The 115,343-nt window shown below is 43.1% G+C and carries 98 protein-coding genes, 1 other RNA gene and 3 pseudogenes (2 of these 102 running past the window's edge); 43 read left to right on the top strand and 59 right to left on the bottom strand.

The window, feature by feature from the left end:
* The 3 genes from proB to proC form a co-directional block, all read left to right on the top strand.
* Window positions 1-1,026 carry the 3' portion of a glutamate 5-kinase gene (gene proB / locus EGC80_RS00450; RefSeq protein ID WP_124013843.1) on the top strand. It extends 81 nt beyond the left edge of the window, so only the last 1,026 of its 1,107 coding nucleotides appear in the window; its start codon lies off the left edge, out of view; it ends in the stop codon at window positions 1,024-1,026.
* On the top strand, window positions 1,023-2,270 hold the full coding sequence (locus EGC80_RS00455) for a glutamate-5-semialdehyde dehydrogenase (protein ID WP_124013828.1): 1,248 nt from the start codon (window positions 1,023-1,025) through the stop codon (window positions 2,268-2,270). The genes proB and EGC80_RS00455 overlap by 4 nt, the downstream gene beginning before the upstream one ends.
* A gap of 75 nt (window positions 2,271-2,345) precedes the next feature.
* The gene (gene proC, locus EGC80_RS00460; protein ID WP_267898637.1) at window positions 2,346-3,185 is read left to right on the top strand and encodes a pyrroline-5-carboxylate reductase; all 840 of its coding nucleotides are present in this window, start codon (window positions 2,346-2,348) and stop codon (window positions 3,183-3,185) included.
* Window positions 3,186-3,272: 87 nt separating this feature from the next.
* On the opposite strand, the gene EGC80_RS00465 is transcribed toward proC, so the two are convergent.
* Window positions 3,273-3,812: an NUDIX hydrolase gene (locus EGC80_RS00465; RefSeq protein WP_124013826.1), complete on the bottom strand. Its 540-nt coding sequence runs from the start codon at window positions 3,810-3,812 to the stop codon at window positions 3,273-3,275.
* Window positions 3,813-4,361: 549 nt separating this feature from the next.
* Between EGC80_RS00465 and EGC80_RS00470 the strand changes: the two genes are divergently transcribed.
* Window positions 4,362-5,549, top strand: a complete 1,188-nt coding sequence (locus EGC80_RS00470; RefSeq protein ID WP_124013825.1) for a GGDEF domain-containing protein — start codon at window positions 4,362-4,364, stop codon at window positions 5,547-5,549.
* Window positions 5,550-5,614: 65 nt separating this feature from the next.
* Here the strand turns inward: EGC80_RS00470 and EGC80_RS00475 are convergent, their stop codons facing one another.
* The 8 genes from EGC80_RS00475 to EGC80_RS00510 form a co-directional block, all read right to left on the bottom strand.
* Window positions 5,615-6,844: a dicarboxylate/amino acid:cation symporter gene (locus EGC80_RS00475; RefSeq protein WP_124013824.1), complete on the bottom strand. Its 1,230-nt coding sequence runs from the start codon at window positions 6,842-6,844 to the stop codon at window positions 5,615-5,617.
* Window positions 6,845-7,593: 749 nt separating this feature from the next.
* Complete coding sequence (gene atcC, locus EGC80_RS00480; protein ID WP_124013823.1) at window positions 7,594-8,487, bottom strand: cold adaptation protein AtcC; 894 nt, start codon at window positions 8,485-8,487, stop codon at window positions 7,594-7,596.
* A gap of 11 nt (window positions 8,488-8,498) precedes the next feature.
* Entirely contained in the window at window positions 8,499-9,254 is a 756-nt protein-coding gene (atcB, locus tag EGC80_RS00485) for a cold adaptation protein AtcB (RefSeq protein ID WP_101032729.1), read from the bottom strand.
* A complete protein-coding gene (gene atcA / locus EGC80_RS00490; RefSeq protein WP_101032730.1) occupies window positions 9,251-9,793 on the bottom strand; it encodes a cold adaptation protein AtcA in 543 nt (180 codons plus the stop codon). Before atcA ends, atcB begins: the two co-directional genes overlap by 4 nt.
* 7 nt (window positions 9,794-9,800) lie before the next feature.
* The gene (gene atcJ, locus EGC80_RS00495) at window positions 9,801-10,085 is read right to left on the bottom strand and encodes a cold adaptation protein ActJcold adaptation protein ActJ (RefSeq protein ID WP_101032731.1); all 285 of its coding nucleotides are present in this window, start codon (window positions 10,083-10,085) and stop codon (window positions 9,801-9,803) included.
* A gap of 301 nt (window positions 10,086-10,386) precedes the next feature.
* Window positions 10,387-10,575: a hypothetical protein gene (locus tag EGC80_RS22510; protein ID WP_206191872.1), complete on the bottom strand. Its 189-nt coding sequence runs from the start codon at window positions 10,573-10,575 to the stop codon at window positions 10,387-10,389.
* 105 nt (window positions 10,576-10,680) lie between these two features.
* Window positions 10,681-11,328, bottom strand: a complete 648-nt coding sequence (locus EGC80_RS00505; protein WP_124013822.1) for a DsbA family oxidoreductase — start codon at window positions 11,326-11,328, stop codon at window positions 10,681-10,683.
* A gap of 146 nt (window positions 11,329-11,474) precedes the next feature.
* Window positions 11,475-12,017: a carboxymuconolactone decarboxylase family protein gene (locus EGC80_RS00510; protein ID WP_124013821.1), complete on the bottom strand. Its 543-nt coding sequence runs from the start codon at window positions 12,015-12,017 to the stop codon at window positions 11,475-11,477.
* Between the two features lie 941 nt (window positions 12,018-12,958).
* Here EGC80_RS00510 and EGC80_RS00515 point away from each other — a divergent pair.
* Window positions 12,959-14,161 carry an ammonium transporter gene (locus tag EGC80_RS00515; protein WP_124013820.1) on the top strand — a complete coding sequence of 401 codons (1,203 nt, stop codon included), beginning with the start codon at window positions 12,959-12,961 and terminating at the stop codon, window positions 14,159-14,161.
* An 80-nt stretch (window positions 14,162-14,241) separates the two neighbouring features.
* On the opposite strand, the gene EGC80_RS00520 is transcribed toward EGC80_RS00515, so the two are convergent.
* Entirely contained in the window at window positions 14,242-14,490 is a 249-nt protein-coding gene (locus EGC80_RS00520) for a hypothetical protein (RefSeq protein WP_124013819.1), read from the bottom strand.
* A 270-nt stretch (window positions 14,491-14,760) separates the two neighbouring features.
* On the opposite strand from EGC80_RS00520, the gene EGC80_RS00525 reads away from it, so the two are divergent.
* Window positions 14,761-16,236, top strand: coding sequence for a CotH kinase family protein (locus EGC80_RS00525; RefSeq protein ID WP_124013818.1), 1,476 nt, complete (start codon window positions 14,761-14,763; stop codon window positions 16,234-16,236).
* Between the two features lie 204 nt (window positions 16,237-16,440).
* Here the strand turns inward: EGC80_RS00525 and EGC80_RS22945 are convergent, their stop codons facing one another.
* Entirely contained in the window at window positions 16,441-16,593 is a 153-nt protein-coding gene (locus tag EGC80_RS22945; RefSeq protein ID WP_124013842.1) for a helix-turn-helix domain-containing protein, read from the bottom strand.
* Window positions 16,594-16,923: 330 nt separating this feature from the next.
* Window positions 16,924-17,829: a LysR family transcriptional regulator gene (locus tag EGC80_RS00535; RefSeq protein ID WP_124013817.1), complete on the bottom strand. Its 906-nt coding sequence runs from the start codon at window positions 17,827-17,829 to the stop codon at window positions 16,924-16,926.
* A 205-nt stretch (window positions 17,830-18,034) separates the two neighbouring features.
* Between EGC80_RS00535 and EGC80_RS00540 the strand changes: the two genes are divergently transcribed.
* On the top strand, window positions 18,035-18,862 hold the full coding sequence (locus EGC80_RS00540; protein WP_124013816.1) for a DODA-type extradiol aromatic ring-opening family dioxygenase: 828 nt from the start codon (window positions 18,035-18,037) through the stop codon (window positions 18,860-18,862).
* Window positions 18,863-19,315: 453 nt separating this feature from the next.
* Here the strand turns inward: EGC80_RS00540 and EGC80_RS22300 are convergent.
* Window positions 19,316-19,648: pseudogene (locus EGC80_RS22300) on the bottom strand (OsmC domain/YcaO domain-containing protein); the annotation flags it as partial.
* A gap of 294 nt (window positions 19,649-19,942) precedes the next feature.
* Between EGC80_RS22300 and EGC80_RS00545 the strand changes: the two are divergent.
* Window positions 19,943-21,064, top strand: coding sequence for a DcaP family trimeric outer membrane transporter (locus EGC80_RS00545; protein WP_124013815.1), 1,122 nt, complete (start codon window positions 19,943-19,945; stop codon window positions 21,062-21,064).
* Between the two features lie 69 nt (window positions 21,065-21,133).
* Here EGC80_RS00545 and EGC80_RS00550 read toward each other — a convergent pair whose 3' ends face one another.
* The 8 genes from EGC80_RS00550 to EGC80_RS00585 all read right to left on the bottom strand — a co-directional run bounded on the left by EGC80_RS00550 (window position 21,134) and on the right by EGC80_RS00585 (window position 30,691).
* A complete protein-coding gene (locus tag EGC80_RS00550) occupies window positions 21,134-22,042 on the bottom strand; it encodes a LysR family transcriptional regulator (RefSeq protein WP_101032741.1) in 909 nt (302 codons plus the stop codon).
* A 288-nt stretch (window positions 22,043-22,330) separates the two neighbouring features.
* Window positions 22,331-24,517 carry an OsmC domain/YcaO domain-containing protein gene (locus EGC80_RS00555; protein ID WP_124013814.1) on the bottom strand — a complete coding sequence of 729 codons (2,187 nt, stop codon included), beginning with the start codon at window positions 24,515-24,517 and terminating at the stop codon, window positions 22,331-22,333.
* 331 nt (window positions 24,518-24,848) lie between these two features.
* A complete protein-coding gene (locus tag EGC80_RS00560; protein ID WP_101032743.1) occupies window positions 24,849-25,079 on the bottom strand; it encodes a hypothetical protein in 231 nt (76 codons plus the stop codon).
* 511 nt (window positions 25,080-25,590) lie between these two features.
* Entirely contained in the window at window positions 25,591-25,803 is a 213-nt protein-coding gene (gene cspE / locus EGC80_RS00565; RefSeq protein ID WP_101032744.1) for a transcription antiterminator/RNA stability regulator CspE, read from the bottom strand.
* A 590-nt stretch (window positions 25,804-26,393) separates the two neighbouring features.
* Window positions 26,394-27,320, bottom strand: a complete 927-nt coding sequence (locus EGC80_RS00570; RefSeq protein ID WP_233768573.1) for an alpha-E domain-containing protein — start codon at window positions 27,318-27,320, stop codon at window positions 26,394-26,396.
* Complete coding sequence (locus tag EGC80_RS00575; protein WP_124013813.1) at window positions 27,317-28,771, bottom strand: circularly permuted type 2 ATP-grasp protein; 1,455 nt, start codon at window positions 28,769-28,771, stop codon at window positions 27,317-27,319. Before EGC80_RS00575 ends, EGC80_RS00570 begins: the two co-directional genes overlap by 4 nt.
* Before the next feature lie 151 nt (window positions 28,772-28,922).
* Window positions 28,923-30,017: a zinc-binding metallopeptidase family protein gene (locus EGC80_RS00580; RefSeq protein WP_124013812.1), complete on the bottom strand. Its 1,095-nt coding sequence runs from the start codon at window positions 30,015-30,017 to the stop codon at window positions 28,923-28,925.
* Window positions 30,018-30,304: 287 nt separating this feature from the next.
* Window positions 30,305-30,691 carry a ribosome recycling factor family protein gene (locus EGC80_RS00585; RefSeq protein ID WP_124013811.1) on the bottom strand — a complete coding sequence of 129 codons (387 nt, stop codon included), beginning with the start codon at window positions 30,689-30,691 and terminating at the stop codon, window positions 30,305-30,307.
* Between the two features lie 300 nt (window positions 30,692-30,991).
* Between EGC80_RS00585 and trmH the strand changes: the two genes are divergently transcribed.
* The 3 genes from trmH (at window position 30,992) to EGC80_RS00600 (ending at window position 34,235) form a co-directional block, all read left to right on the top strand.
* The gene (gene trmH / locus EGC80_RS00590) at window positions 30,992-31,738 is read left to right on the top strand and encodes a tRNA (guanosine(18)-2'-O)-methyltransferase TrmH (RefSeq protein WP_124013810.1); all 747 of its coding nucleotides are present in this window, start codon (window positions 30,992-30,994) and stop codon (window positions 31,736-31,738) included.
* 62 nt (window positions 31,739-31,800) lie between these two features.
* Window positions 31,801-32,409 carry a DsbA family protein gene (locus EGC80_RS00595; protein ID WP_124013809.1) on the top strand — a complete coding sequence of 203 codons (609 nt, stop codon included), beginning with the start codon at window positions 31,801-31,803 and terminating at the stop codon, window positions 32,407-32,409.
* 776 nt (window positions 32,410-33,185) lie between these two features.
* On the top strand, window positions 33,186-34,235 hold the full coding sequence (locus EGC80_RS00600) for a potassium channel family protein (protein WP_157822211.1): 1,050 nt from the start codon (window positions 33,186-33,188) through the stop codon (window positions 34,233-34,235).
* 466 nt (window positions 34,236-34,701) lie between these two features.
* On the opposite strand, the gene EGC80_RS00605 is transcribed toward EGC80_RS00600, so the two are convergent.
* Window positions 34,702-35,346, bottom strand: coding sequence for a LysE family translocator (locus EGC80_RS00605; RefSeq protein WP_101032750.1), 645 nt, complete (start codon window positions 35,344-35,346; stop codon window positions 34,702-34,704).
* Window positions 35,347-35,638: 292 nt separating this feature from the next.
* A complete protein-coding gene (locus EGC80_RS00610; protein ID WP_101032751.1) occupies window positions 35,639-35,887 on the bottom strand; it encodes a DUF3297 family protein in 249 nt (82 codons plus the stop codon).
* Window positions 35,888-36,282: 395 nt separating this feature from the next.
* On the opposite strand from EGC80_RS00610, the pseudogene EGC80_RS00615 reads away from it, so the two are divergent.
* The 7 genes and pseudogenes from EGC80_RS00615 to EGC80_RS00640 all read left to right on the top strand — a co-directional run.
* A pseudogene (locus EGC80_RS00615) lies at window positions 36,283-37,158 on the top strand (isocitrate lyase); the annotation flags it as partial.
* Window positions 37,159-37,635: 477 nt separating this feature from the next.
* Window positions 37,636-38,118 (top strand): hypothetical protein, encoded by a 483-nt coding sequence (locus tag EGC80_RS00620; protein WP_124013807.1) that lies wholly within the window; start codon window positions 37,636-37,638, stop codon window positions 38,116-38,118.
* Between the two features lie 79 nt (window positions 38,119-38,197).
* The gene (locus EGC80_RS00625) at window positions 38,198-38,902 is read left to right on the top strand and encodes a hypothetical protein (RefSeq protein ID WP_233768574.1); all 705 of its coding nucleotides are present in this window, start codon (window positions 38,198-38,200) and stop codon (window positions 38,900-38,902) included.
* On the top strand, window positions 38,895-41,213 hold the full coding sequence (locus EGC80_RS00630; RefSeq protein ID WP_124013806.1) for a DEAD/DEAH box helicase: 2,319 nt from the start codon (window positions 38,895-38,897) through the stop codon (window positions 41,211-41,213). The genes EGC80_RS00625 and EGC80_RS00630 overlap by 8 nt, the downstream gene beginning before the upstream one ends.
* A gap of 139 nt (window positions 41,214-41,352) precedes the next feature.
* Window positions 41,353-41,562: a hypothetical protein gene (locus tag EGC80_RS22305; RefSeq protein ID WP_164839393.1), complete on the top strand. Its 210-nt coding sequence runs from the start codon at window positions 41,353-41,355 to the stop codon at window positions 41,560-41,562.
* Window positions 41,563-42,072: a serine hydrolase domain-containing protein gene (locus EGC80_RS00635; RefSeq protein WP_267898638.1), complete on the top strand. Its 510-nt coding sequence runs from the start codon at window positions 41,563-41,565 to the stop codon at window positions 42,070-42,072.
* Between the two features lie 51 nt (window positions 42,073-42,123).
* Window positions 42,124-42,309 carry a hypothetical protein gene (locus EGC80_RS00640; RefSeq protein ID WP_124013805.1) on the top strand — a complete coding sequence of 62 codons (186 nt, stop codon included), beginning with the start codon at window positions 42,124-42,126 and terminating at the stop codon, window positions 42,307-42,309.
* Window positions 42,310-42,311: 2 nt separating this feature from the next.
* Here the strand turns inward: EGC80_RS00640 and EGC80_RS00645 are convergent, their stop codons facing one another.
* From EGC80_RS00645 to EGC80_RS00670, 6 genes are all read right to left on the bottom strand, one after another.
* Entirely contained in the window at window positions 42,312-42,764 is a 453-nt protein-coding gene (locus EGC80_RS00645; protein WP_124013804.1) for a hypothetical protein, read from the bottom strand.
* 46 nt (window positions 42,765-42,810) lie between these two features.
* The gene (locus EGC80_RS00650) at window positions 42,811-43,470 is read right to left on the bottom strand and encodes a TorD/DmsD family molecular chaperone (protein ID WP_124013803.1); all 660 of its coding nucleotides are present in this window, start codon (window positions 43,468-43,470) and stop codon (window positions 42,811-42,813) included.
* 128 nt (window positions 43,471-43,598) lie between these two features.
* Window positions 43,599-44,234 carry a DMSO/selenate family reductase complex B subunit gene (locus EGC80_RS00655; protein ID WP_124013802.1) on the bottom strand — a complete coding sequence of 212 codons (636 nt, stop codon included), beginning with the start codon at window positions 44,232-44,234 and terminating at the stop codon, window positions 43,599-43,601.
* Between the two features lie 12 nt (window positions 44,235-44,246).
* The gene (locus tag EGC80_RS00660) at window positions 44,247-46,676 is read right to left on the bottom strand and encodes a DMSO/selenate family reductase complex A subunit (RefSeq protein WP_124013801.1); all 2,430 of its coding nucleotides are present in this window, start codon (window positions 46,674-46,676) and stop codon (window positions 44,247-44,249) included.
* Window positions 46,677-46,716: 40 nt separating this feature from the next.
* On the bottom strand, window positions 46,717-48,723 hold the full coding sequence (locus EGC80_RS00665) for an MtrB/PioB family decaheme-associated outer membrane protein (RefSeq protein ID WP_124013800.1): 2,007 nt from the start codon (window positions 48,721-48,723) through the stop codon (window positions 46,717-46,719).
* Window positions 48,724-48,738: 15 nt separating this feature from the next.
* Window positions 48,739-49,692, bottom strand: a complete 954-nt coding sequence (locus tag EGC80_RS00670; protein ID WP_124013799.1) for a DmsE family decaheme c-type cytochrome — start codon at window positions 49,690-49,692, stop codon at window positions 48,739-48,741.
* Window positions 49,693-50,214: 522 nt separating this feature from the next.
* Here EGC80_RS00670 and EGC80_RS22595 point away from each other — a divergent pair.
* The 4 genes and pseudogenes from EGC80_RS22595 to EGC80_RS00685 form a co-directional block, all read left to right on the top strand.
* Window positions 50,215-50,691 (top strand): annotated as a pseudogene (locus tag EGC80_RS22595) (transposase); the annotation flags it as partial.
* Window positions 50,692-51,023: 332 nt separating this feature from the next.
* Window positions 51,024-51,926, top strand: coding sequence for a nuclease-related domain-containing protein (locus EGC80_RS00675; RefSeq protein WP_124013798.1), 903 nt, complete (start codon window positions 51,024-51,026; stop codon window positions 51,924-51,926).
* A 719-nt stretch (window positions 51,927-52,645) separates the two neighbouring features.
* The gene (locus EGC80_RS00680) at window positions 52,646-53,536 is read left to right on the top strand and encodes a tyrosine-type recombinase/integrase (protein ID WP_124014280.1); all 891 of its coding nucleotides are present in this window, start codon (window positions 52,646-52,648) and stop codon (window positions 53,534-53,536) included.
* Window positions 53,533-54,606: an IS91 family transposase gene (locus EGC80_RS00685; protein WP_124014279.1), complete on the top strand. Its 1,074-nt coding sequence runs from the start codon at window positions 53,533-53,535 to the stop codon at window positions 54,604-54,606. Before EGC80_RS00680 ends, EGC80_RS00685 begins: the two co-directional genes overlap by 4 nt.
* Window positions 54,607-54,862: 256 nt before the next feature.
* On the opposite strand, the gene EGC80_RS00690 is transcribed toward EGC80_RS00685, so the two are convergent.
* The 4 genes from EGC80_RS00690 to EGC80_RS00705 all read right to left on the bottom strand — a co-directional run bounded on the left by EGC80_RS00690 (window position 54,863) and on the right by EGC80_RS00705 (window position 58,205).
* The gene (locus tag EGC80_RS00690; RefSeq protein WP_124013535.1) at window positions 54,863-55,642 is read right to left on the bottom strand and encodes a DUF2971 domain-containing protein; all 780 of its coding nucleotides are present in this window, start codon (window positions 55,640-55,642) and stop codon (window positions 54,863-54,865) included.
* A gap of 122 nt (window positions 55,643-55,764) precedes the next feature.
* Entirely contained in the window at window positions 55,765-56,484 is a 720-nt protein-coding gene (locus EGC80_RS00695) for a DUF2971 domain-containing protein (protein WP_164839401.1), read from the bottom strand.
* A gap of 276 nt (window positions 56,485-56,760) precedes the next feature.
* Complete coding sequence (locus tag EGC80_RS00700) at window positions 56,761-57,222, bottom strand: pentapeptide repeat-containing protein (RefSeq protein WP_124013533.1); 462 nt, start codon at window positions 57,220-57,222, stop codon at window positions 56,761-56,763.
* Between the two features lie 278 nt (window positions 57,223-57,500).
* Window positions 57,501-58,205 carry a hypothetical protein gene (locus EGC80_RS00705; protein WP_124013532.1) on the bottom strand — a complete coding sequence of 235 codons (705 nt, stop codon included), beginning with the start codon at window positions 58,203-58,205 and terminating at the stop codon, window positions 57,501-57,503.
* Window positions 58,206-58,541: 336 nt separating this feature from the next.
* On the opposite strand from EGC80_RS00705, the gene EGC80_RS00710 reads away from it, so the two are divergent.
* Window positions 58,542-59,234: a transposase gene (locus tag EGC80_RS00710; protein WP_124013531.1), complete on the top strand. Its 693-nt coding sequence runs from the start codon at window positions 58,542-58,544 to the stop codon at window positions 59,232-59,234.
* A gap of 46 nt (window positions 59,235-59,280) precedes the next feature.
* On the opposite strand, the gene EGC80_RS00715 is transcribed toward EGC80_RS00710, so the two are convergent.
* The 7 genes from EGC80_RS00715 to EGC80_RS00745 form a co-directional block, all read right to left on the bottom strand.
* Entirely contained in the window at window positions 59,281-61,311 is a 2,031-nt protein-coding gene (locus tag EGC80_RS00715; RefSeq protein WP_124013530.1) for a S9 family peptidase, read from the bottom strand.
* Between the two features lie 1,023 nt (window positions 61,312-62,334).
* The gene (gcvP, locus tag EGC80_RS00720; protein ID WP_124013529.1) at window positions 62,335-65,223 is read right to left on the bottom strand and encodes an aminomethyl-transferring glycine dehydrogenase; all 2,889 of its coding nucleotides are present in this window, start codon (window positions 65,221-65,223) and stop codon (window positions 62,335-62,337) included.
* 215 nt (window positions 65,224-65,438) lie between these two features.
* Complete coding sequence (gene gcvH / locus EGC80_RS00725; protein ID WP_124013528.1) at window positions 65,439-65,828, bottom strand: glycine cleavage system protein GcvH; 390 nt, start codon at window positions 65,826-65,828, stop codon at window positions 65,439-65,441.
* Window positions 65,829-65,899: 71 nt separating this feature from the next.
* Window positions 65,900-66,994 (bottom strand): glycine cleavage system aminomethyltransferase GcvT, encoded by a 1,095-nt coding sequence (gcvT, locus tag EGC80_RS00730; protein ID WP_124013527.1) that lies wholly within the window; start codon window positions 66,992-66,994, stop codon window positions 65,900-65,902.
* 225 nt (window positions 66,995-67,219) lie between these two features.
* Window positions 67,220-68,437, bottom strand: a complete 1,218-nt coding sequence (locus EGC80_RS00735; RefSeq protein WP_124013526.1) for an FAD-dependent oxidoreductase — start codon at window positions 68,435-68,437, stop codon at window positions 67,220-67,222.
* A gap of 23 nt (window positions 68,438-68,460) precedes the next feature.
* Window positions 68,461-69,771 carry a 2-octaprenyl-6-methoxyphenyl hydroxylase gene (gene ubiH / locus EGC80_RS00740; RefSeq protein ID WP_124013525.1) on the bottom strand — a complete coding sequence of 437 codons (1,311 nt, stop codon included), beginning with the start codon at window positions 69,769-69,771 and terminating at the stop codon, window positions 68,461-68,463.
* A gap of 29 nt (window positions 69,772-69,800) precedes the next feature.
* Window positions 69,801-70,376: a UPF0149 family protein gene (locus EGC80_RS00745; protein WP_101032772.1), complete on the bottom strand. Its 576-nt coding sequence runs from the start codon at window positions 70,374-70,376 to the stop codon at window positions 69,801-69,803.
* Between the two features lie 433 nt (window positions 70,377-70,809).
* Between EGC80_RS00745 and EGC80_RS00750 the strand changes: the two genes are divergently transcribed.
* The 6 genes from EGC80_RS00750 to EGC80_RS00775 all read left to right on the top strand — a co-directional run bounded on the left by EGC80_RS00750 (window position 70,810) and on the right by EGC80_RS00775 (window position 78,650).
* A complete protein-coding gene (locus EGC80_RS00750; RefSeq protein WP_101032773.1) occupies window positions 70,810-71,109 on the top strand; it encodes a cell division protein ZapA in 300 nt (99 codons plus the stop codon).
* 52 nt (window positions 71,110-71,161) lie between these two features.
* A non-coding RNA gene (ssrS, locus tag EGC80_RS00755) (6S RNA) lies at window positions 71,162-71,343 on the top strand.
* Between the two features lie 504 nt (window positions 71,344-71,847).
* Window positions 71,848-73,254, top strand: coding sequence for a glycerophosphodiester phosphodiesterase (locus tag EGC80_RS00760; RefSeq protein ID WP_233768576.1), 1,407 nt, complete (start codon window positions 71,848-71,850; stop codon window positions 73,252-73,254).
* A gap of 67 nt (window positions 73,255-73,321) precedes the next feature.
* A complete protein-coding gene (locus EGC80_RS00765; RefSeq protein ID WP_233768577.1) occupies window positions 73,322-75,742 on the top strand; it encodes a peptidase associated/transthyretin-like domain-containing protein in 2,421 nt (806 codons plus the stop codon).
* 51 nt (window positions 75,743-75,793) lie between these two features.
* A complete protein-coding gene (locus EGC80_RS00770) occupies window positions 75,794-77,686 on the top strand; it encodes a DnaJ-like cysteine-rich domain-containing protein (RefSeq protein ID WP_124013522.1) in 1,893 nt (630 codons plus the stop codon).
* Between the two features lie 391 nt (window positions 77,687-78,077).
* The gene (locus EGC80_RS00775) at window positions 78,078-78,650 is read left to right on the top strand and encodes a 5-formyltetrahydrofolate cyclo-ligase (protein ID WP_232772208.1); all 573 of its coding nucleotides are present in this window, start codon (window positions 78,078-78,080) and stop codon (window positions 78,648-78,650) included.
* 180 nt (window positions 78,651-78,830) lie between these two features.
* On the opposite strand, the gene EGC80_RS00780 is transcribed toward EGC80_RS00775, so the two are convergent.
* From EGC80_RS00780 to folX, 4 genes are all read right to left on the bottom strand, one after another.
* On the bottom strand, window positions 78,831-80,123 hold the full coding sequence (locus EGC80_RS00780; protein ID WP_124013541.1) for an O-acetylhomoserine aminocarboxypropyltransferase/cysteine synthase family protein: 1,293 nt from the start codon (window positions 80,121-80,123) through the stop codon (window positions 78,831-78,833).
* A gap of 160 nt (window positions 80,124-80,283) precedes the next feature.
* Window positions 80,284-81,012: a dihydromonapterin reductase gene (folM, locus tag EGC80_RS00785; RefSeq protein WP_124013520.1), complete on the bottom strand. Its 729-nt coding sequence runs from the start codon at window positions 81,010-81,012 to the stop codon at window positions 80,284-80,286.
* Between the two features lie 220 nt (window positions 81,013-81,232).
* Window positions 81,233-81,898: a GTP cyclohydrolase I FolE gene (gene folE / locus EGC80_RS00790; RefSeq protein WP_372491463.1), complete on the bottom strand. Its 666-nt coding sequence runs from the start codon at window positions 81,896-81,898 to the stop codon at window positions 81,233-81,235.
* A 30-nt stretch (window positions 81,899-81,928) separates the two neighbouring features.
* The gene (folX, locus tag EGC80_RS00795; RefSeq protein WP_101032779.1) at window positions 81,929-82,291 is read right to left on the bottom strand and encodes a dihydroneopterin triphosphate 2'-epimerase; all 363 of its coding nucleotides are present in this window, start codon (window positions 82,289-82,291) and stop codon (window positions 81,929-81,931) included.
* Window positions 82,292-82,470: 179 nt separating this feature from the next.
* On the opposite strand from folX, the gene EGC80_RS00800 reads away from it, so the two are divergent.
* Together EGC80_RS00800 and EGC80_RS00805 are read left to right on the top strand one after the other, a co-directional pair.
* Window positions 82,471-82,860 carry a thiol-disulfide oxidoreductase DCC family protein gene (locus EGC80_RS00800; protein ID WP_101032780.1) on the top strand — a complete coding sequence of 130 codons (390 nt, stop codon included), beginning with the start codon at window positions 82,471-82,473 and terminating at the stop codon, window positions 82,858-82,860.
* An 11-nt stretch (window positions 82,861-82,871) separates the two neighbouring features.
* The gene (locus tag EGC80_RS00805) at window positions 82,872-83,687 is read left to right on the top strand and encodes an SDR family NAD(P)-dependent oxidoreductase (RefSeq protein WP_124013519.1); all 816 of its coding nucleotides are present in this window, start codon (window positions 82,872-82,874) and stop codon (window positions 83,685-83,687) included.
* Window positions 83,688-83,795: 108 nt separating this feature from the next.
* Here EGC80_RS00805 and mdh read toward each other — a convergent pair whose 3' ends face one another.
* A complete protein-coding gene (gene mdh, locus EGC80_RS00810) occupies window positions 83,796-84,731 on the bottom strand; it encodes a malate dehydrogenase (RefSeq protein ID WP_124013518.1) in 936 nt (311 codons plus the stop codon).
* 543 nt (window positions 84,732-85,274) lie between these two features.
* Here mdh and EGC80_RS00815 point away from each other — a divergent pair.
* Window positions 85,275-85,730 carry a GNAT family N-acetyltransferase gene (locus EGC80_RS00815; RefSeq protein ID WP_124013517.1) on the top strand — a complete coding sequence of 152 codons (456 nt, stop codon included), beginning with the start codon at window positions 85,275-85,277 and terminating at the stop codon, window positions 85,728-85,730.
* Between the two features lie 98 nt (window positions 85,731-85,828).
* On the opposite strand, the gene EGC80_RS00820 is transcribed toward EGC80_RS00815, so the two are convergent.
* Window positions 85,829-86,620: a ribonuclease H family protein gene (locus EGC80_RS00820; RefSeq protein WP_101032785.1), complete on the bottom strand. Its 792-nt coding sequence runs from the start codon at window positions 86,618-86,620 to the stop codon at window positions 85,829-85,831.
* A 154-nt stretch (window positions 86,621-86,774) separates the two neighbouring features.
* Entirely contained in the window at window positions 86,775-87,584 is an 810-nt protein-coding gene (locus tag EGC80_RS00825; RefSeq protein WP_101032786.1) for a DUF4097 family beta strand repeat-containing protein, read from the bottom strand.
* A gap of 279 nt (window positions 87,585-87,863) precedes the next feature.
* On the opposite strand from EGC80_RS00825, the gene yjjX reads away from it, so the two are divergent.
* The 6 genes from yjjX to EGC80_RS00855 all read left to right on the top strand — a co-directional run bounded on the left by yjjX (window position 87,864) and on the right by EGC80_RS00855 (window position 93,209).
* On the top strand, window positions 87,864-88,436 hold the full coding sequence (gene yjjX / locus EGC80_RS00830; protein ID WP_124013516.1) for an inosine/xanthosine triphosphatase: 573 nt from the start codon (window positions 87,864-87,866) through the stop codon (window positions 88,434-88,436).
* Window positions 88,429-88,944: a GNAT family N-acetyltransferase gene (locus EGC80_RS00835; protein WP_124013515.1), complete on the top strand. Its 516-nt coding sequence runs from the start codon at window positions 88,429-88,431 to the stop codon at window positions 88,942-88,944. Before yjjX ends, EGC80_RS00835 begins: the two co-directional genes overlap by 8 nt.
* 135 nt (window positions 88,945-89,079) lie before the next feature.
* A complete protein-coding gene (locus EGC80_RS00840; RefSeq protein ID WP_101032789.1) occupies window positions 89,080-90,120 on the top strand; it encodes an NADP(H)-dependent aldo-keto reductase in 1,041 nt (346 codons plus the stop codon).
* Between the two features lie 114 nt (window positions 90,121-90,234).
* Window positions 90,235-91,494 (top strand): aminotransferase class V-fold PLP-dependent enzyme, encoded by a 1,260-nt coding sequence (locus EGC80_RS00845; protein ID WP_124013539.1) that lies wholly within the window; start codon window positions 90,235-90,237, stop codon window positions 91,492-91,494.
* Between the two features lie 65 nt (window positions 91,495-91,559).
* Window positions 91,560-92,015, top strand: coding sequence for a SufE family protein (locus tag EGC80_RS00850; RefSeq protein ID WP_124013514.1), 456 nt, complete (start codon window positions 91,560-91,562; stop codon window positions 92,013-92,015).
* A 27-nt stretch (window positions 92,016-92,042) separates the two neighbouring features.
* Window positions 92,043-93,209, top strand: a complete 1,167-nt coding sequence (locus EGC80_RS00855; RefSeq protein ID WP_124013513.1) for a membrane dipeptidase — start codon at window positions 92,043-92,045, stop codon at window positions 93,207-93,209.
* 244 nt (window positions 93,210-93,453) lie between these two features.
* On the opposite strand, the gene cysC is transcribed toward EGC80_RS00855, so the two are convergent.
* From cysC to cobA, 5 genes are read right to left on the bottom strand one after another with little or no spacing between them, the layout of a single operon-like run.
* Window positions 93,454-94,077 (bottom strand): adenylyl-sulfate kinase, encoded by a 624-nt coding sequence (gene cysC / locus EGC80_RS00860; protein WP_124013512.1) that lies wholly within the window; start codon window positions 94,075-94,077, stop codon window positions 93,454-93,456.
* 45 nt (window positions 94,078-94,122) lie between these two features.
* The gene (locus EGC80_RS00865) at window positions 94,123-95,847 is read right to left on the bottom strand and encodes an SLC13 family permease (protein WP_101032793.1); all 1,725 of its coding nucleotides are present in this window, start codon (window positions 95,845-95,847) and stop codon (window positions 94,123-94,125) included.
* A gap of 3 nt (window positions 95,848-95,850) precedes the next feature.
* On the bottom strand, window positions 95,851-97,293 hold the full coding sequence (cysN, locus tag EGC80_RS00870) for a sulfate adenylyltransferase subunit CysN (RefSeq protein WP_124013511.1): 1,443 nt from the start codon (window positions 97,291-97,293) through the stop codon (window positions 95,851-95,853).
* Between the two features lie 60 nt (window positions 97,294-97,353).
* Entirely contained in the window at window positions 97,354-98,262 is a 909-nt protein-coding gene (cysD, locus tag EGC80_RS00875; RefSeq protein ID WP_101032795.1) for a sulfate adenylyltransferase subunit CysD, read from the bottom strand.
* Window positions 98,263-98,315: 53 nt separating this feature from the next.
* Entirely contained in the window at window positions 98,316-99,134 is an 819-nt protein-coding gene (gene cobA / locus EGC80_RS00880; protein WP_124013510.1) for a uroporphyrinogen-III C-methyltransferase, read from the bottom strand.
* Window positions 99,135-99,416: 282 nt separating this feature from the next.
* Between cobA and EGC80_RS00885 the strand changes: the two genes are divergently transcribed.
* Window positions 99,417-100,307 carry a phospholipase A gene (locus EGC80_RS00885; RefSeq protein WP_124013509.1) on the top strand — a complete coding sequence of 297 codons (891 nt, stop codon included), beginning with the start codon at window positions 99,417-99,419 and terminating at the stop codon, window positions 100,305-100,307.
* Between the two features lie 164 nt (window positions 100,308-100,471).
* On the opposite strand, the gene EGC80_RS00890 is transcribed toward EGC80_RS00885, so the two are convergent.
* From EGC80_RS00890 to EGC80_RS00905, 4 genes are all read right to left on the bottom strand, one after another.
* The gene (locus EGC80_RS00890) at window positions 100,472-102,196 is read right to left on the bottom strand and encodes a hypothetical protein (protein WP_124013508.1); all 1,725 of its coding nucleotides are present in this window, start codon (window positions 102,194-102,196) and stop codon (window positions 100,472-100,474) included.
* A gap of 616 nt (window positions 102,197-102,812) precedes the next feature.
* On the bottom strand, window positions 102,813-103,604 hold the full coding sequence (locus EGC80_RS00895) for a phosphoadenylyl-sulfate reductase (protein ID WP_124013507.1): 792 nt from the start codon (window positions 103,602-103,604) through the stop codon (window positions 102,813-102,815).
* Window positions 103,597-105,288, bottom strand: a complete 1,692-nt coding sequence (gene cysI, locus EGC80_RS00900) for an assimilatory sulfite reductase (NADPH) hemoprotein subunit (protein WP_124013506.1) — start codon at window positions 105,286-105,288, stop codon at window positions 103,597-103,599. The genes EGC80_RS00895 and cysI overlap by 8 nt, the downstream gene beginning before the upstream one ends.
* An 83-nt stretch (window positions 105,289-105,371) precedes the next feature.
* Complete coding sequence (locus EGC80_RS00905; protein WP_101032801.1) at window positions 105,372-107,162, bottom strand: assimilatory sulfite reductase (NADPH) flavoprotein subunit; 1,791 nt, start codon at window positions 107,160-107,162, stop codon at window positions 105,372-105,374.
* Window positions 107,163-107,613: 451 nt separating this feature from the next.
* On the opposite strand from EGC80_RS00905, the gene EGC80_RS00910 reads away from it, so the two are divergent.
* The 4 genes from EGC80_RS00910 (at window position 107,614) to EGC80_RS00925 (ending at window position 113,077) form a co-directional block, all read left to right on the top strand.
* Window positions 107,614-109,143, top strand: coding sequence for a Re/Si-specific NAD(P)(+) transhydrogenase subunit alpha (locus EGC80_RS00910; protein ID WP_124013505.1), 1,530 nt, complete (start codon window positions 107,614-107,616; stop codon window positions 109,141-109,143).
* A gap of 11 nt (window positions 109,144-109,154) precedes the next feature.
* On the top strand, window positions 109,155-110,639 hold the full coding sequence (gene pntB, locus EGC80_RS00915) for a Re/Si-specific NAD(P)(+) transhydrogenase subunit beta (protein ID WP_124013504.1): 1,485 nt from the start codon (window positions 109,155-109,157) through the stop codon (window positions 110,637-110,639).
* Window positions 110,640-110,744: 105 nt separating this feature from the next.
* The gene (locus EGC80_RS00920; RefSeq protein WP_124013503.1) at window positions 110,745-111,779 is read left to right on the top strand and encodes a sensor domain-containing diguanylate cyclase; all 1,035 of its coding nucleotides are present in this window, start codon (window positions 110,745-110,747) and stop codon (window positions 111,777-111,779) included.
* Between the two features lie 599 nt (window positions 111,780-112,378).
* Window positions 112,379-113,077 (top strand): DUF3581 domain-containing protein, encoded by a 699-nt coding sequence (locus tag EGC80_RS00925; protein WP_101032805.1) that lies wholly within the window; start codon window positions 112,379-112,381, stop codon window positions 113,075-113,077.
* A 185-nt stretch (window positions 113,078-113,262) separates the two neighbouring features.
* Here the strand turns inward: EGC80_RS00925 and EGC80_RS00930 are convergent, their stop codons facing one another.
* From EGC80_RS00930 to hldE, 3 genes are all read right to left on the bottom strand, one after another.
* Entirely contained in the window at window positions 113,263-113,751 is a 489-nt protein-coding gene (locus EGC80_RS00930; protein WP_124013502.1) for a TetR/AcrR family transcriptional regulator, read from the bottom strand.
* A gap of 235 nt (window positions 113,752-113,986) precedes the next feature.
* Entirely contained in the window at window positions 113,987-114,964 is a 978-nt protein-coding gene (locus tag EGC80_RS00935; protein ID WP_233768578.1) for a hypothetical protein, read from the bottom strand.
* Window positions 114,965-114,967: 3 nt separating this feature from the next.
* Window positions 114,968-115,343, bottom strand: the 3' portion of a protein-coding gene (gene hldE / locus EGC80_RS00940; RefSeq protein ID WP_124013501.1) for a bifunctional D-glycero-beta-D-manno-heptose-7-phosphate kinase/D-glycero-beta-D-manno-heptose 1-phosphate adenylyltransferase HldE. The gene runs 1,055 nt beyond the window's last position; only the last 376 of its 1,431 coding nucleotides appear in the window; its start codon lies off the right edge, out of view; the stop codon is at window positions 114,968-114,970.

Raw genomic sequence — 115,343 nt, forward strand, 5'->3', positions numbered from 1 at the left:
CGATATTTATTAGGTATAGCTCAGTTTATCGCCACCTGTCGTGCTCAAGGATGCCAAGTTGTGTTGGTGTCTTCAGGCTCCGTTGCTGCGGGGAGACATCTATTCTCTGATCTTGCAGAACCAACTGTGTCGCTCAAAAAAGCGATGGCAGCAGCAGGCCAGGCCGATATGATGGCAACTTGGGATAAGTTGTTCGATTTCCCTTCGGCGCAGCTATTACTCACCCACGGTGATTTACGCGATCGTGATCGTTATATCAGTATTAAAAATACCATTGCCACCCTGTTAGAGCATGGACTACTACCCATTATCAACGAAAATGATGCTGCTACCACAGCTAAGTTACGCGTTGGAGACAATGACAATTTATCCGCTATGGTCGCAGCCGCAGCGGATGCCGACGCGTTAATTATCTGCTCAGACGTAAAAGGGCTTTATACCAAAAACCCTAATTTACATGATGATGCCACGCTAATTAAGCAAGTCAGTGAAATCAATGCCGACATCTACGCGATGGCAGGTGGTGCCACCAGCAGTGTGGGTACTGGCGGTATGTTTACCAAAATTGAGGCTGCAGAGAAAGCCATTTCACACGGCATTGAAACTATGATTGTGGATGGCTTTGATGCAGACACATTTAATCAGCTTCTTAAAGGTCAAAACCCGGGCACTTTATTTGAGCCATATGATGTACCAATGAAAGATCTGTTACATTGGATGACGCATACATCTCAAATTTTAGGTGAATTAATTGTCGAAAATGACTTTAGCGCCGACCTTCAAAAACATGATACCCAACTGACCAGTGACGATGTAGTGGCCGTAAGAGGCAACTTTTCCGTCGGCGATACCGTTTTAGTGCGCAAAGGCGATGGCACTAAATTGGCAAAAGCCAAATCAAACTATAGTAGTTGTTTATTACATTTTATTGCAGATAAAGAAGATCGTGAGTTTGCCAACAATGCCCAGCAAAAGACAGGCCCACTGATCTCTGACAAAAACATCGCCATATTGGAGCAAATATGAGTTTAATTAAAGACTTATCACAAGCCGCAGCTAATGCTGCACAAACTCTAGCCCTATTAGATGAGCAAGTTAAAAATACCATTTTACTTGATATGGCCCGAGCACTTAGAGCTCACAGCGACGATATCATCAAAGCTAATTTATTGGATCTTGACCATGCCGCAAAAGCTGAATTAGGCGCGGCAATGATAGACAGACTAACTCTGACATCAGAGCGCATTGAATCAATGGCTGCGGGCATCGAAACGGTAGCGTCGTTACCCGATCCGGTTGGCAGAGTACGTGAAATATGTCAGCGACCAAATGGGCTTAATATTCAAAAAATGCGCGTACCTTTAGGGGTCGTTTGCATGATTTATGAAGCACGCCCAAATGTCACCGCTGATGCAGGCGCGTTATGTTTTAAATCGGGTAATGCCGTGATACTGCGTGGCGGTAAAGAAGCATTACATTCAAGTAAAATCATTGCTTCGATTTTACAGAATGTGTTGCAAGCAAATCAGTTACCACCGGCGCTTATTACCGTGATACCCGATCCGGATCGTGCCTTAATGCTGGAACTAATGCAGCAGCGTGACTTTATTGATGTCATTATTCCACGTGGTGGAGAAGGCTTAATCAACTTTGTTACTGATAACAGTAAAATCCCTGTTATTCAGCACTTTAAAGGCGTTTGTCATCTGTATGTTGATAAAGATGCCGATCTCGATATTGCGATGTCTTTATTGCTCAACGGCAAAACTCAACGCACGGGTGTATGTAATGCCCTAGAGGGATTATTGGTACATCAAGACGTAGCCGCAACCTTTTTACCGAAAGTGGCAGCCGAGCTTGCCGCACATAAGGTGCGAATTAATGTCAGTAAAAATGCCCAACAATACTTTGAGCATGCCAACGTCATTAGTGATGATGATTTTGGCCAAGAATATTTAGATTTAGAAATTGCGATTCGACAAGTGACTGATTTTGATCATGCTATCAATCATATCCGCCGCTTTGGTAGCCATCATACTGAAGTGATTTGTACCCAAAATGACTCAACGGCTACGCGTTTTCAACGCACTGTGGATGCTTCGGTCGTCATGGTCAATGCGTCATCACGTTTTTCTGATGGTAGCGAACTCGGTCTAGGTGCTGAAATTGGTATTGCGACGAGCAAATTGCATGCCTACGGCCCAATGGGTCTTGAGTCACTCACCACTGAGAAATACTTAGTCAGCGGTGAAGGTCAAGTCCGCGCATAATCAAATAGGTATTACAGACAAAAGGCCAAGCGAAAGCATGGCCTTTTCTTTTTAGAGACACTTTCGGAGTTTATTATCTCTCAACATCAATCATTAGATCCTAATACTTGTATCGCCTTTATCGGTGGCGGCAACATGGCAAAAGCCATTATCAGCGGCCTACTGAAACAAGGTCATAATAGTGCCAATATTTTAGTGTGCGCCCCCAGCCAAACAACCCGACACAACTTAATCGATAAATTCAATGTTAGGGTGCATCAAGATAATACTGCCGCAGTAGCATTTGCCGATGTCATCATTGTTGCCGTTAAGCCTTTTGTAGTACCTGTGGTGTGTGAGCAATTGAGTGAGGTTATGCAACACGATAACCGTAAATTAGTCATCTCGATTGCGGTGGGAATAAAACATGCCACGGTCTGCCAAAAACTAAATCATTCACCCAAAGTCATTTGTGCCATGCCAAACTTGCCGGCCGCCATTGGTGAAGGATTAACAGGTTTATTCGCAGGTCCTAACACCCACGATAATGACATTGCACTCGCAGAAAGTCTGATGCGTGCCGTTGGTGAAACCGTATGGCTACAAGATGAAAGTCAAATGTCTACCATAGTGGCCGCAGCAGGCAGCTCTCCAGCGTATTTATTCTTATTTTTAGAAGCGATGGAAAAAGCCGCCATTAAACAAGGGCTCCCAAAAGAAACCGCCATTAAAGCCGTGCTTCACAGTGCAATGGGAGCGATATCTATGGCGATTAATAGTCAGCATAATTTGACTAACCTTCGCCACCAAGTGACCTCTCCTAAAGGGACAACAGAACAAGCCATATTGGCATTTCAAGATGGTGAGCTTGATGAACTCGTTGCCAGCGCAATGGCATGCGCGGCAACAAGAGCTAAAGAACTGTCTATCGGCTAGTCTCAAAACGCGAAACTGACGTTAACAACCCCCTGCTAACAGAGCAATGGTCTGCATATAGCGCTTGACTCATTCATCCTCACAGGCTTAATACTGGCTCAGTAACTCTTGTTTAATCAGTTTCAGCAGAAAGGTTTCTCGTTCAATCGATAAGCCTTTTTTGCTACTGTTGGCGATAGTCTCAAGGTTGTGCTCAATCGCTTCATCAATATCAATCCATACTGGCATCATGCCGTTATTAATTTCGTGAGCTTCAAATTGGGTCTCAGCCAGTTGATTGTCGATATCACAAGTGAAGCAATAAGACAGCATATTAACCGACGTATGGCCATCTCGCAGCCAGGGACGATATTCTTCATACAAACCAAACGCATTAATATTGCGAATGTCTTGGGCGCCCGTTTCTTCTTGTAACTCGCGAATAAGCCCTTGCTCTATATCCTCACCCGCATCAACCCCACCACCAGGCAATGAATAGTCATGATAACGTTGTGTATATAACATCAGTATCTGGTTTTCACGCACCACAATGGCACGAGTAGCAAGCCGCGTTAGCATCGTTTGTTGATTCGCCGTAATAAAGTCTTCAGGGGTGTCGATATGATAACGAGTGGTTAAATGGCGCATTATATGGGGCTCATCACAATAAAAAACGCATGATACGTTGCCAAACCACATGCTTCAAGTTTACCGTATCGGTTAAATCAATATGAATTTGTGAGCATAAATAAGTCTCTACAATGGCGAGATGGGTTGAAGCAGAAACCATGAGTTTTGCCGCTGAGTGATATCGCGCTATCGGTGACGCTAAATATCAGCAATAGGATGACAACATTTGGCAATACTCATGGATGCCCATTGTTGGCCATATTGTCGACCATCAATATGGTTTTGGATTAGGCTTTTAACCAAAAAAACAACAGATAGATGACCCAAAAAGTCCTATCAGTATAACTAACATACTATGGGTGCCGGTTTTGACATTCAGATGCTCATTCAAGCAAAACCATGAAACGATCATAACCCTGTCATGCCATAATCATGTAATAATCGTATATTTAGGCGGTTATTTTCAATATTTTATCTATTATTAAAAATCAACGAGTAATGGCTTGAATGATATTGTTATCGAGTTTACAAAATTAGTGTTCGCTTAATTCTCCATGGAAGTTGCTTATGATTAGATTTTGGTACAAACAATTCCCTCAATATCCGCCTGATCATTCCGATTACTGGCGCATTCGCTTAATCGAGCATTCATTACTCATTACCACGAGTTACTTTCTCATTCTTACCCTGATCAACCTGTTCTATTTTGAAGGTTATCAATATGCCTTACTCGATGGTTTCGGTTTATTAACCTCATTGGGTATTTACTCCCGCTTTCGCAAAACGGGACATGTTAAAATAACATCATGGGCTGTCACCATCATGGTAGCCAGTTTAATCATGCTGTTTGTGATCTCGACTAAGGGTCACTCCCACTCATTATTTTGGGCAACGCTCATTCCACCTTTTTCGTTTTTTCTTATTGGTCGAAAATGGGGAACGTTTATTTCATGCCTCACATTTAGCGTATGTGCCTTATTAGTTTACCTGCAAACTCAAAACCCTCAGCCAGTGACCTTTGGAACAGGATCTTTATTTAACGTTATTGAGGTGTGTATTGCGCAAATTTTATTATTGCGATATTACGAAAAAACCCGTTTTTCAGCCTATAAAAAGCTCGCGCTACGCAATATAGAAATCCAAAAAATGGCTGAAACAGATAAACTCACCGGACTTTATAACCGTGAAAAGCTCGATGTAGTACTCGATAAACTGCTTACCATCCCTGCCGCAAATACCGACACAGTACATCCACCGCGGAGCGCAGAGGGTAAAACACCGTTGTCACCTGTAGCACACTCATCCGTTATCGATAACGTCACATATAGCAATACCATTCCCCCATTACTCAAGCCGTCATCGTCTCTTCAATACCCTATCTCGGTTGCCATTATCGATATAGATCATTTTAAGCGAATTAATGACAATCACGGTCATCTTGTGGGTGACCACGTATTGTATGAACTCGCACAATTACTACAAAGCCAAATGCGTAATGACGACCTATTAGTCCGTTGGGGTGGTGAAGAGTTTGTGGTGGTATTACCTAACACAACATCGACCGATGCCATCGAATTAACCGAAAGGTTACGCCGCTATATTGCTACACAGAACATTCAAGGTATGGCGCTTACTATCAGTGTAGGTGTAGCCCAATATACTATTAAAGACAGTGCCTACAGCCTGTTGGGTCGTGCAGACAAAGCCTTATATCTGGCAAAAGCACAAGGACGAAACCGCGTTGCAGTCGCCTAAAAAAAGCCACAGTAGAATCTAATATCTTACTGTGGCATACCATCTGCTTGGCTTTATCGCCAAGCCTACTCAAGGCGTTCGTTGTCAGGTGTCAAGCGAGCATAATGTTTACCATTGATGCGCTCAATAATTTGGGTTGCAGTTAAGTCATGCACCACATTAATCACCGTTGAAGCCGCATCTGTAATGGCCCCAATCACCACTAAAATAGGAATAACCTCCATGGGTAATCCTAAGGTCGTGACAATAAATATTTCACCTAGAAATGCCCCGCCTGGCACCCCACCAATGACAAACGCTGATAATACTGAAATCAAAATCGTCAACATAAACACATCGGTAGTGAAATCGAGTCCTAATAAAGAATAAATAAACACGATTTTTAATGCCGTAATCGCAGCTGCGCCGCCCTTATTAAGATTGACTAATAATGGCAAGCTAATCTCTGCAATTTGTTCGTTCAACCCCATCTTAGCGGCACTGCGAATGGTAACGGGTAAGGTTGCTAACGATGAACTGGTACCTAATGCGGTCACGGCTGGTTCAAGCATATGTTGCCAGAATCGTCTCACGCCTTGCACACCACCACCAATCCACGCATATAACGTCGATCCTAGTGTAAGGTAAAGCGCCATTGCCACAAAAAATAGTCCGACAGCTCGAGCAAATGTGCCCATCAGTTCAGTGTCTTGACTGGCCATCGTCGCGGCAAAATATGCCCCAAGACCAATAGGCGCGGCATGCATTAATATCGAAATGACTTTCATAATCACGGTATTGACACTGTCTAGCATGCGCCCGACTCTCACGCCATCTTCACCAGATTGGCCAATCGCAACACCGCCAATAACCGACATAATAATCAGCGCTAAAATGTTTGATTTAGATAACAGCCCGACAAAATCATTGGTGGTTAATAAGCTGACAAAATCCATACTACCTGATGCCGCATCGACAGTATTAGCTAGATCGAGTGTTACTCCTTGTGCAGGATCGTAAGCTAATGCCAGCAACACCACACCGACAGAGGGGATGATCGCCATCACAATCGACACCGCCATAATCGATACCAGTATGGCGCCTAATTTCTTTAAATCGGTCATGTGGGCAATGGACGACATTACACTCACCGCGACCAGAGGCACAATAATCATAAACAAAAGATTCAGAAATATTTGCCCTATCGGTTTGAGCTTTATGGCCAGTTCTGGCACTAACCCACCCAATAGCCCACCAAGCAACAAAGCACTGAGCAATATAATTGACGAACGATAAGCACGTAGGCTTTTGAACATAATGGATCCTAAGGACAATTAAACAAAACAACAAATGGTCAGCAGACTTGACCCAATGAACGCTTGAGGCATTAACAATCCACAGGGTAATGTCGAAAGTAAAGTAAACTTATCATGCAGTTAACCTGTATTATTGCCGACAAATGTAACATCTCTATATTAACGTTAATGCTAAAATATGGCACAAAACCAATACGATACCAACTACAACGGTATTTTAGCAATGGTTAATATTACGTGTGCCACTCAGCACCTTATAAGCTTGTTAATTCAAGGCTTATCCATACACTTTTTTGTTGTACCTACTCAGGATAATGTTGTTAGTGTGAATGGGGATTAACTATTTAACAGCGTTTGAATTGCAATCATTAACGCTTCAGGGCACAGACAAAAATCTGCTTGGCCAACGGACTGCGATGATCATTAACACCACATCCAAACACAGATATAGCTCGTAATAGTGCAAGATGCCAGTCAAGCACCACACAGTGGTGTATCAATAGGTGCGATGTTGAGTCAGCGCGATATAAATAAGCTAGCTATTAAATCAGTGCCTTATGAAAAAAATGTCCCATAGAATCAACATATTATGCAATAATGTCTTTGTTAAGTCAGAGTAGATCATCGATGTGATGTGCAATACCACTGTTGTCAGCGGTTTTTAGGCAGTATATCAGAGGAATAAAATAGCGGTCGTCATATACAACGACTCAGGGAGCTTGCTCACTGGCAAGCTTCCCAAAGCGGTACTACATGACGATATAGATTGGCCAACCAAGAAGACCAATTAAGCCTTCCTTGTATTCAAATCGCTCTAATCGTTCAGGAGAGGCATTTTGAGCCGCCAATTCTTGATAACTACGAGAGAAATTAAGAGTGCGTAACAGCGCAGAATTAAAGTTCTTACCTAGATCCAGACGGATAGCAGCAGCAAGTTCATTAGGTAATTCAGCAAACGCCGCTTTGGTTTGATGCTCGATAAATTCGAGGCTAAACCATTGCGGCTGAAGTTCTACACGAGTCATACGTCGTTTAAGATCTGGGCGCACTTTTTTACCATCGAAAAATATCCGATACAACACAGCTTCAGCCAAGGTACTTTCTAGGTTGATATAATCCATTGGATCAAAAGTGCCAGCAATGTAAAACTGCGCCAACAAGGCATTAATCGATTGTTGGCGATTATGCTCAGTTAAGGCTTGTTGGTAATAAACCCAACCTTGCCATTCATCACAATCGGGAGGGCTCGATACTTGATCAAGCAAAATTTTATCCACGTTGCCATAAATCGATTTACCATGAAGCCGGTATTGGCTGACTTTAGTCAGCATGCCCCAGCCCTTCTGGAATGACTTAACCACGCCGTCATCATTGAGCAGCAAGGCTATAGCATTAGCATGATTTTGGTCCGATAACGCCATCAAGCCAATGCTGACAATACCAATCACATCCTGCGCTGCTTCTTCAAGCAAATGCATTTTATACTTGTTATAGAACTTATCAGCGAACTTAAGGCTCATCAAAATGGCTTTGGCTTTGATCTGTCCCAGCTGCTCATTACTGAGCAAGCCCTCGGTTAGGCCATAAGCCAACACCCGACTCAGATAGGGACCCTGATTTTCGTCACGTATTACCAATTGCATTTGCAGAACCCTTAATCAAGAAAGCTAAACATGTCATCAACTTCAGCATACTCGTCGGTGACTTGGTTCTTTTCTTTCGCCTGGATCACTAATTCGCTAGCAAACTGACTGATAATTAACTGCCAGTCAGAGCCGGTGTTGCGCAGCATATTCTTAATCGACTTCTCAACATTAGGCGCCCTTTCGCGGATCAACGCCAATAGACTACGAGGATCATCAATGCTGAGACTGTGAGCCTCTTCATCGGCTTGCCAATCAGAGTAACCCACCGTTTCTTCATCCGCTTCATCATCATAAGTGTCGTTGCTCTCATCGTCATCGCCACTGGTTCCGCCTAAGATAAGCTCGATAAAAGGAATAGAGAGATAAAACAGTGCAGCGGGATCTTCAGCTAAACACTCTAATATGGCAGTTTGTTTCTCTTCGCTGTCCTGAATTCGGATAAGATAAGTCATAAAATCAAAAGTATGATGCATTAACTCTTCGGCATTACTTTTGATTTTCTCTTCCCAGTAAAGCGGCTGCTGGCAGACGATGTCACGGATCTGTTCTGGGGTCATTAACTCAGACATAATCGATGGACACGAAATATCATGCTGACTGTTTATTTGTGTCAAGGTGACAATATCCATTTGCTCAATCACTTCGACCAACTGATCATCAGACATTGACGTCGCGATCAACTCAAATCTCTTGCTTGCCTGTTTCGGCTCAACATTCGCCAGTTCTTGTATTTCCGCGGCTGTTATTTCAATGAGACTGTTCATTCGATTTCCTCATCATATTGGTCATAATAACCTTCTTCATCGCTATCATAATCAGTGTCGTAATCGTCGTTATCATCACGCTCGTGCTCATGGACACCATCATGCTCATTGGAATCATCATCCGCAGCCGTTTGCTTCGGCTCAGATTGTCCCTGAGTCTCTAACAAATACACCACGGCACAACTTTCAATTAACAGATCTTCGCTGTATTTACGTACCGCGAGCGCCAAAGGCAGATCGGCGTTGTTAAACGCGATCGTGGTTTTAAATTCATCCCAACTAGGATGAATATTCAAGCTAATCCAGTGTGCCCATTGGCGCTTTGATTCAGCAGAGAACTTGACCCTGTCATAAAGCGCAACGGGTAAATACTCAGGGACTGAATCTAGCATCCCAGGATCGGCCAACAATATCTCTCTGATTTGGCTAGTAAATCGTGCCAGCGCATTTGGCGTATCAGGGTCGTTGTAAGATTCTATATTGTCATTGGCATTATTTTTTAGCTCATTAATGCGTGAGATATTAAGATGTTTAGCCATGGGATACTCAGGAATAATATTCGTCCCACAACTCCCGCATTGCGGCAGTGGGATCAGTGACAATCACGTTGTTAAAATCATTGATAAAAGCATTTCTCAGCTTTTTATCTGATAGCACTTCGTAAGCTTTTTTGACTCGTTGGAGCTGAATTGATGCTTGCTGTTTTTCATCGTCAGACGCCCCAAGTAATTTGTCAGGATGATACTTGTTCGATAAACGTTTATAGGCTTTTTTTATGTCATCTTCTTTGGCATTGGGTCTGACTCCCAGTACACTAAAGTGGTTAATCATAGTTATTCCTGCAGGCGATGGGGCAGTGATTGCGAGATAAAAAAGTCTGTAAATAAATAATTTTTTAGCCCGCTATTATATCAACATTCACAGGCTTGCAGCAAACATAAACCAAGGTTAAGTTTCAACTATTTGAGCGACCCACAATCACAAAAAGACTTACCATTACCTTGTGCTAACTCCAACCATGCTGATATCCCCCCTAAGCTTGATGATGTTTGAGCTAAAAAACGTCATCCGCTCTACGTTTGCTAACGGGGCACAGCAATAAACTGAAGTCGAGGGCCGCTATTGACACAAGTTAACGAATATCAATCAAACTTACAAACTCGCGCATCGCAGGCGACACACTGTATTTACGGGTAATAAACACGGTATGCCCAGATTGAATACCTTGCAGTGGCCGATAACCTGATAAGGACAATATGTGCGGAATACATCGAGGCCAGAAGTCTTGAACTTCATATAAAGACCGTATATATGACAGCAATCCTGTCCCTGTTATCGATGAGTGATACCTTGCAATACGGGAGGAGACCATATGTGAATTCGGGTTAAGTATTAACAATACTCATACGATGTAGCCCTCGCGCAGTTAGCGCTGGGCAACTAAATCGGCCAAAACTTGTTTATACGCTTCAACTGGATGCGCGCCAGTTAATGCACTCGATTGATTAAAAATAACCGTAGGTACGCCCGAAATGCCGAGTTGTTGCCAATGGGCCTCTTTAGCTCGAACCTGTTCTGCCACTGCAGCGTTATCAAGTAAACTCATGGCTTCTGCGGCATTAATCCCCACAGCAATGAGCTCTGCTGTGAGTATTTCACGGTTTGAAATATCTTTATGTTCGCTAAAAAAGGCGCTGAATAAACGCAGTTTAAGCTCAGTTTGCTTACCGACCTCTTTCGCGTATTCCAACAACACATGCGCGTCTAAAGTGTTAACCATTTTCATCTGTTCAAAATAGTCAAAAAGAAAGCCATGTTCAGCCCCTTGTTGAGTAATATTTACCCGTGCACGAACGCTACCTTCTGGTGTGGTAGCGTATTTTCTGGCTGAATGCTCACGCAGATTTTCACCTTCAGCAGGCATGTTTGGGTTAAGTTCAAATGGTTGCCACTCAATCTCAACTTGATCTTGCAGCCCAAGTTCATTTATCGCCGCTTCTAAGTGTTTATAACCGACGATGCACCAAGGGCACACTACATCTGAAATAATATCGAGCTTAATCTTTGCTGTCATTTGGTTGTCCTCATCTCTTCAAGTACGCTTTTTTGCTCTAACGTGATAAAAAAATACCAATGCCATTTGCGATAACGCAGGCATTGGTATTAGGGATTCATTCATCTACATGAATAATAATTTTCGCTAAAAATGTCGCTCAACAATTACCAAGCAAACTTTTTGAATACCTCGTCAACCGGTGTTTTTGCCACGTGGTTGGTGTAGTTACTGATCACTTTTTGTGACAAGCCTAAGATGATTTCTAGCACTTGTTGCTGGCCATAACCTGCGGCATAGAATGCTGCTAGTTCTGCTTCAGAAATGTTACCTCGGTTACGTACGATACTTAATGTCGCATCTTGTAACGCTTGTAATTTAGCGTTTGGCATCGCCGCTTTATTACGTAATGCTTCAGTTAACGCTGGGTCTACTTTCATTGAATGTGCAATACCTGTGTGTGCAGGCACACAGTAAGTACATTTGTTTTCAACGTTAATGGTTTGCCATACTACCGTTAGCTCTTCAGGGTTAAATGATGTGTCTAAAAAAGCCTGATGTAACTGTTGGTAAGCCTTAAGCGTGCTTGGTGATTCGGCTAACACGCCAAATAAATTAGGTATCATACCCGTTTGCTTTTTAGTGTCATCTAACATTGCTTTGCTGTCTTCTGGTGCAGTGTCTACAGTGTGAATTGTAAATGCAGTCATAATATTCTCTCTTGTAACTAAATAAATTTAGGCGCGTTGCGTTTCGAATTGAGACCACTATAAATCAATTTGAGCAATCGCTCAAGTTAACTCTGAACGATCGTTCATAATTCGTATTAATATTTATTCATAGCGTTAAAATATTCATTTTTATCAAGAAGATATATTTTAAAAATGCCCGTTAATTAGGATGCAAGCCAATAACATTTATGCGGTTAATGTACGTGACATTAACCGCATAGATAACCAGTACAAGATCAGCTAACCAAGCGCATTGACTGGCTTTTTCTAGGGTGAAATCCAGACTAATATATTGATAAGTGCTAGAAAAATTCGTTTCTTATACAATTTTTGATCATTAATTGCCCCCAGAGTTGGAGACATCACAGTGAAAAAAACTATCTCTTATACCGCGATAGCGGTTATCGCTTTAGCCGCCATGACTCGATAAGGTTGATGATTACCAGGTTTGCAAAAAGGGAGCATCCCGACCTCTACGACTCTTGCTGTTGTCATATGACTCCCATTATTCTGTTCTAGTGATTCGTGATTCGTTATTAGTTATTAGTTATTAGTTACTGGGAATTGGGAATTGGGATTGTCAGATCATCCATTTATCAACCGACTTGATGGACGAACTATCTTAATAATAATGGTTAACATAAGGTTAATTTAGCCATTGAACAATGCACCAAATACAAGCAGAAACGCACCAAATTGAAACATTCGCGCCATGAACATCCGTCATTACGCGCATTATTTGCCATGACAAACGCCAAATAATGCACTGATATTGAACATTACACAGATAACTTAAGCAATATTTTCATATATTTGCACCATACAAGGTCAATAATATAATGGCTTAGCTGTGATTTAGGAATGGCTTTTGCTTTATAAAAGCATGAATTTCAAAAGAGAATCATTTTGTGGGAACTGAAATGAATAATATTAGTGATGCTATTGGCCTCATTGCACAAAGTGCAGACACCTTGTTTATCTTACTTGGTGCAATTATGGTTTTAGCCATGCACGCTGGCTTTGCATTTTTAGAAATGGGCACCGTGAGGCACAAAAACCAGGTCAACGCCTTGGTAAAGATTTTGACTGACTTTGCTTTTTCAGCCATGGCTTACTTTGTCATTGGTTATCAAATTGCTTACGGTAGCCACTTCTTTGTCAGCGCTGAAAGTTTAACTACCGATAATGGCTATCAGCTGGTTAAATTTTTCTTTTTACTGACCTTTGCAGCAGCCATTCCAGCGATTGTATCTGGTGGCATTGCTGAACGCGGCCGTTTTAGGCCTTTCTTACTCGCTTCGGCATTGATTGTTGCCTTTGTTTATCCGCTGTTTGAAGGGATAATGTGGAACGGTAACTTTGGTTTTCAGGCATGGTTAGAAAGCCAATTTGGGGCACAGTTTCATGACTTTGCTGGCTCTGTGGTCGTTCATGCTATGGGCGGTTGGCTCGCATTAGTGGCCATTTATATATTAGGTGCTCGACGCGGCCGCAAACCAGGAATAGCCTTTGCACCATCAAATATCCCTTTTCTTGCCTTAGGTTCATGGGTGCTTATTGTCGGCTGGTTTGGCTTTAACGTCATGTCTGCGCAAACACTTGACGGGATCAGCGGCTTAGTGGCGGTTAACAGTTTAATGGCCATGGTCGGTGGCACTGTGGTGGCGCTGATTGTCGGTAAAAATGACCCTGGTTTTATTCATAACGGCCCCCTTGCAGGCTTAGTGGCGGTGTGCGCGGGGTCTGACTTAATGCATCCTGTCGGCGCATTTGTGGTTGGCGGTGTGGCTGGTGGGTTATTTGTCTTGGTGTACACAAGATTACAACGCAGTAACAAAATCGATGACGTACTCGGCGTGTGGCCATTACACGGTTTATGCGGTGTATGGGGCGGTATCGCGGCAGGTATTTTTGGTCAACAAGCCTTCGGTGGTCTGGGTGGGGTCAGCTTTATGTCGCAACTTATTGGTAGTACTGCAGGTGTAGTAGTGGCACTGGTTGGCGGTATCATTGTTTATGGCTTAGTGAACAAAATATCGAGCTTACGCTTAAGCCAAGAAGATGAGTTTATTGGCGCGGATCTCGCCATACACAAAATTGGTTCAACTAATTCAGATAAGTAAGCTAAATTGACTCACTAGCCTAATATCAAGGACAGAAACCTGGTTTCTGTCCTTGATGATTTATCAGTAAGTATGCTTTATCAGTGCTTTGGTTTTACTCCGTGTTGCACCATATCTTTGCCGGTTTCAAATATTTCAGCCGTTATCCAGCGAGTTAATAACAGTTTATGATTGTCACCAAATACGGCAACAAAATGACGACCATCAGCATTATTGGTTGCCATACCAACACCTACAACCCCTTCTAAACCTAAACCGCCCTTTTCTACCGAAAGTAAAAAACGCTCTAATTCTGCTAAATTATCTATCACATCGTTTTCAATATTCATTCATTTTCCCTACAAATTTCAGTGCCAAGTTAGCGATATGACGTAACTCATTATTGGCCTAGATTTTATCGCATTGTGGATTAATATGGTACCTGTGTGCGCCAATGCCGCCACCACGATGCGCATACCTACGCAACCTTGAGTAATATCTCACTCTTATCAAGCTGCTATTTTGTTCCACGCTTACTGCACTGGTTTTGCACTTTTACGCGCTAACATACTGCTAACCATATTAAGCTTTCAACGCGACACCATTGCTAGGAGTGCCCAATGTTTGCCCTCAATAACTTACCCAGCACAAAACGATTAATTAATCAGCCAATATTACTATTGCTTATCATGACGTTAAGTAGTGCTTTGATACTCACAGCTTGTGGTAGTGATAGCAGCAGTGTTAACAGTACCGACGTAACTGAAACGGTCACCACGACCACTACAGAAACTGAAATTACCGACGTTGACTTTGACGCAACGGATTGGACCGACGAATCCCATAGCAAAAATGTCGAACCAAACTTTGACGAGGTGTTTGATGACACCCAAGTCAAGCGCTTTGATATCGTCGTGACTGAAGCGCGCTGGCAGAGCATGTTAGATGACATGACCGCAACCTATGGCGAGTTTGGCCGAACCTCATCCAATGGCTTAACCGATACAGATGAAAATCCGATTTTTGTGCCTGCTGAAGTATTTTATAACGGCACCGAATGGTATCGCGTTGGTATTCGCTTTAAAGGCAACTCATCACTGCAAACTAGCTGGCAGCAAGGCATTCTAAAACTAGCGTTTAAACTTGATTTCGATGAGTATGAGGACGATTATCCACAAATCAAAAACCAACGTTTTTATGGTTTTAAAAAGCTCAGTTTAAAAAATAACTTTGATGACGAATCAATGTTGCGAGAAAAAGTCGCCGCTGACGTGTTTAAAGATGCTGGTCTAGCTGTGTCTCACACTGGCTTTTATACCTTATATGTCGACCATGGTGACGGCCCTGAATACTTTGGTTTATACACCCTAGTTGAAGAAGTTGACGACAGCTTAATTGATACGCAATTTTCTAGTGACGACGGTAACTTATACAAACCCGAAGACGATGGTGCAATGTTTGTTGAAGGGTCATTTAACCAGGAAGACTTTGAGAAAAAAACCAACGAAGACGACGAAGATTGGTCTGATATCCAAGCCCTCTTTACTGCCTTACACGACGATACCGCCACTAGCGATCCGGCAACATGGCGCGCTAACCTTGAAGCGGTATTTGACGTTGATGTATTTTTAAAATATCTAGCCGTTAATGGCATAATTCAAAACTGGGATACTTACGGCTTAATGCCGCATAATTACTATTTATACAACAATCCAGACACCTCAAAACTGACTTGGATCCCTTGGGACAACAACGAAGCATTGCAAAACGGTAAGCAAAGTGGCGCATTGGCGTTAGACTTTTCAAACTTGAACTCCGCTAGCTGGCCACTCATTTCAATATTGTATACCGATGATGTGTATCGTGACCGCTATAATCAATTTTTACTCGCGGTGATAAGTGACGCATTCGAAACCAATAAAATACAAGCAAGCTATAATACTTACTCTGCATTAATTTCGCCCTATGCAACCACCGAGATATCGGGTTACAGCTTCTTAGAAAGTAGCAGTGATTTTTATCGCGCTATCGATGAGCTTATAGAACACGCCGAAGATAGAGCGACTGCAGTAGACAGCTATTTAGATAAGCAATAATAATAAACCCAAAAGCAGTCAGTCAATACTGGCTGCGTAAACTAATGTTAACCACTCAATCCCTAACGACTCAATCTCTAACGACTTAACTTAGGGCATAAGCCCCAGCTAAATCGCACTGTAAATATAAAAATAACAAATAGAATCATTTAGATAAAATACAACTCACATCATAAATTTAGCATATTAAAGCTTCATACTGTCCTATTCGCAATGGGTTACTTTATATTCACTGAGTTTTCGATACAGGGTTGCAAAGCCCATTTGCAAAGCATGAGCGGCTTTGTGCTTATCTCCATCACATAACGCAAGGACTGTGAGAATATAGTCTTGCTCAACCTCTTTTATCGGTTTAATTGTGTCCCAAGTTTACCGCTAATAACCGCGGCGACTTCATGCGGTAAATCTTCTGCTTCAATCCACTGCCCTTGGCAAACGCTTCAAACATGAAAAGGTTAATCCCCCATCTAGCGGTGCCAAAGAGCGTCAACCTGATGGTTTCACCTTGAAAATAGGCTGATTTTATCTATTTATTTCGACTCTTTATTTCGACAATTTATTGCTTCTTATATCCCGCGCTGCGGTTATAACGTGAGTACGCCATTAAGGCATAGCGGCGCGCTTTTTCATGACTAGATGCCACACTCTGGGATGGCAAACATGGCAGCAATGCTGTTCTACCCCTGATTATTTAATTGGGGAGGATTTATCCGGCTCAAAGTATTGGAGTAGTTTCTCGATAAAATAGCTCACCTTAACGGATAAGTGCTTGCGGCTCGGATAAAGTACATGAACCGGCAACGTACCCAGCTCAAACCCCGTCAACACCTCAATTAACTCACCATTTTGGAGCTGCTTTTTGACAATAAATTCAGGCACGGCGACAATCCCCGTATTGGCTAACGCAAGAGCCGTGGCCGAACGAGCATTGTTGACTGTCACAACATTGTTAACATTAACCACGACAGTGTCATCCGCTTGAGTAAAGTGCCACTGCTGTAAATGAGGATAATTACTGTCCACCACACAAGGCAGATCGCACAGTTGATCGGGGTGATCCGCTAGGCCGTATTTTTCAATAAACGAGGCTGAGGCACAGGTCACTAATCGCGTTTGTCCTAACGGGCGTGCGATCAAATTTGAATCTTTTAAACGACCGACACGGATCGCTAAGTCGTACCCTTCATTGACCAAATCGACATGACGATCGGTTAACATCATATCGATATGCAACCTTGGTTGCTCACTAATCAAATAACTGATAAAAGGCGTTAGCACTTCTTCACCATAAGTCACTGGCGTTGAAATTCGAATACTGCCCGCTAGACTACGATGCTGGTTGAGTAACTGTGATCCTAAGTTTTCAACATCATCAAGAATACGTTTCGCTTCGCCCCAATATGCATTTCCCGCCTCAGTAACGGTTAAACTGCGCGTTGAGCGATGCAACAATCTTACTGCTAATTTGGTTTCTAACTGTGTCACTTGGGTGCTAAGCAAGGCTTTGGTTTTACCCAAGCGTTTGGCCGCAGCAGTAAAACTGCCCTCTTCCACCACAGCGACAAAATTGCGCATTAAATTCAGCATATCCATCAGACGGCCCCTAGTATGACGACAAAGCTTTTGTATAATTTTATTAAACTATAAATCAAATATTACTGCAATTGTTTAACTTAGTATGATTACGCATACTCTCGCAGTGCTTATCCCATGGTCTTTATTCAATAATGAAAATCCAAGCATGACAGTGCCACAGGCCCAGTATTAAATGGGCTCACCGACTTAACAGGAGCAACTAATGAACACAGCAACAAGCTTACCGACAACCAGTTTACCGACAACAACGTTAGCCCCGCTGATGTTTATTGGCCACGGTGCGCCAACATTAGCGCTTGATGAATCCACGGTCACACGGCAGTTAAACGCCGTGGGCCAACAATTTAGCGAGGTGAAAGCCGTACTGGTATTATCAGCGCATTGGGTGTCAACGTCTTTGCAAGTCACAGGTATAAGCCAGCCAGAACTCATTTATGACTTTAATGGCTTTCAGCCCGAATTATACCAAGTAAAGTACCCTGCGATTGGCGATAACCAACTCGCCAATGATATTGCCTCTATGTTGACCCAAAGCGGATTGTCCACACAAGTGAATATGACACGAGGGCTGGATCATGGTGTTTGGACACCGCTGATGCATTTATTACCCAATCCAAAAGTACCTGTTATTCAACTGTCTATCCCGCAACACGCAGATTTGAGTTTTTATCTTGAATTGGGCAAAGCCATGACATCGTTACGCGAGCAAGGCATTGCGGTTATCGGTTCAGGCAATGTCACCCATAATCTACGAGCATTACGTTTTGGTGGTCAACCGGATCCACGCGTGGCTGAATTTGAAAAATGGGTGAGAAACAATGTTATCAATCACAATGTTCAAGCCTTGGTCAGCGCAGCAGAACAGTATCCTAATTTCAGTTTTTTTCATCCCACTGTCGAACACTACATTCCTTTACTGTTTGTATTAGGCGCAGTGACAGCACAAGATAATTTAACCGTGATACAGAACGACATCGATTTCAGTGTGCTATCGATGGAGTCTTACTTATTTAACTCACAAGCTAAATAATGGCCACTATCTGTAAAATATGTAAAATATGAAAAATGTGCATAATGTGCATAATCTGCAAAAATGAGTCACAACCGTGGGTAAGCGTAAACGTATGCGATCCCCAACAAGACAACAAGTGCAAGTAAGCGACCCCGCTCAGTGATTAATAACGAATATTGAAAGTAAGATCAGAAAGCTTAAAATAATGGTGCGATAGCAGGACTTTTATAGTGAATAGCAGATAGCTAATAGTAGATAGCTAATAGCAGATAGCTAATAGCAGATAGCAGATAGTAGATAGTAGATAGCAGATAGCAGATAGTAGATAGTAGATAGTAGATAGTAGATAGTAGATAGTAGATAGTAGATAGTCATTAGCAAATGATGCTATTCAACGTACGAAAAAAACATTATAACAGTCGAAACTGCCGAGATAAGATGAACAACCCTAAAATCTCGGCAATAACGCGATTACATATCAGCGTTGATTTTGCGAGCTTGATGCAGTTTTTGTAGCTCTCAATCAAGCGAGGGTATGGCGCAATACCTTCAAGTTGCATGCTGGTTTTAGTTAGGCCGTAAAAATGCACCTTGCCAGTAACTGAACCGACAACATAGCCGATTTCCCCTTGCCGAACATGCTATTGGCATTACCAATAAGTGCTCAAGGTCTCAATTTTGATCTAAGGTCACTTCTAACACTGCGCTGACGCCTTGATAAAATAAGCCTCCTTGTACCCTATTGTAGCGCTCGCCCACCAGCCCAATGGCGCCTTTATGTACACAAAAAAACAACACCAAAAGTGGAGGCTTACGTCATCTTACATAAACACCTGTAGTGTATAGTCAATATTAATCAATAGCTTAAACCTAAAAAAAGAAATATAGTTGAATTCACCTCTGGCAGCCATCTTGCTGTAACCACGTATTGTTGAGCCTATTTTACTCATTCCTATTTAATCGATTATCGTAAATTAATAAGCAGATTTTCTATTTATAGCGTTTTTGGAACAAGTCATTGTCCATTAACATAGTTTACCCTTTTAACAAATCCCTTTACATTAGCACTTCGCTTTCGGGGAAACAGAGGGATAACAAATGACACATAAAAAATACAAAAACCTATTTTTACTCACAGCACTAGCTGCAAGCATGCAAGCTAATGCTGGCATAGAGTTAATGACTGATACTGTTGCAGGACAAGATACTAAAGTGACCTTGGGTGGCTATGCAAAAGTGGATGTCCGTCATGTGAATGGCGATATTGCTTATCAAGATTATTGGATTGCTAACTTCCCATCAGGTGTACCTGTCGATACATCTCATACGGGTTTTAATGTCAAAGAATCACGCGTAAATTTAAAAGTTCAACACGGTGATATATCTGGATTTGTTGAAGTAGATATGTACGGTGGTGGCGGTAACGAAGTAGTGAGTAACTCTTCAAACCCACGTTTAAGACATTTTTTTATTAGTTATAAAAACTGGTTGGCCGGTCAAACTTGGACCACATTTATGCCATTACATGCATTACCAGAAGCGCTAGATTTTGGTGGACCACATGTTGGCGAAGTGTTTATTAGACAAACACAATTACGCTACACCTATGGCGCTTGGCAATTTTCTATTGAAAATCCAGAAACCAATGGCAACGGAAGTATTGGTGCATCATCAAGTGGTGTCGGTGTAACTGGCGATCAAGCCGACAAAGATGAGTCTATCCCAGATTTTGTCGGCCGTTACGATCATAAAGCGGACTGGGGTCAATTATCTGTAGGGGCGCTTGTTAGAAAAGTGGACCAAGGCGGAATTGATGAGGTTGCCGTGGCAGCCAATGTAGGCGGCGTGATTAAAACGGTTGGTAAAGACGATTTACGTTTCCAAGTTACCGTAGGTGACTCTGGCCGATATGTTGCTGCTGGTATGACACCAGATATTGTTACTGATGACCAAGGAGAAACAGTAGTAGAGTCAACAACTGCATTTACTGTCGCTTATCGTCATTTCTGGACTGATACTTTGCGTTCTACCGCATTTTATGGCACAGCAGAAACTGATGAGACAAACAAAAGTCGCGCACATTGGGGCGTTAACTTAATCACTAACGTTACCCCTGAGTTAAGTGTGGGTGTCGAGCTAGGTAATTATGCCATTGAAGATGAAGGCATGACTGACATAGATTCAGACTATCTACAATTATCTGCTAAATACGCTTTCTAAGTTCCCAGACTACGATAGGTATTGCTCATTTACGGGCAGTATCTATCGAGTTTTTATTTATACTGCTAATTAGTAAAAATAATCCTTTTTTGAGTGAAAAGCTTTGCGAAAGTATTCAATCAATAATTTAATTTTTTTGTCAGGCAGTCTTGTGCTCGGGTATACCGCATAAATGCCTAAATCTTTGCCACTATGCTCAGTCAGTAAAGCGACTAAGTTATTTGCCTGTAAATCTTCATAAATATGCGCTTGGGGAAGATAAGCAATACCAAAATGCGCTAACGCTGCTTGCCTTAACGACTCAAGGTTATTTGATCGGAATCGACCCTGCACATTTACCGTGTAATTACCCTCAGCATTTTTAAATACCCATTGATCCACGCCACTACTTTCATAGTGATAAAGTAAGCAGCTATGTTTAGCCAGATCTTGCGGGGCCAGTGGAGTACCGTTTTGTTTTAAATATTCAGGTGTGGCACACACCAACCAATCGGAATCAATTAAGCGCCTTGCAATTAAAGACGAATCAACAAGATGAGCCGTTCTTATCGCTAAATCATAACCTTGATCAAGAATATCAACGAATTGGTCAGCTATGGTCAAATCAACATCGACGTTAGGATAATCACGACAAAAATCAGCTAATGCATTATTTAATACTAACCTTGCTGGCACTACTGGAATGGTCAGTTTGATCGTGCCTCGCACATCATCACTGTAGCCAGATATCGCATCGGCCGCCTCTTGAAATGCTATTTTGGCTAATCGCGCTTTACCATAAAATGTTGCTCCTGCATCCGTTAAGGCTAATTTCCTTGTGGTGCGATAGAGCAGTTGTGTATTCACATCTTGCTCAAGCCTTGCAATATGTTTGCTCACCACTGAGTTAGTCAAACTGAGCTTTTCAGCCACTTTTGTAAACGATCCTGCTTCTACAACCATGACAAATAAAATTATGTCATCCGCTTTTGCCACCATGCTATTAGCCTTCGATTATGTCACAAAAAGAAAAAATAAATTTCATTTGCGACATAATACCAGAAGTAAAAAATAATGTAGATTGTATGGTTACAACTTTGTGAACAATATTTATTTTCATTGCCTATGGGGAGGCTCACCATAAAGTAATATTAGTGCTTGGAGATGAACATGAATGGATGGTTTTTAGGATTATTAGCTTCAACAAAAAATAAAGCGAACCGTTTGGTTCGCTATTACTCTTTTTATCACAATGAACTTACGCTTGGCGCTCAACTCAATGAGTATTTATATCCCAGCTTTCGCTTTACGGGCTTGATGCAGTTTTTTGTAACTTTCAATCAAGCGTAAATGGGGCTCAATGCCTTCTAGCTGCATGCTGGTTTTTGTGAGGCCATAAAAGCGTACCGTGCCATTAACTGACCCCACCACATTGTCCATGACTTCTTGACCAAACATGCGGTTAAAGTTACCGATAAAGTGCTCAAGCTCTAAGTCTTCATCCAAGGTCACTTCAAGCACAGCGTTTACTGCTTGATAGAACAACCCACGCTGAACAGTGTTGTCGTTAAACTGTAAGAACTCGCCGACTAACTCAATGGCGTCGTCGTGGGAACCTAACGCGAGATAAATCAGGATCTTCAATTCAATAATGGTTAACTGGCCCCAAGCCGTATTTTCGTCGAACACAATGCCAATTAAGGTTCGAATATCGGTATGGTTATCTAACTGGCTCTCTTCTAAACGATTAACTAACTTAGCTAACGCTTTAGTGCTTAATGAATGCAGGTTTAAGATATCTTTGCGGTAATCTAGTGCTTTATTCGTATTATCCCAAATCAAGTCGTCTACAGGATAAACTTCCGAATAATCAGGCACTAAAATACGACAAGCAGAAGCGTCTAAATCAGTGAACTCGGCAATATACACTTCTTTACCCATGGCTTCTAAAATACCAAATAAGCCTTTGGCTTCTTCTTCGCTAGTGCCGGTAAAGTCCCATTCACAGAACTCATAGTCAAACTTACTGCTAAAGAAGCGCCAAGAAATCACCCCTGTTGAATCGATAAAGTGCTCAACAAAGTTTTCTGGCTCAGTGACCGCCATGCTATTAAAGGTCGGTTTTGGCACATCGTTTAAGCCTTCAAAACTGCGGCCTTGCAACAGCTCGGTAAGGCTCCGCTCTAACGCCACTTCAAAACTCGGGTGGCCACCAAATGAAGCAAATACACCACCGGTTCTTGGGTTCATCAATGTCACGCACATCACTGGGAACTGGCCGCCTAAAGAAGCATCTTTCACCACTATAGGAAAGCCCTGAGCTTCAAGCCCTTTAATGCCCGCTAAAATACTTGGATACTTTTCTAACACAGCCATTGGCACGTCTGGCAGAATAATTTCTTGCTCAATAATTTGACGTTTTACCGCACGCTCGAAAATTTCAGATAAGCACTGAACATGCGCTTCTTGCAGGTTGTTACCCGCACTCATGCCGTTACTTAAAAATAGATTTTCAATTAAGTTAGACGGGAAAAACACGGTTTCGCCATCTGATTGGCGAGTATACGGAATCGCACAAATACCGCGATCAATATTGCCTGAGTTAGTATCAATCAAGTGTGAGCCACATAGCTCATCGTCTGGATTATAGATGTCTAAACAGTATTCATCTAACATGCCAGCAGGAAGCACGTCATCTTCTTCCAGTTGGAACCATTTTTCATTGGGATAATGGACAAACTCGCTATTAGCGATCTCTTCACCAAAGAATTGATCGTTATAGAAAAAGTTATTATTAAGACGCTCAATAAACTCACCTAAAGCCGAGCATAGCGCGCTTTCTTTGGTCGCACCTTTGCCGTTGGTGAAACACATTGGTGACGCTGCATCACGGATATGTAAAGACCAAACATTAGGCACAATGTTGCGCCATGACGATATTTCGATTTTCATACCCAGGTCGGCTAACAAGCCGGTCATGTTTTTAATGGTTTGTTCAAGCGGTAAATCTTTGCCTAAAATAAACGTGCTCGCATCGCCGTCGGGTTGGCCCATCAGCATGGCATTGGCGTCTGCGTCTAGTTTTTTAACCGTTTCGATTTTGAATTCAGGACCCGTTTGTACCACTTTTTTAACCGTACAGCGGTCGATAGAACGTAAAATACCTTCGCGATCTTTATCGGAAATATCATCCGGTAATTCAACCTGAATTTGAAAAATTTGGTTGTAGCGATTCTCAGGGTCAACAATGTTGTTTTGCGATAGTTTGATATTCTCAGTCGAAATATCACGAGCTTTACAATACACCTTGAGAAAGTAGGCTGCACAAAGGGCTGACGAAGCCAAGAAATAATCAAAAGGACTGGGAGCTGAACCATCACCTTTGTAGCGAATAGGTTGATCGGTCGTAACGGTAAAGTCGTCAAATTTAGCTTCGAGTCTCAGGTTGTCGAGAAAATTTACTTTGATTTCCATTGAATATATCCACAGTCGTGCGCAGCCAATCGGCCTGCTTGTATAATTAGGGGCAATTATCGGTGTTTTTGACCCAAGAGTCTTGAGTTAATTAATAAATGATCACAACAAAGCGATTTCGCGGAATAAACGATGTTAGTGAGTTGCAAAGCGAGTCGTGGAGATCCTTATTAAGACAGAATACCTTGAGGATTTCACTGTTTTCTATTCAAACGCCAAGGTATCACTATTCCTAGGTTCTAGGTCGCTTCGCTGCTAGATGCTATAAGTTTTAGCGCGAAGCTGTCCCTAGCAGGACGCAGTCCGCCCCCTCCTAGACAACCACAATTGATTATTGGCTTTTTTCGGTTTCACGCTTAACCAATATAAAGGTCAGGTACATTTTAGTCGGCAATGACAACGCCATACCAATGGCGACACACATAGCACTAATCATAATCCCTTTGACGCCCATCATCTCAATCGTTTCACTGAAGTTATGGCAATAAATCCCTAACAAAATTAAGCTAATGCCCATAGTGATGCATAATTTTAAGACTAAAATGAGTTTATTATCTGACATTATGACTTCACCCACCAGCATTCAACTTAGCTAATATAATGAATTGATTTACGATCCTAAGCGTTGATCCAGATCAACAGAAACTGGGGAATTATAGAGTGGATCGATAGCGTGAGCATAATGCCAATCAGATCTATTATCTGAACCCTTCAGAGCGGCGCAAGCTATTCAATTTAAAGCGCATTAACCCAGCAATGGCGATCCCCGTTAATTTAAGGATAGTCGAAATTGGAGTTGGGCTTATGTGTTTTTATTCAGGCGTTTTATTAACAATCGATGCAGAAAAGGATAAACGGATAAAACGGATAAAAAGGAGATATTGGAAGTAGTTAACTATTATAAATGCTTAACTATTATAAATGCTTAACTATGTTGAATATATTTAAAAGCATTGCAGGCACTTAAGCTGTTTAAGATACTTAGCATATTGAAAAAGGATAAATCATTAAATTATAGACATAAAAAAACGCAAACAGTCGTTAAACCGTTTGCGTTATCTTACAAAGTCGAGTTACACAGCTACTACGTTAGCAGCTTGTGGGCCTTTCTGGCCTTGCTCAACATCGAAAGAAACTTTTTGGCCTTCAGCTAAAGTTTTGAAACCTTCTGAAGTGATTGAACGGAAATGAACAAACACATCAGCGCCGCCATTATCAGGAGTAATAAAGCCAAAACCTTTATCTTCGTTAAACCATTTTACTAAACCAGTTGTTTTATCAGACATTTTGTGTCCCTTATATATTTAAATTTAATCAATCTGTCGCGAAAATGCGATGCGCTCGAGCTTGAATTATTGAATGTCACGATGAAGCTAAGGGAAACACAGAGGATAACAACGATAACGAAGAGATTCTAAGGCTTTTCTTTTACTTGATGTTCATTAATAACTCTGAATGTCAGAGCACGAGATATATTACAGTAGTTTTGGATATTGTAAAGGCTTAATGTGTAAAATCGTTAAAATGATGGTGAACATGACTTAAACATGAATGCTCTGAGCATCTGATTTTAGTAAACAGCCCCAACTTACCACGATAAAACGCAACAAAAAGGCCAAGTACCTCAGCAGCAGTTAAGCAAAATAACCACCAATAACTTATTTATTACAGTAACTTAGAGGCGGATAGTTAGGTTTATTTATAAACGCATTTGATTAACGGTCACAAAAAATCACTTTGCTAATGTTTTTGTTCTGAATAAAAATATCAGCCTTACCCCACATTTTAATTATAAAGCCAAAAAAGGTGGGATAAGACGACTAGGATAAATTTACCCGTTTCCTATGAAACGATACTGCAGACTATCTCTATGTGACTAAAAATAGGTTTGATTGATGCTGTCATGCAAATTATCTAACTCAATCTGCATTAGATCGATAAAATCATGAAGCTTGTCCTGTTTAAGCTTTTCCGGCTTGGCAGACATCAACTGTTGATTCGCGCCTTGCAACGCCTTAGTAATATCATGATTACGAGGTAAGCGTTCTAATCTGGCTTCAATCTGTTGTAATGCATGCCTTAATGAACGAGGGAAGTGTTCTTCTTGCAGCAAAAACTTCAACACATCGGCTCGATTAATACGTAAACGCACTTCTCGGCGATACATTTGATAGCCCGTTAACGATTTTAAGACACTCATCCACTGAATATTGTCAAAAGCCGATTGCTCATGCTCGATATCAGGCAACAAAGAAGCGGAGCGCACATCGATGATCCGAGTAGTCATGTCTGCACGTTCAATGTTGCTACCGATGCAAAGAAACTCATAACAATCATCATGTGTCATGGTTCCAGACAACATACCGGTGATAGTTTGGTTACCTAAAATAATTTTGCTTAAATAGTTATAACGTTTGTGTCGAGAGAACACTTCATGCTGACTTTCCATAGCATATAGGTATAACGCATTAATTTGTTCCCAAGCTTCCCGTGGAATAATCTCTCTAATAGTACGAGCATTTTCACGCGCGGCGCTAATAGAGCTAATAATAGAGCTTGGGTTTGCTTTGTCAGTAACCATAAAGCTAATAACCGCATGCTCGGTTGCGTCATCATGTAAGGAATAAAACAACTCACGATCAGACAAAATATCGACAATCGGCTCCCAACCTAACACCACACTTTTGGGCAAATCCAATAGCATATGAGAGTTAACATTGATTAAGCGCGCGGTGTTTTCGGCTCGCTCTAAATAACGTGCCTGCCAGTATAGGGTACTGGCAACCCTTGAAAGCATGCTCATAATGACTCCATATCGACAATCCAAGTATCTTTACTGCCACCACCTTGTGACGAGTTCACCACGGTAGACCCCTTGCGCATTGCGACTCGAGTCAAACCACCTGCGGTGACCGTGACATTCTTACCACTAAGAATGAAGGGGCGCAAATCCAGATGACGAGGCTCTACTTTAGTATCAAACAACGTTGGAGCAGTAGATAAAATCAGCATAGGTTGAGCGACATAATTCCTGGGGTCTTCAGTAATTAACGCTCTAAATTCTTCATGTTCTGCTACTGAAGCATGAGGTCCAATTAACATGCCATAGCCACCGGATTCATTGGCAGGTTTAACCACCATTTTGTCAATGTTGTTGAGCACGTATTCACGCTCTTCATCATTAAAACACTTGTATGTGGGCACGTTGGCTATCAGTGCATCTTCATCCAAGTAGTATTTAATAATTTCAGGCACATAGGCGTACACGACTTTATCATCGGCTACGCCAGACCCCGGCGCATTGGCTAATGCAACATTGCCAGCTTTCCAAGCACGCATAAGACCCGGCACGCCTAAGGTAGACTCAGGGTTAAAGACTTCAGGATCAAGAAACTCATCATCAATTCGACGATAAATAACATCCACTCGAGATAAGCCTTCAATAGTACGCATATAGACAACATTATCGTCCTCAACCACCAAATCACTGCCTTCAACGAGTTCGGCTCCCATTTGCTGGGCAAGGTAGGCGTGTTCAAAATAGGCTGAGTTATAAATACCTGGGGTAAGAACCACTATTTCAGGTTCTTCAATTTCTCTGGGGGACATTTCGGCTAACATGTCGTAAAGCTGAGATGGATAATCATCAATGGGTAAAATGCTGTATTTTTCGAACATTTCTGGAAAAACTCGCTTCATCACTAAACGATTTTCCAACATGTAAGACACACCAGAAGGCACTCTTAAGTTATCTTCCAGCACATACACGGTACCTTCATTATCCCTGACCAAATCAGAGCCGCAAATGTGTGCCCAAATGCCAAGTGGCGGGGTGAATCCTTTACATTGCGGTAAGAAGTTCTTGGATTTATTCAGCAAATCAGCGGGGAAAACCCCATCTTTAATAATATTTTGCTCATTGTATAAGTCATTGATAAACATATTCAGCGCTTTCACTCGCTGCTTCAGTCCTATCTCAATTTGTTGCCATTCTTTTTTATCGATTAATCTCGGGATAATATCAAACGGCCATGCGCGATCGATTGAGCCTTCTTCATCATTGTATACCCGAAAAGTAATACCCATGACGTGAATAGCTGAATCTGCAGCCGCTTTATATTCAATGATTTCGGAGTCAGAAAGAGAGCTTAAGTAATGACACAAATCAATAGCGTAGGGTCTTGGAACCCCATGATTCTTAACGAGTTCGTCGTGATAGTTGACGACATTGTAATCATTCCATTCAATAGTCATATATACCCTCTTTGGTTGCTTTTCAAACAACCATTATAGGCATAATTTAGAATTTTTATCGGATTAATTCATTTTTTTTTACAAAGTATAAAATATATTTTACACTTTATTGGCAAAAACATAGCCTTCTCTCGTTAACAATTTGCTTGATTTAAGCTGAGATATCACCGTTATCGCCGGTAATAATTTCATGAACAAAACGCAGTTTATCTAGCGCGGTAATTGAAATAACAAATGGATAGGCATCGTCCATCCCCATACTGCGATTCAAAGCATTTAGCACTGCGGTTAACCGGCACCAATCATTAAACAAATGGGTGAAGCTAGTCGATGTATAGGTTTGGCTGTAATCAGCCGAATTCACTAACGGGTTAGCAACTAGGTTGCCCGATACACTAAATTGGAAGTCATTGGCGGTTTCAAGCGTATCGACCATGTGTAAATAATGCGCCCACGTTTCAGCCCAATCTTCCCATGGGTGCATACTGGCATAAGCACTTATCCACACATTTTGCCAATTGTTAGAAGGTCCGTTTTGATAATACTGGCGCATGGCATCGGCGTAATCTAAGCGTTCGTCGCCGAACAACGCTCTGAACTCATCCAAGCGAGGAGAGTTTTTTATCAAGCGATCCCAAAAATAATGACCCGACTCGTGTCTAAAATGACCGACCAAAGTGCGATAGCGCTCTTGCATCATTTCCCGCATCTGAATGCGGGAAGCCGAATCAGCCTCATCTAAATTAATGGTGATCAACCCAGCATTATGCCCGGTAGAGACATAGTTCTTAACCGTTAATTCATTGCCAAATTCATCCTCGACCTGATCTTTTAAAAACGCAAAACCTAAACCAGAAATAGGGTCAGTAAATCGGTTAATCACCGGCAAATTAAGCTTAAGCAAAGTATACAGCAAACGTCTTTTAGCTTGCTCCATACGAAACCACAACTTGATGTTATTTTCATCAGCAAGATTGGGTATGGTTTCTGTCAGACGACAAGACACACATAGCTCATGGCTATCTTGAATCGGGACCATCCAATTACATACATCATATTGGGAATAGTTTTTACACTGCCTATATAACAAACCATTACTGGATGCTTGCAGTTGCCCGTTACGGTTTTTAGTAAATGCACTGAGTTGCTGTTCTTCGGGGATAAACCCCAATAGCAAACTGCATGATACGCACTTGCTATTAGCAAAGTGTAAAGTGCTTCCACATTGACAAGAAAACGTCTTCAAACGTGAATTCCTTAATGAACAAACTCAAACTGAACATAACTCAGCATCATGGGCTAATTTAGAGTTAAGCGCAATGGCCATTCAGCACCATTAATAACCCCAAAAAAGCTGTTTTTTTGAGTAAAAAGCCTATCGAAAAAGCGCTTCAACATCACGCTTCAACTTGTTTACCATTAAATCAATAATCTCAAGATTATTGATTTAATGGGTAACTGATGAGTATCCATAATCCAATAGATATTAGGGGCAATCATTAGTGTATTATAATAAAAATAGTCAACTTAAGCTCATAATTCGATATTAAAACGTGCGATCCGGGCTTCTGCCATGGTGCATTGAGTAAGGTGAGTCAGTTCGCCCAAGGTGATATTTGGCTGGTCATTAATCAAACGCATAAGCTTTGCCTCTAAAGGTTCTAACTTGTCGGCATGACCAAGCAATGCGGTTTCAATCTTGTGGATAAGGTAACCAAAACTAACATCACTTTCTAATTTTAATCGCTCTGTAAACGACTGAATCTTAATAGCCTCACCTGATACCCCCCAATGTCGAGATCGACGCACACGCTTAACCTCGCAGTCATATTGCAGCGCTATCGTTTTAGCTTGCTTGGTTTTCTCGCCGCCTATTCGGTGGATCAGAGAAGGTAATCGGATAGTAATATCTTCGGTCATGGCCTACGGTGAAAATCTATTGGGTTGGAATTTGCTAGCTTGATTAGCTAAAAAAATAGTTATTCTCTATCACTTATCAGCATCAATTTAAAAAGAGATATTGTGATTTCTGGCAACACAGATCATCTAAAAATGCGCTTGCTGAGATCAATGGCGTTTTAGGGTTAGCATTTTAACGTTATAATGGCGCACGAATGATCACCTTGCTATCAATATTAATCGATTTTCAGACGTATTGGGCGCTTTTTTGTTGAAAGCAAAGGTTAAAATGTGTTGAATAACATTAAGTAGAATTGCCCCATGAGCCCAGAACGTTTTGCCCGAATAAATCAGATGCTTGATAATCGACAAGTCGACTTAACGGTTTGCCTTGATAAAGTGCATATGACTAATAATATTGCGGCGGTTCTTCGCTCTGCTGACTGTGTGGGAATTTATGAAATTCATGCCGTGTGGCCCGATATTGATATGCGGGTATCTGGTAATACCGCCTCTGGAAGCCAACAGTGGGTTAACACAGTCAAACACGACACATTTGCTCAAGCTAATCACGCATTTAAAGCACAAAAAATGCAGGTGTTAACCACCACTTTTTCAGATGCTGCAGTGGATTTTCGCGAGATAGATTATACCCAGCCAACCGTCATCGTAATGGGTAATGAGCGTGATGGCGTCAGCGCAGAAGCGATTGAAGCGGCCGACCAACACATCATCATCCCCATGAGAGGCATGGTGCAATCACTCAATGTGTCAGTGGCTGCCGCATTAGTAATGTATGAAGCCCAGCGCCAACGCGAACAAGCCAATATGTACGGCACTCGTAAACTTGACCACGTTTACTGCCAAACTATGCTGTTTGAACAAGGTCATCCCATCTACGCCAATGCCTGTCGCCGTAAACAAATCCCCTACCCCGCTATCGATCTGCAAGGGCAAATTGTCGCCGACAGTGCATGGTGGCAGCGAATGCGCGCCCCTGACCCACAAGCGCTGCTAGCCAAGAGCGAGATTGATTCAACCCCTGACGAAACCCTGCTGATTCAATGATTGTATAATGCCAACAAACTATTTAGGATCAGCTTATCTGATCGCAAACAAGAATTAACTTAATGACTACTGAGCTTTATTTTATCTACGACTCACATTGCCCTTGGAGCTACGCAGCCACACCTTTGGTCAACGCATTGCAACAAGCCTATCCAGACATGAATGTACACTTGCTACATAGCGCGCATTACATCGGCAAAGACAGTGCTGGCGAAGAGCAGATGCAAGCCGCGGCAAAAATTAGTGGGCTTAAATTTGGTAGAGATCATCTTCGCTATGTAAACAGTCCTAAAAACTCAATAAAGACCGCAAACTTGATGGGATGGGTGCAGAGTAAGCAAGCTGACAAGCAATTGCCCGTGCTCAATGCGATACAAAGAGCACACTTCATTGAAGGCAATCCGCTGGATAATAAACACGACTTCACTGACATCGTAGAGAAGTTTAAACTGTCACCATCAAATAAAGTGTTTAAAGATGAGCTCAGTACGGATGCAGAATACGTACTAGAAGATATAGAAGAAATCCAACAAATCATCGGCACCACGGGCTTCCCCGTAATGGTAATGACAGTTAATGATAACGCCATCTTTATCGATCACTCACAATATCTTAGCGACCCTCAAGCCGTAGTCGCTGCGGTTGAAAAAGAGATCGCCGCTATTAAGTAAATAAAGAGTTAACTAAATAAAGAGTTAACTAGCTTTATCTATCACCGCCATTAACTAGGATATGGACATGACTCAGTGTCCGTTTGTGCCAATGTCGGATCCAGCTCGGTGTTTTATCCTCTTTAGAGGTTATAAAAGATAGCGCCACTACTATGTTGAATAAATTCGACCTCTAAAGTCTACAGAGTGTTCAATCGGCTTTGTCGTTGGCTTGTCTCTTGATGATGCTCACAACGGGATAATGTTGATTACTTTATCCCAACCCTCTTTGCTCGCTAAGTTTGCTGCTTTAGCCACGCTCATTTTTTGGGTTTGGGTTTGAGTTTGGGTTTGAGTTTGGATTTTTCACGATACTGTGCGTTCAGGACACTATAAACCTAACTGCAGCAAAGATAATGGGTCACGACCTTATCATTTGTCAGTTATTCCCCACCAAGCAGATTCTTTGCGACTACATGTTGATGTTTTTCGCGGCTATGCCCATTATTAGCATTCACAGCCTTGCGAACACACATAACGTGTTTAATCTGGGTGCTAAAAAATGCACTAGAAACATATCAATGTACACCTTCGGGCTTTACTTGTTTCATATGCCTGTCTTGTATTTCGTGTCAGCGGTTACCCCATAAGCCCAAATGCCGTATATTCATGTTCTTGGTGTCTGGATAATGACTCCGACTATTGCGATATCTCTGAGCGTCTGGGCCGAAAAAAACGGTATCGATACAGCTTTTTTTACTCGCGTCATCGACAAACTGCACATAAGGGAGTGGTTCATGCTCATCTTTAATTTTATCCGGCGATTTGGACTTGAGATCACCCGAACACGTAACAGCTCGTTATTTATCTTGCTGCTGGCTTGCGGAGTGCTTGGTTATTTCGGCTTCTCACTTGCGGGTGAAAGCAACATCGTCTCATCTCCACTTAACTTCATTTACTGGAGCGTAGTTACCGCAAGTTCGCTTGGTTATGGCGACATTTACCCCGAAACACTTGCTGGCAAAATGCTTTTAACATTTTACTACTTACCCGTTAATTTTGTGTTGTTCAGTATACTGATCGGCAAAATGGGCAAATTTATCTTTAACGGTTGGAATTTACACATGACGGGAAAATCAAATATCACCGCACTGCAAGGTCACATTATTCTGATTTGTAGCACTGCTGAAAAGTCGCGAAAGCTTATCCAACTTATCCTTGATGATCATAACCGACCCGACAGAACCATTGTATTGCTTACCAATGGCGACTTTGCTCACCCGTTCCCTGATAACGAAAAAATCAAATACTTGTCAGTCGACAATTTGCATGATCAAGATGTACTTAACAAAGTCTGCATTAGTAGCGCCGACAAAATTGCTATCGACTTAGAGAATGATGACCGCAACTTCAGCTTGGCGGTTCACTATTCAACCAAGGTGAGTGAAAACAGTTTTATCGCTACTTTTATCGATAACGAAGACCAAGCACAAGCCCTGCGACAGCTAAATAAACCTATCGAGGTGCTCAGCTCCAATAAAAATGAAAAGCTGGTGCGGTCACTTCAAGATAGCGGCTCAGACCTGGCGTTCCAAAGCTTGCTAACCAATTCTGGCCAAACAATGCATGCACAAGAAGTGGTATTGTCAAAGCCGCGCACTGTGGCCGATGTAGCGGCCTTCATCAAAGGTAATCACAACGCGATTTTCATTGGGGTAGCCAATGATAAGCTTGGCAAAACGCTGGCGATTAATCCAGACGACGATGAAGTACTCCCAGTGGGGAAAAGCACTTTCCTTTACTATATTGCGTTAGACCGAATAACCTTCGACCAAAACGGATTTTAAGCAAAAAAGCGCCTTCAATTGGCTAGTGAAATATATTTTGCTAGGACACGTTGGGGCGCTAAATTAACTTTTTGATCAATATCTCATCGCCATAGTCGATATTGTCTTTTTACATCAACAAATGGCCACCTCGGCGAGTAAAGCTTGGTAAGAGAAAGTCTGAAAATGATGTTCGATTAAGAACGGGATCAATCGATGCAATCAGCGAAATATACGCGTTGAAAGGAGCTGTTTGTAATGTTGGTGGCTGATGTCAGTTATTTTTAAAGACTTTACACATTAACCTGAGATCGGCATAAGCAGGTTGGTTTATTAAGCTGTCATCATCCCTAATTTGTATGTCGACAGCTTAATGCACCCACAGCGTAATCCAGCTTTTAAATAAGAGCTCAAAAAAGTGCTCTAGCCTCACTTATTGACTGGTCGCACTTATTTTCAAATGGTACGTAACCATCTGAAAACACAGTTAACCGATACTCTGCACTTGCGACGCCAGTAACCAGATCGCCAAAGCAAAAAATATCATCCCCATAAACTTATTTTGATATGTGCGGAATTTTTCGTTTTTCAGCAATGGTTGACCCAAACTTCCCACTAGAGCCACCAGCAACAAATTGAACGACAACCCAATAACATTAAGCAGCAGGCCTAATGCCAGCATTTGTTCACCTGAACTGGCACTGATCTGAGTAGAAACAAACTGCGGCAAAAATAACACAAAAAATATCAACGCTTTAGGGTTTAGTAGATTGCTCATCACCGCGCGGCGATAGAGTAATTTAGCGATGTTATTCTGCGACTTAATTTCCGGCGCATCGCTCGCGCTACTGCGCATGCAATCCCAGCCCATTTTAAGTAAATAAGCGCCGCCCAATACCCGTAATAGCTCTAACGCCATTGGATTCATTGCCACTAATGCAGACACGCCCATTGCAGCAAGTAAGGTTAAAATAAGTCCTGAGGTGGCATTACCAAAGCTGGCATAAACCCCCACTTTGCGGCCATAGCTCAAACTAGAACTAGCAATCAACAGCATGTCAGGTCCAGGAATTAACAATAACGCGACCACAGTGGTTAAATATAAAGGAAGCAAAGCCAGATCAATCATCATAAAAACACAAACAACCACTATTAAGACGGGAAAATAAGGCGCGGATCTTACAGCTATTCAACATGAATGAAAGTCATATTGTATTTAAATGAGCACGACAGTTGGCAGGGTTTGTTTACGGGAAGAATATTAAGTAGGGATAAACCAAAGCAGTATAAAAACAAGCTAAAACAATAGCAAACAATAGAATGACCTTGACTCTGAGCCCAGTGATTTTTGGCGCCCAAAGAGTAAAGGCCAGCCCTGACGGCTAGCCTTTCATTTTTAACGGTAAGAGAATGTGACTCTCCTCCTACTTATAAAATGCTTCAACCTTGCCTTTAACCGTTGTCATAAGTGGTTGCCCACGACGATCCAACGCTTTATGCGCCGCGACTTTTAGCCAGCCTTCACTGATACAATATTCCTCGACATCAGCACGCTCTTTGCCGTTGAACAAAATACCAATCTCGTGCTCAAAAATGGCTGCCACATGATGTGGGCTACGTGGATTTGAAGAAAGGCGATCCGGTAAAGCTGGTTTTGATGTAGTGTCGTTCATGGTCTGGTCTGCAGTGAATAAAGCGTGCGCCATTGTAGGCAATACTGGCCTGATGCTCAATAGCGGCAGTCATAAATGTGAGTGACGAGCCCCACTTCTTTGGACAATAGCGACACAATAGCGAGACATTTTATCGCGACCCCATTGATAGCAACCCCATTGCATCGCCACGTCTTACGCCATCACAGCTCAGTCAACTGGATGATCCGGCCGTTTAAGCATAAAGCTTACCCTGACCCAATTTATCTTCAATTTACCTGTCAATTTACCTGTCATTGCATCGCCACGCCTTACACCAACACAGTTCCACTAACACAGTTCCACTAACACAGCTCAGCCAACGGCATGAACCGGCCGTTTAGGCCGATAGCATAAAGCTTACCCTGACCCAATTTATCTATGCGGTGCGTTATGCATTTTTAGAACTCGGTATTGATGACGGCGTGATTGTTGCCCGTACCGATTCATTAGGTGCAGGCTTAACTCAAAAAATTGCAGTCACTAAAGAAGCTGGCGATCTAGGCGATTTATACAATAGCTTCCTTGAAGTTGAAGCCGTTGATGCAGCAAAACTTGAAAACGGTGATGTGGTATTCAAGCAAGGTGGCAAACTGGTCAAACCGGCTCGTCTACCAAATGGCTTATTTAAGTTCCGTGCTGGTACGGGTGAAGAGCGTTGTGTACTTGACTGTATTACCTCATTGCAAAATGGTGCTGATTTATTGTGGATTGAAACTGAAAAGCCGCATGTATCTCAAATCGGTGCCATGGTTAACGAAATCCGCAAAGTTGTTCCTAATGCTAAGCTTGTGTATAACAACTCGCCATCGTTTAACTGGACGCTTAACTTCCGTCAGCAAGTATTTGATGCGATGCAAAAAGCAGGACAAGACGTATCAGCTTACGACCGCCCTCAATTAATGAGTGTTGATTACGATGGCACTGAGCTTGCTATCCAAGCTGATGAAAAAATTCGTACTTTCCAAGCTGACTCGGCACGTGAAGCAGGTATTTTCCATCACCTTATTACACTACCGACTTACCATACAGCAGCACTGTCTACCGATAACTTGGCTAAAGAATACTTCGGTGACCAAGGTATGTTGGGTTATGTTGCCAATGTTCAACGTAAGGAAATCCGTCAAGGTATCGCCTGTGTTAAACATCAAAACATGGCTGGTTCAGACATGGGTGATGCACATAAAGAGTACTTCTCTGGTGACCAAGCGCTTAAAGCGTCAGGTAAAGACAACACAATGAACCAGTTCTAAGACAGCTTTTATAAACTGCTTTTATACACAGATTTATAAACTGCTTGTGTAGAGAGTAGAAAACGACTTACCTAAATAGTGACTAGCTTAAGCGATGTTTTTGAAGTGAACATGACTAACAGCGAAAACTAAACCCAAAAGGCCTGCTTAAAATAAGCAGGCCTTTTTATGTGTCACACTTAGGTAAACGTTAGGGTAAATTGGTCACTGTGACGATAACTCACTAACGAAGCAGACTAACACAGCAAATCCGGCACTTCCTTTACTGCAACCCATTGAGATCCCCTGATACAAGTCATTCTTATGCAATGACATTTTTGACTACTGCAACGGCCCATTTAGATCAATTGCGACGCTTAACGATTGATGAAAATTTCCACTTACATTATTACCAAACTCGGAGTATATTAATCCAGCAGATTCATGGATTTAGAATTGCGACCTACTACTTAGGTCACATTACGTGCAAGGACGACAATGACAAGTTTATCCTCCAGTTTATTATCAGTAGGCATTCTTCTTTCGAGCATGTTCGTCACCCTTGGGGTGATGTTTGTATTGCTCAAACAGCGCGACAGCACGGTAAAGCTACCCGTCGACCGCGACCAGCTTCAGCCCATTCCCGCATTTGGTTTACTGCCACTCTATTTTAAAGACGGCCGCTTATGCTTTTCATCGTGGAACTGTTTTAGTCTAACCGAACAAATAACGCGACAAGCAATACTCGCAACACAGCCATTCAGCCAGTGGTTAGCTATTGTACGAGCCGTCACCAACAAAGAACCCACTAGCCAAATAAAAGCACCGTTTTCACTTTTTTGTAGTAGAGAGTTAAAGAATAAGCAGTTGGTCAAAACCATACCAGCCGTCCGAACCCAAATACTCAGCCAACAACAAGTCGACGCGATTGTTTATCAAGTCGCACAGCGGTGTTTGAGTAAGAGTGAGGTGAGGAAATGATTTATTATCAAAAAAATATTTATCCAAATTACATAAGTAATTTAATTGGTAATTGTAAGCATATTATAAAGGTATGGTTATGAATCTTATCTCTTATACTGAAACAAACATGTCTGATTATGCACATACTGCAACAGGAAAAATATTTTCAATTGCCATCGACATTACCGACCTAGAATTGAGAGTTAAGGAAATGCTAACAGTGGCATTGGATACTAGTTGGTTGCAACCAATGGATGTAATTGATCGTATGGGTTATGAAGCTCGATCCAAACGGACTGTTGATAAAGTAACTAATGAAATACTTAACAACGTTGAAACCGATATATCAGAAGACTTTGGTGAATACATGGTTTCTGATGTTGCACAAACAGCCCTCAAAAAACATTTTTATCATATCCGTTTACCTTTAGCTGAACTTATTAAGGAAAAAATATCGGGAAATCCAGGTTTTGATTTTCATACTGAGTCACCAGAGGCTTTAGTTGCCTTTGGTGAAGCAAAGTACAGTGGCGTAAAAAATGCACATGGCCGCGCACTTAAACAAATAAATGAATTTATTCAAGATAAAAAAGATATTCAGGAATTCCCTGATATTAGGAGGTTTGTAACTGAGGCTGCAATACAAAATGCCGCTGCAGGAAAGAAAGCATATAGTGCTGCATTTTCTATCACTACCGGAGATGTAGCTGCAATAATGGATAATGCACTGACTTCAATTCATATGAAGACATTACTGACCTATGAAGCGGTATATTTAATTGGAGTAAAAGTTAGTGCTTAAAAATATAATCCAAGGAATAGGAATTCGAGAAGTTCTTGAAAGTGCAATTAGGGAGTTTCATGAGACAGGGCCAATAAATATGGCTACTCTAGAAAAGTTAAGCTTAATAAAAATTCATTACCCTGAAGTTTTTAACGAATATGAGGCTAAAATCCTCAGCGTGATGGGACTCTTTTATAAGATTGCAGAACCTAAATCTTTTATAGAATCTGTGTATAAAAATTTAGGGGATACTATAGAAGAGCAATTTGGTAAGCCTTTCACTCCAATGCAGGCGAGTGCTTATAAATCTATTGTATCAAATAGATTTTATTCATTTTCAGCACCAACAAGCACAGGTAAGTCTCATCTTTTTAGAGATTTAATAACAGAAGAACAGCATGATATTGTAATTATTGTGCCTTCAAGAGCGTTGATTGCTGAGTTTTATTCTTTAGTCGTAGACCTTGTCGGTAAAGAGGTATTAGTTCTTCAATTTGTTGAAAACATTAATCAGCATCACACGGCAAGACGAATATTTATTATTACACCAGAGCGAGGTGTTGAGCTTTTTAAATATGCTGATGAGTTTGAAGTTGGACTTTTCCTTTTTGATGAAGCGCAATTATCAGAGGAGCCAATTAGGGGGATATCGTTTGATGCATTTGTTAGGCGATCTGAAAAGTTATTCCCGAAAGCCAAGAAAGTATTTGCACACCCATTTGTATCTAACCCTGAAGCTCAATTATCTAAACATAGTTTTCTTGAAAATTCAGGTTCAAATAGTTTTAAACAAAATAATGTTGGCAAAGTTTACTTATCACGAAATGAAGATGGTGAGTTAGAATACTTTTCGCCATTTAATGATTCTGCTCATGTGAAGTGTGAAATTGATATTGTAGAAAGTACTCTTAAAAATGATGGGACAGCTTTAATTTATATTTCTAAAAGTAAAATTTTAAATGGTGGACATATTGAAGGGTTTGGAAAATATATTGCTTTGTGCCCTATTTTGGAAAACCCACCAGCCATTAAAATGGTAGATGAATTGACGAAGTATATTGGAGCATCAGAGGGACAATTTGGTAAGCAATCATCTTTTTTGACTTTAATGGAGAGAGGCGTTGTTGTTCATCACGGCTCCATGCCTTTAAAAGCGAGGTTATTGATAGAGCAATTTGTAAGAGATGGTTATGCTAAAATTTGTTTTGCAACGGCTACCTTGAATCAAGGTATCAATATGCCATTTGATTGCGTTTGGATTGATAACTTTCATATGATGAAAGAGTTAACTTTGAAGAATTTGATTGGGAGAGCCGGACGAACAACACAAACCCCTAATCAGTTTGACTTCGGTTATACAATAATCAATAAAGCTAATGTAACTACTTTTAGATCTAGAATTATATCCTCTATTGAGCTTGATCCGACTTCAAAACTGGATGACGATTCGAAGGACATCCCGGATGACTACTCTGATTTGATCACTGCTATTAAAACAGATACATTTAATGATGACCTTCACTTAACTGATTCTCAAGTAGATCGACTAAAAGAATCTAATCTTAAGTCAGATGTAAGGTTTGTTTTGGATAAATTGATTGATGGTGATAAAGCTATAGGCGGTCATCAATACTATGAAATAAAGCCTTCTATTAGAAAAAAATTAAAAGAGACACTAAAAAAAATATACATTACTCATTTAAAAAGAGATTCATTAACTGTACAAGAGCAAACAATTTTAAGTGCCTCTATTCCATTATTGTTATGGAGGGTTCAGGGGAAAGCATTTAGTGAAACATTATCATTAAGACATTCTTATTTAACTCGAAGAGATGAACGACGAGCTTTACTAAAAAAATTAAAACAAAAATCAATTTCCCAAGAAGAATACAATAAGGCTTTTGATGAAATAAAAATTCAATATTCAGCAAGAGCAGAGAGTTTACCAAATAAGAATGCACGGGCTATTAATTTATTCCGTCGTGGAGCGCCTGTTAAAGAATTCGATTATGACCTGTTAGTGTATGATACATATGATTATTTAGATAAAGTTATTAATTTATCTTTATCAGATCCTTTGTGTGCAGCCCTAACCATTTATTATCAAGAAACCGAAGATGTTAGAGCCAAAATTTTAAGAAACTTTATTCGATATGGAACAAATAATGAAATTGAAATTTGGCTATTAAAATATGGATTTGACCCTGAAGACACTGAATGGATAGGCTTATATATTCAGCACATTGATGAGCAAGGTATTATTTTTATTGATAATCTAAATGACTTAAGTGAAGATCAACTACGTATAATCGAAAGATATATTTATTAACCTCAACTAGAGTTAACAATAAATGGGGTCAGAACCTGACGAATCCAAAAGAATGAACAAAAGTGGGGTCAGAGTCTGACGAATCCCCACAAAAGAATGAATAAAAATAATGAGATAGATTAAAAACTGAGGAACATTCATGGCATTTGGTGATCAAATTTATCGCCAAACAAAAATTACCACGAGTCAATGCCATGAATGCAAAACACCTTTTATCAAAATGCCTCTCACTTGTCGCCCGCCCTTTTATCGCAAAAGATGCACAAAAGATGCGCAAAAAACGCATAAAACTCGCCGACAGAGTCTGTTCTCTGCAATTGAAAGCTCAATGAATGGTGGAGCATTATAAATCACAGGGCTTGGCCGAGGCCCCACTTATAACTGCCGTCGCTATGTCAGCATGGACATCCACGTTATTGGCATGATACTCAGGCGAGTTAGCGGGAAATCATTAATCGAACTTTTACAGCAAAATATCTGGAACACCATCGGCATGGAAAGCGATGCCGATTGGCTTACCGACTCCCAAGGTAGCGCATTTGCGTTAGGCGGCTTAAATGTTACCACCCGTGACTACGCCCGCTTTGGCCGCTTATTACTCAATAATGGCGCATTTAATGGCAAGCAAATCGTGTCAGCTGCTTGGATTAAAGCCGCCACTACACCGCAAGCAGATTACCTACAACCACAAGTCGGCAAGTTAGGTTATGGCTATCAAATTTGGTTACCGTCAGAAGCACAGCAAGGTGAATTTTTCTGTGTCGGTGTATACGGACAATATATTTATGTAAACCAAAAACACAATGTGGTGATCGTTAAAAATAGTGCCGATTTAGGCTTTCTTGATGAGTTGAATTAAAAACAAAAAACCATCGCATTTTTCCGTGAGATTGTGGCGTCATTGGAGTAGATGGAGTCTCGTTCGATTCTGCCCCACTTTTCGATTGCTCACTTATCTGAAGCTCACTTATCGATTGCGCATTTATCGGCAGATCACTTTTCGATTGCTCGCTTTTCGATTACTGAGCATCAACCCGAATACCATGCGACGCAAGATGAAAAGTTAGCTTTTTTAGTAGATAAATTTAATAGCTAACGTCACATATTTCGTTTTTGGAGTAGCCTCTGCCGATTTAGCTCATCGAGCTGTTCGGTAAGGTTGAGGATTTGTTGTTGCAGCGCTCGATATTGAGTCTGGCTGGACTCATTAACAGGCTGGTCGTCCAACGCTTTCGTTGCCCACATTTTGGTAAGCTGAATGATCAGATGTTCGGCTTGGCTCAGATTGTCATGCTCAATCTGTTTAATCATCAGTAACCGAAAGCAGTCGAACAGTATGGTGAGCATAAACTCATGGCTGAGCTGCTGCTCTTGTTCCTGAGTCATAGAGTCTTTAAAGCCGATGGCGGCGATTAAATTAGAGACTGTGGTAACTGTGGTTGCCCCAATAAAAAGCGACTGGATCTCGGGCTCCAACATCAGAACCCGCTCAAGCTGTTGCGACAACTTACCTTTATTCCACTGAGCGCCCAGCGCCTTAATGAACGTCATATCAACCCACCCGTTATAAAACCTTGTCTCTTAACGATACTGCCTATTAACGATATAGGCGTGCCGTTATTGGAACTAGGTTTAATTTTTTGATTAGTCCCTCTAAATAAACTTGAGTCAACAATGCTATGCCGCGATAAAAATCAGTTCTAGCATGTTCAGTCATAAGCTCCAGGCAGCGACCCGACCAAGGAAGTAAGTGTTGCTGGAGCAAGATCATGCAACTTCGTTCTAGTGGTTCGTTATCTTCAGTTTGCGCCCATTGGGTAAACATTTGATCCAATACCGCGAAAAATAGGCCGATATGATCAACGGGTTGATTGCTATCGAGCTCGAAGCTGATCCCTTGTTCTTGATAGAAGGCTTTTAGTGCCATGGTCGACTTGTCATTGAGCAGTTGCCTCTCGCTCAAGTAGACCGATCCCCAAGGCACAGCATTGGGCTCGCCCGGTCCATAGAAGAGTTGTGCATAGTCCAGTTTTAAGGCTTGTTGTTTATCTTCAGTCCATTGGCCGAGATAATTGGCCAGCAACTCGCGGCCACTCGACTCTTTGGCCGATGCGCTGAACTGTGGCCAGCTTTGAGCAACACCATGCTCAATAAAACCTTGGATTAACTCAGGGGTCGGATCGTTAAAGAGTACATTGTGAAGAATGCGCGCAATGCCTTGATATTCTAGGCGTTCATTTTCGGTAAGGAATGACATGCTAACCTCGTTTGTGGAACTAAAATGTGTTTGAACTAAAATGTGTCGAAACTAAAATGTGTCGCAACTAACAGCAAAAAAACGCTAAAAAAGGTGCCACTCCAAATGAATGGCACCAATCAGGGGGGTTAAACTTCTGCGTAGTTCAACACTTCTCCATCAGTGGCACCACTTGGGCGAGAATGACGGTTAGGTGTGATAAGTAAGTTGGGCGTGGTGACACTGCTTTGTGGCAGCGGAGCAACAGCCGGTGAGATGGCGCCCGGGTACTTAGCCTTCAGTTCGTCCATCGGCCCAAAATCGATAGCACGCATAGGGCAAGACTCGACACATGAAGGTTGTTTACCTTCAGCCAAGCGCTCAAAACAACCATCACACTTGGTCATCACCTTACGATCTTTATCTATCTGCGGTGCATCGTATGGGCAAGCTCTTGCGCAGCTTTCACAGCCGATACACAGATCCGCCGCCACATGGACTAAACCATCTTCGCGGCGCTTGTGCATTGCGCCAGTTGGACAGGCCTTAACACACACAGGTTCAGAGCAGTGGTTACAAGCGATAGACAGGTAATAGGCGAATACGTTTTGGCTTACAGTACCATCACCATGTTCTGTCCATTGTCCCCCACCATATTCATACACCCGGCGCCAGTTGATGCCAACGGGAAGATCTTTACGATCCTTACACGATATCTGACAGGTTTTACAGCCAGTACATTTACTTGCGTCGACATGAAAGCCGTATTGGATATTATTGCTCATTGTTAACTCCTATCAGACCTTACGGATTTCAACCAGGTTAGTGTGCTGAGGATTACCTTTCGTTATAGGTGTGGTGCGTTGTGTGGTCAGCACGTTTAAACAACCGCCTTTATCCACCGCGCCGCCGGGTAGGAACCATGCGCCCTGACCCAGTGCAGTTACGCCGACCATGATACGAGGTGTTACCTTCACTTCGACCTCGATGGTGCCGCGATCATTGAAAATGTGGACCTTATCACCAGTGCTAAGTCCACGCTTATTCGCATCCAGTGGATTCATCCAAACTGCATCCTGTACGGCTTCACGAAGCCAGGGGACGTTGTGAAAGCTTGAGTGGGCACGACCCTTAGTGTGATAACCCGTAAGTTGTAATGGATACTTCTTCTTGGTCTCAGTATCTTCATAACCTTCCCAAGTGGGCACGTATTTAGGTAGCGCAGATATTACGTCACCCTCTTTGAGCTTCCAGGTACGCGCTTTCTCTGCCAAGCGTGATGAGTAGATCTCAATCTTTCCAGAGGGTGTGCCTAGAGGATTTGCATCGGGATCGGTACGGAAATCTTCCAGTACGATATAACCGCCGTTCGGCAGATACTTGCGATAGATACCTTGTGTGAGCATCTGCTCTTTTGCTGGTAATTCTGGGGTGGCAGCTTTAGATTCGGCATAGAATTGATCCAGCCATTCTTTGCGGCTCTTACCTTCGGTAAACTCAGATTCAACCCCCATACGTCTCGCTAAGTCGACACAAACCTCATAGATAGGACGGCTCTCAAACATAGGGTCGACGCCTGTGCTCATCTGTACCAAGGAGGCGGTATCACCCGCTGCGTAACTTTGGTTAACTAAGTCTTCTGATTCAAGCCATGACACATCTGGCAGCAGGATATCGGCAAACTTGGCACTGGGCGTCATCCAGTTATCGACGACTAAGATAAATTCACATTTAGCTTCATCTTGGAGTAGCTTCTCGGTTTTACGCACATCAGAGTGTTGGTTAATCAGCGCATTACCACCATAGTTGATGATCGCCTTGATATCAGTGCCCAACTTGCCGTCACCCTCGTCATCAAGATCCACACCTTGTACCCCATCGGACAGGACGGTCATGTTTTTACCGTCTTCGATGGCCTGAGTGAAGGTAAAGAATGAGATGGCTTTCTTCACTGGGTTTGAGCCAGTAGGCATTGACGGTGCGTGTAGAGAAGAGCCCTTACACAGACCGCCACAGTTAGTACCCGGCAGACCCAGTTGACCTAATAAGATAGGCAACATGTAACCTGCACGGGTGTTGTTTTCACCGGCAGCCTGGCGGTTTAGCGAAGCGGCAATCTGGATGAAAGGGGCACGAGCCGCAGCCAGTTCACGGGCCAATTCGACAATAAGGTGGGCTTCGATACCTGTGATAGCAGCAGCCCACTCTGGCGTTTTAGCATTAACGCCCGGAATTGAGTCGCCAACCGTGGCGTTATCGAGAATATACGCCTTATAGCTTTCTTCATATCCAATGCCTGCAGGCATGGTTTTCTCGTCATAACCGACACAATATTTATCCAAGAAGGCCTGATTGACTGTGTTAGTGGTGATCCACTCATAAGCCAAAGCTTCGAACAGCGCCGCGTCGGTACCCGGACGGATAGCGAGCCATTGATCTTCTTTACCTACGGCAGAGTCGGTATAACGGGGATCGATCAAGATAGTCTTAAAGTTATGCTTCTGCTTTTGTACCAGGAAGTCATAGGCTTCGCCCGAACCACTCATGCGGATCTCGGATGGGTTGTAGCCAACCATCAGCACTAAGTCTGAGTTTTGCATCTCAGACACACTGCTTCCCTGCCAGCCAGGACCGGCTGAGCCGTATGTTTGTCCGGCTGCTTCATAAATTTGTGACCAGCTATAATCGCCATAGGCGTTGAGATATCCCCCCTTAAGGTTCATCAGACGGTAGAGACACTGCTTACCCGAAAAGTGATAACGCGCACCCGAGTTATAGGTGAAGTGAATCGATTCATTACCGTACTGATATATGGTGTCTTGCAATTTTTCGGCGACAAGATCAAGGGCTTCATCCCAGCTGATCCGTTCAAATTGCCCGCTACCACGAGGACCAACACGCTTCATCGGATATTTCAGACGATCAGGTGCGTAAACACGTTTACGCAAAGAGCGTCCCCGTGGGCAAGCGCGCACATCATGGTCGCCGTACTTATCTGTGGTGGTAAATTGAGACTCTACCCGGGTAATCACCCCATCGGTAGAAAAAACCTGTACCGGACAGTTAGATCCACAGTTAACCAAACAAGCCGACCAGTTGAGCTTTTCACCGGCAACAGGTGGCGTAGGCGGCACTACTTCAACATCTTTAGAGCTTGAGTTACAGCCTGAAACCGTTGCTACGCAACTTAGTGCGGCACTCATTTTTAAGAAACTTCTGCGTTCCATTATCTTTTCCTCATTGCAGTTATGATTAGCACTGTTTGCATTAGCGCAGCTGGTAGCTAAACGACAACATCACTTGGTGCGCGTTATAGTTATGGTTCAGGCTACCTAAGGTGGTCAGTCCTGGAACTGTATTGACATCAATTTGCGCGTAATCGGTGTCGTAATAGCGCTCATACTGGTAAGCCAGCTTTAACGCCATCTCTTCGCTTAATGCGTAGTTCGCATGCAGTTTGAGACTATGGCTGAAAGAGGTGTAATCCCCCTGTGGCGTGGTAACGTCATAGGTGACCAGCGTGTTGCTGGCGGAGTTAGCAAATAAGTAGTCGCCGCCTAGGCTGAGCCTGTCTTCAAGCAGCCCGCTATAGTTGAAACCAGCCCCCAGATTAATAAACTCATCTTCGATATCGGCGAACCAGTCAGGGCTTGAGAAACCCTGACTGCCAGCTTGTGCAGCATCGATCCACTGCTGACCAGCAAAGGCATAGCCAGATAGGTGTGCATTCAGCTGCAGCCCAAGATTGATGTCATAACCGTAATCTTCAGATTCGGTCAGACCCAGTTGAGTCTCGTTATAATCATCTTTGGCATAGCGGGCGGTCATATCCACACTGAGCCACGACGTTGGGGTGTGATTAAACTTGGCTTCGAAGGCAGTGCGCTTTCTATCAGCCAGGTAATATTTGCGTAGTAAAGGATTCGTTTCTGATGACGTCAGTTCACTGGTTTGATATTCGCTGCCGCCACGGTTATCGAGGCTGGCCTTAAATTTAAGCTTGATGTCATCCATTGCACGGACATTGAGCTTGGCCCATAGGGCGTCATCATTGGTCTGTTCACGGTCACCATAACTGCGCTCCATCTCTTTGCGGTCATAGCCAGCCTGCACGCGATAGTCACTGTTTAGGCGGTAACTGGCATTAAGCTTGAGGCCGCGGCGTTCGGTGTCTAAAGGGATATTCTGTTTAAATGCCCCCGTGATCCCGTTCACTTCATATTGAGCGAATTCCCATACCGATCCCTTATTGTCACGCTTGCTATAATCGACACTGCCGCCGAGTCTGAGCTTGTTGCTTAGCAGCGAAGTGACAGACAGCTTGCCGTCTAAGGTATCGACTTCTCCGTCCCAGTTTTGCAGTGGATTACCCGACATTTGAATCAAATCATCATCTTGGGTCATCTTGCCCGATGCCAAGCGACCACTCATAACTGTGCGGTTTAATTGATATTGGCCAGACAAGCTAATTTGATGAGCCTGATTGTCTGGAGCAGGTGCAAAAACGTCATACAGATAAGGAAGACTTAACGCGTCAACCTCGTTTTTATACTGACTCACGAAGTAATTCAGGTTGGTAGTCCAGCTATCGCCAGACAATGACAAACCCGCGGTGAGATTATCAGTGTTGGCATCGACTGGCAGGCCAAAATTAACTGGACGCGGAGTGACAATACTGCTGCTCTGGTAACCGGTTTTATTCTCGTGCTCATAACGCACATAAGCCTGATAAAAGTCTTGGCCATAGCTCAAACCCAAGCCAGCTTTGTTCCTCTGCAGCGAGAGCTCCTGAATTTGAGTATGCTCACTCGGTGTCAGTACGCCGTCTTGGTACCATAACTGACTGCGTGCATCGCCTGACTGATAACGGGTTAGCTGTTGATAATCTGCCACCAGTTTATAGTGACCTGACTTTCCTGCTTCAAGGTGAGCAAAGCCGTTATCCAAACCTAATTGGTGTGCCTGAAACTTGGCTTTATAGCCTGCGGTATTTCGATAATGTAAATCGGCATCCACACTGCCATTAGCCCCGTCATTGTCGGTACCGAACGCATTACCAGAGTGAATGTCATCACTGTCAATATACGCGGCATTGACCCCGATGGTGCCGGTATAACCTGCAACTTGAGGGCAACGCTTACACTGAAATACTTGTTGGTTAACGGTACTGGTATTGGCCTTGTTCACGCCAAAGTCAGCCGCCATTGCAGAGCCCGTTATCGCGCCAGATATAGCGAGAAGTGATAACGTGATGAGGTTAAATTTGAATCTCATTTGAGTTACTCCTAATTAGCGCTGCAGCTTGCTGCCGGCTGGGTGATTGGAGCCATGGATCTGGCTATGGCAATTGAGGCAACTCTTACCGCCGCCAAACGCATCACTTCCGCTTTGTTGTACAACACGGCTTGCATGACCATCATCCATATGACATTGCTGACACAGTTGTGGTGCTCTTTGGGTGAGCATGGCTTCGTTAACGCTGCCATGGGGGTTATGACAGTTGGCACAATTTTCTGTCACTGGCGCATGCTCCCATAAAACAGGGCCACGTTTTTCGCCATGACAGCTATAACAAGTGTCATTCACAGTGGCGTGATTCAGCGCACTTTCACTCATAGAACCGTGTGGGTTATGACAATCGATACAGGTCATTTGATCCCACTTCATCGGGTGAGATGAGCGCTTATTCATGTCAGATTTTTGCTGCGTGTGACAAGAGGTACAGGTGTCATTAACCGTAAGCTTGTCCATAACCGGATCTTTGTCGGTGTGAATATTATGACAATCACTGCAGGCCACCTCGTCTAAATTGTGGCTGCTGCTATGCCATGCCATCTGCTTAGGATCGTTATGGCAACCTAGGCAGACGCTGTTCTGACTTTGAGCAGAAAGCTTGCTCTCTTTGCCAAAGGCGATCATCGGCTCCTTACCGCCTTTGTTATGTGCACCTAACGGGCCATGACAGGCTTCGCATTGCAGACCCGCCATAGGCGAACCCTGTTGGCTCGAGCTACCGTGCACGCCATCGAATATCGCCATGACCTTGTCATTTTTCTTATGACACATCAGGCAAGAGTCGGCACCTTTGTTAGAGTATTTACCTTGAGCAAATTTCTCCGTCAGTTGCTGTTCCAGTTGTTCACCAGTGAGTTGATTCCAGGGGGCCGCCTGAACTGAGAGGGATAAACACGCGAAAGCGAATATCCCACAAAGTAACGTAGTGATAATACATTTGTTCATCATCTTGGCCTTACAGTTAATTATTATATGATTTGGTAACGTTGGTGTTAATTAGTTTGCATTTAAATTGTAGTTTGAATTAATTAAAATACGAAGCTATTACTTTAGAGGTATTGTTAGATCTGTGATTTTTAATTTATAAATGATTTATTCGGGATCGAGATCTTTATTTAGCCTTGCCTGTTGGATGTATTTTTTTGATATTTAAATTACCAAATATAAATTACAAGCCATTGATTTTAATTGTATCTTTTCAATACCTCTTACTGGTTACTATGATTTTAAATTTGCACTTTATATAAATGAGAATGATTTAAACATAATATAACTTATGAAATCATATCGTCTTTATTCATAACTATTTTTATTAAACCAATAACCATTAATAACTATTCACAACCTCGTTAATAACTTTTAATATCTTTTCACATTAATTCACAATTTAATTAAAATTAATTCTGAAGTAAACTTATAATCATTATAAATAAATGATTTCACAAACTGACAAATGCCTCATAAAAAGGAAAAAACGAAAAGAATAAAACTGCAACAGATGATAAAACTAGGCGGAGTAAACCGTCTAGTGCAAGTGCAAATCGAGAAAAGGAACCTTGGTTGCTGGCAACATCACTATGTCGCACCAGCGATACAGCTAAAAGGTCGTTAAAATTTATGCGACGAGGATGCAAATAGAAGAGAGCTTTAGGGATATTAAGCAGGTCTAAAAATGAATGACAGCGAAACGCGAACAGGCTCAAGGTATTGCGACTCGTTGCCTGCCAATCTCAACTTGAGCTTTCGCTGCTAGCTTTAGCCGTCAAAGCTGCCATTAACATAGGCATTATCCAAGCGAACTAAACCAAGCACTGTAACGTGCTATCAAACCCATTCATTGGCTTAAGATCATACAAAGATAGGCAGTTGAAGCAGTTGCAGTCTCACTGGCTAACAAGGATCAAGACGCGACAAGATTTAATCAAGGATCCACAGGCATGCTATTAAATTCGTGGGGATCCCTAAGACTTTGATCCCACTTATTTTACTTATTTGAAAGATAAACAAATAGTGATTGATAGCCGCAAGTAAAATCGGTTACTGTGTGAATAACACATGGAATGGCGACAGTCAGTAAAGACAACGTAGTAAACAGACTTAAAGTCAGGGAAGAAAACGTAAATGTTGACCCACAGCACTTGCTCACAGCTTGAAAGCCCTCCCCCTTAGACCTTGTTTAATGCATTTCAAAAAAAACAGACAAATTACTTAGATCCTATTTACTTGGATTGACCTGTGATGAAGCGAACATATAGCTGACATCACGCTCAAGGATGAAAATGACAAGCTTGTTTACCAATGTATTCGCCATCGGCATATTGCTTTCGGGCATGTTTTTGATGATAGGCATAATGTTCTTGCTGCTTAAATACCGTGATCACACGGTTAAACTGCCGGTAGATCGCGAGCAACTTCTGCGCATCCCTGCATTTGGCCTACAGCAACAAATTCAAGAGTTACAATTTGATCTACTCGGTGGCTTAACCATGGCCGTGGTGGTAGTGAGCTTTCCGTTTGCCACCGAGAGTATTCAAAAGCATATTACTGAAAAATCATTCCCATACCTTTTCGCCATAGTTGCCGTTATTGGACTGATTTATTGTGGACGTAAAACATGGAAAACCTTCTCAAAACTCACTAAATTACGCTTAGGTCACACAGCAGAAATCGCCACTGCCAACGAGCTAATAGGCTTACAAGCTTTAGGCTATCAAGTATTTCACGACATACAAGCCGACGGCTTTAACATCGACCATTTAGCCATAGGTAAAAATGGCGTATTCGCCATCGAAACCAAGGGCCGCCACAAACGCAAACGCGACAGTAAAGCGACTAGTGCCACTAAAGGTAAAGACTACCAACTATGTTATAAAGACGGCCGCTTATGCTTTCCATCGTGGACTGAAATTAAAGCAATCGTTCAAGTAATTCGCCAAGCAATCCCTAGTAAAGTGCAGGTCAGCCAATGGTTAACTAAAGCCACAGGCCAGCCAGTGTTTGCAAGCCCAGTACTGGTATTCCCCGGCTGGTACGTCACCAACCAAACTCGGCCACCGTTCCCCATCCTAAATCATAAGCAGTTGGTCAAAACGTTACCCTTTATCAGGACTCAATCACTCAGCCAACAGCAGGTCGATGCGATCGTGTATCAAGTGGCGCAGAGATGTTTGGGGAAGAGCTAGATTGGGAAATGATCAAATCAGAAAAGTTTACTCTGACCCCACTTATTCCACTCACTTATTCCACTCACTTATTCCACTCACTTATTCCACTCACTTATTCCACTCACTTATTCCACTCACTTATTCCACTCACTTATTCCACTCACTTATTCCACTCACTTATTCCACTCACTTATTCCACTCACTTATTCCACTCACTTATTCCACTCACTTATTCCACTCACTTATTCCACTCACTTATTACACTCACTTATTACACTCACTTATCACTTATTCCACTCACTTATTCCACTCACTTATTCCACTCACTTATTCCACTCACTTATTCCACTCACTTATTACACTCACTTATTACACTTATTATTACTCTGACCCCACTTATTAGTGTGTATTCCACTCACTTATTACACTCACTTATTACACTTATTATTACTCTGACCCCACTTATTAGTGTGTATAAGAATAGGGGGAATAGGCTTTAATACGCTGAATCACATTATGTTAAACTTAGTGAATTGAGATTAACGCCCACTTAAGTTGTGAGCAACGCTGCCACCTTACCCAAACACTGCACCGTAAGCACCGAGCGTTGCGAATCAGCTTGAATTGTTTGTTGAACGAAGCCGCTCTGCGGCAGAAAAGATAAAAACACATCTTTAGCCCCATCATAAATACTTACTAGACCCTGCCTACCTTGGCAGCTATCTAGGAGTATTACTATGAACGCTCACGAACAACAACGCTTTGATTGTCTTTATGAACAACATCTTACCAATTTAACGCTGCAAGGCAAGCGGCCTGCTACCATCGACGCTTATAGCCGCGCTGTCAGGCGTATTAGTGCTTATTTTGACTGTTGCCCTGATAACCTTTCAACCGATGATTTAAAACGCTACTTCGCTGATTTAATTGCCTCTCACTCCTGGAGCACCGTAAAACTCGACCGTAATGGATTACAGTTTTTCTATCGATATGTTCTTAACCAGCACTGGGAGTGGCTGAGTATTGTGAAGCCTCCGCAGGTTAAACGTTTACCCGATATATTGACCCCTGCCGAAGTATCCATCGTCATTAGCCTCACCCATAAGCTGCGATATCAAGTGTGCTTTTTAACCCTTTACAGTATGGGGTTGCGCCTCGGCGAAGCAATTTCATTGCAGGTTGGCGATATCGATTCCGCGTTGATGCAGGTGCATATTCGTGACGCCAAGGGCGGTAAAGACAGGCTGGTCCCTTTACCTCAACGCACATTACTTGCACTGCGATATTACTGGCAAACCCATCGCCATCCCCGGCATGTATTTCCCGGTAAAGATGGCAAGCCAGGTTCAATGATAGATAAAGGCGGTATTCAAAAAGCACTAAAGCGAGTGATTAACGACTGCAACATCCACAAATCCATCAGCCCACATAATTTACGTCACAGCTATGCGACTCATCTGCTCGAACAAGGGTTAGATTTACGCTCAGTACAGCACTTACTCGGCCACAACAGCCTTAACACTACCGCACGCTATACCCGCCTCACCACCATCACCCGCAAGAACACTGTCCTGTCAGTTAACCAGCTCACTGATAATTTGGTGCTTAAGTGGGAGTGTGACTCATGACATTCATCGATATTTTACGTGACCATCTTGATGCCTTTAATCAGGCTTATGATGGCCAAATTACCCCGTCAATGCGCCAAGCGATTAATGCCATGCTCAGTTGCCGCTCTCATTCCCAAAGAGCCAGCCACTGGGCTTGCCAGGGTTGCACGCATACCGCTGACTTTCCGCTGTCATGTGGTCATCGCAGCTGCCCGCAATGTCAGTACAACACCACGGCAGATTGGCTCACTAAGCAACAAGCCAAGTTACTGCCCGTCGACTATTTCATGGTGACTTTTACATTGCCATTTGAGCTGCGTGTTGTGGCTAAATATCACCCAGAAGCGCTCTATCCAGCCATGTTTGCCGTCGCTGCCAGTGTGCTCAAAGACTTTGCCCTTAACTCACCAAAGCTTGCCGGTGATATTGGTTTCACCGGCGTGCTGCATACTCACAGCCGGCGACGGGATTTACATCCGCATATTCACTTTATTATTCCTGCGGGCAGTTTTAACAAAACTCAACAGCACTGGAAAAAGAACAAAGGCAAATACCTGTTCAACGCCTTTAATATCGCCAATGTCTGGCGTGCACGCTTGCTGGAGTATTTGGCAAAGCTTAATCTCACACTGCCAACCTCACTGCCCAAAAAGTGGGTAGTAGACTGCCAACATGTGGGCAAAGGCTTGCCTGCACTGCAGTATTTATCACGCTATCTTTATCGCGGCGTACTGGCTGACAAAAATATCAAAAGTCATGTCGATGACAACGTGAGTTTCGAGTATGAAGACAGCCAAACAAAGTCGACAAAAGTACGCACCTTACCCGCCATAGAATTTCTCTGGTTAATACTGCAACACGTATTACCGAAGGGATTAAGGCGAGTGCGTGACTATGGATTACTCAGAGGTAACGCCAAAAAGCTCAGGCTACAAATACAGCTTATGCTGGCAGTTGCAGGGGCAACGTTTCCAATCATTCCTGAGATAAAGCGCAGATTAGCAACCCGCAGTTGCCCCTGTTGCCAGCAACCAATGCGCTTTATGGGCGTAGTGGCACGACCGACAAACTTAATGACCTCAACCTAATGTTGAAAATAATAAGAATAATGGTTTAACTGAATACCGTGGAGGATTAATTTAACGCACTGAAATTAATAGAGTTAAATAATTAGCAGAGGGGCTAAGGGTACTTGCTGACTACAAAAAACTAGCACGATAACCATCACATCAAACAGCGCGTTTTCTCGAGCTGTTATTTACATAATAAAGAGTCACTCTCGGTGTTCGGGCTTGTTCAACACTTGGGATAAGGACGCGGCTTCGCGCGGCCTATCCTTATTTGTTATGCCATTTTTTTTAGCTCTAATCCATTGCCATTTCTAGAGATAACTACTTCTTGATAGGTGGTGTTTTTCGGCATATTCTTACGAATATAGTCTCTTGTTTTTTCAGGCATACGATAGCCAAAAATAATTGACTTTATCCATTCTGGTTGAAACTTGACTAACGCCAGCTTTCCTAAATCTTTCACTACTAGGTTTTGAGCACTATTACTTAAGTTAATACGATACTCTGACTCATACTCCCATTCTTTAAGCTTAATCTTCAATGAAACCCAAGCCTGAGAAGCGATTTCATCTTTAGTTCGCAACCCAATTGTTGATTCGAGCAACTCCAGAAGTTCAAGAGTGGGCAATTGGTCTTGATATCTTACTTTCTCAGGTGACATTGCATCACCGTTCCATTCGATACAAAAACCATTATGAGAGTTAGCATAATGGGACCACATCAAATTATTTACAGGATTATCAGTGACGCAATAGAATAAATAACTATCTAAAGCATCTTCGATACTTTTAATCAAAAGATCGAAGTTATGATTCGCATTTTCACCCATGAATAGGCGTTTAAAAGTACGCTTAGATTCACCAGATAATTTTTGATAAGTTCTACGTACTCGATCTCTCGAAGGGCGAAGAATCTCAACTTCTGAATCAAACAAATCATTAAAATTCTTTCTCCGAGAGAAAGATGCCTGATTTTCAAACAGGTTAATTAATGAATACTGTTCTTCCAAATTATCATGTGAACTAATTGGACAATATTTGTAGAAACTTTCCATGAAACTCCTGCTTTAAATGGCATAACGCAAAGCTCATGGGCGAAGAGCAGCACAGCGGGTTGGCGCCCCTGCGACCAAAGGGAGCGAGTGATGTGTATTGTTAGGGCTCTTTCTCTGGACACTCATATTAGCTTCAATTCTTTATACAAGCCTGATTGAATGATTTTCCCTGAAAACCCTAAGCTTTCAATATGTTTCTTATAGACCCTATATAAGCTTTCATTCATTCTAGGGTCGAACGTCATAGATTTCACGTTTAGCAGTGGATTAAAGTGATATGGATATATATTTCTCTCTGTACTGTTTTTGGGATCAAGGTAAATTAGGCGAACCTCTTTTTCATGCTTGAAGGCTACGCGTTTCATCAACAACGATTTGGCTTGGTTGAAGCTTCCCCCAATGTGTCCTCCATTATCACGTACTTCTTTGGCTAAACTGGTTAGTTTGCTTTTTGAATGATAATCAACCTTACCTATAAAGCACGAGATCTTTGGGTATTCAGAAACACTGCGGTACAGCGAGTTAAATAAGTCCCTCACCGTCGTTTGAATTTTCACTCCATTTTTTCCAGGCGAGTATATTCGCCACATGGCATCACTCTCGATATTCAGTGACCAACATTGCCCGTATGCTCTATCTCTGAGTATCGAAATATACTCATCTCCATTTTTTCTAAGAACTGGAGTATTAAATAAGAAGTTTTCAAATGGGTCATCCCACAGGCTGGGTTGCACTAAGACATTTTGGCTTGTTTCGAACATTTCAAGCAAGCGCTCTACTGTCATTACTCGGTAGATTTTCTTATCTATATCAGCTACATCAATATTAATGTAATTTTTCATATTCGACATTCACGCATAGAACTATGTGCCCTAACAGCTTACTGAACTGCTCGACCTATAAAGCCGACCGCTTAAGTTATTGATTAATATCATCCTACATTCTCTATAGCTTTGAAGTAAGCAATTTAATGCCTCTTACACTCAAATTAAAAACGTAAATTGCACATTAAAAGTGTCAACGTCAAATGTAAAAATAATCATGGGTGGCCATGTTTCGTATAATCACGAAACGATGGCCAACTGTTCATTTTCCGTTTAGCTACTTGTATGGCTATATTATTGATTCAGCGATTTTTTTGCTTTCCTTGCTGCAAGATCCGCAGCGGTTCTATCTTTTTGCGCTTGATTTGCTTCTTCAATTTCACGTATTTGAGCATCTGATAGTTTTAGCTTTTTAGCCATCTTAATACTCGCATTAAGAAAGTTTGCCCCAACAACATTGGCATTTTCAAAATTTGTATGTTTTAAAACTGCACCTTTAAAATTAACATTTGTTAAGTTTGCGCCTCCAAAATTAGCGCCTTCCAAATTTGCTCCTGTAAAATCACTTCCTGATAAGTCTGCTTTAATAAAACATGAACGTTTTGCAGAAACCGCAGAAAAATTACAATTAGTTAATTTACTAAACTCAAATCGCGCACTAAAAAACTTAAACTTACGGAAACTCTCCCCATCCTTAACCAAATTTCTCCAATCGACTTTACTATGTTCAGGACGACTTTTACTTTTATTGCGCATAGATGAACTCCTTGTAATTGAAATAGCCTAATGTCCGCATTTACGGCTGGTTTGATATGCGACGGAACACGACTCCGACAACATGTACTCAGCTTAATATTGCCACACATTATTGATGCTTTGAAGTAAAGCAATTTAATAACTCTTACACTTAAATAAAAAACGTAAATTGCGAGTTAAAGGTGTCAACATCAACCGTAAAGAAATCGTTGTGGCCATGTTTCGCCTTTAGTAAAATGCCACGCTTGCCGAATCACTCTTGAACAATTTGTTAGGTTTTAGCTAAAGAGCCCCAAAAATATAGAAGCTGCGATTGAAACGATAAAACCAATAACTACTGTAAACCTGAACTTGTCTTGAGTTTCATACCTTTTGACACCTTGACCAATAGCAAAGCTAGCTATGGGAAAGAGGTAGTTTTTCCATTTATTTAATAGCTTATGGGAAAAATACAATGCAGTACCTATTAGAGCTAATATAGCAATGGCTGTAGCACTCTGTTTGAACGTAAGAGCGACACCTTCGGAATTGGAAGCATGCATCATATCAGTTATCATTAAAGCCAAAGCAACTGGCACATAGACCAACCAAAATACATCTAGGCGACTTATTGATGAGTACCATGGCTTTAGACCACAAATAAACTCTGAAAACTCACCACTTATTCGCGTAACTAACTCATCATCTCCAGTAGCATTGACAGTTATTGTGCGGTATTTGGAACTATCAAACTCAATGCTAGTAATGCTATTACGGTCATCTGGACGAGATTTCAGCTCGATACTTAAGATAGATCTTTTCTTTGAGTTTTCGAAACCGATTAAATCTTCAATTGTCTCTACTTCTCTTTCAACCTTGTCACTAAACTGAACAATTGCAGTTACACTGCGACCATAAGTTTCTAACTTACGCCACGCATTTCGTAAATCGCTTTCATTCAACACGAAAGCGTGGTCAATTTTATCTCTATATGTCGATTGCAACTTTGTTCCCTTTCCTGATGAAATATTTGCTGATTGCTAAAAAAATCTAACAGCTTATTGAACGACTCGACCGATAAAGCCGACAATTTAAGTTATTGATGAGCATAACCTTACATTTTATATGTCTTTGAAGTAAAGCTATTTAATGACTCTTACACTCAAATAAAAAACCCTGTGTTCAAAGGTTCTCGATTACGTCTAGTTGTATTTATAAAATGGCTGAAGTATGTAAATGGGGTCAGAGTAAACTTAAAATTATATAAATGGGGTCAGAGTAAACTTAAAATTGTCAGCTATACTCTTTAACTCAAGTCACTTTGCAAATGGATCTTGCACATGCCTAGAAAACCTAGAGTCTGCCCCATAGGTATTCCTCAACACCTTATTCAGCGAGGTAATAATCGCCATGTTTGCTTCACGTCTGAACAAGATTTCAGAGCCTATGCAGGCTGGCTAAAAGAATACTCACGTAAATTTCATGTCGATATTCACGCGTGGGTATTTATGACAAATCATGTTCATTTGCTTTGTACTCCTCAAAAAGCGAATGCTGTTAGCCTTATGATGCAATCACTTGGTAGACAATATGTGAGGTATTTTAATTACACATACAAACGTACCGGGACACTTTGGGAAGGTCGTTTCAAGTCTTGCTTAGTGCAAACTGAAGAGTACTTAATCCAACTATATCGTTATATTGAACTCAACCCTGTAAGAGCGAATATGGTTAATGACCCTGCCGAATATATATGGTCGAGCTATCAAATTAACGCCCTAGGTAAAACCTCTCAGCTTTGTACTCCACATCAGGTTTACCTTTCAATAAGCAACGACTCTCAAGCAAGGCAATCATCTTACCGAGCCCTATTTCAACATCAATTAGATGCAAAAATGATTAACGATATTCGTCAAGCAACCAATAAAGGCATGGTAATCGGCAGCGACACATTTAAAGACCAAATAGAAAAACTAACGGGGAAAAGCATGCATCCAAAGAAAATGGGACGCCCTTTTAAGGTGATAGAATAAAGTTTACTCTGACCCCACTTATCCGCGATGTTAAGTGCGAACGGTTTTACTTACCACCGGGCTCTGCAAAACGAGTCATCCAGTCCTTCACTTGGCCATACCAATAAATCGAGTTATTTGGCTTCAGCACCCAGTGATTCTCATCAGGGAAGTAAATCATTCGCGACTCAATACCTTTGGTTTGCAATGTACGGAATAACTCAAACCCTTGTCCTACGGGCACTCGTTGGTCTAACTGACCGTGGATAACCAAGGTTGGCGTATCAAAATTGGCTGCGCCATAGTGAGGTGATATAGATTTATAAATTTCAGGTTTTTCCCAAAAACTACCAAAACGCGTACTGTGTACCGCGAAATCCCCCGCCATTTGTGAGTACATGTTATACACCGCTGCGTGGATAAACAGTGCATTGAACGGGTTATCTTTTTGCCCCAAAATAATTGAGCTTAAGTAACCCCCATAACTACCACCACCAGCGACTAAACGTTCGCTATCAATCCAGTCTTTGCTCTTAAACCAATCTGTTGCTTTGTAGATATCCTCGAGCGACTTGTTCTTCCAGTCAGGGTTAATACTGTCAGTAAATTTCTGGCCGAAGCTGCCTGAGCCGTGGAAATTAGGCCAAGCGGTCACGTAACCCCAAGAAGAGAACGTTTGCGCATTCCAACGGTAATGGAAGCTGTCTGAAATCGCACCGTGAGGACCACCGTGGATCAACATCATCAGTGGGTATTTTTTGGTTTTATCAAACCCCGGCGGGTAGTGCACCCACATCTGGATATCATCTCCGTTATAACCTTTATAAGTCACCGACTCATAAGTACCCATGTCCACATTGGCCAATACATCATCGTTAAAGCTATCTAAACGCGTTATTTTTCCATTGCTGGAGTCAATCTTCACCACGCGTGCGGGATGTAAAAAACTTTGATTGGCGGCAACCAAAGTACCGTCTTTGGCGATAGAGGGTTTGCCAAAATCGGTATTATTGGTGACTTGTCTAACTTGGCCATTTTTAGCATTGATGTAGTAAATGCGGTTTGTGGCTGCATCGGCTATTGATGCATAAAACCCCTTACTATCTGGCGTCCAGAGATATTTAGAAACAGATCGGTCCCAATCTTTGGTCACTACACGTTCGCTACGTTTGTCCATATCGAACAACACCAAGCTCGAAGTGTCACCGTAGAAGCCATGAATTAATTGGCGGGTGAATGCAAGTGTTTTACCATCGGGACTAAATTTAGGTTCACTATCAGGTGCTTGATTGTTCGGAGTTAAATTTTCATATTTTCCGCTACCGATTTTAGCAAGAAATACATCAATTTTAGGGTCAACTTGGTTAGCGGAGCCGTTTGAGTTAAAAGCAATCCAACGTTCGCTTGGGTCGATATCGTAGCTGCCAGCGTTTTGTGAAGAACGTGGCAATTGCTTTTTCAGTGGTTGGGTGACGGCTTCAACGTCTCCACCTTTGGCTGAAATACGAAAAACATGTGCCTCTCTTTCTTCATCAATCCAATGGTCAAAATGTGAATAAGGCAGTGCGTTCCACTGGTGGGCGGAGACCTTATCGTCTTTATCAGCTTTGAGCTGCTCGGTCATTTGTTCCCAGTCTTTGCCTGGAAAAATACGGCTAATGAAGTAAATGTGCTCACCAACCCACTTAATACCATGCACGCCACCGGGAACCTCAGTTAAGCGTTGCGCTTCGCCCGGTCCATTCATTGGTAGTAAGTAGATTTGCCCTGCTTCATCTTTGTCGCGTTTACTAACAAAAGCTAAGGTTTTTCCGTCTGGAGAAAACACAGGCTCACTAGCGCGTAAGCCTTTTGCAGTAAGTGCACGCTGGCCTGAGCCATCTTTTGCAAACGACCATAGCTGAGTCGTGCCTTTATCTTCTGGTATGTCGTACTCAGTGACGGCAGCAATAATATGATCACCTTGGGGTGAAACAATCGGACTACCGATACGCTTGAGTTGCCAAAGCACCTCTGCCGATAATGTTTTGGTTTGCTCTGCAAAAGCTGATGTCATTGGCATCAACAAACACAGTATTAGAATCCCTACTTTTTTCACGAGAGCTTCTCCTTCATTCAGAATGAGTTCGTAGTCATTTTTATGAGTTGATATGCAACAGCGTTTGGCTGGGTAACAACCGTTCGTTCCCATTCAAAAACCAGCACATACTGCCGCCCCAGTATAGCGAGCAAAGCCCGTTAAAAGATACGAATAACAACGGACTGTAGCAGCTGTTTACAAATTAATTGTTTTGAATAATAAAACCGGTAATAAAGACGCGAATAAGTAATAAATGGGGTAAATAAGTGGAGTTAATAAGTGGGAGACAGAGCGTGAGGGATCCCAAACATGCAAACTGTAGTGGTCAGGTAAAATTGGCCACGCTTTTAGTGCTGCAGGCCATAGGTGCAAAAAAGCATAAGCAAACACTTGGATTCCGGCTCAAAAGCATTGCCGGAATGACGTCAATATAAACATTCCTGAGTATCGAAGACAAAAAAGCGACCTTTCGGTCGCTTTTAAATTCTAAAACTTCAAATGAAGCCCACTACCACCATAATTGCGTCGCTGGCGAACCGAAGGCTCTAGCGCGGAGTTGACTGGTGTCAAACTCTTTGTGATGAGCTTTCTGGAGCCGAGGTTCAATTCCGTAATAGCTAGACTAAACAACCAATAAAAAACGAACCCAAAGGTTCGCTTTTTTAATGCTCTTACTCAGAAGATTTCAATGAAGCCCACTACCACCATAATTGCGTCGCTGGCGATGATAAGGCAATGAAGTTTGAGGTTTTCGCCGCGGAGTTGACTGGTGTCAAACTCCTTATTTCGAGCTATGCGAAAACTCTCGGTTAACGCCGTATTATCGAGACCAAGGAGCTAACAAAAAAGCGAACCAATCGGTTCGCTTTTTTAATGTTTTTACTCAAAATGCTAAATGAAGTCTACTACCACGATAATGGCGTTACTGCCGATGAGAAGACAAGGAAGCCGATGCTTTTCTCCTCGGAGTTGACTGGTGTCAATGAGAAGAGAAAAGTGTCGGCTGACGCCGTATTATCGAGGCCAAGTAGTCATTATCATTTATTCGTAGTCTGAAATTGGGACACACGAGCACATGAGGTTGCGATCCCCATAAACATCATCAATACGATTAACCGTTGGCCAAAACTTATTCGCCTTAACCGCCGCCGTTGGGAACACGGCCACTTCACGACTGTACGGACGTGAATCAAACTCTGGGTCCATAATATCAGCCAGGGTGTGAGGTGCATTATGCAGTGGGTTATTGTCCACTGGCCACTCGCCTGCAGCGACTTTAGCCACTTCGCCGCGAATAGAGATCATCGCTTCGATAAACCTGTCCAACTCAACCTTAGACTCAGATTCCGTAGGCTCAATCATCAAGGTGCCCGCTACCGGGAAACTCATGGTGGGTGAGTGGAAACCATAATCGTTAAGACGCTTAGCGATATCCATTTCGGTTACGCCAGAGATTTCTTTCAATGGACGTAAGTCGATAATACATTCGTGGGCAACGCGCTCGTTACGGCCGGTGAACAACACAGGGTAATGTGCTGACAGCTTTTTCATGATGTAGTTAGCGTTTAATAGCGCCGTTTGGGTTGATTGCTTCACACCCTTAGTGCCTAACAGCTTAATGTACATCCAGCTGATTGGCAGGATGCTAGCGCTGCCATAAGGTGCAGCAGATACTGCGCCGTTGTGGTCGCTTTCGCGGCCAGGCTTAACCACTACGTGGCCTGCTACAAATGGCGCAAGGTGCGCTTTAACCCCGATTGGGCCCATACCAGGACCACCACCGCCGTGCGGGATAGCAAAGGTTTTATGTAGGTTTAAATGCGATACGTCTGCGCCGATAAAGCCTGGTGAGGTTAAGCCAACCTGGGCGTTCATGTTGGCGCCGTCCAAATACACTTGACCGCCATATTGATGGACGATGTCGCACACTTCGCGGATTGATTCTTCGTACACACCGTGGGTCGATGGGTATGTGATCATGATGCACGATAAGCTGTCGGCAAGCTCGGCCGCTTTAGTGCGTAAATCGTCTAAATCAACGTTGCCTTGCTTGTCGCACGCCGTGACCACAACCTTCATACCAGCAAGTTGTGCCGATGCAGGGTTGGTGCCATGAGCCGATTGCGGGATTAAGCAAATGTTACGGTGCGCGTCGCCGCGAGACTCGTGGTATTTCTTAATCGCTAATAGACCGGCGTATTCGCCTTGTGCACCTGAGTTAGGTTGAATACACACGGCATCGTAACCGGTGATGTTGACTAAAAACTCAGACAACTCATTAATTAACTGAGTGTAACCTTGTGCTTGGTCAAGTGGGCAAAATGGGTGCATGTTAGCAAATTCTGGCCAGCTTACCGGTAGCATTTCCACTGCGGCGTTGAGCTTCATGGTGCATGAACCTAACGAGATCATTGAGTGGTTTAGGGCTAAATCTTTGTTTTCCAGACGCTTGATATAACGCATCATCTCGGTTTCGCTTTGGTAGCGATTAAATGTTGGATGAGTTAATACCGCGTCTTGACGTACTAATGCTTGTGGGATTGACTGACTGCCATTGGCCACAATGGCGCCATCTAATGTGGCGACATCTATGCCATGGCCAGCACCTAAAATCACATCAAACAATACCACCAGATCCTGGCGAGTAGTGGTTTCGTCAAAACTCACCCCAAATGCGCCGTCGGCGTCGATGCGTAAGTTTAACTTGGCCGCTAATGCACGGGCGTTAATCGCTGCAACGTCGGCACCTTTAACACTGATGGTGTCGAACCATGAAGTGTTCGCTAAGGTTAAGCCTTTAGCGCTTAAGCCTGCGGCTAAAATGTCGGCAAAACGGTGAATGCGTGATGCGATGGTTTTTAAGCCATGTGGGCCGTGGAATACCGCATAAAACGACACCATGTTGGCTAATAAGGTTTGCGCCGTACAAATGTTTGAGTTAGCTTTTTCGCGGCGAATATGTTGCTCGCGGGTTTGCATGGCCATGCGTAATGCGCTGTTGCCGCGGCGGTCTTTTGACACACCAATAATGCGACCTGGCATTGAACGTTTGTGCTCATCACGGGCCACGAAAAAGGCCGCGTGAGGTCCGCCGTATCCCATGGGTACCCCAAAACGTTGCGCGCTACCAAACACCACATCTGCGCCCATGACGCCCGGTGATTTAAGCAGTAATAACGACATAATGTCGGCGGCAACGGTAACCACCACTTTTTTGTCACGTAACTGAGTAAATAACTCAGTGTAGTCGGTGATTTGACCAATACGGTTGGTGTACTGGAACAAGGCACCAAATAATTCGTAATTTACTGCCTCTTTTGCTGGGCCAACGACCACGTCAAAACCAAAGCATTCGGCGCGAGTTTTGACTACGTCGAGGGTTTGCGGGAATACGTCGTCGGCAACAAAGAAGATGTTGGCTTTTTTGGCTTTAGAGACGCGCTTGGCTAATGCCATGGCTTCTGCTGCTGCGGTTGCTTCATCTAATAATGATGCAGAGGCAAGATCAAGACCGGTAAGGTCCATTGACACTTGCTGGAAGTTTAACGTGGCTTCTAAACGGCCTTGGGCGATTTCTGGCTGGTACGGCGTGTAAGCCGTGTACCAACCTGGGTTTTCAAACACATTACGCAAAATGACATTAGGCACTTGCACGCCGTAGTAACCCATACCGATATAGCTTTTAAAGACTGTATTTTTATCTGCTATGTTACGGATATAGGCGATACCTTCGGCTTCGCCACAGGAATCACCTATGGTGAGCTCTTGGGGTAAGCGAATTTTGCCTGGGACCGTTTGGGCGGTCAGATCGTCTAGCGACTCTGCGCCAATGAAGTTCAACATGTCTTGTTGTTGTTCTGCATTTGGGCCGATGTGGCGCGTCAGGAAAAGTTCGTGCTGTTCTAGTTGTGTCAGGGTTTGCTTGGTCATATTAAACCTTGTTCCAAATCGACCAGTTGAGGCGGTAGGGCACATAACTGGATTAGGGTGAAAATGGGTAATACGTGAATAACCTGTTTACGGTTTATGATGTTGCGGCCTCGTCATTGGCTTTTTAGCTGCCACGGGTTAGAGATTATCGGCGCAACATTTTTAGCTTCATATAACAAAGAAGCTCCCTAGGGAGCTTCTAGTGTTATGGGTGATTATTCTTGGTCAATGACTTCTTGATAACCGTCGGCATCGAGCAATGCATCAACTTCGGCTTCAAGAGAAGGCATAACACGGAAGAACCAACCTTCACCAAAAGCGTCACTGTTGACCAGTTCTGGTGAATCTTCTAATGATTCGTTTACGGCAATCACTTCACCAGAAATCGGTGCGTAGATGTCTGAAGCCGCTTTGACTGATTCTGCTACTGCACAATCTTCACCGGCGGTAACGGTATCGCCTACATCTGGTAATTCTACGAATACCATGTCACCAAGAAGCTCTTGAGCATGCTCAGTGATACCTACTGTGTAGCTACCGTCTGATTCTTTACGGATCCATTCGTGTGAAGATGCATATTTCAATTCTGCCGGAATAGTGCTCATTGTTGCTGTTCCTTAATCTGATGTTCAAAGACTTAATCAATAAATTCGGTGTCGGTAACACGCCACTATCATTAGAAGGCTTGTTTACCATTGCGCACAAAACTTGGGGCGATGACTTTTACGGTCACGCGTTTTTTACGCATTTCAACTTTAGCTGTGGCACCAATACCATTGGGTACACGGGCCATGGCGATAGAATAGCCTAACGTTGGCGAAAACGAACCACTGGTGATCACACCTTGGTGTTCAACACCGTCTGCATCGGTAAAAAATACCGCCATATCATGGCGTAACACGCCCTTTTCTTCCATGACCAAACCAACTAACTTTGTCGTGCCTGCCGCTTTAATCGCGGTTAACGCTTCGCGGCCGATAAAGTCACGATCGCTTGGCTCCCACGCAACGGTCCAGCCCATATTAGCAGCCAGTGGATTGATTGACTCGTCCATGTCTTGGCCGTATAGATTCATGCCCGCTTCTAAGCGTAATGTGTCGCGGGCACCAAGACCACACGGCTTAACGCCTGCCTCTAAGAGTGCTTGCCATAGGGCTTCGGCTTCAGCTTCTGGGACAATGATTTCGTAGCCAACTTCACCGGTGTAACCTGTGGTGGCAATAAATAAACTGCCTGACTGCACACCAAAGAATGGCTTCATGCCTGCAATAGCAGCATTTTGATCGGCGGTGAATACGCTAGCGGCTTTCGCTTTCGCGTTAGGGCCTTGTACGGCAATCATCGACAATTCTGGACGTTCGCTAACCACAACATCAAACGCGGCGGCTTGTGTGTTGATCCAGGCGAGGTCTTTGTCGCGAGTAGCGGAGTTAACCACTACGCGGTAATGGGTGTCGGTTAAGTAGTAGGTGATAAGGTCGTCGATGATACCAGCGTTTTCGTCTAGCATTCCGCCATAAAGGGCTTTACCCGGTACGGTAAGTTTGGCGACATCGTTAGCAAGTAACTTACGTAAGAAGGCACAAGCATCGCTGCCGGTAACGTCAACTACGGTCATGTGAGACACGTCAAACATGCCTGCGTCTTGACGTACTGCGTGGTGCTCTTCGATTTGAGAGCCGTAGTTAATCGGCATTTCCCAACCATGGAAATCGACCATTTTGGCGTTTGATTGTAAATGCTTGTTAAAAAGTACTGTTTTGCTAGCCATTATTATCCCTTTTTTTGAGGCCTTTCTTATGTAGGTATTTGATAAAATGCGAACAAAATTATACTCCGCAGACCCAATTTGTATACAAAAGAATTTTCTAATCCGAGTCCAGTCGCATTAGTTTAGCTAATCTATTGGCATAATTTTTTTACATAATTATTTACAATAAAATAACTGATTTAACTGTGCTACCTGATATTAAACAAGTTTCTACATTAGCTATGATTAAATTGGCTCACGACAAAGTTTAGGTAATGTCATTTTGTTACCCATAGCCTGTTTGATGAACACTGTTTTCAGTCCAGCGACATTATCAACTAGGGTTAGGCCGATGTCGCGCATGGCTTTTTTAAGCGGATTGCTGCCGGCAAACAGTCTTTTAAAGCCTTCCATGGTGGCTATCATTTCCATGGCTTCAGCTTTACGCCAACGTTCAAGGGCGCGTAAATGGCTATATTCGCCTAAGTCTTTGCCTTGCTCATGCAATTGGGTAAAGGTGTCGATGATACTGGCAGCGTCTAAAAAGCCTAAGTTAACCCCTTGGCCGGCTAACGGATGAATGGTATGGGCGGCGTCACCGGCCAGCACTAAACGGTGGCGCGCAAAATGGCGCGCATAACGCATCCGCAGTGGAAATGATTGACGCTCGCTGATCACTTGGCACAAGCCTAAACGACCATCGAGCGCGGCGGTTAATGCTTTTGAAAACTCAACCTCATCAAGCGCTAATAATTGCTTGGCTTGATCGGGCGACACCGACCACACAATTGAACATAAATGGTCGTCATACAAGGGCAACATAGCTAATGGGCCGCCGGGTAAAAAGGCTTGTCTGGCGGTGGCGTCATGGGCGAGTTCGGTGCGCACTGTGGCGACAATGGCATGGTGACCGTAGTCCCAGAATGTCAGCGGAATACTGCATTGCTGGCGCACCCATGAGTTGGCACCATCGGCAGCCACCACCACGGCGGCGCTAATGTTGTCGCCACTGGCTAAGGTAAGCCAAGCTTCGCGTTCGCCAAAGGCTATACGTTCAAGGCGTTGGCCTTCTAAATGGGTTAAATTACTGATCTCACTCGCACGTTTGGCAAGGGCATAGCTGATGGCATCGTTTTCGATAATCGAGCCTAAATGCGTTTCGCTGATGCTGTGGGCGTCAAATTCAATTTTGCCTAGGCCGTCTTTGTCCCACACCGACATTTTTTGGTAAGGGCTGACACGATTGTCATCGAGATATTGCCACGCACTGAGGTTTTGTAGCAATTGCTGGCTGGCTTTGTTAATGGCACTGACACGCAATTTAGGCTCGCCACTGACCGCTTGAATTGTGCCAGCATCGATGACCACGACATTAAGGTCGGCGTTGGCTAAACCGATTGCGGTAGCGAGCCCGACCATGCCACCTCCGACGATGGCAACATCATATGTTTGAGTTGAATACATGGTCAATCCTTACCTTAAAAGAGTTAACGCCAACCCATTGCGGTTTGAGCAACGGGACGTTTGAGTGGGGGTAACCAAGACAATAAACGCAAACCGACATTGCGCCCCGCCACCAGCGGCCAATATTGATTGGAAAAACCACGCACTAAAAATTCGATATTGCGAAGTGTGCTGTCGCGATCGGCTTGGCGATCGACTAAATATTGATGCACGATGGCGCTGCTGCCGACATCGACCTGGGTTGAGCTATTGGTTAATTGATGCGCACTAAAGGCCTGTTCAAGTACATTGAGTAACCCCACTACATCACGTAAACCTAAGTTAAAGCCTTGTCCGGCAATAGGATGTAGGGTTTGCGCGGCGTTACCGACAAAGATACAACGATGGTAAACAGGCCTTGGCATATACGATAACGTTAGTGGATAACTCACCCGTTGACCGACGTCGACAAAACGACCCGCTCGGTGACCAAACGCTTGTTGTAAGGCGGCTAAAAATTCAGTTTTGTCGCCGTTGACTAATTCATGGGCTTGTGCGGGCGGTAATGCCCACACGACTGAAAAACGTGATTGGGTCGGCGTTGCTGAAGACTTAGACGCGAATGACTTAGACTTGAATGAATTAGACTTGAATGAATTAGACGCTGATGACATAGGTAAAAGTGCCAGCGGGCCGGTTTGAGTGAAGCGTTCGTAAGCCCAATGCTGATGGGCTTGATCTGTGGTGATATTAGCGACTATAGCCGTTTGATCAAAATCGATTTTTTCTGTTGGTTGGCCCAGATGTTGGCGCACGACCGAATTGGCACCATCTGCTGCCACCAATAACTGGCAATGCAATTGAGTGCCGTTATCTAAGGTTAATAAGTGGCCGCTTGTTTGAGCCAGTATCTGGGTGACTTTGGCCGGACAAAATACCCTAACAGCGGATTGAGCCAGTTGCTCAAACAACACTTTGCCCACTTGGGCTAATTCAACCACCTGGCCTAATGCATCTAACCCAAGCGGTTTAGCATTGAGCTCGGTCATGCCAAAGTGACCGCGATCGGAAACATGAATATTTTCAATTGCAGTGCCAAGATGCTGCAACTTAGGCCAAATGCCTAAACGAGTGAGTTCAAAAACAGAACCGTGAGCAACGGCAATGGAGCGAGCATCAAAGCCTGGGTGATTATGGTTGGCAACGTGGGCTTCGATTAAGGCAATGCGCAGCGGACGCGACAAGGTGGCAGATAACTTAGCTAACCCTAAGGCTAACGTGGCTCCTGCCATGGCGCCACCCACAATGGCAATATCAACGGCAAGTGGTTGTGTGGAGGTGTGTGCTGAGGTCATACGCTGCGTTACTGCCTATACCAAAAATATTAGTGAAAATTTGAATGCTCGTCGGTGTCATGTAAAGGCATGTCTAAACCGAACTCTGAATAGCATAAAATAGCCGACATTCTGACAAATTCTTGCAGTTCAACGTAGGCGACTTCGGATTCTTCGTCATCACCAACATCAAATTCTACTTGGGCAATATCAGCAAGGTCTTTAATCACTTCACGCACATCAGATGATGCTTTTGCTAGCTGCGGTTGAATAATGGCAATGCCGGTTAAGAAGCTTTGGGTCCACAAAGCTAACGCTTCAACGCGCTCGCTCAGCGGCACTTCTTCTTCTGGCAGTAACAAGGTAAAGCCAAATTCAAAATCGACTAAGCGTGTCACCGTGTCTTGATACAACTCACTGATCAACTTTTGTAAGTTCGCTTCTAGCGGCTGACCGTCGTTCATTAACTCAACTAACGGCGTTAACCACGCAAAATTCTCTTGTTTTACGCCACCACAAATTAGCCCAACAAGTGCACCGTGCACTTCTACTGGATGTTGGCCTACTTCAGCGTAATCTAATGCCTGTTTTAGTTTTTCAATACATAATGAAGGTGGGATTGCCATGGTTAATTCCTAATAGCGCTATATCTGCTTCAATGCTAGCAGAGATAGTATGATGCTCCAAATGCGAGCGTGTATTGTGCCCCAATTATACAGGGACTGAAGCAGATTTGTTCACACAAACAGCAAATAGTTAAAAAGGGATACTGTTGCCTTGCGCTTTTAAATTCAGCCCTATATAGTTCGCTCACATGCTGAACTTTACTAACATCAGCTCGGAATAATAAACGGTTATCAAACAGTCTTTTGTCCCGCTAACTGCGCTACACTGACTTATAATAGACCTGTTATTGGCGCAGCGATTAATTGCACAAGACGCCTGGTTAGCAAAACAAATGACAAGTTTGATATGAAATATGTCAAATTTTATGATTTTTACTTGTTTACCCCATCTCTTTAACCCGAGTGAGGTTAACTGAGGATCTGCGGCGACATTATGAGTAACAGTGCTGTTGATATTACCCTATTAGGGCGCACCTACTCCATCGGATGTCCTAAAGGACGCGAAGAAGCATTGCGCACGGTAGCCAGAGAAGTTGAAAACCAGCTGACGACGTTAAAGTCTCGGACCAACAACTTAAGCCGTGAAGAGCTTGCCATTATGGCCGCACTCAATATTGGTAATGAATTGTACGAAGAAAAGCAAAAGAATAAGCAGTACATGGCGCAAATGGATGAGCGAATTTCGTTATTACAGTCAACGTTGGAAACATCCTTGGTTGAACGAAGCAGCTAGGAAGGCTAAACTAAGATTTCAGAATTAAGAATAACTTGATTCTACCCTGTTTTGCTCCCTGAGATATTCGCCAGTTGGTTAAGTCCCTGTGCCGATAATTACAAACCCAGGGTGAATGCTTTCGTTGACACTGTGCATGCTCGGATTATACCGAGAAGCCTTAGGAAATGAACATTTACCCGCCTTGAACCTACGGTTCAAGGGCTGCGCCAGCAGCGGTATTTTGGGGAGCATTCTAATTTCAGATTTAGCCTTTTTTTAAGGCTCATTTTTTGAAGATCACCTCGGTTACACTTTTTAGATAGTGCCTTTATTTCATCCTCAAGCACGCTTTTATATCCAAGCACTGTTTCATATCCAAGCTCTTTCATATCCAGCTCACTTTCATATCCAGCTCTGTTTCATATCCAAGCACTCTTTCATATCCAGCTCTGTTTCATATCCAAGCTCTCTTTTCTCCTCAAGATCTCTTTTATCCTCCAGCTGTGCATAAATCGACAACATAACTTGGTGACGCTGATCCTTCAGCTCAAATAGCCAATAAAATACGACCGTTTTTTATACAAAACAGTCCCGCTTTCACACTTTCAGACGGAGACACTAGGTTACTTTATTGTTAAGATTGTTTTACAACGTATATTACTGTATAAAGTGTTTAATATTAATAACTTGTAAATATGGATTATGACAAGCTGCTCCACTCATCTCAAGGTTTACTGCACCATTTTAATTGTATTCATGTTCAGCTTATCTGCTTGTAAATCCACACCCGACCCTGTTAAACCGAGTCATATCATTCCTGCTGCGTTATCTCATTTGCCTGCTGATGCAGCAAACCTAGGTTTGGATATCATTGATGTTCAATTGAGCTTAGGCGATCGCAATTTATATCTGGCTAGCAATGGCAATATCAAAATGGTCTCGACCGCACAATGCCAGTTAGATATTTCGGCGCACCGTGGAGATTTTCGTCAACCAGAAAGTAGCGCTAATGCTATTGCTTCGGCCTTGAACGATAACTTTAACAGTGTCGAAATTGACGTAATGCTACTCAAAGATGGCACTTGGGTTAATCATCACGATAGTCAAACAGGTCGCGCTACCGTGTATTACACCGGTGAACGCTTTAAACTAAATCGCATGAGTGTTCAGCAGTTCGCTAATCTGAAACTGCGGGATAAACACAGTAACAATTTACTCAACGAACGCCCAATAACGGCTGCAGAAGCCTTTAGAGTATTTGGCGCTTATCGCACCCAAAATCAACGACTCAATGTAGAAATAAAATCTGATACCAATGGCCAAAAGCTGGTAGAGCTCGATAATATGCTCAGAAAATATATTGGCTTAGGTGGATTTTATTATTCTGCGGCAGAACGAGATGTCCTATACAAGCTACGTGGCATTAACCCATCGGTTTACTTAGGCTTTATTCAAGGTGGACACCCTACCAGTGTTGAAAAGTTAGCCGCAGATTTACGTAAAGGTGTAAAAAATGATGCCTATTACTTAGATAATCAACATAATCTTGAGCTTGCTGGTCGCTACGGCACTAAACGTTACCGCTCACGTTATAAAGACTACACCGCAACATCATCATTAACCCAATTGCAAAAAAAGCTGGGTAGCAACTCTGGTTTACACTTAGACATTCGCAGTTTTATGCAGCATCTCAGCGTCAAGTATCGTGCTCACCAACTCGGAATGAAGGTCTATACCTATTCGCTTAATGGCAGTGATTATCATCAATCACAATTACTTAAGTTAACCACTAATAAGCTACCCGATGGCGCAATTGTGGATGCCACGCCTTACAAGATTTGCCAGCGTTTATTCAACAGAGCCGTACCTAAAAAGCGTTATCAAGCATTGAGTAATGTCGGTCGTTATATTACCGCTTTACCCCAAGATGCTGACTTTGATCGCTTTGACGAAATGCTTGGTTATCAAACAGAAGGTTATTATTTGTCATTAACCTCTGGCCTTAAAGCCATCCATAGCACTGCGGTTAACAAGACACCTAACAACATACCCACGCCTTTGTTGGAACATGGTTTCCCCACTATTACTGATGAAATAATTGATAACGACACCGGTGACACCATTATTTTAAGGTTACCAGGTCGTCAGGCTAATAAAAATTAATATGACTGATAATAACAAAAGTCCATTTGCAACAAATTTGCTTAACACTGCCCCGACGCAAAAGAAGATGGAATCAGCTGAAAAAGAGCTGAAGAAAGTACAGAAAAATCAACAATCAACGGCTGTCAAAGCTAAAAAACAACAAGCTGTTGAAGCCCAAATGGTTAACACGGGTAAACCCTTCTGGTGGATGCTGTTGATGTTCATTTGTTCGATAGTGTATTTATTCCCTGAGGCGGTGTTTAATGCGGCGTTAACCGATGTTGCTGGCGGGCGCAATTCCAGCGTGGAAGACTTACGGGCGGTAGAATTATTTGGTCGTACCATCAGTGGTGTTGGCGTTACCCTGCTTTTAGCTGACTTATTACTAAAAGGTAAACAAGTGGCTAAAGCCACTCGGGCTTTAGGTTATTTCACCCTAATTGCAGTGATTATTTGGCCAACGGTATTTTTTGGTCAAAAGTGGTTAGTGGATCATTTTATTATTGATGCATCGACCCCAGAAGAGCGCCAACAAGCTTATTTGTCGCAAGTACTTCGTAGCGCATTGATTGAAAATTCAATAAAATTTGAAGGCATTGATTACGACCCCGATAAAAAACACAGTGCAATCGAAAAAACGTTTTTATCCGTGTTTGGTGGACTCGTATACGCTGATGATAAATTAGTGGACGATTTAAAACAGAAAAAGCGCTTGATCATGGAAAAATTTGTTCGCGACCGTGCTATGTCTCGATTTGATCAACACTACGCTAACTATGATAATTTCCGCCAGACCCTACGGGGAAAATACACTGAGTATGCTGCAGGTTCTAATCAATATAATCAGGCCTTAGCTAGCGTACAAACACGATCTGACGCTTACTGGCTCGATACCCAAAACCAGGTAAAGCAAGGTTGGGAGCAATACCAACAAGGCACCAAGGCTTATGAAGCCAGGGTCGAATCCCGGGCACAAAAAATAGCCCCTAAATTATACGATTATTTTGAACGGCGTAATAAATGTGCAGAAAAGAAAAGTGGCAGTAATAAAGACCGTTGTTTCGAGCGACTGCAGAACGGTTATGACAAAGAAATAGCCAAATACAGCATGCCTTATATTCCACCTAATGATTGGTTGGTTCGTGAAGAAATTTCGACGTCTGAAAACGTCGGTAATTCCATTATTTCAGGGATTTTGACATTTGGCCTTTACACTGCAATGCAAGCTGCTGATGCCGTAACGGGTGGCGACGCTGGATTTAAAGATCATCGTATGGTGTATACCAACGATGTGAATCATTATAAAAACGTGTTGATGCTAAAAATGGAGCCTGATTTTATTAAAGAGTCGGGTGGCTATCCATTAGGCATTAACTCAATTCATGAATTTAGAGTAAATGAACTTACCAGCATAAAAGTGAATAAAAAGCTGAAACAAAAAGGCTTAACCTTATCCCCTTCTTGGTCACTGACCGATCGTAATAGCTTTGACATTGCAGTTGCTAAAAAAGTGCGTCAACAAGCTGATAGTGAGTGGCGATCAAAAATGAAGGCTAAAGGCAATGACATGCCGCCGAATTTAAGCTGGCAGACATTTCAACAGCAAGGCGTTATCCAACAGCGTATTGAGGATGAAATGAAAGAGCTTTACGTAAAACCAACGCTGGCTGATTGGAATAACCGTGAGTTTAAACAGAAAATTATTGAACCCAATATACGACGGAAAACCACCGAGTATCTTAATGTGCTCGAAGCCCAACAAGTTGAGTTTGCCGACGGCGGCGCTTTTGAATCGACGGGTAAGTCGGCTTTAAGATCAACGATTATTCCGCCAATATCCATGTCGATTAGCTTAGCCTTGGTGCTATTAACCCTATTAAAGTTACCGATGAAAGCCGTAGAACTCGTGCAAGTAAAAAGGACTCGAGCAGCAGCAAAAGCTAAGCCTAACCGATATATAAAACCTGCAATATCTATCCTGTTATTAGCGGCAATTTTTGTGGTGCCTTTATCCATGGCCGTTAACCAATACACCATGAAAGAATCGGCGTTGCATTACTTTTTTGAACAAATGGAGAAGAATGATTCAGCCATGATTTCATTCGCGCTTAAATGGTTATTAGTGACTCAACCTATGGTGCAACCTATCGGTTCATCCATTGACCAAGGCTTATTTATCACCAAAGGATTTAATGCGATCAGTGAGCCCATTAACCGCTTTGATTTAGCAATAATGTCTGAACATGATTCAACTAAGCTTGCTAAATACTCGCCTAAGAAAGCCGCCTTATTACCTCTGACTATCAACAACAATATCGCCAATGCCAAGGTGGCAGTGATGAATATTAAACCAACATATCAAGCAGGCATGATGTTACCCGCGGGCAGTTATGACATAAAAGTCAGCGCCCCTGGACATATTTCCGTTAGAGAATGGGTGTATTTGAAAGCCGACGAAACTGATTTTAATATCAATTTGTCAGCAGCAGACGTGACCAGTCAATGATAAAAAAACAGTAAAAAAATTCATCACGCATTGATTTATAGGAAGTATTACGTGAGTAAATTAGAACAATTCCAAAGTTTTATCCGTAGCAACGGTAAAGATCTCACTGGTGTCGATGTACCAGTAATATTAAGCAACGAACAAGCAAAGCTTCCACAGCTTAAATTTACCTTTGGTTGGACGATTGAAGTTGGCGTGAGTGCACATGAACACGGCGGCTATTGCCCATCTGGAATTAAGTCAGGCAGTGCATCCAATGCCCGAGATCTCGCCCATGACAAAGCCAAAGAGTATGTCAGTGGACAGAATTCGTTGTTTAACGATCGCTTCTTAACAATACTTGGGCCTGATATTGCGGAAAATTTCCTAATAAGAAATAGAGGCTTAAAATCAGCCCCTGAAACCTATGTGGGCAGCAAAGTTTGCTACCGTTGCCATGGTTCTGGTAGTCAAAGTTGTTCTAGCTGTTATGGCTCTGGTAGTAACTCTTGTAGTGGTTGTCATGGTAGTGGCCGCGTCAGTGTTTCGCGTCATGATAGCTATAATAATCGCACGGTTTATACCACAGAGTCTTGTTCATCATGTTGGGGCAGTGGTAAAAAAACCTGTTATACCTGCAACGGCTCGGGCTCTGTGACGTGCGGCACTTGTAGTGGCGGCGGTTACCTCTATCACAGTTACACCATTGATGGTGAAGCAAAACGCAGCACTAACTGGGCTTATAACAGCAGTGATTACCACAAATGGACCTCTGAATTTGTCAAAAATAGCGGCTTAAACTTAGTCTATAATTTAACTGAGATAACTGAAGTTGATGTTGAGGGTACCCTTGATGGCTGTACCTTTATGTATGCTTTTACCGCTAAACTTCCAACCCTGCAATTTACCGCGACGATTGATAAAGTCGATACCAAGATGTGCTTTGCCGGTAAAAAGAACACCACCCATAATGCCGGTGGGGTTTACGATCCTGCGGTATGGAGTGTGGCACAGAAAATGGCAGGGGGCAGCCAATCCGCCGACAAAGTGGCATTAGCCACCCCTGCTGTAAAAAACATTATCGAAGCCGATACAACCCACACGCAAATTGCATTATTAGATGAAAACTGGGTATCGACTGATATTAAAGACGCGGTATTATCTAACTACCAAAACTTAGTGACACAATTAAAAAAGCAAAGCGTTAAAGGTATTACACCTAACATGTTCGCAGGCTTGATTAAATACACTTATTTATTCTTTACTTTAGGGATGTTAATCGCGCTGTTATTCCCCAAATTTGCAGTCGATTCCGGTTATCGCATGAGCGTGACTCAAATACCTGAATGGATGATGGCGTTATTGACGATGCAATTTGGCCTATTCGGGCTTCCCGCTGTGGCTAATTATGCCTTTGTACTTGGGTTATTGTGGTTAAGCTACCAAGGTGTGAAAAAATTGTATTGGAAAAATATCAGTAACGCTAAGATCTGGGTATTGGCTATCAGCATTACACTATTATTGCCACATATGGCGTTAACGCTTTATTACAACACGGTTGAACTGCTTGGCCATTCACCCGCCATGGCTAGCACTCTCGTGAGTGGCTCATTATTGGTCGGGCTTTACTTACTCGTCATTGGTGTAAAATGGCCACAAAAGTGGTATAGCAAAATTTTTGGATTGATTGCTGGAGTCAGTTTTTATTGTGCCCTACAATACGGTTTGTTCTTAATAAACCCAACTTATGGTTTTATCGAAAATAATGCTAATTATTCTGGTGATGTGGCTGCGTTATTATCATCTGGTTTACGTTTTATGGGGAATAATTTAATTGAGTGGGCTTTGTTATCAGTTGGCTTTACTTACTTCTTAACACGTAGAAAATTTTGGTTAAAAGCAAAGACGATGGTGGCTGATTACGAGAGTCCGGTGCTACTAAAATCGATGAACATGGATAAATAGTCCCGTATTGTGTTGCTAAAAACAACCCAGCGTAATGCTAAGCCTTACGCTGGGGGGAAGTTTGATGCAAAGTGATTCAGCATTAGCTGACTATCAATCTGTGATTTCATCTCATTACAGAACGCGATAACCTACTTTGAGTTCCAGTTGTTGATTATCGTTTTTTTAAATTCATTTGTAAGTGTTGGAGTATTCCCTACATATGAGCATGACGCGTTTTATGACTAATTCAGAACCATATCAGTCAGATTCTTCAGCGGTTCAAACCCTGATTACTTATTTTTCTTCTGGCAGCACTGCATCAGATAAACTTATGACGGATCAAGCCATTATCAATAAAGATTCATTTACAGATCCTTCAATCCCAGCACCGTTATTCGACAGTTATAATATGAGCCGTGACAGTATTCGTCGCCATATCAGGCAAGAGCGTAATGCCCTTTCTCAAGCGGAACAAAACCAACTAGCCTTGATTGCTAGTCGACATTTATTGTCAGAAATTCAGCGTATTTCAGCTAAACGAGTGGCGCTATATTTAGCTTTTGACGGTGAACTAGCAACCAATAAGTTGATAAAAGCTTTATGGAAATTAGATATTGAAGTGTATCTACCTCGCTTGCACCCTTTTGCTAAAGGGCATTTGCTGTTTATTCGCTATACCGCTGATACTGTGATGATAAACAATCGCTTTAACATTGCCGAACCCAAGCTTGATGTCGGCAACATTGCCACTGTTGAGCAGCTGGATATGATTGTGACACCCTTGGTCGCATTTGATAATAATGGTAATCGCATGGGTATGGGCGGCGGTTATTACGACCGCACCTTGGCACAAGTGATTGATAACAAGCCGTTAGCCGTCGGGTATGCCCATGACTGTCAGCAAGTGAGCGTTTTACCGATTGAATATTGGGATGTGCCGTTGCCGGTGATAATTACTCCAACGAAACGGTTAGCTATTTAAAATAGCTTAATTTTATTAAGGTCCTGGCGCTTCGCTCACACCCGTTCAAGCAGGGAAAACGGCTTTTCCCTCTTGGATCTCCCCAGCCGCTCCGGCAAAGTGTTGATCCTCATAGCATAATAAAAAGCCCTATCAATACACAGTATTGATAGGGCTTTTTATTTATTTTATTTATGTTAGTTACACAATTGCTTTCTCTAATGCTTGGCTAACATCGGCAATGATGTCATCGATGTGCTCTATTCCCACCGAAATGCGGACGAGGTCTTCTGACACGCCGGCTTTGGCTAACTCTGCGCCGCTGAGTTGGCGGTGAGTGGTACTGGCAGGATGGCACGCCAGTGATTTAGCATCGCCGATATTGACTAAACGCAGCACCATTTGCAGTGCATCAATAAACTTACCACCAGCGACTTTACCGGCTTCAGCATTATCGGCTTTAATGCCAAAACTGATGATACCAGAGGCTTTACCGCCAGTGATTTTTTGGCATGTACCATGATGCGGACTATCCGGTAATGCGGCGTAATTAACCCAGCTAATGCTTGGATGCTGTTGTAAATATTCAGCTAACGTGAGGGCATTGCAGCAATGACGTTCCATGCGCAGGCTTAAGGTTTCTAAACCTTGGAGTAATAAAAAGGAACTGTGTGGCGATAATGCTGCGCCAGTATTGCGCAATGGCACAACGCGGCAGCGACCAATAAAGGCCGCTGGACCAAACGCGTCGGTATAGACCACGCCGTGATAAGACGGATCGGGCTCATTGAGTATCGCAAAGCGTTGCTTGTTCTCTACCCAATCAAATTTGCCCGAATCAATAATCACCCCACCAATAGTAGTGCCGTGGCCGCCAATGTATTTGGTTAATGAATGAATAACGATATCTGCACCATGATCAAATGCACGACATAACACTGGCGTTGCCACAGTATTATCAACAATTAACGGCACCCCATGTTTGTGGGCAATATCGGCCAAACGCTGTAAGTCGACAATATTACCGGCAGGATTACCAATCGATTCACAAAATAACGCTTTAGTCTTATCGTCAATTAATGCATCGAGGCCATCGAAATCATCAAACGCCGCCATACGGACTTCAACACCTTGGCGGGGCAATGTATGGGCAAATAAATTATAGGTGCCACCGTATAACTGGCTGGTGCTGACAATGTTGTCGCCCACTTGGGTTAACGCTTGAATGGCATAAGTAATTGCCGCCATGCCTGATGCAACTGCCAGCGCACCAATACCACCTTCTATCGCAGCCAAGCGTTGTTCAAGCACGCTGGTTGTCGGGTTCATAATGCGGGTGTAAATGTTACCGGCAACTTTTAAGTCAAACAGGTCGGCACCGTGTTGAGTATCATCAAAGGTGTACGATGTCGTTTGGTAAATGGGCACTGCTGCAGCTTTGGTGGTTGCTTCAGACTCGTAGCCATAATGTAATGCCAGTGATTCCAGTTTCATGTTTGCTGCAGACATAGCGCCTTCCTTAACTGTGTATATTCGAATGGATTAATGACCCAAAAGGGGCTCCGCAGTTGTTGATAATAGCAGCGGTTCTCTACACTAGCAATTAGCCATCTAGAAGTCTATTACTTAGTTGCAACAATACCTCACGACATGACTATTTTAACTGTCTGCCGCCATCTACCGCATAACTGCGACCTGTAACATAATGGCTGCCCAGTAGGTAGTCGACCAAAGAAATGATTTCATCATTACCGGCTTCTTTAGGCAACATCGCTTTAGCCAGTGCTTTGGCTTTGTAGGCATCATCGTCATCTTGGTTAAATAAAATCATAGCAGGCGCAATGGAGTTAACTTTAACGTGCGGGGCTAACAAGCTCGCAAACGACAGACTCATGTTGTGAAGTGCGGCTTTGCTGGCGGCGTAGGCAATATGCTTTTTACTGCCTTTTTCGGCTACAAAGTCGGTAAGATGAATAATGTTACTGGCACCAATGCTATCGTCATTGGTTTTGGCGGCACTGATCAGCAATGGTGCTAACGCTAGGTTGATTTGATACGGCGCAGATACATGAATTTGCATCATCCGCATCATAGTCTCGCTCGGGCTTAAGCCATTGTTGTCGGGCAACCAGTCTGACGCATTATGAATAATGGTATCGAGGCGATCATGATGCTCATTGATATGCTCAATCAATGCATCGATTGCCACAGGATTAGTTAAGTCGCATGAATGTAAACTCGCCCCCAACTTTCCCAGCTGTTCAATACTGTCGTAGTGGGTGCGATAGGTACCAATGACCTGATGACCTTGGGCCAAATAATATTTAGCCAGGGCATAGCCAATGCGTTTACCTACGCCAGTGATCAGTATTGTACGTTCCATAATGCTCTCTTTATTTTAGCTCTGATACATTGAACTTTTATCATAAGCAAATTAGATGGTTATCTCAAAGAAAATGATCAATTGATGACTAAAAGTCATCTTAATGCCTAATGGTGACAAGTTATAGCTTGGTCATAAAAAAAATGACTTCAGTTACTTGAGGTAATTGAAGTCATTAGCCATTATTGATAACGGTTTATATCCTAAACGGAGGTCATTCCTAAGCTAAAAACTCAGCTCTTGTCGCTGGGTTGGCTTTAAAGCAGCCGCCAAGCGCTGTGGTTTGGGTGCTTGATGAGGTGTCCATTATGCCGCGTGATTTTACGCAGTAATGGGTGGCATTAATGCTCACTGCGACATCGTCGGTTTCCAGTAAGGTTTGCAGCGCCACTAAAATTTGCTGGGTTAGGCGTTCTTGCACTTGTGGTCTTTGAGCAAAAAATCGCACGATACGGTTAATTTTCGATAATCCAATAATATTGTCTTTTGGTATGTAGGCGACTTTGGCGAGCCCATCAATGGTAATAAAGTGATGTTCGCACGTGCTGACCACACTGATATCGCGGATCTTAACCATTTCTTCGACACCCATTTTATTCTTAATTTGGGTGATTTTAGGAAAATTAGCGTAATCGAGACCAGAAAAAATCTCGTTAACATACATTTTAGCAATGCGGTGCGGCGTTTCAGCCAAGCTGTCGTCGCTAAGATCGAGCCCTAACGTTGACACCACTTCAGTCATTAAGCCTTTAATGCGTTCATACTTTTGCTCACTGGTCATCGGGCTTGGTGCCAGTGGTGTTTCAAGTCCATGTGTGACTAGAGCTTGTTGAACTTTCAATGCTTCAGCAGACAACTCTGCGCGGGTTATGTCATTAATCATCATAATAATAACATCCTTAAATAATGGGTTAAGTTAGCTGTGATACTCTAAAGACAACGACACTGAATCGGCGAATCGCAATGCATGAGGTTTATCAATGGTGACTCTGGCTATGGTAACGGCTGGGTGTTCACGACAAATTTCTAATACGTCGGCAACCAGTTTTTCCAGTAATAAAAACCTACCCTCTTCAACATGCTGAATCACTTTTTTGGTGATGACCTTATAGTTTAGCGCATCGGCAACGTTATCGGTTTGAAACGATCGATCGGCTGGATAATGGATCTCAATATTGATCACCACATCTTGCTGCTTTTCGCGCTCGTCTTGGTTAAAACCAATAAAAGTACGTAAGCGTAAATTGGTGACCTTAATAATGGCTTGGCTTAATGGCATTATTGAGCCCTTGTGGTGTGTTTTGATTAGATACGCCAAGGTTGAATAAAAAGATCATAAACAGTCGTTTCGATCAGCAGCCCTATCTGGATAAAATTTCGATTGCTGTAAATGTAAACTGGCTAGGCTTGTGGTGCGTACAATACTCAATATACACATTTTGAATAATGAGGTTAATAATGGAACTGACTATTTTTTATGACGGCACTTGCCCGCTTTGCCTCAATGAAATGCAGCAATTAAAGCGCTACGACAGTTTAAACCGCATTGGCCTTGAAGATATTAATGCCGATGATATTAAGCTGCGCTTCCCTGATTTAGATGTGGTGCGCGCTAATACTGTTTTACATGGACTTCAAGCGGATGGCAGCTGGCTTTATGGCTTAGATGTTACCGCCAAAGCATGGGGGATGATGGGTAAGCACCGTTGGATAAAACTGTTGCGCATGCCTGTTATCAAACCCATAGCCGATGTGGCTTATTTGGCCTTTGCTCGTAATCGCTACCGAGTATCTTACCTACTCACGGGTCAAAAGCGTTGTAGTAACGGCACTTGTAACATCAAATAAGGGCAAGCGGCATGAGCGATCCAACTTCAGCAGAAACCTTAATTGTTATTGGTGCCTCATCGGCCATTGCCCGAGCGTTTATCAACCAAGCTGTAGTGGATCAAGGCCAAGAGGTACCGTTAAGTATCATTTCGATTAGCCGTCAGTCGGCACTGACGTTAGCCGAACACCCAGCCAACATAGTGCACCACCATTTTAGCTGTGATTATCAGCAAGCTTCTATTATTGAGTGTGTTAACAACATCAGTTTAGTTGCCGGTAAAGTCACTCGTGTGGTGATGTGCAATGGTATTTTGCATTCCAAAACGCCGCTATCGCCAACTGAACAACCCAAAAACTCAAACCTGATGCCAGAAAAACGCATTGAAGACATTAACAGTGATGCATTGCAGCAATTGTTTTATGCCAACAGTATTGTGCCCATGCTGTGGCTAAGCGCACTGACAGCGTTATTGTCGCAAGCAAACCATAACGTAGCCGCTGACAAAAAGTGCGTGATCAGTATTTTAAGCGCCAGAGTTGGCAGCATTTCAGATAATCGTTTAGGCGGCTGGTACGGCTATCGCGCCTCGAAAGCGGCATTAAACATGTTGATCAAAACCACTGCCGTAGAATATGCAAGGCGACTGAAACGAGTCAAGCTCGTCGCATTTCATCCCGGCACCACTGACACGCCATTATCAAAACCGTTTCAGGCCAATGTGCCAGCAGGCAAGTTATTCACCCCAGAATTTGTCGCCAGCCAGTTAACGGCGATCATGGCTGAAATACAGCCTAACGGCGAAGCCAGTTATCTTGATTGGCAAGGCAAAGAGATAAATTGGTGATGATGAATGAAGATGCTAGATGCTAGATGCTAGATGCTAGATGCTAGGCATTATAAATAAAAAAACGCGAAGCATTGGCTTCGCGTTTTTAGTACATTGATTTGTTAATTACTTAACAAATTCAACGCCTAATTTGATATCACCTTTAAGGGTGTCTAACATTGCATCACGAGCGTTAGCTTCAAATGCACTAATTTCACCGTAAGGTAATACTTTTTCTACGCCGTTTTTGCCAAGAAGGATTGGCTGGGCGAAGAATGTAGCGTGCTCACTGCCGCCGTCAATATAGGCACATTCAACGATGTTGGCTTCGCCTTGAAGACCGCGTACCAATGATAAACCAAAACGACAAGCTGCTTGGCCCATTGATAATGTTGCGCTACCACCACCGGCTTTAGCTTCAACAACTTCAGTACCCGCGTTTTGAATGCGAGTGGTCATTGCTGCCACTTCTTTGTCAGTGAACGTCACGCCTTCAACCTGAGAAAGTAAAGGCAGAATAGTCACGCCGCTGTGTCCGCCAATAACGTTCACTTTAACGTCAGCAACGTTTAAGCCTTTAAGCTCTGCGATGAAGGTTTCACTGCGGATAACGTCAAGAGTGGTGATACCAAATAAACGGTTTTTGTCGTAAACACCAGCATTTTTCAATACTTCAGCAGCAATCGCAACCGTTGTGTTAACTGGGTTAGTAATAATACCCACTAAGGCTTTAGGACAAGTTAGCGCCACTTTTTCCATTAGGTTACGCACGATCCCAGCGTTGATATTGAATAGATCTGAACGATCCATACCAGGCTTACGCGCAATACCCGCAGACATTAAGACTACGTCAGCATCCAATAATGCAGGTGTTGGATCTTCACCAGCAAAACCTTTTACTTCTACGTCGGTTGGGATGTGACTTAAGTCAACCGCAACACCAGGAGTAACAGGAGCGATGTCATACAGAGACAACTTTGAGCCCGCAGGCAGTTGAGTTTTTAACAGTAAAGCTAGAGCCTGGCCGATACCACCAGCAGCACCCAATACAGCAACTTTCATAATTATCTCCATCAATTTATGCAGTTTGTGACATTGATCTACATTGTCGTGGCGTCACATTACTGCATCGTCACAGTAATTTCAATTATACGTTAGTGGACAGTCATAAATAAGTAAGCGCTAATCCACAGTTTAATTGGGGGAAACGGACATCTTGCTCCAATTTATACCTAAAAATATCATAAAATCGCTCCAAAGAAGGATTATTATTGATCATTTTCAGGCACATCTTGTCAATCTAATGATGTTCAATATCGACTAGCTACAACAGAAACATGTTCGATTACCTCGCTCAAATAGCGGCTATAACTGCATATGAACCTCTTGTGTTGTTTGTTTTACTGTTTTAACGTTATGAGCAAACCGCTCATTTGTACTGGTTTAATGACATTAGCGCTACCATGAACGCAGGCGCTATATACCATAAAATAAGAGAATTAGCGTACACTTAGGCTGCCACTGGCAGCATTAACTTATTCACCTACGCTGCCATCACTAACTGATACGATGCAGTTGTAATTGCCCTTTTAATGTGAGAATTCGATGATAATAAGAATAGGCCAACAGGCCGACCAGCAAGCGTTAGTTCAATTTAATCAAGCCATGGCAATGGAAACAGAGAACCTTGCATTAGATGCCAAGCAGTTAACCCGCGGTGTTGAAGGGTTGCTGACCCACCCTGAACGTGGGGTATATTTAGTCGCTGAAGTTGACGGTGAAATTGCCGGCTCACTCATGGTGACCTACGAGTGGAGTGATTGGCGCGCAAATAACTATTACTGGATCCAAAGTGTGTATATACGCCCACACAATCGTCGCCAAGGGATTTATGGCAAACTTTATCAAGCAGTAAAAGACTTAGCCGCAGACAATGGCGGTACTGCGAGCTTCCGTTTATATGTTGAGCATGATAATAAAATAGCCCAACAAACCTATGAATCCTTAGGCATGGAACAGAGCCATTATTTAATGTACGAAGAAAATACCAAGCAATCGTAAGTGATCATAAGTGGTATACAAAAAGCCGGAACAATCCGGCTTTTTTGTGGTTATTTTTCAAGGAATCTAAGGCGTTCAAGGGAGAGTTGCGACAATAACTAGCCTGTGCGCAACGCAAGAATTTTACTGATATCCAGTGGCGCGCTAAATTGGCTGAACCCTTTGTGCTGTTGATCAATCGCATGGATCGACATTCTGTCTGCCAATTCATTACCTTCAATGCCAATATGGGCAGCGACATGTTGCAGCACCAAATCCGCTTTCATTGCTTCATATAGCGCATGAGCCGGTTTGATGATCTCAAGGTTGGCTATTTCACCGCTTTTTCGAGTCCAGTTTTTAGCTTTCCAACCGTATGCCCACTCACAGACACATTTAATCGAGTACTGGGAGTCGCTCATGATTTGCACGGTTTCGCCCGCGTCTAGGACTTTTTTAGCCACCAATAATGCCTGATGCAGCGCGTTGAGCTCGGCGGTGTTATTGGTGCCATTAGGATTAAACAATCCAAACCATAACTCGCTTAACTCGCCTTTACGGTATATCGCCATCCCCGACCCGGCTTTACCAGGATTAGGTTCACAACCGCCGTCGGTATAAATCACCACATCAAATTGGCTTAATACTGCTTGATTAGCGCCAAGGCTTTTGGTTGATGTGCTAGCCCCAGCAGGCTTTACGGTTGATGAACGGCTTGTCGTCTTGGCTGAGGTACTTTTGCCGATACTGCTTGCAGGAGATTGAGCAAATGCCGCTTTAGCTTCCGCTTCTGTGGCAAAGGATTTGTATTTGGCTTGCGGATATTTATCAACTGAGCGCTTAGTGACATCCCAGCTGGTAAAAATGCCGGTTTCTCGTCCTGCCCATACTACATAAAACTTCTTTGCCATGATTAATTCTTACTTCAACAATGCTAGCGTCACGAATAACGTAATTGCATCATGCCATGATTAAACCTGGCTTTAAAACAAAAAACCATCTAGATCATTACAGTTGCAGTTAACTTGAGCTGCTTGATAAAATAAAAGCCTATTGGGGCTTGCGTTAGTTAAGGGTCAGTGGGCCATTAATATCATGATAATTGACACTGCCTGAGCCAGAATTGACTATGGTTAACCCATTGGTGTTAGCAACCTCAATGCCGCCGGAGCCATCTTTAATCGCAACGATACCCTGCACTTGGTTAACCTTGATAGAGCCTGACCCATCTTCAATACTGACATCGCCAATAACATGGTTAATGCGAATAGATCCCGAACCATCTTGCACATCGATCGCCCCTGACGCTTGATCAATATCAACAGATCCTGAACCATCAACTAATACCAATTTGCCAATGTGGTTCATCACAATACTGCCCGAACCGTCGGTTAACTCGATATCTGCACTGACGTCATCAACTTGGATAGAGCCTGAACCGTCGTTAATGTCTAGGGCTAAGGTTGACGGTACTTTGACCAATAGATCGATAAAGGGGGACTCACCTAATAAATGCTCAGTGTGTATTTCTGATAACAAATAGGCTTTATCACCTTTACGGGTCAAACTGAGTTTAATGTTAATGTCATCTTGATCTAATGACTGGGTATAGATGTCAGCATGTATCACCACTTCAGTTAAGCCTTGTACGCCTATAATCGTTAACTTACCTGCACCCGTATTGGCAACTAACTGCGTTAATGATCCAGCATCAAGATTCAATTGCTGCTGTACCAAGTTAAGATCTGTCTGAGTTTGCGCAGAGGTTTGTGATGACGAAAACACCGACTCAGCTTCGCCTTGTGACGCACCGAACAGCGTCGCCCCTAAAATAAGCCCGACGGTGACACTAATGGTTGCGATACGAATAGACATATGAGTAATTCCCTTTATGAAGATATAAATAAGCTTAGCTCACTACACCAATGTTATTAACATGAGTTAACGCTTGTTGGTAAGCGTTAGCGGCAATTAACAATGATTTAGCAGGTTTTATACCAACTCTACAAAGTCTTTATTTACAGTAACTTAAACTTAATCGTCATTAAAAAAAGTGGTTCATTAAACCAAAAAGAACTAAAATATCATACAATGTGGTTAACTTTACCACTGTGATTGTCACGGTTAACTCAAACAAAAAAGAAAAATAGCCCTATGCCAACATCTCCAGCGATATCGCAAACGTTAACTATCATTGTGGGTTCAACCAACCCGGTTAAAATAAGTGCAGCACAACACGCCATTGGACAATATTTCCCTGATGTTCAAATCCATTGTCGCGGCATGCATGCGCCATCATTAGTGGCAGAGCAACCCATGAGCGAAGCAGAAACTAAACTGGGGGCCATTAACCGCGCCAAGTTTTGCCAAGCCAATGCAAAAACGGCAAATCAACAGGCTGACTTTTATGTGGCGATGGAAGGCGGTGTAGATCCTTTTGAGCACGGCCCCGCCACTTTTGCTTATATGGCCATTATCCATAACGACACATTATCTGTCGGTCGCAGCGCCAACTTACCGCTACCGCAAACCATTTTTAACGCTTTACAAGCAGGTGAAGAACTGGGCAAAGTGATGGACAGAGTCTTTAACACCAACAACATTAAACAAAAAGGTGGCGCGATTGGTTTGCTCACCCAAGGTTTAGCCAGCCGTGAAAGCATTTATACCCAAGCATTAGTGCTGGCAATGGCTCCTTTTATCAATGCGGAATTATTTAATGACTAGACCAACCACAATGCCATTCACCTTAGACAACGGGGCAATAATCCGCCCACTACAAGCTCAAGACAATGCTGCATTGGCGACGATGATCCGTGAAGTGTCAGCAGAATATGGCTTAACTGCGGATAGAGGGTTTAGCGTTGCCGATAAGACGCTTGACTGTTTAAGTGAGGTATATCAAGCGCAAGGCTCACAATACTGGGTAATAGAATACCAAGGCAAAGTCGTTGGCGGCGCAGGTGTTGCCCCATTACCAGCCAATGATGGTGTGTGTGAATTACAGAAAATGTATTTTGCTAACACAATACGTGGCCAAGGTTTGGCGAAAAGATTATCGGCACTATGTGTTGAGTATGCCAAACAGCAAGGCTACCAGTCGATGTACCTCGAAACCACCGCTATATTAGTTGAAGCACTGGCCTTATATGAAAAATTAGGTTTCGTTCGATGCCAGCATTTAGGTGAAACAGGTCACGACGCCTGTGAAATCGCCATGACAAAAACACTGTAATAACGCTAAATAGGCATTAAACAAACGTATTTGCACGTTTTTTGCTCACTCTTTCTTTGTACTGTCTTATAGCGCTTTGCAAGGATGCAAAAGCTTGCTAGCCTCAGATCAAGCACATTCCATAGGAGGATGATAATGGAATACCAACGTATCGCGCATTCTAGCCTTGAGGTCAGTAAAATTTGCCTCGGCACCATGACTTGGGGTGAACAAAATTCCCAAGCCGAAGCTTTTGCTCAACTCGATTATGCTATTGGTCAAGGCGTTAACTTTATTGATACCGCTGAAATGTACCCTGTGCCACCCAAAGCTGAAACTCAGGGCGACACCGAACGAATTTTAGGTAACTACCTCAAAGCCCAAGGCAACCGCGATAATTTAGTTATTGCGACTAAAATCGCCGCGCCTGGTGGTAAAGGTGATTACATACGCAGCGATATGGCGCTCGATTGGCGTAATATCCATCAAGCCGTTGACGACTCATTATCACGCTTACAAATCGACACTATCGATTTGTATCAAGTGCATTGGCCCGATAGAAACACCAACTTTTTCGGCGAAATGATGTATGAGCATGACGACGAAGAACATTACACCCCTATTTTAGACACCCTTGAAGCCTTAGCCGAAATTATTAAACAAGGTAAAGTGCGTTATATCGGTATTTCTAATGAAACCCCTTGGGGATTTATGAAATACCTAAAATTAGCCGAACAGCACGATTTGCCGCGCATTATTAGCGTGCAAAATCCGTACAACTTGCTTAATCGCAGCTACGAAATCGCCATGTCTGAAATCAGCTATCGTGAAGATGTGCCGTTATTAGCTTATTCGCCGTTAGCCTTTGGCGCGTTAACCGGTAAATATGAAAATAATCAGTGGCCAGAAGGCGCACGCTTAACCGTATTTAAACGCTTTGCCCGCTATAACAGTACGCCAATGGCCCTTGAAGCAACTCAGGCTTATATCGATTTAGCCCGTGAGTTTAGTTTATCTCCGACCGAAATGGCCTTAGCGTTTGTTAATAGCCGCAAATTCGTCGCCTCTAACATTATTGGCGCCACTGATTTACATCAGCTAAAACAAAATATCGACAGCCACAAAGTCAGTTTATCTGCCGAGCTGATGCTAAGAATTAATCAATTGTCGGCGCTATATCGTTTTCCTTGTCCCTAGGCAAATGACATAACCGCTTAACAAATACGCTAATTGCCACAAACCCTTGCAATGGGCATCAAGATCAATGAAGATCTTGATGCCTTTTCTTTTCAGTATAGAAACCCTTATTTTATGAAGCCTGCATCGTCAACACCGTCTGCCGTTTTATTTGATCATCAAGCGATACGCGATCAATTTCCAGCGCTAAAACAGACCATTGGCGATTATCCTTTGTGCTACTTAGACACCGCAGCGACCAGCCAAAAGCCACAAGCTGTGATTGACGCAATGACCGAGTACTACCAACTCAATAATGCCAATGTGCACCGAGCGGCCCATCAACTGTCAGCCCGGGCGACTCAGCAATATGAAGCGGTTCGTCAACAAGTGGCTGAATTTATAAATGCCCAACGTCAAGACGAGATTATTTTTACCCATGGCACCACTGAATCGATCAATATGGTGGCCTATGGACTCACCTCGCAACTCAAACCCAATGATGTCATCCTAGTTGATACCGCGGCTCACCACGCCAATATTGTGCCTTGGCAAGAACTGGCAAAACGTACTGGCGCGGTGATAACCCCCATCCCACTGACAGCAGACGCGCAACTGGATATGGCGGCTTTTGACCGATTATTAACGCTTAAGCCTAAAATGGTTGCCATATGTCATGTGTCAAATGCATTAGGGACAGTCAATTGCGTCGAAGAACTGGTTGCAAAAGCCAAAGCCGTTGGCGCGTTAACCTTAGTGGACGGTGCCCAGGCCATAGCCCATTTATCCGTTGATGTGCAAAAAATTGATTGTGACTTTTATGTGTTTTCGGGCCATAAAATGTACGGGCCAACAGGCGTGGGAATTTTATATGGTCGATATCAACAATTAGACCAACTAACGCCAATGCTCACTGGCGGCGAGATGATCAAAACCGTCAGTTTTGCGTATACTGAATATGGGGCATTACCTAATCGCCTTGAAGCTGGCACCCCCGCTATCGCAGAAGTCATTGGCCTCGGGGCTGCTATCCGTTTTTTACAACAATTGCCCCGCGAGCCATTATGGGTCCACGAACAACAATTGATCCAGTATTTACAACAGCAGTTGCAACAGCTTGGCGATATTGAATTGTATGGCATTGCCAACGACAAAAACGCGACCAATATTGCTGCGGTGGCCTTTAATATTAAAGGTGAACACCACCAAGATGTGGGAATTTTACTGGATCAACAAGCGATTGCTGTACGCTGTGGTCATCACTGTGCCATGCCATTAATGGCTAGCCTTAATTTAGGCGGGTGTTGCCGTGCATCGATTGGCATCTATACTAATAAGCAAGATGTTGATCAATTTATTCATGCACTTAATGCCGTAAAAGAGTTATTGTTATAGTTCCAAAGCACAACACGATGATCCAAATGCATTTTTTATCTACCGCTGAGGTTAATTGAATTACCATGTTAAACCCAAGCGCCACACCTTCACCGCTGTTATTTTTGCCTTTATCGGATGAGTTAATTGAAGCGGTTAACCTCATTGAACAAGCCTATAGTTGGCAAGATAAGTATCGCCAAATTATGTTACTCGGTAAGTTAATACCGCCATTGGCTGCAGAATTTAAGCACGCGGATGCACAAGTAAAAGGCTGCGAAAGCCAAGCATGGCTCTATCATCACCGCTTAAATGGGCAACATTTTTATCTAGCCGATAGTGATGCTCGTATTGTAAAAGGCTTAATTGGATTATTACTGGCCAACTGCCAAGGTAAAACCACTGAGCAAATACACCAATTTGATGTGAAACAGTATTTTGACCGCCTTGGATTAAGTGGCCAATTAAGTCCATCTCGTACCAATGGTTTAACTGCGTTAGCGCAAGCCATCGTTGCCTATACACATGATGTTAGTACCTGAAACACTGTCCAACACTAAGGAATAATAATGACTCAAAAAGTCTGTAACCAAGCTCGCCGTCATATCTTAAAAGGCCTTGGAGCAGCCACATTATTAAGCCCTTTAAGCTCGCTTCCAGCATGGGCAGTTGAATCACGTCGTTTGTACATCGATGGTTTATCGTTTTTACCCACCGACATCAATGATGTTAAAGCCTCAAAGCTCGATGCCTTTATTGCCGATATTTCAGGGATTGATAAGATTGAGCAAGCGGATGGCACCATAAATTATAAACGCACTTATCAAGCCTGCATCAATAGCATTAAGCAAGCGGCTAACTCGGTCATTGCCAATCCAGACGTGTATCTGCAAGGGCAAACGGGGGCAGACATTAACAAGGCAAGAGCACAGCAACAAACTGCGGTATTTTTTCAAATTCAAGGCGCCGACTGTGTGGAAGATGACGGAGCAAACAATGAGTGGCCACTGTTAGACAGTTTGCATCAGCAGGGTTTACGCGTGCTGCAGCTAACCCACCATTATGGTAATCGCTATGCGGGTGGCGCATTAGATAATAACGGCTTAAAGAGTTTAAATCCCCCGTTAACCACCGCAGGGCAATCACTAATAGAAGAGTTAAATCGTAAAAATATCCTGATCGATGTGAGTCACTCCAGCGCCCAAACAGCCCTTGATACAGCAAAAGCCAGTCGGTCTCCTATTGTGCAAAGCCATGGTGCTGCGCGCGCTATTGTAAACAATGCCCGTTGCTCACCCGATGAAGTGATCCGCGCTATTGGCGATAGCGGCGGCGTATTTGGGGTATTTATGATGAGCTTTTGGCTGACTAACAAGCCGACACCCACAATTGAAGACTACATCAGGCAACTCGGTTATATTGCCAAAGTGGGCGGTGTCAATAGCGTTGCGATAGCCAATGACTTTCCACTTCGTGGTCAAGAAAACCTATTAGCGTTAGATAACAATAACAGCGAAGGCATAAAAGAATACCTTCCATGGTGGCACCGATTAGAAGAACAGAATGTATTAGGTTTTGACGTTGAGCCCAAGCATGTCGTTATTCCTGAGTTCAACAGCATCGACCGCATGAGCCGTATTGACGACGCCTTGAAAAAAGCTCGTTTCAAATCCACCGATCGCGATCGTTTTATGGGTGAAAACTGGCAGCGAGTGCTCAAGCAGGTGTTAGTCTAATGCACCATATACCCAAACGACCTTCGGTCTGCTAAAGAAAAGATAACAAGCGATAACAAGCGAACGCTGCGCTGCTAAGATTTTATAGCATCTAGCCGCGAAGCGTCCTAGCAGCGATCTAGGTTCTAGAAGGAGCCAAGCACCACCCTCTGGCGAGCTTGCGAGTTCCTAGAACCTATCTATTGACCTAGCTTGGGTATTGATAAAATAATCAGCCCTTTTTATGTGGTCGACTTAGGGAAGTTTAAATTCCTGCACCAGCGATTTCTCTCGGTGGGTTAAGCACCTCAATCGCTTTTAAGTAAGCCAGTAAACCATTCACCTGAGTATCGAGATCACCTTTACTGGTATCTATGGTTAACTCTGCAGATTCTGGCACTTCGTAAGGTGATGAAATGCCAGTAAAGTTGCTAATTTCTCCCTTTCGAGCTTTGGCATACAAGCCTTTGGTGTCGCGCGATTCGCACACGCTCAATGGCGTAGACACATGTACTTCAACAAATTGTCCTTGTGGGAATAACGCCCTGACGCGATCACGTTCTTCGCGGGTCGGTGAAATAAACGCCGACAACACCACTAAGCCTGAATCAACCATTAATTTAGCCACTTCACCGACACGACGTAAATTTTCATCGCGATCTTCAAGGCTAAAGCCTAAATCTTTACACAGACCATGACGAACATTATCACCATCAAGTAAATAAGTATGAAAACCGTATTCAAATAACGCCCGCTCTAATGCACCTGCAAGGGTTGATTTACCTGAGCCTGATAGCCCGGTAAACCATAATAATACCGGATTTTGGCCTTTTTGGGCGCCACGGGCAGCTTGGTCAATGGCATGTTGATGCCAAACAATATTGCTCATCACTACTCCTATAGAGTGGTTATTACACCACACTAAAATTCTTTGTTAAAACGGGAAAAAATACGGGATCGAAAAAATAACCACTAAGGAATACACTATTGATAACGGTAAACCTAAGCGAACAAAGTCGCTTAATTTATAATTACCGGCATTAAATACCATTAGGTTAGTTTGATAGCCGTAAGGCGATATAAAGCTCGCACTTGCCCCAAATACCACCGCCATAATAAACGGACGAGGATCCGCGCCAAAGCTGGTGGCAACCGCGTAAGCTACCGGAAATGCAAGTGCGGCGGCGGCGTTGTTGGTAATTAACTCGGTAACAATTAAGGTAATGAGATAAATCCCAACAAAGGCGGCAAACACACCATAACCATTAAAAAGACTTAACAACGCTTGCGCCATGATGTCTGCTAGGCCGGTTGTGACCATTAAGTTAGCTAACCCTAAGGCACTTCCTACGATAACCACCAGTTCTAACGGAAAGCGACGTTTAAGCTCACTTAAGGTTATCGCGCCAATCGCCACATAGCTGAGTAACAATAAAACTAAGCCTTTGGCTAATGGTAATACATCGAAAATGCTCGCCAAAATGGTTAATGCAAACCCAACAAGCACCCAGCTACCGCGTTTTTCATCTAAACGGACACTTAACTCTAAGCCACTGATAGCCGCAAAGTCGGTGGTTAAATTAGGACATTTAGAAAAACGGTCGCCTGGGGTGAGCAGTAATACGTCACCGGGTTGTAACACCACATCGCCTAGTCCACCTTTTAACGGTAGATGACCTCGACGAATAGCCATCACGGCAGCATCAAAGACTTCACGAAAGCGCGAATCTTTTAAGCTTGTGCCCACTAAACTTGATGATGGCGCTAGCACGGCTTCAACCAGATTTTGACCTTTTGCGTGCTGCTTACCAAACCATTCTAAACCGTCAAACTGATGTAACAGCTCAACCGACTCAACCGCACCGCTAAAACGTAAAACGTCATCGGCTTGCAGCACCATTTGCGGCGGCACTGGACAGATACGGATCCCACTGCGCTCTAACTCAACTAAATACAGTTTTTTAAGTGCCCGCAAACGGTTATCTATCACGCTCTTACCCACCAGGGTAGAGGTTTTGGCCACATGAGCTTCCAATAGATAAGGTAAAGACTCATCTTCGGATTCTTCACGTCTATCGGGTAAAAAGTTAGCCATGATGGTTAACACAACTAAACCACTTATGACCACTAATGCGCCGACTTGTGAAAACTCAAAAAAACCTAAAGGCTCAAGGCCCGCATTTTCAACAAAAGAGTTAACAATTAGACTCGTAGAGGTGCCAATTAGGGTTAATGTGCCGCCCAAAATTGCCGCGTAGTTTAATGGCAATAACAACTTAGAAGGCGCATGTGCTTGATTACGGCGCACCACACCTATTAACGAGGCGACGACCGCAGTATTATTGGTAAACGATGACAATAAGGCTGTCGATATACCTAACTTCGCTAATGTGGAAAATAACGAGCCTTTGCCAATGACTTGGCTTAATTTGCCCAGTAATGAGGTTTTCTCAAGTGCTGTGGCCGCCAGTACTAACAGCACTAAAGTGATCAGTCCGTTATTAGTAAAGCTGCCAAGTGCTACATTTAAGTCAACTAGCCCAAGGATATAACAAATTAACGAAGCGAAAAAAAACATGGCGGCCGGTTTTGCAAGCCCAGCAAGAAGCCCACCGACCAGCGCTAACAAGATAATCGCTAACAACCATATTTCGCTCATTAATTATTTTCCAAGTACGCTGATATCGCGCGCATTCCAATGCGGATAATGCTTACGCACTAACGCATTAAATTCGACTTCAAATGCACTAAACTCAGTGTTGGTTTGCTTGTCACCCTGATGACCACTGACGACCATAGCGGCAGCAACAGTGGCATTGGACAAACGATCAATTAAAATCATTCCACCGGTATCACGTACTAAGCTATAGGCATCTAACACAACCGATTCGGTTAAATCTAACTTAACCCGAGCGATGGTATTTAGGCTTAATGTGCTTGCTGCGCTGCGCTCAAGCGTATTGACATCGGTAATGTATTCAATTGCGCTTACCACCGCTTGGGTTTTCTTACCCGCCACTTTCACATCATATAACTGACCGATTTGTAATGGCTTTTCATCCATCCACACTAGGTCCGCTACTATGTGGTTAGCCATTTCTGGCGCGGTCGCCGGGTGAGCCAATAAATCACCACGTGAAATATCAATCTCATCTTCAAGGGTAATGGTGATTGCTTGACCTGCTACGGCTTCGGGTAAATCACCGTCAAAGGTGACAATACGTTCAATTTTACTGCGCTTGCCCGATGGCAATGCGACTAATTCGTCACCCACTTTAATGATGCCTGACGCTAACGTGCCAGAGAAACCACGAAAATCTAAGTTAGGTCGTAATACGTACTGCACCGGAAAACGTACCGGTAGCTCGCTCAGTTCACGCTGTGTATCGATAGTTTCAAGCAGCTCAAGTAATGTGCCACCTTGATACCAATCACATTGAGTACTAGGGTTGACCACGTTATCACCATTTAAGGCCGACAAGGGCACATAGTGAATATCTAAATCACCAAAGTCTTTCACAAAATCAGTAAAATCAGCTTGGATTTGGTCAAACACCGTTTGATCAAAGCCAACCAAGTCCATCTTATTCACGGCTACGACAAAGTGACGTAAACCTAATAATGAGGCAATAAACGCATGGCGTTTAGTTTGGGTTTGCACCCCATAACGCGCATCAACCAAAATGACCGCTAAATCACAGTTTGACGCACCCGTTGCCATGTTACGCGTGTATTGTTCATGGCCAGGGGTATCAGCAATAATAAACTTACGTTTTTCACTGGAAAAATAACGATAAGCCACATCGATAGTAATGCCCTGCTCACGCTCAGCTTGTAAACCATCTACCAATAGCGCAAGGTCAATGGCTTCGCCAGTGGTGCCCATTTTAGCGCTATCACTTTTTAAGCTTGCGAGCTGATCTTCATAAATTTGCGCGCTGTCATGCAATAAACGCCCAATAAGGGTACTTTTACCATCATCGACACTGCCACAGGTTAAAAAACGCAATAAGCCTTTATTTTGTTGTAATGCCAAATATTCTTTTACACCGTGCAGCTGGATCTCTGCGGCCATACGGTCGGTATTCTTTGTTGCTTGGTCCATAATCTTTCTCACTCAAATTCGTTCGCATGCTGGGTCGATAAAACAACCATATTCAATTGCTTAGAAATAGCCTTGACGCTTTTTCTCCTCCATTGAAGCACTTTGGTCTGAATCAATTAAGCGACCTTGACGTTCACTTGAGCGAGTTAACAGCATCTCTTCAATAATTTTTTCTAAGCTATCGGCTTCTGATGGCATCGCCGCCGTTAGTGGATAACAACCTAAGGTTCTAAAACGAACCCGCTCAACCGATTCAACATCGCCGGATTCGATTGGCATACGATCATCATCTTTTAAGATCAGCTGGCCGCCTTTGTTCACCACGGTGCGAGGGGCTGCAAAATATAACGGTACGATTTCGATATTCTCTTGGTAGATATACTGCCAAATATCAAGCTCAGTCCAGTTAGATAATGGGAACACCCGAATGCTTTCGCCTTTATTTACCGCGCCGTTATAGGTGCGCCATAATTCTGGACGTTGGTTTTTAGGATCCCAGCGGTGGTGCTTATCACGGAACGAATACACCCGCTCTTTGGCACGGGATTTTTCTTCATCTCGACGTGCGCCACCAAAAGCGGCATCAAATCCATATTGATTTAAGGCTTGCTTTAGCGCTTGGGTTTTCATGATGTCGGTATGTTTAGCACTACCATGGGTAAATGGACCAACACCTTGTTCAACGCCTTCTTGGTTAGTGTGAGTCAGTAGCTCAAAACCAAATGCTTTAGCTTGCGCATCACGAAAAGCGATCATCTCTTTGAATTTCCACCCCGTATTGACATGCAATAATGGGAATGGAATTTTGCCGGGGTAAAATGCTTTGCGCGCAAGATGCAGCATAACAGATGAGTCTTTACCAATAGAATAAAGCATCACAGGGTTACCAAACTCAGCTGCAACTTCACGGATGATCTGGATGCTCTCTGCTTCCAGTTGTTGTAAATGGCTTAACGAACGGCCTGCCATGATGATTCTCCATTAGCTAATATTGCTGCATCGCAGCGGGTTAAATTAATCGACTACAGCGCTTTAGCGACTGTGTCTAAATCTGTTTTTTGTTGCGCAGTGACGGGATCAAACCAATTCAAGCTCTCCGCTAATTCAACAACTTCACCGATAATCATCAGCGCAGGCATCTGCAAAGCAGGATCTGCGGCTAATTGAGCCAGTTCACCTAACTTACCCATAAACCGCTGTTGTGATGAGGTGGTTGCGTTAGACACGATTGCCACGGGCGTCTCAGCACTACGACCAGCATTGATCAAACCCTCACTGATAATATTGGCGTTTAATATGCCCATATAGACCACTAAGGTATTGTTGGAATTAGCATAACCGTGCCAATCCATAGGGCGACTCGCTAACTGGCAGTGACCTGTAATAAAGGTGACACCTTGAGCATAATCACGATGCGTTAGCGGAATACCAGCATAAGCCGACGTACCGCTGGCGGCGGTAATGCCAGGAACTACTTCAAAAGCAATACCCGCTGCGACTAAGATTTGTAACTCTTCGCCGCCCCTGCCAAAAATAAACGGATCGCCACCTTTTAAGCGCACTACATTTCTACGGGTGAATGCTTTGGTCACCAACAACTGATTAATTTCATCTTGGGCTGCGCTGTGTTTACCTGCGCGCTTACCCACGGCAATTTTTTCAGCATGACTGGGGATTAAATCTAAAATATCTTGGCTGACTAATGCGTCATATAACACTGCATCGGCATTCTTTAGGATGCGATAGGCTTTTAGTGTTAGCAGCTCAACGTCGCCAGGACCTGCGCCGACTAACCACACTTTGCCTTTGGCTTGTTGCCCCGGCATCGATACTAATTCCATCACATTAACCTTAAGATATTTGACCATATACAAATATAGCGTTTTCCATATTCCATATACAATAGTTTATAGTTAGTTTTTATAACTAAATAGCATATAAAGCCGTTTGTTGGTCGTTTACTCCATTTGACAGGCTAATACGGGCTGAATTAAGGGCTAGAATGAAAAAATGTTAACTTAATTCGACAAATCTCTGACAATTGATAACAATGACTCTCGAAAAATACTGTTTCTAAGAATGATATTAAAATTAAACCAATAATTATGCTTATGGATACTGCAATGATAAAAATCACTCAATATGTTGGACTCTCGCTGTTGTTACTTGGCTATAGTACGATCGCCATTGCAGAAGTTTCATTAGTCGACGAGCGCGTAAAAGGAGAACTCGCCACATCTGAAAAGCCATTTGTGATCACCCCGCACAAGGCCAATTACCTTCTACCAGTGACTTACCAAACCCGCACTAACGCATTGCCATTTGAGAGTAAATATCCAGATGAAGACTTCACCATTGATAACTTAGAAGCAAAGTTTCAAATCAGTTTTAAATTTCCAATTATGTATAACGTTTTTGGTGATAATGGCCATTTGTTCTTTGCCTACACCAATCAATCTTATTGGCAGGTTTATAACGAAGATGCGTCGTCTCCCTTTCGTGAAACTAACCACGAACCTGAAGTGTTTATGTTATTTAATAATGATTGGAAAATTGGCGGTTTTACTAACTCATTTTTAGGCATTGGCGCGGTACACCAGTCTAATGGCCAGACCAATCAATTGTCACGCAGCTGGAACCGAATTTATGGCAGTGCGGTATTTGACCGTGGTCCATTCGCACTGGGGCTTAGAGTGTGGTGGCGTCTACCAGAAGATGAAAAAGAAAACATTAATGTTGCTAAAGGTGATGATAACCCTGATATCAACCGCTATATGGGCAACTTTGAATTAACCGGAGTTTACGGCTTAAATGAGCATCGTTTTACCATGCTACTGCGTAACAACTTACGCGATACCAATCGCGGCGCTGTTGAATTGACTTGGAGTTATCCGATTATTGGTACATTACGTATTTATACTCAGTACTTTAATGGTTATGGTGAAAGCTTAATTGACTATAATCATCATAATCAGCGTGTTGGTATTGGTATTGCGTTAAATGACATTCTATAACATACGCGATTAACGTCGATTAAATCCGCAAGTGATCAACACTAAAGTGGCATGTGTGCCACATAAAAAAAGGTGACCATTGGGTCACCTTTTTAGTTTCGTTAACCATCTTGTGGTTTACGTCGCTTTAGCGAAACAGCCTTAATAAAAGCGGTTAACAGAAGCTACTTAGCACTGGCTTTGCTGTTTACTATAGAGCCAATCACTAAGCCTTTATCGGTAAAGTCTACCGACATCTGTAAACGCATATTGTAGTCTTTTAATATGAGCAACTCTTCTGGCATCGGTTCGCCACTCATTTCTACCATATCGACTAATGGGGCAAACATTTTCTGATAATCAACAGATAAGTTAACAAACCCATTAGACTCAAGAGTTTGCTTAAACATCAAATCAGCTAACTCTGTACCTCTATCGCCAGTATAAGCCACTAAATGATTACCTTTGATGGCTAATTTAGCGCTAACACCTAATTCAGGCGGTAACATTAACATGGGGGTAATGTCGACCGGATCACCATTATCTTTTAAGTCCACATTTGCCAGCGGTGGATAAAATGGCCTCATCATATCCACTAACATCATCGGCTTTTCAGCCGAAACGCTTATCAATGCATCTAGCTTTTCAAAGCTAGGCTGGCCATTTTTCTCGGTCAACTGGTAATCTGCTAGCGTCACACTGATGCCTTTAACACCATTCGCCATACCAGCCATCATGCCAAGCATCGCTGGATTGAGCTCACTTAACTCTGATTGCATTTGAGCCAGTGCAGTACATTGATATTGCGGTGTTTGTAAATCTTTCCATACTTCATTCAATGCTGGAGCTAATTGCTTCACATCAAGCCCAAACGCAACTGATAAGATATTGTCATGACCGTTACTGGCAAATGATGGTACAAAACCACGCATTTTATTTAAGGCAGACAAAATCACTTGATTGTTACTTTCAATCACCACTGCCGCATCGATAGTGCTTTCTTCGCGGGTAATTGAGTATGAGTTGAGTCCCATCACACTGCGTGGCCAATTGGCCGCTATCGCATTAAACTCGGTTTGGCACACAGGGGTTTTCAGTTGTGCAAATGGATCTTCGCCCTGTATTTCAATCATTTTGGTCATTTGCTTGGCCAGCATATTGCCGTCTGTCGACGTTAACCCTTTGACCAATTCAACATGGTTAATAAAGCTAATACTGTTTTGCATAAAACCATGAGTATTGGCAATGTCTTGCAACAGGGTAGTTTCGCTAATAGGGTGCTCAACTTTCTTCTCACCCAACGCGGTTTCAAGTAATTGAGGGGTGTTTAATGACGTATTCAAGGTCACCGTTAACCAGCCATCTTTAACGGAAAATACAACCTCAGCGTGTTCTTTTTCATCAACATCGGTTAATGCATAACCACGATATTCAACATTACCCGACTTGCCCATGGTGTGAGTTAAGCCGCTTTCCTGCTCGGCGCGATCTAATTCCGCCCAGAATGCTGCAGGATTGCTGATCTCAATTTTCATTACCGGCAATGCGCCTAAAGTATAAAAATAACTCTTAATTGAATCCGCTAAACCGTATGTTGATAGCAAGGTCTCAGGGTTAGGCAACACAGTCATGTATTGCTTATATAAACTGACAAAAAAGCGCTCTTGAGCTGATGAGCTATCATCGAGCGACAACATTTTATCCTTATCATAAGCTTGATAATTGCCAGCAATGCTATACAAATAATCTTTTAATGGAAATGGCACTAACTGCCCAGAAAACGCTAATGTATCAGCAGGGATATAGTCCAACATTGGGTCGTTTTTAACCACTGACGTCCCTTGTTGCGACAGAAAATATCCACCAGCACCAACAGCCAATACCACAGCAGCAATTGCCATTTTATTCATCTATAAACTCCAATTTATATTATTGTTAACTCTTCCTTGAAATGAGTTAGCGTTTAAACATTTATTATCTTTTTGGGATAAGCATTATCGATTACATCGATAAACTGCGGATTAATTTAGCATTAAATGTTAATAAGCGCATTAGATGTTACCTTTTGGGGGATATTTATCCTGAAAACCGCACCTGTAAAAAACCAATACGCCAAAAAGACAGCTTATTATCTAACGAGTTTTGAGAGGGAATTTGACGAGATAAAAGTGAAAATCAACAAGCATTAAGCAGGCAATAATTCAAACATCTGATTTCCCGATAACTCAAACCGCTGAGTTATCGGGAACAACCGAATCGATTACTTATACGCTAACAAGTCAATCAATGTGCTCGAGGACGCGAGCGAAGCTTTTGAAGGTACGTGGACTGCAAAAACAATCCCAAAACGTCTACAAAAAACCATCTACAGGAATCATTAAACGTAGACTATTATCGCCGCAATTGCATAAAAGTTTACATAAAATATAGTCCGTTTTCGCTCAAACCAGTCCATCAATCGTTTGAATAAATCAACCTTACGGATGACTCATACAAACACAAGACTCAATGACGCTATCACTCATCTTAGATATCGAAGTGCAAACCGCATTCTCGTTGTAAGCCATTAAAACGGGTTTCTTCTTCAGACATACCTAACTCAAGTGGTTTGCTTGAGTGAGTATCACCTACCGACACATAACCTTGTTCCCATAATGGGTGATATGGCAAGTCATGTTCAGTTAAGTACATGTGCACGTCTTTGTTGCTCCACTCAATGATGGGTAACAATTTAAAACGTTTGCCGCTAATGGCTAAAATAGGCAAAGCTTCACGGGTACTAGACTGACTGCGACGTAAGCCAGCAAACCAAGTACCAATATTCAATTCAGCTAATGCACGCTGCATAGGCTCAACTTTATTGATGCGATTATATTCATCCAACCCATCTATGCCCTGCTCCCACAGCTTACCAAAACGCGCTTCTTGCCACGCTTGGGTTTGACCCGCTTGATACACTTTAAGATTCAGGTTTAAACGCTCGGTTAACTGATCAATAAATTGATAGGTCTCGGGGAACAAATAACCCGTGTCGGTTAAAATCACCGGAATATCGCTTTGCGCTTGAGTCACCATGTGTAACATCACCGCGCCTTGAATACCAAAGCTAGACGACAATGCATGCTCGCCTGGTAAATATGCTAGACCCCAAGCCACTCGTTGCTGCGCCGTTAACCCGGCTAAAAACTGATTAATCGTTTCCAGCGCAGCGGTTTGCTCTGCAAGAGGCGCTAATAACAACGCCTGCAATTGAGCGGGAGTGACACCATGATCGACGCCGGCATCAGTTGATGCAGTCGTTACCACTTCATTACCCATGAAAATCCTTAGCGGCGTCAATAACCGCCTTCACCACGCCGATACGCACGGTGAAGTTACCAAAGGTTTCGCCAGCATCACGTTCGGTGGCGTAGCGGCCAAACAAGGTATCCAATTCCGCTAAAATTTCGGCTTCTTGAATGTTTTCTTTATGCATTTTATTTAAACGCGTACCTTCAAAGCTAGCGCCTAAATACAAATTGTAACGACCCGGTGCTTTACCCACTAAACCAATTTCGGCGGCAAATGGACGCGCACACCCGTTGGGACAACCTGTCATTCGCACTACTATTGATTGCTCGCTAATACCGTGTTTAGCCTGTAGCGCATCGATGTGATCGATAAACTCAGGGAAATAACGCTCAGCTTCAGCCATTGCTAATGGGCACGTGGGTAACGCCACACAGGCAATTGAATGGCCGCGAGTGCCACTTAACACTTGGCCTAATAAACCATGCTTACGGGCTAGGCCTTCAATGTCGGCTTTATCTTCTGCTGCAACACCGGCAATAATCATGTTCTGATTTGAGGTCATGCGGAAATCGCCTTTATGGATGTTGGCAATTTCACGTAAACCTGTTTGTAAGGTTTGACCGGGTAAATCTTTAATACGGCCACTTTCAATAAATAGCGTTAAGTGCCATTTGTTGTCGATACCTTCAACCCAACCATAACGATCGCCGCGATCACCAATGGTCACATCACGCTTTGGTTCAAATTTCACTCCAGCACGTTTTTCAACTTCAGCTTTAAATGCGTCAAGACCATGGTCAACAATGGTGTACTTTAAACGGGCACGTTTACGTACTTCACGGTTACCCCAGTCTCGTTGAACGGTCATTACCGCTTCGGCAAACTTGGTGACGTCGTCCGTGTTAATAAAGCCCAAATCATCGGCTAAACGTGGGAAAGTTTCAACTTCACCGTGGGTAGAGCCCATACCGCCACCCGCCACTAAGTTAAAGCCCACTAACTCACCGGCTTGTGCTACCGCGATAAAACCAAGGTCATTGGTATACACGTCTACGTCGTTATGGGGCGGAACGGCAACAGCCATTTTAAATTTACGAGGCAAATACGTTTTGCCGTAAACAGGCTCTACGGTTTCTGTGCCTAATAGCTTTTCTTCATCTAACCAAATCTCAGCATACGCGCGAGTGTGTGGTAATAAATGATCAGATAAGTGCTTAGCGACGGCATATGCTTGCGCATGTAACCTAGACTCAACCGGATTTGGATTACACATCACATTGCGGTTTACGTCACCACAGGCAGCAATAGAATCTAATGCGGCGCGATCAAGTCCTTGGATCAAGGTTTTTAGATTACGCTTGGGAATGCCGTGATACTGAAACGTTTGGCGGGTGGTTAACCGAATACTGTTTGAGGTGGTGAGTGTCGATGATATTTTATCCACGGCTAACCACTGCTCTGGGGTACAAATACCACCCGGCACGCGTGCACGTAACATAAAGCTATGCAGAGGTTCTAATTTTTGCTCTTTACGCTCGTTACGTAAATCACGGTCATCTTGCTGATAAAAACCGTGGAATTTAATCAGCTGTTGATCGCCCTCGCTAAACGATCCAGTGACTTGGGTATCTAACCCTTCTTGGATGTCACCGCGCAAATAATCACTGTCGTCTTTTAAGTATTCGTTTACTGCTAACTTTTGCTCACTCATGGCCTTGGCCTCTCTTAATTCTGTTCAATTCACTCGCGCTAATAGACTGCTAAATATTTATAATTTACTAACAGTGGGCTGAGTTAATACACATCTTTTTGGTAACGTTTTTCGCTACGCAGTGTTTCAAAGTAAGCTTCTGCGTCATCAAAGCTTAAGCCACCTTGTTCAACCGCGATGTTTACTAATGCTTGATGGACGTCTTTTGCCATACGCTCGGCATCACCACAGATATACACATGGGCGCCCTTTTGTAACCACTGCCATAACGCTTCAGCTTGTTCTGCAATGCGGTGCTGAACATACACTTTATCAGCTTGATCCCGTGAGAAAGCCACATCTAAACGCGACAAACCGCCGTTTTTAAGATATTGCTGCCACTCAACTTGGTATAAGAAATCTTGTTCAAAATGCGGGTTACCAAAGAATAGCCAGCTGTCACCCGACACACCGTCTGCCGCGCGTTGCTGCATAAAGGCGCGGAATGGCGCAACACCGGTACCAGGACCCACCATGATGACAGGCGTTTGTGGATTTTCTGGTAAACGAAAATGGTTATTCTGCTCAACGTACACGTTAATCTGTTGACCTTCTTGTGCTGACGCTAAGAAATGCGATGCGCCGCCAAAACGAGCCTGGCCTTGACGTTCATCTTCAACCAACGCCACGGTTAAGTGCACTTCAGCTTCAACTTCTGCTTGGCTAGAGGCAATGGAGTATAGCCGTGGTGTTAGCGGACGTAACATACCAACTAACTGCGTCGCGCTGACTTTCGCTGGATATACAGCCACTAAATCGGCTAATTGGTGCTGTAGAATAAATTGTCTGGTTTGCTCTTTATCTTCACCAATAGCCGCAAGTTCTGCATTGCCGCTCAACTCAGCCCATGTTTTCACTAGGCCTGGGTATAACTGAGTGAGTTCTTTCTTGTCGGTTAACGCCGCTTTTAATGATAGTGACTCTTTCGCCACAGTCACATTGTCGTCTGCTGCTAAACCAAGCGCGGCGATCACTTCATCGACCAGCGCTTGGTTATTGCTAAACCACACCCCTAATGCATCACCCACTTGATAAGTTAATCCTGACTCGCCTAAATCAATTTCAACATGGCGTACATCACGATCAGAATCTCGACCGGTAATTTTTTGGCTTACCAGTACTTCTGCTGTATAGGGGTTTTGCTTGGTATATTCACTTTCACCAGCAACAGATGCGGTACCAATTGACACCACACTCGCGCTTGACGCTTGAATATAAGGCTTAACGGCCTCAACAACACTGTCTTGCCATTGTTGTGAAATATCTTCATAGTCAACATCACATTCAACTAAGGGTAATAATGATGTTGCCCCTAATGCACTTAGACGCGCATCAAAGTCTTTACCGGTTTGGCAAAAAAACTCATAGCTTGAATCTCCTAACGCTAAAACAGAATAATGTAGATTATCCAATTTTGGTGCCCGCTTTGAGGTTAAAAACTTGTGCAGTTCAATCGCATCATCAGGTGCTTCGCCTTCACCATGGGTACTGACGAGCAATAACAAGATGGTTTCTTGTTTGAGTTGGCGGACATTATATTCGCCCATAGAAGCTAAATTAACCGCATAACCTTGCGCCTGCGCTTTGGCTGCGAGTTCTTTGGCTACGCCACGACCATTGCCAGTTTGGCTACCATATAAAATGGTAACTGTTGGGGCGGCGCTTGTCTCTGTTGTGGTCTCGACACCGCTTTGACCTTGGTTAGCACTCGCTGCTAAGTAACCACTGACCCAGGCGAGTTGAACAGAAGATAATTCTGATGTGAGTTGTTTTAGCTTATCGACTTGTCCTTGAGACAAGGGTGATGCTAAAGCGGAAAGTTCTTTTAACAACATAAGACGGCCTTATAACAGTATAATGTGGGTTAGCTTACTACTGAGTACCAAAACCAAAAAAGAATAAAAGATGATTTTTTATTCCATTTAGGAATATACAAAGGGCTTTTTTTACGTTACAAAAGTGGGGTGGCGTTAAAAGGTTTTAAATTACCTCAATTTAAAACCAAGTAATTAGCCACAAAACATGCCTAATGTCGCAAGTTAGAAGGCCAATTAAGTGATGAATAATTATCAGCTTGATTGTTTTCTGAGTAAAACGGCGTGCAAATACAATGTAACTATGTCAGCGTAATACTATCGACTAATGAGTTTACCCGACTTCTATGGTCATATGGTGCACTTTTTCTATTGGCAAAGAGCCCATATGAGGAAGTAATACTCAAACGGAATGGTCTATTGATGGGGAACCGCAATAGACGGTCTTTTTATTAACCATCAGGAAACAGTCATGCAGATTGGAATACCGAGAGAAAGTATCGAAGGTGAGACTCGAGTCGCGGCGACTCCAGCAACCGTGATACAGCTTAAAAAGCTCGGCTTTAGTGTGGCAATTGAAGCACAAGCAGGTGTGAAATCTAGCTTCGATAATGCAGCATTTGAAGCAGCAGGGGCAGATATTGTCGACAACGTGTATCAAGCTGACTTTATTTTTAAAGTAAATGCACCGTCCGATGATGAAATCGCACAAATGAAGCCAGGCACAACCCTGGTCAGTTTTATTTGGCCAGCACAAAACCCTGAACTCGTTGAAAAACTTTCAACTAACAATATTACTGTGATGGCCATGGACATGGTGCCGCGTATTTCACGCGCCCAATCACTCGATGCACTGTCATCTATGGCAAACATTGGTGGTTATCGCGCGGTCATTGAAGCCGCACATGAATTTGGTCGTTTCTTTACCGGGCAAATAACCGCAGCAGGCAAAGTACCACCAGCCAAAGTACTGATTATTGGTGCTGGTGTAGCTGGGCTTGCCGCTATTGGTACTGCAGGCTCTCTAGGAGCCATAGTCCGCGCATTTGACACCCGTCTTGAAGTGGCAGAGCAAATTGAGTCAATGGGCGGTAGCTTCTTAAAGCTTGAGTTTGAAAATAAAGAAGGTGGCTCATCTGACGGCTACGCTAAAACCATGTCAGAAGAATTTATTGCGGCTGAAATGGCGCTATTTGCCGAGCAAGCCAAAGAAGTCGACATCATCATTACCACCGCATTAATTCCAGGACGCCCTGCGCCAAAACTGATCACCAAAGACATGGTAGATAACATGAAACCGGGCTCAGTGATTGTCGATTTAGCCGCCGCTACAGGCGGCAACTGTGAATACACAGTAAAGGGTGAGCGTTTTATTACTGACAACGGCGTTAAGGTATTAGGTTATACCGACTTACCGGGTCGTTTACCGGCGCAATCGTCACAACTTTATGGCACTAACTTAGTCAACTTGATGAAGTTAATGTGTAAAGAAAAAGACGGTAATGCCGTACTCGATTTTGATGATGTTGTGATGCGCAATATGACCGTCACTCGTGGCGGCGAAATCACCTTCCCACCACCGGCAATTTCAGTATCTGCTGCGCCACAGAAATCGGCGGCCAGCACTGAACCCAAAGCGGCCAAAGTTGAAAAGGCACCGTCAAAACTTAAGTATATTTTAGGTGCTTTAGGTATTGCCGGCTTTGCCGCCGTCGCCTCGGTTGCACCGGCTGAGTTTTTGTCGCACTTCACCGTCTTTATCCTAGCCTGTGTGGTGGGTTATTACGTGGTGTGGAATGTGTCGCACTCGTTGCATACGCCGTTAATGTCAGTCACTAATGCGATTTCAGGTATTATTGTGGTTGGTGCATTATTGCAAATAGGTCAAGGTTCAGCATTAGTCACTGCGCTTGCATTTTTCGCGGTGCTTATCGCCAGTATCAACATCTTTGGCGGGTTTACCGTCACTCAGCGCATGCTGAAGATGTTCCGTAAAGATTAAGGGGTAATATCGTGGCTCAAGGACTGGTTACAGCATCTTATATCATTGCTGCCGTGTTTTTTATTCTCAGCTTAGCTGGGTTATCAAAACAAGAAACGGCTAAAAATGGTAATTTATTTGGCATTATCGGGATGGCGATTGCACTCATTGCCACCATCCTCAATCCTGCTACAAACGGCGTAGAATGGATTATTCTCGCCATGGTTATCGGTGGATCAATTGGTATTCGCTTAGCATTGAAAGTCGAAATGACGGAAATGCCTGAGCTGGTAGCTATTTTGCACAGCTTTGTGGGTTTAGCTGCAGTATTAGTGGGCTTTAATAGCTTTATTGATATTCAACCACACCAAGTGTCTGAATTTGTCGTGGTAATGGGGCAAGACCTCAACACCACGCTAGAAACGGCAAAAGCGGCCTTTGCAGAAGCAAGTAAAGCCCAACAAACTGAACACTTGACTGGTGCAATGCTTAACATTCATTTAGTCGAAGTGTTTTTAGGCGTCTTTATTGGTGCTGTCACTTTTACGGGTTCGATTGTGGCATTTGCTAAGCTACGTGGATTGGTTTCATCGAAAGCACTTATGCTACCGCATCGCCATAAATTAAACTTATTGGCCGTTGTGGCCTCGTTTATATTAATGCTGATGTTCGTACAAGCCGGCGGAGCAGTGACACCACTGATCCTGATGACCTTAATTGCATTAGCATTTGGCTGGCATTTAGTGGCATCGATTGGTGGTGCCGATATGCCAGTGGTCGTGTCCATGCTGAACTCATATTCAGGCTGGGCAGCGGCAGCGGCAGGTTTCATGTTATCTAATGACTTACTGATTGTCGTTGGTGCGCTTGTGGGCTCGTCGGGTGCGATCCTGTCTTACATTATGTGTAAAGCAATGAACCGCTCGTTTATTTCTGTTATTGCCGGTGGTTTTGGCAATGATAGTGTGGCGGCCAGTGGCGATGACACCGTCGGTGAATACCGTGAAACAACGGCTGAAGACGTAGCTGACATGCTAAAAGCATCAGACTCCGTTGTCATCACCCCAGGTTATGGCATGGCGGTAGCGCAAGCTCAATATCCTGTCGCTGAAATAACCAAAAAGCTGCGGGCTCTGGGTATAAAAGTCCGCTTTGGTATTCACCCTGTTGCGGGGCGTTTACCTGGCCACATGAACGTACTATTAGCAGAAGCTAAAGTACCTTACGATATCGTGCTCGAAATGGACGAAATCAACGAAGACTTTAGCAATACTGATACTGTGCTCGTCATTGGTGCTAACGATACGGTTAACCCTGCAGCAATGGAAGATCCAAGCAGCCCTATCGCGGGCATGCCAGTGTTAGAAGTATGGAAAGCTCAAAATGTGATTGGCTTTAAACGTTCAATGAACACAGGTTATGCCGGTGTACAAAATCCATTGTTCTTTAAAGACAATACTCAAATGCTGTTTGGCGATGCCAAGGACAGTGTAGAAGCCATCCTTAAAGCCTTATAAATCGACTTTATGGCGTTCGAAATACCAGCAGATAATGCTGGTATTTTTTTGTTTAATAACCCGCTAAACTAGGCCTATTGGACTCTACAGGATTATCGGTTGTCAATGACACAGCAGGACATCATTTCTCAATTGCAGTTTGAGCTGAAGCAACACCAGCAGCGCTTAAAGCAACTAGAGTATGAAAACAGTCGGCTTACCCTATTAAATAAACGGGTAAACGAGCAGCTTGATGCTGCACTTGATGGCACTGGCCTATGCTTGTGGGAGCAACATATTCCCACAGGCAATTTGACTATCTTTAATCAACAGTGGGGCCACCTGCTTGGTTTTACCCGCGAAGAATTACCCGCCCATATCAACAGCTGGAAAAACAATCTTCACCCTGAAGACAAAGACTGGGTTATACAAGCCTTTGAAAGCCATGTAGCGGGTCAAGCTGAAATCTATCAAGCCGTACACCGCATGGTGCACAAAGATGGCAGTGTTGCATGGGTGTCAGACCGTGGCCGCATTATTGAATATGATATTAATGGTGAACCGCTTCGAATTATGGGCACTCATATTGATGTCACCCAAGAGAAGCGTTACGAACAAGACTTAGCTAGACTGGCTCTTCGCGATCCGCTCACCAATTTACTCAATCGAAATGCACTCATTGATGCATTTGAACAGGAAAAAAACACCCATAGTACACATCATGGTGCCCTGTATTTTATCGATCTTGACGGCTTTAAGATTATTAATGATCACTTAGGACATCGATATGGCGATACGCTATTAATCCATATTGCTAATGATATTTGCCAAGTATGCGATCAACTCCTTAGCGCGGCAGACACCACACACAATCATCAAGCTCCCCGTCATCACGTGGCACGTTTTGGTGGCGATGAATTTGTTATTTTAGCCTATTATAGTAACGTGGAACGATTAACTGTATTGGCCAGAACCCTGCTATCACACTATCAAGAGCCTATCGATTTAGAGGGTGAAACCATTAAAGTAGGACTCAGCATTGGGATCAGCTTGTTTGATGAGTTAGATGAGTTAGATGAGTTTACTAATGTTTGCGAACAAGCCGATAAAGCCATGTACAGTATTAAAAAACACGGTAAACATAACTTCTTATTTTGGTAATAAGATTGAAATGCCTAAAACGATCCCCCAAGCCATACCTAAAATAACCCTTAAAATAACACTCAGACGCTAGCAAAGTTTTGTAACAAAAAGGGGCTATTGGCAGGAAGATGAGCGAAATAATGAACCCTATTGTGTATAACGATTTACCGATCAGGTTAGGTTTGCGTCCGTGAGGGCGAGGTTAATGACACTAAAAACCTGCTGTGAATATCAATAAAAATACAATTTATATCACTTTAAATTCATTTTCAGGATATGCTGCCACTAAATTAAACAGTCCTTCATAACAAAACCTCAATTAAATGGACCGAGTAATCTCGATATACCCTTGTAATACAGAGAGTATGTTCGACCTATGTGGCCTGTGGTGACACCGGCGACAGACAATCAGTACCCTAAAGACGCCTTGTATTTATCTTCAGCATTTGCTGTTTATCGTTATCAGGTGGGTTTATTTCGCGTTATACCGTAAACTCTCGCTCATTAATGGATTTTATTACTAACCTTGTCTCGCATAAGCCTAAATTGTTATTGACCATGATTAACAACAATGCCTTGTGATACAACTTACTACTGACCAATAAGAATTATTTTTTATGTTTTTATCACCTTATTTTACCAAGCTAGATCAAAGTGTGTTTATTTCGGCTCAACAGGCTAGTGATTTTGCTAAAAAAGTCGCCGAAGACTTCAACCCCATTCATGATGTAGGAGCTAAACGCTTCTGTGTTCCTGGCGATTTATTGTTTGCTCTAGTGTTGACCGAATACGGTTTAAGCCAAAATATGCAGTTTAAGTTTGCTGGTATGGTCGGTGATCGCGTGGAGTTAAACGTGGATAAAAACGTGGCCGATAAATTCAGCCTTTGCGACACCAAAGGCAAAGAATATCTGCATATTGAACGACAGGGTGACGAGTGCCAATGTGATGTGCAAACGGCGGCATTCATTAAAAGCTATGTCGCTTTTTCAGGATTGAATTTTATTCACGTACTTGTGCCTATGATGAAGCAATACAAGATGATGATTAATCCTGATCGTCCATTAGTGATTTATGAAAGCATGTCATTTCATTTGGACCATTTTGATTTCAGCACCATCAGTTTACACCTTATTAAACAAGACTTAGCTATTGATGGTAAGCGTGGTGATGTCACCCTCACCTTTGAACTTCAAAGCCAAGGCAAAGTGATAGGTAGCGGAGTCAAAACATTAGTATTAAGCGGTTTGCGCGAATTTGATGAAGAAAAAGCGCAGCAAATGTGCGACCGATACGAAAGCAGAAAGCGGGCGTAACCATACATTATGGGCGATTTTTTGTCGCTCACGAAATATCATTCCGTAACGATATCAGCTCGATCCAGCATGTTGAATGCTCAAATACCGACACGGAATGGTATCTTCGATATCCTATTGATCATAATGCCAATTTGAACACCGATTTGTGACTAACAGGGTAACACTTAACGGATGCGTACGATTTAGTGCGTTACTTGCTCTTGGTGTAGTTGCCCATCTTGCAATAGTACCAATGCACTATTGCCGATAAGTTGTTCAACACATTGGCATCCAACCTCAGCAAAATGGCTAACAGCTGCCTCTCTGACGATATCAAGCGACTTGAAGGTTTTCATGTTTTCGTCAGTACTGGCACATAAACAGAAAAACAGTTGTAATACTGCTTTACGTTCAGGGTGGCGCATCACCTCGCGCCATGATCGCTCTAATGCTGTTATCGAAGTAAAGTCTAATCCTTCAATAAAAAACGCCCCAATACGTTGATCTAAACGCACTAGAAATTCTGTTTTTCGCGGAAAGTGATGACTGATCCCCGTGCGGCTAACACCAGTGGCTGCAGATAATGTTGTGTACGACATCGCCTCAAAACCAATTGTGAGGATTTGTTTGAAGGCTTCATCTAAAATTTGGTTAACGGTTAACTCAGTTTCAACTCGTGAACGCTTGGCCATAAACTTGATCTCTCTAATTATTTTGATGCAAGAGCTTACCAGACCGAACTAGAAAATTCTGCTGTGATTTAGCAAATTGACAACATATTTAACCGTACAATGTACAGATCTACAGGATAAAACAGAATATTATCGCGATAACGATTTATTTACCCCTTTAAAATCAAAGGTAATAACAGAACACGGCTAAATGACCTTCATACGGTAAAAACAATCGCGAATAAAAGTTTATCGCTTATTTTATTGTTGAAAATTGCTTTTTCAGCCACTGCTGCGTTTCAGCCTCGCCCATCAACTGTTCTAAGGTCGGCGACAACACTTCAATTAACTTAGGTTGACGCCAAAACATGTACTCAGGCAAAGACTGAACTGCACCAAAAGTACGCTGGACTAAGCTAGAAAACTCTCCCATGTCACGCGTCGACCACGTCGGCATTAATGGATAAACCGCGGTTAAAAAATCCTCATACCGAGTAAAATGCTGTAATTGTTGGGCATCATAATGACTGAGTACAACCTGTAACTGGGGAGAACTCCAATGGGACAAATTACCACTGTCGTTAATGAGCGCAAGATTACGCCGATGGAACTGTTGCCACGCCAGATCGAGCTGGTGATAATGTTGCGCAATACGCCATAATAAATACAAATCGGCTAGCCATTCATGCTGATATTTAGTCAAAGAGGAAGGTAAAATGCTGTCTTGCAGTGCAATGTTATATAAATGGCCTATCTCGTGCCACAAGGTTAACTGTGTTTGTTCGGCTAACGGCAACTGATAAGTTGTTAACCCAATAGCGCCACTCTGTTCTGTCACCTCTTTAGCGGGATTAATAATAATCATCCCAGCAATGATGTCATCTTTAGCAACCAACACCATGGCACTTTTACGCCCAATTGCACGGCGAATATTAGCAACAGAAAAAGCCGCTTGATGTTGTAATGAGGTAGGAAGTAACGCAACACATCGCACCAGAGTAGACACTGGGCACACCAGTGCTTGTTTAGTTGCAATAGGGGTGTAATAAGCGTGGCGAATATCATCATTCGCCACATTATCTTCAACAATAGCCTGAGTCGCTATGACCGCAACGATGGCCACTGATTGACTCATAAACGGGTTGGCATTGACAAGCTGACTTGCTAATAACGCTGCGCAAGCGAGGCTATAGCTTAATAACGTCAGTAATGATCGCTGCCAGTATCTAAGCATCGATTATTTTTGTGACATAATATTTTGAATAATGGCCGTGGTTGACACACCATCTTCAAATCCAAGCACTTCGACCTTACCGCCCGCTGCTATCACTTCAGCACCACCGGCAATATCTTCCACCTTATAATCACCACCTTTAACTAAAGAATCGGGTAATAAGCGCGTAATAATCCGTTGCGGCGTGTCTTCAGAGAATGGAACCACCCAATCTACCGCTGCTAGGCCCGCTAATACCGCCATACGGCGATCAACCGTGTTGACTGGACGTCCAGGGCCTTTTAACCGTGTAACCGAGTCATCATCATTCACAGCAACAATGAGGCGATGACCTAACGCTTTGGCTTGCTGTAAATAACTCACATGACCCGCGTGTAGA

The organism is Shewanella psychromarinicola, assembly GCF_003855155.1.
In the GTDB taxonomy this organism is placed as follows: domain Bacteria; phylum Pseudomonadota; class Gammaproteobacteria; order Enterobacterales; family Shewanellaceae; genus Shewanella; species Shewanella psychromarinicola.

What these genes read in the sequence shown, in the direction of transcription:
- EGC80_RS00455 (WP_124013828.1), top strand. Translation starts at nt 1,023, where the DNA reads ATGAGTTTAATTAAAGACTTATCACAAGCCGCAGCTAATGCTGCACAA.
- EGC80_RS00465 (WP_124013826.1), bottom strand. Translation starts at nt 3,812, where the DNA reads ATGCGCCATTTAACCACTCGTTATCATATCGACACCCCTGAAGACTTT.
- EGC80_RS00470 (WP_124013825.1), top strand. Translation starts at nt 4,362, where the DNA reads ATGATTAGATTTTGGTACAAACAATTCCCTCAATATCCGCCTGATCAT.
- EGC80_RS00475 (WP_124013824.1), bottom strand. Translation starts at nt 6,844, where the DNA reads ATGTTCAAAAGCCTACGTGCTTATCGTTCGTCAATTATATTGCTCAGT.
- atcC (WP_124013823.1), bottom strand. Translation starts at nt 8,487, where the DNA reads ATGCAATTGGTAATACGTGACGAAAATCAGGGTCCCTATCTGAGTCGG.
- atcB (WP_101032729.1), bottom strand. Translation starts at nt 9,254, where the DNA reads ATGAACAGTCTCATTGAAATAACAGCCGCGGAAATACAAGAACTGGCG.
- atcA (WP_101032730.1), bottom strand. Translation starts at nt 9,793, where the DNA reads ATGGCTAAACATCTTAATATCTCACGCATTAATGAGCTAAAAAATAAT.
- atcJ (WP_101032731.1), bottom strand. Translation starts at nt 10,085, where the DNA reads ATGATTAACCACTTTAGTGTACTGGGAGTCAGACCCAATGCCAAAGAA.
- EGC80_RS00505 (WP_124013822.1), bottom strand. Translation starts at nt 11,328, where the DNA reads ATGACAGCAAAGATTAAGCTCGATATTATTTCAGATGTAGTGTGCCCT.
- EGC80_RS00510 (WP_124013821.1), bottom strand. Translation starts at nt 12,017, where the DNA reads ATGACTGCATTTACAATTCACACTGTAGACACTGCACCAGAAGACAGC.
- EGC80_RS00515 (WP_124013820.1), top strand. Translation starts at nt 12,959, where the DNA reads ATGAATAATATTAGTGATGCTATTGGCCTCATTGCACAAAGTGCAGAC.
- EGC80_RS00520 (WP_124013819.1), bottom strand. Translation starts at nt 14,490, where the DNA reads ATGAATATTGAAAACGATGTGATAGATAATTTAGCAGAATTAGAGCGT.
- EGC80_RS00525 (WP_124013818.1), top strand. Translation starts at nt 14,761, where the DNA reads ATGTTTGCCCTCAATAACTTACCCAGCACAAAACGATTAATTAATCAG.
- EGC80_RS00535 (WP_124013817.1), bottom strand. Translation starts at nt 17,829, where the DNA reads ATGGATATGCTGAATTTAATGCGCAATTTTGTCGCTGTGGTGGAAGAG.
- EGC80_RS00540 (WP_124013816.1), top strand. Translation starts at nt 18,035, where the DNA reads ATGAACACAGCAACAAGCTTACCGACAACCAGTTTACCGACAACAACG.
- EGC80_RS00545 (WP_124013815.1), top strand. Translation starts at nt 19,943, where the DNA reads ATGACACATAAAAAATACAAAAACCTATTTTTACTCACAGCACTAGCT.
- EGC80_RS00550 (WP_101032741.1), bottom strand. Translation starts at nt 22,042, where the DNA reads ATGGTGGCAAAAGCGGATGACATAATTTTATTTGTCATGGTTGTAGAA.
- EGC80_RS00555 (WP_124013814.1), bottom strand. Translation starts at nt 24,517, where the DNA reads ATGGAAATCAAAGTAAATTTTCTCGACAACCTGAGACTCGAAGCTAAA.
- EGC80_RS00560 (WP_101032743.1), bottom strand. Translation starts at nt 25,079, where the DNA reads ATGTCAGATAATAAACTCATTTTAGTCTTAAAATTATGCATCACTATG.
- cspE (WP_101032744.1), bottom strand. Translation starts at nt 25,803, where the DNA reads ATGTCTGATAAAACAACTGGTTTAGTAAAATGGTTTAACGAAGATAAA.
- EGC80_RS00570 (WP_233768573.1), bottom strand. Translation starts at nt 27,320, where the DNA reads ATGAGCATGCTTTCAAGGGTTGCCAGTACCCTATACTGGCAGGCACGT.
- EGC80_RS00575 (WP_124013813.1), bottom strand. Translation starts at nt 28,771, where the DNA reads ATGACTATTGAATGGAATGATTACAATGTCGTCAACTATCACGACGAA.
- EGC80_RS00585 (WP_124013811.1), bottom strand. Translation starts at nt 30,691, where the DNA reads ATGACCGAAGATATTACTATCCGATTACCTTCTCTGATCCACCGAATA.
- trmH (WP_124013810.1), top strand. Translation starts at nt 30,992, where the DNA reads ATGAGCCCAGAACGTTTTGCCCGAATAAATCAGATGCTTGATAATCGA.
- EGC80_RS00595 (WP_124013809.1), top strand. Translation starts at nt 31,801, where the DNA reads ATGACTACTGAGCTTTATTTTATCTACGACTCACATTGCCCTTGGAGC.
- EGC80_RS00600 (WP_157822211.1), top strand. Translation starts at nt 33,186, where the DNA reads ATGCTCATCTTTAATTTTATCCGGCGATTTGGACTTGAGATCACCCGA.
- EGC80_RS00605 (WP_101032750.1), bottom strand. Translation starts at nt 35,346, where the DNA reads ATGATGATTGATCTGGCTTTGCTTCCTTTATATTTAACCACTGTGGTC.
- EGC80_RS00610 (WP_101032751.1), bottom strand. Translation starts at nt 35,887, where the DNA reads ATGAACGACACTACATCAAAACCAGCTTTACCGGATCGCCTTTCTTCA.
- EGC80_RS00620 (WP_124013807.1), top strand. Translation starts at nt 37,636, where the DNA reads ATGACAAGTTTATCCTCCAGTTTATTATCAGTAGGCATTCTTCTTTCG.
- EGC80_RS00625 (WP_233768574.1), top strand. Translation starts at nt 38,198, where the DNA reads ATGAATCTTATCTCTTATACTGAAACAAACATGTCTGATTATGCACAT.
- EGC80_RS22305 (WP_164839393.1), top strand. Translation starts at nt 41,353, where the DNA reads ATGGCATTTGGTGATCAAATTTATCGCCAAACAAAAATTACCACGAGT.
- EGC80_RS00640 (WP_124013805.1), top strand. Translation starts at nt 42,124, where the DNA reads ATGGAGTCTCGTTCGATTCTGCCCCACTTTTCGATTGCTCACTTATCT.
- EGC80_RS00645 (WP_124013804.1), bottom strand. Translation starts at nt 42,764, where the DNA reads ATGACGTTCATTAAGGCGCTGGGCGCTCAGTGGAATAAAGGTAAGTTG.
- EGC80_RS00650 (WP_124013803.1), bottom strand. Translation starts at nt 43,470, where the DNA reads ATGTCATTCCTTACCGAAAATGAACGCCTAGAATATCAAGGCATTGCG.
- EGC80_RS00655 (WP_124013802.1), bottom strand. Translation starts at nt 44,234, where the DNA reads ATGAGCAATAATATCCAATACGGCTTTCATGTCGACGCAAGTAAATGT.
- EGC80_RS00660 (WP_124013801.1), bottom strand. Translation starts at nt 46,676, where the DNA reads ATGGAACGCAGAAGTTTCTTAAAAATGAGTGCCGCACTAAGTTGCGTA.
- EGC80_RS00665 (WP_124013800.1), bottom strand. Translation starts at nt 48,723, where the DNA reads ATGAGATTCAAATTTAACCTCATCACGTTATCACTTCTCGCTATATCT.
- EGC80_RS00670 (WP_124013799.1), bottom strand. Translation starts at nt 49,692, where the DNA reads ATGATGAACAAATGTATTATCACTACGTTACTTTGTGGGATATTCGCT.
- EGC80_RS00675 (WP_124013798.1), top strand. Translation starts at nt 51,024, where the DNA reads ATGACAAGCTTGTTTACCAATGTATTCGCCATCGGCATATTGCTTTCG.
- EGC80_RS00680 (WP_124014280.1), top strand. Translation starts at nt 52,646, where the DNA reads ATGAACGCTCACGAACAACAACGCTTTGATTGTCTTTATGAACAACAT.
- EGC80_RS00685 (WP_124014279.1), top strand. Translation starts at nt 53,533, where the DNA reads ATGACATTCATCGATATTTTACGTGACCATCTTGATGCCTTTAATCAG.
- EGC80_RS00690 (WP_124013535.1), bottom strand. Translation starts at nt 55,642, where the DNA reads ATGGAAAGTTTCTACAAATATTGTCCAATTAGTTCACATGATAATTTG.
- EGC80_RS00695 (WP_164839401.1), bottom strand. Translation starts at nt 56,484, where the DNA reads ATGAAAAATTACATTAATATTGATGTAGCTGATATAGATAAGAAAATC.
- EGC80_RS00700 (WP_124013533.1), bottom strand. Translation starts at nt 57,222, where the DNA reads ATGCGCAATAAAAGTAAAAGTCGTCCTGAACATAGTAAAGTCGATTGG.
- EGC80_RS00710 (WP_124013531.1), top strand. Translation starts at nt 58,542, where the DNA reads ATGCCTAGAAAACCTAGAGTCTGCCCCATAGGTATTCCTCAACACCTT.
- gcvP (WP_124013529.1), bottom strand. Translation starts at nt 65,223, where the DNA reads ATGACCAAGCAAACCCTGACACAACTAGAACAGCACGAACTTTTCCTG.
- gcvH (WP_124013528.1), bottom strand. Translation starts at nt 65,828, where the DNA reads ATGAGCACTATTCCGGCAGAATTGAAATATGCATCTTCACACGAATGG.
- gcvT (WP_124013527.1), bottom strand. Translation starts at nt 66,994, where the DNA reads ATGGCTAGCAAAACAGTACTTTTTAACAAGCATTTACAATCAAACGCC.
- EGC80_RS00735 (WP_124013526.1), bottom strand. Translation starts at nt 68,437, where the DNA reads ATGTATTCAACTCAAACATATGATGTTGCCATCGTCGGAGGTGGCATG.
- ubiH (WP_124013525.1), bottom strand. Translation starts at nt 69,771, where the DNA reads ATGACCTCAGCACACACCTCCACACAACCACTTGCCGTTGATATTGCC.
- EGC80_RS00745 (WP_101032772.1), bottom strand. Translation starts at nt 70,376, where the DNA reads ATGGCAATCCCACCTTCATTATGTATTGAAAAACTAAAACAGGCATTA.
- EGC80_RS00750 (WP_101032773.1), top strand. Translation starts at nt 70,810, where the DNA reads ATGAGTAACAGTGCTGTTGATATTACCCTATTAGGGCGCACCTACTCC.
- EGC80_RS00760 (WP_233768576.1), top strand. Translation starts at nt 71,848, where the DNA reads ATGTTCAGCTTATCTGCTTGTAAATCCACACCCGACCCTGTTAAACCG.
- EGC80_RS00765 (WP_233768577.1), top strand. Translation starts at nt 73,322, where the DNA reads ATGGAATCAGCTGAAAAAGAGCTGAAGAAAGTACAGAAAAATCAACAA.
- EGC80_RS00775 (WP_232772208.1), top strand. Translation starts at nt 78,078, where the DNA reads ATGAGCCGTGACAGTATTCGTCGCCATATCAGGCAAGAGCGTAATGCC.
- EGC80_RS00780 (WP_124013541.1), bottom strand. Translation starts at nt 80,123, where the DNA reads ATGAAACTGGAATCACTGGCATTACATTATGGCTACGAGTCTGAAGCA.
- folM (WP_124013520.1), bottom strand. Translation starts at nt 81,012, where the DNA reads ATGGAACGTACAATACTGATCACTGGCGTAGGTAAACGCATTGGCTAT.
- folE (WP_372491463.1), bottom strand. Translation starts at nt 81,898, where the DNA reads ATGATGATTAATGACATAACCCGCGCAGAGTTGTCTGCTGAAGCATTG.
- folX (WP_101032779.1), bottom strand. Translation starts at nt 82,291, where the DNA reads ATGCCATTAAGCCAAGCCATTATTAAGGTCACCAATTTACGCTTACGT.
- EGC80_RS00800 (WP_101032780.1), top strand. Translation starts at nt 82,471, where the DNA reads ATGGAACTGACTATTTTTTATGACGGCACTTGCCCGCTTTGCCTCAAT.
- EGC80_RS00805 (WP_124013519.1), top strand. Translation starts at nt 82,872, where the DNA reads ATGAGCGATCCAACTTCAGCAGAAACCTTAATTGTTATTGGTGCCTCA.
- mdh (WP_124013518.1), bottom strand. Translation starts at nt 84,731, where the DNA reads ATGAAAGTTGCTGTATTGGGTGCTGCTGGTGGTATCGGCCAGGCTCTA.
- EGC80_RS00815 (WP_124013517.1), top strand. Translation starts at nt 85,275, where the DNA reads ATGATAATAAGAATAGGCCAACAGGCCGACCAGCAAGCGTTAGTTCAA.
- EGC80_RS00820 (WP_101032785.1), bottom strand. Translation starts at nt 86,620, where the DNA reads ATGGCAAAGAAGTTTTATGTAGTATGGGCAGGACGAGAAACCGGCATT.
- EGC80_RS00825 (WP_101032786.1), bottom strand. Translation starts at nt 87,584, where the DNA reads ATGTCTATTCGTATCGCAACCATTAGTGTCACCGTCGGGCTTATTTTA.
- yjjX (WP_124013516.1), top strand. Translation starts at nt 87,864, where the DNA reads ATGCCAACATCTCCAGCGATATCGCAAACGTTAACTATCATTGTGGGT.
- EGC80_RS00835 (WP_124013515.1), top strand. Translation starts at nt 88,429, where the DNA reads ATGACTAGACCAACCACAATGCCATTCACCTTAGACAACGGGGCAATA.
- EGC80_RS00840 (WP_101032789.1), top strand. Translation starts at nt 89,080, where the DNA reads ATGGAATACCAACGTATCGCGCATTCTAGCCTTGAGGTCAGTAAAATT.
- EGC80_RS00845 (WP_124013539.1), top strand. Translation starts at nt 90,235, where the DNA reads ATGAAGCCTGCATCGTCAACACCGTCTGCCGTTTTATTTGATCATCAA.
- EGC80_RS00850 (WP_124013514.1), top strand. Translation starts at nt 91,560, where the DNA reads ATGTTAAACCCAAGCGCCACACCTTCACCGCTGTTATTTTTGCCTTTA.
- EGC80_RS00855 (WP_124013513.1), top strand. Translation starts at nt 92,043, where the DNA reads ATGACTCAAAAAGTCTGTAACCAAGCTCGCCGTCATATCTTAAAAGGC.
- cysC (WP_124013512.1), bottom strand. Translation starts at nt 94,077, where the DNA reads ATGAGCAATATTGTTTGGCATCAACATGCCATTGACCAAGCTGCCCGT.
- EGC80_RS00865 (WP_101032793.1), bottom strand. Translation starts at nt 95,847, where the DNA reads ATGAGCGAAATATGGTTGTTAGCGATTATCTTGTTAGCGCTGGTCGGT.
- cysN (WP_124013511.1), bottom strand. Translation starts at nt 97,293, where the DNA reads ATGGACCAAGCAACAAAGAATACCGACCGTATGGCCGCAGAGATCCAG.
- cysD (WP_101032795.1), bottom strand. Translation starts at nt 98,262, where the DNA reads ATGGCAGGCCGTTCGTTAAGCCATTTACAACAACTGGAAGCAGAGAGC.
- cobA (WP_124013510.1), bottom strand. Translation starts at nt 99,134, where the DNA reads ATGGAATTAGTATCGATGCCGGGGCAACAAGCCAAAGGCAAAGTGTGG.
- EGC80_RS00885 (WP_124013509.1), top strand. Translation starts at nt 99,417, where the DNA reads ATGATAAAAATCACTCAATATGTTGGACTCTCGCTGTTGTTACTTGGC.
- EGC80_RS00890 (WP_124013508.1), bottom strand. Translation starts at nt 102,196, where the DNA reads ATGAATAAAATGGCAATTGCTGCTGTGGTATTGGCTGTTGGTGCTGGT.
- EGC80_RS00895 (WP_124013507.1), bottom strand. Translation starts at nt 103,604, where the DNA reads ATGGGTAATGAAGTGGTAACGACTGCATCAACTGATGCCGGCGTCGAT.
- cysI (WP_124013506.1), bottom strand. Translation starts at nt 105,288, where the DNA reads ATGAGTGAGCAAAAGTTAGCAGTAAACGAATACTTAAAAGACGACAGT.
- EGC80_RS00905 (WP_101032801.1), bottom strand. Translation starts at nt 107,162, where the DNA reads ATGTTGTTAAAAGAACTTTCCGCTTTAGCATCACCCTTGTCTCAAGGA.
- EGC80_RS00910 (WP_124013505.1), top strand. Translation starts at nt 107,614, where the DNA reads ATGCAGATTGGAATACCGAGAGAAAGTATCGAAGGTGAGACTCGAGTC.
- EGC80_RS00920 (WP_124013503.1), top strand. Translation starts at nt 110,745, where the DNA reads ATGACACAGCAGGACATCATTTCTCAATTGCAGTTTGAGCTGAAGCAA.
- EGC80_RS00925 (WP_101032805.1), top strand. Translation starts at nt 112,379, where the DNA reads ATGTTTTTATCACCTTATTTTACCAAGCTAGATCAAAGTGTGTTTATT.
- EGC80_RS00930 (WP_124013502.1), bottom strand. Translation starts at nt 113,751, where the DNA reads ATGGCCAAGCGTTCACGAGTTGAAACTGAGTTAACCGTTAACCAAATT.
- EGC80_RS00935 (WP_233768578.1), bottom strand. Translation starts at nt 114,964, where the DNA reads ATGCTTAGATACTGGCAGCGATCATTACTGACGTTATTAAGCTATAGC.